The following is a 112,236-nucleotide window of genomic DNA, read 5'->3' as shown; positions in this document are numbered from 1 at the left end:
ATGACGGCATCATTTTTGAGAGTAAGACCGCCCTTGAGGCGTATGTTAGCATAATCAAAATTAATCTCGGCAATTCGTGGATTTAGCCATGAATTTCAAAGAGTTCGATCCGAGAAACCGGCAAGAAGTGGAATGGGCATGAGCCTTATTACAAGTGCGATTACGTTTGCTACTGTGGTTATTTCAGGGTTGGTTCCCAATGCAAGTATGGCTGAGGAAGCGACCTGTGGCGTGACAGCGCCGTGTGAAGTTGAGAGCGGTGAATACTATATTGCACTTCCGGATTCTCCTGCCTCCGATGAACAGATTGGCGCCATAATCTACCTACACGGGTGGAAGGGCAAAGCTGATCGCGCCATTGAGAACAAGGCTCTGCGCAACCTTGCAAACGAGCTTGGCGTGGCTTTGATCGTGCCGCAGGGGGTTGGTGGTTCCTGGTCTTATCCGGGCTCCCCAAGTCAGGATCGCAACGAGTTCAAGTTCTTCGATGAGTTGCTGGCAGACGTTTCTGATCGTTTTCCGATTGATCGTGAGAAGATCCTGCTTTCCGGCTTTTCCATGGGTGGTTCCATGGTTTGGAATCTGGCCTGCTATAAAGGCGAAAACTATGCCGGTTTTGCTCCGATTGCCGGTGCCTTCTGGGATCCTATTCCGGAGAAGTGTCCGTCTCCTTTGACCAACCTGTACCACACGCACGGTGTTGAAGATAAAACCGTACCGATGGTAGGCCGGGCCATTGGCGCGAACTGGCGTCAGTCTGATGTGTTTGACAGTCTGGATGTGTGGAAGCGGCAGGCTGGTCTTTATGGCACTGAGCCAACGTCCATCACTGCCGGCGAGCTGGAGTGTGATGTGTGGTCTGCTGAAGGTGAGAAGCTGGAGCTTTGCCTTCATGATGGTGGCCACTCCATGAAAGCCAACTGGATCCGCCGTGCATGGCTTGATCTTGCCAACACCAAGCACTGGTAAAACCCACAGGTCCATCACGCTGGAAACTGTAAATTTCACGGGTCATCACGATACTGTGTGATTTTCCAGTTTGTTGTGGTGGGCCTTTTCCGAGTGCTCTAACGTCTCTCCAAAATTTGCTGGATTGCTGCATGTGACAGGGTCAGTCACCCTCCATTTGCGGCCAATCTTGCCTCAATACCAATGGATTAGACGGTTTGAATTCTCAACGAGACGGTGAACAGCACCACTCTTCCAACAACGCCAAAGGGCCACTGGATGGCCTTGTGGTGCTTGACCTTTCCCGCATTCTGGCAGGCCCAACCTGCACCCAGCTGCTGGGTGACATGGGCGCTGAGATCATCAAGATTGAACACCCGCAGCGCGGTGATGATACCCGCAAGTGGGGCCCTCCTTTCCTGAAAGGCAAAGACGGGGCAGACACTGGCGAGAGCGCCTATTACCTCAGCTCCAACCGCAACAAGCATTCACTCGGCATCGACATGCGCTCTGAAGAAGGCGTGGAGATGCTGAAGGAGTTGGCGGCGACAGCCGATGTGGTTATCGAGAACTTCAAGGTTGGTGACCTTGCCCGCAAAGGTCTGGGTTATGATGATCTGCGCGCGAAAAATGATCGTCTGATCTACTGCTCTATCACTGGTTTTGGCCAGACAGGCCCCTACTCTCACCGAGCAGGCTATGACGCGCTGATCCAGGCCATGGGCGGGATTATGAGCATCACAGGTCTTCCGGAAGAGGAAGGCGGCAGCCCAACCAAGATTGGTGTTGGCATTGCTGATGTGATGTGCGGCATGTACGCCTGTAACGCTATTCTGGCGGCTCTGCATCATCGTGAGAAGAACGGTGAAGGTCAACACATCGACATTTCCCTGCTCGACTGTCAGGTGGCCTGGCTGATCAATCAGGGCCTTTCTTATCTGACGGATGGCAACATCCCGAAACGGCTTGGAAATGCACACCCGACCATCGTGCCTTATGAGACCTTCCCGGCCTCTGACAAGGACTTCATGGTGGCTGTTGGCAACGATGCGCAGTACCAGCGTTTCTGTGAGGTTCTGGGGTGTCCGGAACTGAGCACTGATCCACGCTTTGCAACCAATGCCGACCGTGTGCGCAACCGCAGTGAGTTGGTGCCGTTGCTGCGTCAGTTCACGATCAAACAAGGCGCCCAGCATTGGACTGACGAGCTTGAAGCTGTTGGTGTTCCATGTGGGCCGGTCAACGATTTGGCAGGTGTCTTCAGCGATCCGCAGATCCTGCATCGTGGCATGAAGATTTCTCTGCCACACAAGCAATCTGATGATGGGCAGGTTAGCCTGATTGGTAACCCGATCAATTACAGCAAAACGCCAGTTACATACCGGAAAGCGCCGCCGACCCTTGGTGAGGACAGCCTTGAAGTGCTCACCAAATATCTGCAAAAAACTAGAGAAGAAATTGACGATCTCGCAGCTCGCGGTGTCGTGTCACTGGGAGATTCATAATTATGCGCGGTGCTGATCTTATTGCTCAAAAACTGCATCAGGCCGGTAGCCAGTATGCCTTCGGTATTCCGGGCGGCGAAGTTCTGGCCCTTATGGATGCGCTCAACCTTGCCGGGTTGAAGTTCAATCTGGTGAAGCATGAAAACGCCGGTGGGTTCATGCTGAAGGCGCATGGCATGGCCTTGCACGCCAAGGTACGGATGCACCTGTTGTTTTGCTGGCAACGCTTGGCCCAGGCGTGACCAATGCGGTCAACGTGGTGGCCAATGCTTTTCAGGATCGTGTTCCGATGATCTTCCTGACGGGATGTGTGGATGCAGCTGAGGCTGAGACCTACACTCACCAGGTGATGGATCATCAGCAGTTGCTACGCCCTATCGTGAAGGCCAGCTTCAAAGCCTCCGCAGGTGCGTTGAACGCCATGATGGACAAGGCGATTTCCATTGCCATGTCTGGCCAGCCGGGGCCCGTGCACATTGATGTGCCGATCTCCGTTGCGGAAAGCGAAAGCACAGAAACACAGAAGGCGCCGAACTACGGTGTTCGTGCTGCCCAGCTGCCATTTGGTGATGTGCTGGAGCAGGCACGTGATCTGCTGGGCTCAGCGCAGCGCCCTATTGCGATTGCTGGGGTTGATGCGGTCAACGTGGATGCTGGCAATGAGATTGAGGCTTTCTGTGAGGCCTATCAGATTCCGCTGATCACCAGCTACAAGGGCAAGGGGCTCATTCCTGAAAACCATAAGCTTTCACTTGGTGGTGCAGGCCTTTCACCAAAAGCTGACAAGAGCCTGATGCCATTGCTGGCGGATGCTGATCTTGTTGTATTGATTGGATATGACCCGATTGAGATGCGCGTGAACTGGCGCAATCCATGGAGCGAAGACACTTCAGTGATTGAGCTCACACCTGTGCTGCGCAGCCATGGCATGCACCATGTGAGCCATACGCTGGAAGGTGACATCAAGCCGACCCTGCTTTCACTCACACCAGAAGATGAGACTGGTGTTGTTCCTGAGGAGAGTGACTGGCTTCGTGACCGGATCGCACCTGCCAAAGACAAGCTAAAGGCAGACTTTGCTGCAGAGGAAAGCGGCTGGGGTCCGGCGACTGTGTTCCACGGTCTTCGTGAAGCCCTGCCGGATACCACTGTGGCTACGGCTGACAGCGGCGCGCACCGTATTCTGGTGAGCCAGATCTGGGAGAGCCTTTACCCACGCACCATGCTGCAAAGTTCTGCGCTTTGTACAATGGCTTGCGCGTTGCCGCTTGGTATCGGGCATAAGATGGCGAAGCCAGAAGATCCGGTTGTTGTATTTGTTGGTGATGCTGGCCTTGAGATGGGCCTTGGTGATCTGGCGGTTCTGCGTGATATGCAGGTGCCGTTCATTGTCTGCGTGCTGGTTGACGAGAGCCTGTCTCTGATTGAACTGAAGCAGCGTGCCAATCAGAACCCTAATCTGGGCGTGGATTTCTCCGCCACCAACTTCCCTGCACTTGCTGAAGCTTACGGCGGTCACGGTGTTTGGGTGGATGATGCAGAGAGCCTGAAACAGGAAGCGAAGGCAGCGCTGGAACGCGATACCTTCACCGTTCTTGCTTGCCGCATCGACCGTAGAGCCTACGACGGCAAGCTATAGAGTATGCAAGTTGATCGTGCCTCAGGTGTTGCCTGTGGCACGGTCCGCAATACGCTGGAAGACCACGTCCAGCTCCTCGCTCAGCGAGACCAGATCCTCAGATGCAGTATCCCGATATGGCTGGAAGACGAAACTTGGTGTCTTCCATGAGAGCGTTGCGGACCCATCTGGATTTTCCGTCAGATAAAACCGTATAGGGGCCTCAATCCCGGCCTGCACGCTGGCTGCCAGCATGCGGCGGGCGAAGTCATTGCGGAAAACGCCGATGACATAGTTGCCGGGGATTTCGAAACCGTTGGCTTTGGCACCACGGGATGCACTCGCCATGCTGACCAGCAGCATGTCTTCCTCACGAATAGCTTTCTTCAGCGAATCCAGCAGTTCGTCGATTGCCTTAGTGGTTTCGATAACACGCCAGCCATTGCGCGGAAGGACCTTCCCCTGCTGCGCTTGTTCTGTTGTGATTTGAGCTTGTGATGGTTGAAAGGCGGCCATAACGAACATCAATGTTCCAACAAAGCCAAGCACACCCGTCAGAATTTTCATGGTTCAATCCTTCTCGTAATGAAATGAGTTTAAAAGCGGGAGTTGAACAGGCTGTTGTTCAGCCTCCCTCGATTTTAATAGGCCCAGTTTTAGTCGTATGCAGAGCTCAGCTGTCACTTTGCAGTAACAGGCGCCGGGTCCATGCCGATCAAATGGCGGACACGGGTTCCGACCATGGAGCCGGCAAAGGCAAAGACGAGCCATAGCCAACCATGCATGGAACCTGAGGTTATCCCCCCAAGGTAGGCCCCGATGTTGCATCCATACGCGAGGCGCGCGCCGTAGCCGAGCATCAGGCCGCCGACAATCGCGGTACCAGCATCTCTGAGGTTGATCCTCTTCACCGGATTGAACTTGCCAGCCAGTCCGGCAGCGATCAGCGCTCCCAGCACGATGCCGAAGTTCATGACTGATGTTGAATCTGCGAAGACCGATCTTTCAATTGCTGCGACCTGCCATTTCCAGTAGGGCCAGGTCTCTACCGGGATACCAACTGCGTAGAAAAACTTTGCACCCCAGAGTGCGAAGCCGGAGGTGACACCCCATGGGCGGCGCAGCACAATGAACGTAAGAAGCAAACCAACGCCAATATCAACGCACCTAGAACATAGCCCCACTGACCCTGTAAAAAGCCGGTCGTTTTGCGGGATTTCTCCAACTCACCCCATTGTTTTTTCTCGATAAACACCGAGAATATCGCAAAGGCGATAAGCGGCAGAATCGTGATCATCAGCGCCGGGACCACCCCAAAACCGCGTACAAGCGAAAATGCCGGTAATCTTGGAAGAGAATTCCAAAACGGAAGGTGCGCTGTTGCAATCACGCTGCCTAAAACGAAGAAGGCAAGGGTGATCACCATGCGGGATGAGCCGCTCCAACGGTGAACAAAGTGCCTGATCCACACCCACCACCGAGCTGCATTCCGATGCCGAAAATGAAGGCGCCGACAGCTGCTCCAACACCGAATGGAAACACGAAGCCACCAGTTGGTAAGCCAATGTCTGATCCGTATTGGAGGAGTGGGAAACTTATCAAGCAAACCAATGAGATAAGCAGGAATTGAGCACGTAACCCCTGCCCCCTTCGCTGGGTCACAATCCGCCGCCAAGCAGCGGTAAATCCAAAGCTGGTGTGGTAAAGTGCAAGGCCTGCCAGTGCCCCTATCAGCGCAGCTCCGAAGACGCGCCAGCCGCTGTTTTCCAGTCCCAACACGGCAACCACCGCCAGAGCCATCAGCGCCCCAATGATGATTAATGTTTGTGGGGACTGAATCTGTTGATCGATATTAGTTTGTTGATAGCTACCGGTATCCGCCATGAATTCGCCACGTACTTAGTCTCTCTTGGGGCAATGACATTGCACAGTGGAGGCTAACTAGAAAATCAAGAAGCAGTGAACACTATTTTAACCAGCAAACAGAAGATTATCAAAGGGTAATAAAATACAGGTATAATAGAGCCAAACATCTAAAATCTTACTTATTATCACTATTAATAATAGTAGGATTTTACAAGAGAGCTTCTATTTGCCGCATATTTTTTCTTACTCATTAGAATGGTGTTTTCTATTTCTTCATGAGGTTGAACTATATTTTCTACATAAACAAAGCTTGCTGATATTAAACACCTTTTTGTGTGTTGAACGTCATCGCCAGTTTTGAAAGGGTTCTGATCAACAGATTTCCTGGCAGACCTGTGTCGTTAGCAATGTGAACCCAATGGCTTATCTCATGAGCATTTGCACATTGCACGAATTACCGGTCGCCCTAACCACGGGTCGCATCCATGCGCATTGATGACCAGTTCGAATACGCGGTAACACTCTCCGATAAGGGTGCATTAACACACTGGAACAACACTATTCTTGCGTTCCTCGCACATAGTGCAGCAACGCCGGAGCATCTTGCGAAAACACTGGAGGCTGATCCAGATTTTGCGCTGGCTCAGGCCGCTCGTGGCCTGTTCTGCCTTCTGCTTGGCAGACGCGAAATGACGGCAACTGCTTTTGAAGCTTACGCAATTGCAGATAAATGCCGCAGAGATACACAGATTACAGATCGTGAAGAAGCTGTTGTCGAAGCTTTGAACGACTGGCTCCAGGGCGCTCCAAGTAAAGCTGCTGATCGCCTTGATGAAATGCTTCTCAAATACCCACGTGATGCTCTTACTCTGAAGCTGGTACACGCCATTCGCTTTGTGCTTGGCCAGCCTTCTCGTATGCGCTCCTCCATTGAAGGAGTGATTGGCGCTTACGAAGAAGACCACGTTGCCAAGGGTTACGTACACGGCTGTTACTCTTTCGCGCTTGAAGAAAGCGGCGATTTTGAGAGAGCCGAACGCATTGGTAAAGAAGCTGTCGCGCTTCAAAATGACGATGCCTGGGGCCTGCACGCAGTCGCTCACGTGCTGGACATGACCGGTAAGACCGAAGAAGGCATCAAGTGGCTCGACAACCAGCCACAAGCCTGGGAACACTGCAACAACTTTGGCTATCACGTTTGGTGGCACCTTGCCTTGTTGCATCTGGACCGTGGCAATGTGGAGCGCGTTTTCGAGCTTTACGACCAGAAATTCCGCAAGGATCACACTGACGATTACCGCGATATCTCCAACGCCGCTTCCATGCTGGTTCGCCTTGAGCTTGAGGGCATCAAGGTTGGTCACCGCTGGGAAGAACTGGCGAGCATCAGTGAGAAGCGTATCGACGATTCCTGCAATGTTTTCGCTGACTTGCACTACATGCTGGCCCTGCTGGGCGATAACCGTCGTCAGTCATCTGACCGTCTTTTAGCCCGCATGCGCACCTTTGGTGAAGAAGACACCAATGAGATGGGTCATGTGACTAAAATTGCAGGTTCTCCAACAGCTTCCGGACTGATGCAGTTCAAGAACGGCAACTACTTCAGCGCTTATCATCACCTTGCAGAGGCACGTCCACTGCTTCGTACAGTTGGCGGCAGCCATGCTCAGCGCGATGTGTTTGAACGCATCACGATTGAAGCAGCTCTGCGTGCTGGCCTCTGTCAGGAAGCAAAACGCATGATTGATGAGCGCACTCGCCTGAGAGGTGGTTCAGACACCTATGGCGAAACCCGCATGGCTCAGGCGACCCGTATGATGGAAGCCACTGACCTTATGCAAAGTGAACACCTGCGATTCCGCATGGGATAATTGAAGGTGCAGCTTCGGGGGATTTCGGAGCTGCATTTTCCGACTTATAGTTTTTAGTTTCAGAGACACCGTGAACAAACACAATATACCGCCGACGCCTATGAAAACGGCAAGCCGCCAAAGAGATCCTCGCCTCGATTTTTTCCGAGGCATCGCAATGTTCATCATCTTTATAGCCCACCTGCCAGCAAACGGGTGGGCTCTTTGGATTCCGGCTCGTTTCGGCTTTTCCGATGCTACCGAGATATTTGTGTTCTGCTCCGGAATGGCCTCAGCCATCGCATTTGGTCGCGTGTTTGAACTGCATGGACTTGCTATGGGAAGTGCACGCGTGCTCTTCCGCGTCTGGCAAGTTTACTGGGCGCATATCTGCTTGTTCCTTGCAGTTGCAGGCATGCTTGCGTTCCTGCAAATCAACGGCTGGACCAGTGATGACTATGTGGGCAAGCTGAACCTCTGGCATTTCTTTGAAGATCCAATCTTCCAGCTTCCAGGTCTGCTGACCCTGACCTACGTGCCGAACTACTTCGATATTCTGCCGATGTATCTGGTGATCCTTGCGATGCTGCCAGTGATTATGGTTGCGTATTACAAGGTTGGCCGTGGTGCAGTTGCTGCGATCATTGCTGCTTTCTGGTTGATTGCAACTTTCAGGCTGGTCGACTTCCCTGCTGAGCCTTGGTCCGATCGCCGTTGGTTCTTTAATCCGTTTGCATGGCAGCTGCTGTTCTTCACCGGCTTTGCATTCATCAAAGGTTGGATTCCAGCGCCTCCTGTCAAGAAACGCCTGTTGTTCCTGAGTGCCTCGATTATCATTCTGACAATCCCGTTCGCTTACTTCCGCATTCTCAATGAAGTGCCTGAGCTTCGCCGAATTGCGAATGATATCAGTGATCTTACCGTGAAGTCTGAGATGGGTATCTTGCGCTACATCCACTTCCTCGCTCTTGCTTACGTGGCTTGGGTGGCTGTTGGTGAAGGCGGACACCGCCTGCTCATGGGTGGCTTTGGTGGCAAAGTGGTTCGTGTGATCAAGAAGGTTGGACAGCAGTCTCTGGCTGTGTTCCTCGCCAGCCTCATCCTTGCACAAGGTCTCGCAATCTTCCGCGATGAGCTTGGCCTGAAGGGCACCATCTCTGGTGGTATTTTGGCGAACCTTCTTGGTTTCGCTGGTCTGATCGCCGTTGCTTACACGGTTGCGTGGTTCAAGGGTGAACCTTGGAGAAAGCCAAAGGAAAAGCCTGCTTCCTAACAGACCTAGCTTTTCAGCACTTAAAAAGAAAAGCCGATTGCGTGAATCCATCAAACGCAATCGGCTTTTTTGTTGGAATGCCTGAGGTTCCTTACTCAGGCAGTGCTTTCATCGTGTGGCTGCCGCCCTGTTTGCTTTGGCCAGTTCCATCTCAACCCTCCGCTGCTCCTTACTGAGGCCCTGAAGCTCAAGCGGTGTTTTCTTCTCTTCTGGTAGAGCCCAAAGACCGGAATGTTTGAAGTACATGCCAAGCACTGGTTTTGACGTGATCATTGCGAACGGAATAGTCAGCAATGGCCCAAGGATTACGGGTAGCAAGAGCCAAGTATCGGCGAGTGAGTAATCCATCATCCAGATAACACCGCACAGACCGAAAAGCGTTTGTGGCCAGAACTTCTTGGCTGCAAGAACCAACGGAATGCCGTGCGGCTGTCGTGCCTGCCCGCCCCATTGCGTTTTTCGGCCAGCAAACAGCTGCGCGATGAAGATGCTGTGCGCGATTGCCATAACAGGTGCCAGTAGCATGGAATAAACCAGCTCAAAGAATGCACTGATGAACACAGAGAGAAAACCGCCATATTCCTTGCGTTCATTGCGAACTGTGAGCACGTGGGCCAACGTTGCCAGTTTGGGCGCGAACACCATACTCATAACGGTGACGATCAGGATGGTGCCATAGAACGGATCAAACGGCATTGTGCCGGGTGCTGCGATAGATGCCGTAAGGATCGCCATAGCTATGAAGGTGAGCCATGCAGGTGAGCCGATAAACATCAGGATCGCCAAGGCAAGTTGAATGCGGCCAAGCAGTTTAAAGCCCGGCTCACGGAGAAGCTTGAAGTACTGCAAATTTCCGTGGCACCAGCGCAAGTCTCTACGGATAAACTCAATCAGATGCGGCGGATTTTCCTCATAACTGCCGCCCTCAACAGGCCAGACGCGAACTTCATAGCCTGCATTTGCCATCATGGCGGCTTCGACCTGATCGTGGCTCAGGATCGGACCGCTTAAAGCATCCGTCCCCGGAAGAGGTTCCAGCAGACAGTGCTGTGTAAACGGCTTGATGCGGAAGATTGCGTTGTGTCCCCAATACGGACCGGAAGAGCCTTGCCACCAAGCAGCACCCAAGGTGTAAGAGCGCATGCCTAGCGCATGCCCCATTGGAAGACACGGGTGAAGAAGGAGTTGGTCGATAAGCCCAGTACAAGTGTTTGCAAGATGCCCAAACGCGGGTTCACATTCATCTTGCTCACAAGGTGACATAGAGCTTCAGCAGAAAGGAAACTGTCGGCATCCAGCGTGATGGCGTACTCATGCCGATCACCCCAGTTGCGGCAGAAATCCTCGACATTCCCTGCTTTGAAGCCGGTGTTTATTTCTCTTCTTCGATAGAGCACATCGATGCGATTTTGCCAACGAGCTCTGAGAAGAGAGAACTCTCTTATCTCCTGCCGAATATGATCGGGGTCGTTGCTATCACTCAGGATATACAGGGAGAAGCCATTCAGCTGCTCCAGACGATCCAGATCCTGCAACATTGCTTCCAGCTTGGCTGCAACCTCAGGAGAATCCTCGTTTCGCACGCATGAAAGCAAGGCAGTTTGCTTGTTCAGCAACGGCTTTTTCAGGTCCAGCGTGCCGAGAGGCGTTCCAGCGTAGACCTGTGCAGTGGGATTTGAGGAAAACCTCATCAGCGCCAGACCTATGACAGCATGCCAAAAGCCGATGATGAGCCACGGTAAGGTTACCAAAAATGCGAGAAGCATCACGACTTTTGAAAGGGCAAAACCACTGGAGAACAGCGTCAACACCATGATGGTCGTGAGCGCTGCCAACGTGGAGAGAACAAGCCCTCCGAAGATTAGTCTGCGCCGGTATAAGCGCTTATTTTCCTGATGCTTGTCGATGATGTTGGTGGAGAGCAGCTGGTCAACAAGACGAGTGTGGGCGTTCTCTTCAGGAACCCGTGATTGTTTTGTCATGTCCTACCCAAATTATTATTGTTTTTAGAGGGACCTACATTTCTGCTAGTTTCCTTTGTTCACGTTTCCCTAGAGTATATTTGTGAAAGTTTAGCGATCCGGGGAGCGGGTTTCTTGTCTGAGATAGCAAGGGCGCTTTGGTACACTGCGCCTCAAACCATTGAAATAAGAGAGGAAAAACTCTCTAAATCATCTGGTAACCGTGTTTACTTAAAAACCCATGCTTCTGCGATCAGCCGGGGTACGGAGGCCATCGTTTTCAGCGGTGATGTGCCGGTGAGCGAGCGCGAGCGGATGACTGCGCCATTTCAGGAAGGCACCTTTCCGTTCCCCGTTAAGTACGGGTATGCAAACGTTTCCGAAGTGGCTGAAACAACAGGTGAATTGAGAGCAGGCCAGCGGGTGTTTTCACTCTATCCGCATCAAAGCAACTTCCTGCTTTCCGCTGAAGCGCTCTACCCTATTCCAGAGGATTTACCGAGTACCCGGGCTACACTGGCTGCCAATATGGAGACTGCGCTGAACATCATCTGGGACGCGGGTATTCTGCCTTGCTCCCGCGTTGCTGTTGTTGGGACCGGAACTGTTGGCTCTCTAGTTGGGTATTTGTGCGCTCGTATTGCGGGCGTACGCGTGACCATGATCGATGTGAATCCAAAGCGGCAGGACATTGCAGATGAGTTCTCCTGCGACTTTGCATTGCCCGAAGTTGCACCAGAAAATCAGGATGTTGTGGTGCATTGCAGTGCGTCCGAGTCTGGCCTCAACACAGCTATTCGAATTGCAGGCAGGGAAGCTAAAATTGTGGAGGCTTCCTGGTATGGTTCACGCCCTTCAGGCCTGGTACTTGGTGGTAGTTTTCACAGCCAGCGCCTAAGCCTTGTCTCCTCGCAGGTGGGGCAGGTCGCCCCTGTCATGCGGCCCCGCTGGACGCATCGCAGGCGGATGGAAGCCGCTATTTCTCTGCTGAAAGATGAGGTGCTGGATACTCTACTTGCTCCAGCCATCGAGTTTGAGAAAGCCCCACATGATCTGAAGGATGTACTTTCTGGCAAGAAGGATACTCTTTGCCAACCCATTGTTTACTCTTAGTTTTGCAAGGATTTTGAGATGTATTCAGTCGAGATCAGCAATCATATTATGATCGCGCATAGCTTGAAGGGCGAAGTTTTTGGTCCCGCCTCTCAGCTCCACGGGCTGACTGCCCACGTTCATGTGGCTATTTTTGCTGAAGAATTGGATGAGAACGGGATCGTGATCGATATTGGTAATGCGCTAGACGTGCTTGCCGAGATCCTACATCCCTTCAACTACAAGAATTTAGATGACCTGCCTCAGTTCAAAGGCCGCAACACCACTGTCGATTTTCTGTGTAGCTATATTTACCAGCGCGTGTGTGATGCTGCTTATCTGCATAAGTTGGGCCGCGAACCGGGCGAACTGAGCAAAGTGCGCGTAACCATCTCCGAAAACCCAAATGCCCGCGCCTCTTATGAAGCGCCACTAACTGCATCCGAGGCTCATGAGTAACGTGCTTCCATCATTTGAAACAGCGACAACAACACAACAAAAATCCTGCTACTTCGTGTTTCCGGGGGATCTCAACACACCAACAGGTGGTTACCGCTATGATCGGGAGATCATTCGCGGGCTACAAAAGCACGACTGGAAAGTCTCACTCATCAGTCTTGAGGGGGATTATCCTGCTCCATCAGATAGTGACAAAAAGCTGGCGTTGGACGCTTTAGACGCAATCGAGGCTTCAGCCTGATCATCGTGGATGGGCTGGCCTTGGGTGGTTCACCAGAACTTGCGCGCAAGATTGCTGAGCACTCCACCCTGATCGCGCTGGTGCATCATCCGCTGTTTCTGGAAAGCGGAATTGAGCCTGAACTGGCGAAAACACTGCGGATTGCAGAGACAGAGGCGCTGACGTTCGCAGAGCACATCATCGTCACCAGCCCTTCTACTCAGAAGACGCTTGTTGCTGAGACGGGTGTTCCTGCTGAGAAGATCAGTATCGTTTTGCCAGGTATTGATCGCCCTGATGTTTCGGCAACCGCTCAAGCAGCAAAAGAGCCGGTTGGAACCTGCAAGTTGCTGTGTGTCGGATCTCTAGTTCCCCGCAAAGGACAGCTTCATCTCGTTGAGGCGCTGGGACAACTGAAGGATCTCGACTGGCATCTGGATCTGATTGGAGAAACGAAGTTTGACCCTGAATACACGAGCCAGGTGCGCACGCAGATCAAGCGGCACGGTTTGGAGGACCGTATCCGAGTGCATGGTGGCATCCCGAAAGCTGAGCTGACTGGCTTTTATAAGAGCGCCGATGTCTTTGTGCTTCCAACCTACTACGAGGGGTATGGAATGGCATTTGCGGAGGCGATGAGCTTTGGTCTGCCAATTATTGCCAGCGGTGAGGGAGCAGTGGCGTCTACAGTTCCGCCAACGGCTGGTTTTCATGTTGGGGCAGGTGATCCGGTGGCTCTAAGCAAAGTAATCGAGGCCCTGCTTACAAACGAAGAATTGCGTTCCAAACTTTCCGAAGGCTCATTGGCTGCAGCGGATACACTGCCAGATTGGAACGACAGCGCCAAAGCATTTGCAGGCACATTGGAGGCTCACCTTTGAGTGGATTTTCTTCTGAGTGGCTCTCACTGCGCCGCAAAGCTGACCGGCGCGCTCGCAACAAAGACATTATGCAGAAATTCTGCAACTGGTTGGTGGAGCATGCACCCCAAGATGGTCCACTCAAGCTGATTGATGTTGCTGCGGGGACTGGATCTTTTCTGCAGGATTTGGCTGAGCATATCGGGCCGAACAGGGAGCAGGTCTGGCTGCTTATTGATAACGATCCTGAACTGCTGAAGGTTGCAGAGGATACACCTCCTCCTTTCCCACATACCCGCACTCAAACAGACCTCTGTGAGCTGACTGACGCCGGCTCTCTGGAAGTTCTTGAGGGCCATCACGGCGTTGTCACATCAGCCTTCCTAGATCTGGTAAGTGCACATTGGCTGGATAGTTTCGTAGCGCGCATGCGACAGTTGAAGCTGCCTTTTCTTGCGGGGCTTTCTTACAACGGGATATTGCTCAGCCAGCCACACCACCCGACAGACCGGCTCATTCAACGAGCCTTCAACCAGCATCAAGCAACAGATAAAGGGTTTGGTTCAGCTCTCGGGCCGCTGGGTGGATTCCATGCGCACGAACGGTTGCTGAAGGCGGGTTACACTTGCTTCACTGGACGGTCAGACTGGATCTGCACACCAGAGGAAGACGAACTGCAGCTTGAGTTGATTAAGGGATGGGCTGAGGCTGCGCGGGAGATCGGCGTTCCTGACAGTATCGTCGATGATTGGCTGGACTATCGCCTGACTGCAATCGGAAAAGGCAAATCGCAGTTGCAAGTTGGGCACGTTGATATTGTAGGCCTTCCACCGCTCTAACAGCCTAGAAGCGGTGGCAATATTGATTAGCTTTAGATTCCAATGCTTTTTAGAAGCAGTGCTTGTGTAAGCATGAACAGGCGTGGGCAGCGGATTTCCTGATTGTCATAGAGGCTGCGCAGTTCTTCAAAGGACAGTTCAACAACCTCAATATCTTCATCATCATCCAAATTTCGGCTTTCGACGTTGAAATCACCGGAGGTGTATTCCGCCAGGAAGAAATGCGCCCGCTCTGCCAAGCGTGCCGGATTGATGAAGACATTCGCGATTTTTTGCAGGTTTGTTAGCTGACAGCCCAGCTCTTCTTGTGCTTCTCGCTTGCAGGCTTCTTCAATGGAGAGATCACTGATCTCAATCCCGCCAGCGCAGGCCTCCAGAATAATCTCTTCTTCCATGATATAAGGTGCCACACGCAGTTGTTTGACCAACAGCACCGTCTTCGCAGTGGGATCATACGCAAGCACTGCGATGGAATCGCCATAAACCCAAACTGGATCAGCGGTGATGTGTTCCCGGCCATCTTCATGAACAACACGGACCTCAACTTCTTCAATCTGCCCTTTAATTTCGAGAAGAGAGGTGCGTCTGATGAGCTCTGGCATGCGTGCGTCCTTATTCGGAGATTCACGCAAGTTTATAAGTGCACTTTTTGGCGAAAGGAAATGCTTTTCCGCTTAAAGCTGGTGTTAGTTGTTTAGGCTCAGATCAGCAAGCATATCGACGCCGAGCGGGTGCCATGTCACGTCTGGCCGGATCGCCTGAGCCAGATAGTCGATGGCAGGGAGTTGTAGGCCACGTGGACCAGATCCAATGATCAGTGGAGCGATCATGAGATGCAGGCGATCGATCATTTTCAGCTCGATGAAGCGAGAGAGTGTCCACGCTCCACCCTCCACCAGAATACAGCGGAACTCACGCAGGGCATGGCGGATTTCAGCGCAGGACAGGCGGCCTTTTGCATCTGGCTGGAGCTGGAAACATTCAACACCTTCCGGGTAGCGAGCGTGCGCATCCGTTCGTGTGATCACGATACGGCGGGTGCTGTTATCCTGAAGCAAAGTGCTGTCTCTTGGCATCCGGCCATAAGGGTCGATGACAATTCGGGCAGGATGACGTCCGCTAACATGTCTGACTGTGAGCTGAGGGTTGTCTGCGACTGCAGTGCCGACCCCAACAACCACGGCATCGCATAGGGCACGCAATCTATGAAGGTGGATCAGGGCCTCCGAGCAGCTCACATAATTGGAATCGCCCGTTACAGTAGCAATCCGGCCATCAACAGATTGACCTAACTGACCGATAACAAACTGTTTTTGTGCCTGACACAAAGGTGCGAACACACTGCCATAGCCTTGCAGATCTGGTGCGCGCCTTTCAACGGAAGCGGCTAAAACCTCCTGCCATTCTTCCGGAGACAAGATACCCGGCGACTGAGCTTGTGGCTTTTCGCAGGTCAGCTGAGAGCCGTCCACTTGTTCTTGCTGATGTGTTGGCGTTGTATGGCCCCTGTCCATCAAGCCCCTTGTTTTACCGAGTTCACAGCCCACCTCACCTAAGGTTAGCCTAGTGGTAACGAACCTTGATTAATCTGTCGATCAGGAGATTGCAGGGGCTCTAGAGGAACCTCTGGGATTATCAGGAGAACAGAACATGGCCCATCAAGTTGCCGGATATTCTGCCATGGCGAAGACCTATCATTGGATCGTCGCCATTCTGGTTTTCATCATGGTTCCGATGGGTCTGGTTATGACCGATCTTGGGCCGGGCGCTCTTCAGAACACGCTTTACTTCTATCACAAGAGCATCGGTATATTGTTGTTTTTGCTGATAGTTCTGCGTCTGTTGCAGCACTGGATTACACCAGCACCTCCACCGCCTGCCTCCCTTTCGCCGGCGCTGCGGATCGTTTCACGGTCGGTGCATGGGTTGCTTTATTTGGTGTTGATCGTCAATCCCATTCTCGGATGGATTGGGCTTTCTCTTTACGGTGCGCCTATTCCATTCTTCGGCTTGTTTGATCTGCCCAGTTTGGTGCCGCAGGATCGTCCGAATGCAGAGGGTATTCTAGACTTTCATGCTACCGTTGGCGTTGTTTTTGCTTGGCTTATCGCCCTGCATGTGCTTGGTGCATTTTATCACTGGCTGATAGCAAAAGACGGCATTATTGAGCGCATGACTACAGCGCCCTATCAGAAGCCTAAGAACTGATCGGGGTTATCTGCTCTGTGCCAACACACATTCGCAGAGCTTTCAGGACTTCATCAATGGAAGAGCACTTTACGCCACCATTGTGCTCAGGACGCTTGATCATAGCGACAGGTAAGCCCAGCTCTCGGGCTGCCTTGATTTTCCCATAAGACGCTGATCCACCACTGTTTTTGCTGATGATCCACTCGACCTGCAACTCTTGAAACAGCTTAGCCTCTGCTTGCCAGTCGCTGTTTGGCAGGCCTTCGAGGTAGTTTGCGTTTTTTATGGCGTTGGTTTGCGTTGGTATGTTGAGAGTGCGGATGATGAAGGTAAGATCTGGACGTTTTTTAAGCGGTGCAGCTACTTTTGAACTTGCTGCGAAGAAGACCTTTTTATCTGGAGGAACCAACTTCAGAGCCGCTTCAATAGTCCCAACAAACTGCCAGTTATCGTCTGTTTCCTGCTTCCACGGCGCACGCTCAAATCGGATTAAAGGTAGGGAAAGACGTGTGGTTGCCTCAACTGCATTTTGAGACATCTGGGCAGCATACGGGTGGGTTGCGTTGATTACCGCTGCTATGTTCTGAGTTTGAAGATACTCGGCCAATCCTCCTGCACCACCGAAGCCTCCGGTTCTGGTTGGCGCCATTAGATCTGCTGGGTTTTGAGTCACGCCTGCAAGTGAGGCGATGAGTTCATATTTTGGAGTCGCAGCGAGAGCCTCAACCAGTTTCCGAGCATCTTTTGTACCTGCCAGCACGAGGACTTTCGGCTTCTTGAGCATCACGATTGCTCCAGTTGAACGATTTCGTCAGTTGGCGCATGCCCCAGAACCAAACCTTGTCGATCAACGACGATAATCTCAACGCTCACCGGAGCTCTACGTAGGATGTTCAAAGCAGCCTTTTGTGCGCTTAGGGCTATAGTCTCTCCGATTTGAAGACCCTCTTTTGCTGCTTGCTGAGCAACGTATGAGACGAGTTTTGCTTCTCTGGTTTCTTTGAGAAGCGTGTCTGAAGCGCCAGCTTGTTGCAGCACATCGGCCAGAGCGGCGAAATCTACGGCAGATCGAGCTGAATGTAGGTCCATAGCGCCTTGGGCAAGTTTTGTCAGCTTTGCTATGCCGCCGGAAATCGTCAGTTTGGGGACCGGGTGCGCGCGCAGGTACTTCAAGAGGCCGCCAGCGAAATCTCCCATGTCGAGATAGGCTTGCTCCGGCAGGTCTGGGTAGTAAGCACGCAGCACATCTTCAGAAGTCGCACCTGTTGCAGCGGCAACATGGGTGAGGCCTGTGGCGCGTGCAACGTCAACTCCGCGATGGATTGAGGCGATCCAGGCTGCGCAGGAGAAAGGCCGGACGATGCCTGTTGTTCCAAGAACCGAGAGACCGCCGACAATGCCGAGGCGTGGGTTCATGGTTTTTTGCGCGAGTTCCTCACCGTTTTGGATCGAGATCTCGACATCTAAGGCTAAGGGAACTCCATGAGCATCTGCAAGTTTTTGCAGTTCACTGGTGATCATCTGGCGGGGGACAGGATTGATCGCTGGTTCACCGACCGGGATTGGTAAGCCCGGCTTTGTGACTGTGCCGACTCCTGCACCAGCTAGGAAACAGATTCCGTTGACTTGGGCGTTGGGCCTTACAGTGACCTGAATGCAGGCTCCGTGGGTGACGTCCGGGTCGTCTCCAGCGTCTTTGATGATGGCTGCTGTCGCCGCATTTTCTTCCAACTTTTCGAAAGCCAGAGCGAAGGCAGGCTCCTCTCCGCGAGGCAGCATGATGGTGACCGGATCGGGGAACTCTCCCGACAACAAAGCGGCATAGGCTGCCTTGGCTGCGGCTGTTGCGCAGGCGCCTGTTGTCCACCCTGTTCTCAGTTTTTTCTGCCCGGTTTCAGCCATGTGGCGACTATACAGATTTAGCGGGAGATACCAAGCAGAAGGCTTTGGACTTCCAATTGGTTTCCAATTAAATTGCTACGCAAAATCACATAATATGCGAGAGCCGCTTGATCGATATCTCCCTCCCCCAGTTTGACTTTCCAGTTCTTGAATCCGGATGGGTTTGGCTTGCGGGTGCCGGGCCTGGTGATCCCGGCCTTCTCAGCCTGCATGCGTTGAATGGCCTGCAACAAGCTGATGTGATTGTTTATGACGCACTGGTGGATGAGCGCATTCTTCAATTGGCCGGGAATGAGACTGAAATCATTTACGCGGGAAAGCGCGGCGGGAAACCCTCCCCCAAGCAGTCCAGCATCTCGATTAAGCTGGTGGAACTGGCAAAATCTGGCAGGCGTGTGTTGCGGCTTAAAGGCGGTGATCCGTTTGTGTTTGGTCGCGGTGGTGAAGAGGCGCTTGCGCTGGTGGAAGCCGGAGTTCCTTTCCGTATCATACCCGGCATTACGGCTGGTGTTGGCGGGCTAGCCTATGCTGGTATTCCAGCGACCCACCGTGGGGTTAATCAAGCAGTTACGTTCCTCACAGGTCATGATCAGAATGGGGTTGCGCCAGACCAACTGGACTGGGATGCTCTTGCCAAAGGATCACCTGTGATCGTGATGTACATGGCGATGAAGCATATTTCGCTGATTACAGAGAAGCTGATGAATGGTGGACGAAGCACTACCGAGCCTGTTGCAGTGATTTGCAATGCCACGCAACAGCACCAACAGGTTCTGGAAACTACGCTTGGTTCCTGTGCTGATGACATTGCAAAGAGCGGATTGAAGCCACCTGCTATTGTCGTTGTGGGTGATGTCGTAAATTTGCGAGAGCAACTGAACTGGATTGAGCCAGCTTTGGCTCGCACCTCTCAAAAGGAAGAGGAACCTGCCCTATGACCATCGCGAAGGGTTTCGTCATTGCAGCGCCATCCTCAGGGTCTGGCAAAACAACCATTACTCTGGCGTTGCTGCGTGCTCTTCGTGATACCGGAGTTCGGATCTCCTCCGGTAAATCCGGGCCAGACTATATCGATCCGGCTTTCCATAGTGCTGCTTCCGGTCATCCTTGCCTGAACTACGATGCCTGGGCCATGTCATTGGCTCAACTTTCCCTCAACGCTACGGAGCAGGAAAAGCACAGCGATATCGTCGTGATTGAAGGGGCGATGGGCTTGTTTGACGGAGCCGCAGATGGGTCCGGCTCTGTTGCTGAACTTGCTGTGCATCTGGGTCTGCCTGTTATTCTCGTGGTGGACTGCAAGTCTCAGGCGCAATCAGTCGCTGCGCTGGTTCATGGCTTCCTGACCTATCATCCGCATTGCCACATCGCCGGTGTTATTCTCAATCGCGTCGGTTCTGAGCGGCATGAGCGGATATTGCGGCATGCGCTGGAGCAGCTGAATGTGATCGTGTTAGGAGCCTTCTATCGCTCAGAAAAGCTGGCTTTGCCAGAGCGGCATCTCGGCCTTGTGCAGGCGAGTGAGCGTGAGGATCTGGAAGAGTTTTTGAATGCGGCAGGTGAGGTCGCGGCTGAAAGTGTCGACGTGCCAGCGCTGATGCGATTGACGAAGGTGCTTGCTATTCCCGCAAGAGAGAACAAAGAGCTCACTGGCATCTCGCATCTGCCACCACTTGGACAACATATTGCGATTGCTAAGGATATTGCTTTTGCTTTCAGCTATGAGCACCTGCTGAGTGACTGGCAAAAGCGAGGGGTGACACTTTCTTTCTTCTCTCCGTTGGCCGATGAAGGCCCATCCGCTGATGCAGATGCCGTGTTCCTGAGTGGCGGGTACCCTGAGCTTCATGCTGAAACGCTCTCTCATTCCAACGGTTTCAAGAGTGGAATGCAGGCGGCGGCTGAAGCAGATAAGCTGATTTATGGTGAGTGCGGTGGGTATATGGTGCTGGGCGAGGCGTTGACGGATAAGAGTGGCCAGTCCCACGAGATGCTTGGTCTTCTGCCTATAGAAACCAGCTTTGCAAACCGAAAGCTGCACCTTGGTTATCGCAAGCTCAAGGCGACCGAGGCTGCTGGTGCGTCTGGCTTCCCCTGGCTCAAGCCTTTAGGAGCCCACGAGTTTCATTACTCGACATTGACTGTTAAGTCAGAAGCCCCGTCTCTCTTCGCAGCACAGGATGCTGAGCATCATGAGCTTGATCCTCTGGGCCACATCAATGGCCGCGTGATGGGATCGTTTGCTCATGTGGTGGCTGAAAGAAGCGAAGAATGGTGGTCCGCTTCTTTCTGATTTAGCTGATCAGGCTGTCGCTTTTGCCTTCTTTTTTGGCCTTAGAACATGCACGTGGTTGGCGTCGTAAAGTGCGCTGTCACGAAATTCCTTGCCCGCTTTCAAGGCCGGACCAACGAAGATAAGTGCAGTTCTGGTGATCTTCGCAGCTTTCGCCTTCTCACGGATATCTGCCAGGGTTCCATGAATGAATGCCTCATCCGGCCAGCCCACGCGATAAGCGATGATTACCGGGCAATCCTCACCGTAAAGCGGTGAGAGCTTGCGATAGATCTCGCCCAAGTTTCTGACAGATAAGTGAATTGCCAGAGTTGCTCCAGAACGCCCCAAGGTTTCCAGATCCTCACCCTCGGGCATGCCAGAGGATTGCATTGAGGTTCGGGTGATGATGATGCTCTGCGCGATTTCCGGAATCGTCAGTTCCGTTTTCAACGCAGCCGCAGCTGCTGCGAAGGCAGGGACGCCGGGGGTCACATCGTACTCAATGCCCAGCTCATCCAAGCGGCGCATTTGCTCTGCAGTTGCGCCGTATATGGATGGATCGCCGGAGTGAACACGAGCAACATCCAGCCTTTTTCGTGAGCCTTAGCGATCTCATCGATGATCTCATCCAAGGTCATGGAAGCTGTATCCATAACGAGCGCATCATCCGGCGCTGCCTCGACAATTGCAGGTGGCACCAGCGAACCGGCGTAGAGACAGACTTTGCAGGTTTCGATAAGCCTTAGCGCTCGCACAGTGATCAGCTCGGGATCCCCCGGCCCTGCCCCAATAAAATGAACCGTCACGCTACAGTCTCCGTTTCTTTGGTCGGTGCGTCGATCTTCTTCGCGTAACCACGCGGTGTGTAGACGAAGTGCAGAGACTGGCCGTCCCCGCCCAGTCGGGTCTGGCTGCATCCCACAATTACGGTGGTCAGCATGTCCACATCATCGACCTTGAGATCCTTTAGGGTGGTCGTGGAGATGGCTTCATCCTCGCGCCCGATGTTGGAGCCAAGAATGACAGGTGTGTTTTCAGGGCGATGTTCGAGCAGTTTTTCTCGTGCCCAAGCCAGCTGCGTGCGGCGGCGTTTGGAGACCGGATTGTAGAACCCAATCACGAAGTCACCGATTGCGGCTCCTTCCAGACGCTGCTGGATTGTCTCCCATGGTGTCAGAAGATCTGACAGGGAGATGGCGCAGAAGTCATGGCCGAGCGGCGCTCCAATGCGGTTGCTGAGAGCAATCATGGCTGAAATACCCGGAGCAGACGCAACTTCAACGCGGCGAGCCGCATCGCTGACACCGCCGTTTTCCTGTGGGCGGTCGAGCAGTTCGAAGACCAGAGCACCCATGGCATAAACACCTGAATCTCCGGAACAAACCAGTGCTACGTTGTGGCCTTGTCCCGCTCTTTCGAGCGCAAAGCGGACGCGTTCTTCTTCAGCGCCCAGAGGGAAAGCATGGCGTTGTTTGCCTCGGATAAGTGAGGAAACCAGATCCAGATAGAGGCCGTAACCAACCACTTCATCCGCTTCAGCCAACCAGCTGGAGGCTTCTGGCGTGCGCCACGCTTCCTGCCCCGGACCGATGCCGATCACGTGCAGGCGGCCTCTGGCACGGCCAATCTTTTCGTGGTTGATTGGAGCTGATGCTTTGGCAATGGCGACTGTGGCGTTTGCTGTTTTCTGCTTTTCCAACACGAGGGTGCCAATTGACCCGACACCAGCCAGGGCAGAGCCTTCACTGACGCCATAGCAACCAACTTCAGCAAAAACTACGTCTGATGGATTTTGCAGGCGCTCCTTATGTTCGTTGAGCTCCTCAGCAGTGAACAGGCGGAAAGGCTTATTGTAGCGGGCTGCGAGCTTGTTCATTGCCACTTCATCGGCCTTCAGGTCGATACTGGCAAAGGCAGCAACGGCACCGATTGAGATGTTCGCTTGTTCCAATCCCTTCTGGAGAAGATCATCAAGCTCTTCCAGCGAACAACCCCGTGAGCAGCCGAGGCCCACCACATGTGTTTGCGGGTGGAACACCAGCTTTCCGTGATGTCCATCCTGAGGTTCTTCTGTCGCAACAATTTCCAGATCGGCATCCTCAGCGACAGGAAGGGTTGCAGCTTCCAGCCAACCCGCTTGCCCTGAGAGCTTCACGGTATCGCCTGCCAGCATGTGGGCCATCACTGACTTGGCATCTGTTGGGTTGGCGAGTGTCCAGCTCTGGGGGATCATCCAGCGCAACACCGAAGACGTTATCGCCTGCCGTGGTGATGGCAGCGTGACCTTTCAGGATCTCTGCAATCTCGTGAGCGAGAGCATTTGCTCCGCGGTGGCCGCCCAACAAGGGCACAACGCTTGAGCCGTCTTCAGATACTGCAATTACCGGCGGCTCATTGCGCTTTTCAGCCAGGACTGGCGCAAGAGCGCGGATGAGAATTCCGGCAGCACAGATGCCGATGATTGGTGTGCCTGACTGGAACAAGGAACGCAGATGGTCCATCGGTTCCGAGAAGGACAGATGATAATCGACGTTGGGCTTTGAGCCGCGTCGTGCAAAGCCGTGAATGAGGCTTTCATCCAGAACAGTGGAGAGCTTCTGAGCCGTTTTTAAAGCGACCGGGCTGATCACAACGATTGCGGGTGCAACGTCCATGCCTCTTCTCCCTTATAGACAATTATCATTGAAAAATACGGTGCGGTTTCGTTTGGATAGTCCGCCAAGCGGGACACCACCATTTCCGGCAGGGTCGCGCGTTCAACGTATCCGGCAGCACCAAGTAATCCCAGTTTTTCGAGCAGTGCTTTCACGCGGGGCAGATGGCGTCCAACCTTCATGATGACGAAGGCATCCGACTGCATAATCCGCTGCTCAAGCTGCTCATCTACCAATGGGCCCGGAATGATGGTGAGCACTTCATTGCGAGCTGCGAGCGGTCTTCCCAGAGCAGCAGCACAGGCATTCACGGATGAAACGCCCGGCACGATTTCGCAGGCGAAGTCGCCCCTCAAGCGCTCGTAGAGGTACATGAAGGACCCATAGAGGAATGGATCGCCTTCGCACAGGACGACGACATCCTCACCAGCTTGCAGCTTGACCGAGATTGTTTCTGCCGCCTGATCATAGATTTCTTTGGCCGGGAACCGCTCTACCTTCATAGGCATTTCAATCGGGATCTCAGAGGTTCCCTCTTGGATATACTGCGCCGCTATTTGGCGAGCGAAGCTTGGCACTCCAACGGCTGCGGGATAGGCGAGTGTTTTTGCGGAGCAAATGAGCCGGTGAGCTTTCAATGTCAAAAGCTCAGGATCTCCTGGTCCAAGACCAACGCCATAAAGCGTACCAGTCATGACTTCACCAAGCTCCATTGTGTCACCGGCATCAAAGGACGCCAGCCCGTGAGACCACCGATGGGATCCGCTCTGGAGATTGCAATCCGGCACAGTTCTCCGCCGAACTTTTTCCAGCCCTCGGCCAACACCTGCTCTCCTTCCAGAGTTACAGCGTTGGCAACCAAGCGACCTCCTGATGGCAGTGCGTCAAAGCATGTTTTGAGTATACCTGTTGACGTCAGGCCACCTCCAACAAAAATCGCATCTGGCTGCGGCAAATTATCAAGTGCCTCAGGCGCTTTGCCCTCAACGAGTTGGAGTTGAGGCGTGCCCAGAGCGGCGGCGTTGCCACGAATGAACACGCGTCGCTTTTCCAACGGTTCGATGGCGACTGCCTTTGTATCTTTTGCAGCACGGAGCCACTCAATGCCGATGGACCCACTGCCTGCGCCGATGTCCCACAGGAGTTGGCCCGGAATAGGGGCAAGTTTGGCAAGCGTGACTGCACGTACTTCCTGCTTGGTCATCTTACCATCGTGCCGGAAGGCAGAATCCGGTAGGCCCGGCGTGCGTGACAAAACAGGGGTGTTGGGGATCGGCTTGGCTTCAATTGCGACGGTGTTCAACTCAGCAGCTTCACCGTTGTACTCTTCAGCTTCGCAGGAGCTTACTTTCTCTTGAGGTCCACCGAGATGCTCAAGAACAGTTAGAGAGCTCGCGCCGTAACCTTCATCTGCGAGCAGATCGGCAATCTCTCCCGGTGCAGCACCGTTTGATGTGAGCGCGATAATCCGAGCTCCCGGGTAGAGGAATCCGCGCAGGGTATCTAAAGGCCGTCCATGCAGGCTGAGCGTTTCCACATTTTGCAGAGACCACCCCAAGCGGCTTGCAGTCAACGAGAAGGCTGAGAGGTGCGGAATGACCTCAATTTCCTCAGCACTGAACTGACGATGCAGCGTTGCTCCGATACCGAACCATTGCGGATCTCCCGTCGCGAGGACAACCGTATTCTGACCGCCGTGCGATGCAAGCTCTTCAATGCCCTTTGTGAGGGGAGATGGCCATGCCTTCATCTCACAGGAGATATCCCGTGTAGCTCCATTCAGAAGCTCCAGATGTCTGGCTCCGCCGTAAATCAGAGATGCTGATTGCAGGCTGATTGGGCTGCGGGGGATAGGCCATCAAAACCATCCTCACCAATACCGATAATTGTGAGCCAAGGTGCAGTTTGACTGCTCATTTTGATGCCTCCGGGCTCTTTTCTTCGGGCAGGCCTGCGGCCATCGCATTGACTGCAGCTGCTGCGATTGCGGAGCCACCTCTGCGCCCTAATAGGGTGAGAAACGGTAAGCCGAGCGTGCTTTCTGCCAATGCTTGTTTGGACTCTGCTGCACCAACAAAACCAACCGGGAAGCCGAGAATTGCTGCCGGTTTGGGAGCGCCTCTTGCTATCATCTCCAGCAGATGGAACAGAGCAGTCGGCGCATTGCCGATGGCAACCACAGCACCATCCAAATGCGGTTTCCAGAGTTCAACGGCAGCAGCTGATCTTGTCGTACCAAGCTGTTTTGCCAGTTCAGGAACTTCTGCCTCGTTCAGAGTGCAGATGACCTGATTGTTTGCTGGCAGATATTTACGGATCACCCCGTGAGCAACCATCTCCACATCCGTCAGAACCGAAGCGCCATTTTGCAAAGCTTCATTGGCCTTTGCGACAACATCTTCAGAAAACGCCAAGTCCTGCGGGATGTCGGTCATCCCACAGGAGTGGATCAGGCGAACTGCGATAGGCCTCAGGTTTTCTGGCAGGCTTTCAAGTTCAGCCTCCCCCCGTACGATGGAAAAGGACTGCCGATAGATTTCAGCAGGATCCTTAATGTAATCGTAGGGTGCCAGAACCTCATCATTTATGTTCCGGCCCATACTCAGGCATCATCCTTCAACATGGATTTTGGCCCGAGAGGGTGATCTGCATGCGGATAGGGATGATGATGGTGATCATGCCCATGGTCATCACCATGATGGTGGTGGTGATGGTGTCCATGCCCGTAGTTATGGTCGTGAGAATGGCTGTGCGCATGATCATGGGAGTGCGCACCTTTGCTGTCGCACTCACCTGTGCACGTCACATCGCACAGCTTGCACTCAGCCTCATCACCCAAGCCTTCCACGTGGTGGTGGTGGCTTTCCTGCGGCAGGCCGATCTCTGCCTCAAACCCGAGCACCTGCTCTCTGTATTTGCAGAGCTGGCAGTTCATGTTGTTAGAGCCCTCAAGGATCTCTGTGACACGCTCCTGCATTGTGTCGATGACCTTTGGATGGTCATTGAGATAGCCTGCCTTGATGAACTCGATATCCGGATGGCGTGCGGCAACATCATCGGTGAAGTTGTAGATGCGCTGAACCAAGACGCCAGTGAACAGGAAGTACGGGAACACGATGATCCGCTTGTAGCCAAGCTTGACGGCATGCTCCAAACCCGGTTCAACCAGCGGGAAAGTTACGCCGGAGTAGCAGGTTTCTGCCCAACCAAAGCCGAAGCCTTCCCACAGCATGCGGGTGATTTTCGCGACGTTGGAGTTTGCGTCCGGATCTGATGCACCGCGGCCGACAACCATCAGCAAGGTTTCTTCCGGCTTCACATCAGGACCCGCTGCATCAATCGCTTCCTGAATGCGTGCACCAGCAGCCTGTACCATACGGGTGTCGACGGCAAGCTCGCGGCCATACTCGATAGACACTTCAGGATGCTTGGCCTGATAAGTGTTGAGCACGGAGGGGATATCATTTTTCGCGTGCCCAGCAGCAAACAGCATGCCCGGAACAGCCAGAATGCGCGTGCAGCCCTGCTCTCGCAGATTGTCCAGACCTGAATGGATCACTGGGTTCGCAAATTCCAGATAGCCATAGTCCACTGGCAACTCAGGAAATCTTTCACGAATACCCTCTGCAAGGCGTGCAAATTCGGCGACTGCACCTCTGTTTCGACTGCCATGTCCGCAGATCATGACGCCGAGTTTTTCTTCTGTTTTTTTCGTCATTATGCTGGCTCTGCTTCTGCGCTTTCTGGAGTGAGACCGCCATCAGTCTCGGCGGCATCTGGTGTGGTTTCTTCAGCAGATGCGGATCGCTTTTTGGCTTTGGCTGCTAATCCGGCGATAATTGCTGCACCTGTGACAGCAGCGATACCAATCCAGTGGCTGTGGCCTGCGAGCTCGCCCAAATGACCAGCATGTGCAAAGGCAGCAGACGAGGAAAGACCCATTACTCCGGCAAGGAGCACAGGCTTCAAATAATAAGACATGTTCTATCTCCAACATGCAGCAGTGCCTTCCGTTGCCAAAGGCAACAGGGGGTTCCGCTGTCATTTAAGGAGACGTCGCAAAGACAATAGATGGACCGACGAAATAGAACATCAGCCGCGCGCCAATGGTCCGCAGCTTCACACATTACTTCGTCAGACAGCTTCGATTCTGGTCCCCGATGTGGGTCGACCGCCCCCGAAATCCATTTCAGTCCGTCACGGGACGCCGTCCATAGTTTTACGTGGAGCACGCTAGTTGCCCCCCCTGGAGATAGCAAGCTGATAATTTGCGCAATTGGTCGATACCAGAGGTTTTCTTAGGTGCAAAATTACGGGGAACTTGATCGAAGTGTTTGACTTACACCTGCATCTGGCATTGCTATTATAGACAGGCCCCAGCCTATTAAGAGGGTCGCTTTTGTGGAGAATGCGTTATGAAAAAAGAGCTTGTCCTCACCGTCGTTGCTGATGACCGCCCAGGTCTGGTTGGTGAAATCTCCAAGGTGGTTGCTGATCACAAGGCAAACTGGATCGATAGTTCCCTTTCTCGTTTGGGAGGTCAGTTTGCAGGGATTGTTCGTGTGCATGTTGAAAAAGCACAGGCAGCGGATCTCTCAGCAGCTTGATCAAGCTTGAAACGCTGGGTCTGACCATCGGCATTCACGAGCACAACACGGGCGATGCTCCGGCTGGTGCTCATGCGCTTCTTCATATTCTGGGGCAGGATCAACCCGGCATGATCAGCCGCGTTTCCAGCGTACTGGCAGATTTGCATGTGAGCATTGAAACTCTGGAATCACTGGTTGAGCCGGGTTCCATGAGCGGTGATCTGATGTTCCGCGCAAACGCCCGCATTATCATACCGCCTCACCTGTCTCCGACAGAAGTGTCTGAGGCGCTTGAAGGAATTGCGGCTGACCTGATGATTGACGTTGAACTCAATGAAGCAGCAGTAGAAGAGGACTGATCTCTTACTCGCATCACGTTGTTCTCAGATCTCTCCCGGGTAACTACGTATTTCCCCTCGCTCCATGCCGGAAATTACGTTAGTTATGGCTGTTTGGTTCAATTCCCGGGGAAGATCTGATGCAAGAGACTGTACGGACGATTACAGCGCTTCGCGGCCATGTATTTCAATTTAGCGGCGATCCGTTTTGCGATAATCCGGCAGAGGCTCTGACTGACTGGTCTGATGGGCTTGTCGTAACTGAAAACGGCAAGATCACTGCTGTGGGGGATGCAGCTGAGCTGCTGAAGACATTGCCGGATGATGCGGTGGTTCATGACCACAGCGGCCAGTTCATTCTGCCGGGTTTCGTGGATTGCCACGTTCACTATCCGCAGACTGAGGTGATCGCCTCTTATGGCGCACAGCTGATTGAGTGGCTGAACACCTATACTTTCCCAGCTGAATCCAAGTTTGGCGATATTGAATATGCGCGACGTGCTGCGGATGTTTATTTGCAGCAGAGCTTTGCCAATGGCATCACCAGCGCTTCTGTTTACTGCACCATTCACCCTGAATCCGTTGATGCTCTGTTTGAGCAGGCCGCGCGTTACAACATGCGTATTGCTGCCGGTAAGGTGATGATGGACCGTAATGCGCCAGAAAACCTGCGCGATACGGCACAGACTGGCTACGATCAGTCCAAGGCATTGCTGGAGAAGTGGCATGGGCAAGGCCGTGCGCTTTACTCCATCACTCCACGGTTTGCGCCTACCTCTACACCAGAGCAGATGGAAGCAACCGGGGCGCTCTGGAAAGAACACCCTGAGGTGCTGCTGCAAACCCATACCTCTGAAAACCGTCAGGAGCTGGAATGGGTTGGTGAGCTTTATCCTGAGCATCCTGATTATGTTGGCGTTTATGAGCACTTTGGATTGCTTGGCAAAGGCTGCATTCTTGGGCACGGCATTTACCTGAATGATCGTGAGAAATCGCTCATTCACGAAACAGGAACGTCAATCGCTCACTGCCCAACCTCGAACACCTTCATCGGTTCCGGCTTGTTTGATGTGCGCGGCTCGCACTTTACGCACGAACCGATCAGCGTTGGTTTGGCAACAGATGTGGGTGGCGGCTCCAGCTTTTCTATGCTGACCACCATGCGGACAGCCTATGAGGTGGCTCAGCTGCAGGGATACTCACTGCATCCGGTACAGGCGTATTATCTGGCAACCGTTGGTTCAGCGAAGGCGCTCTACCAGGAAAACCGGATCGGTAACATCAAAGTGGGTATGGAAGCTGACTTTGCGATTATTGATCCGCTTTCAACCCCACTTATCCGGCATCGGATGGCCTACGCCAACAACGTGATTGAGCAGCTGTTTATCCAGATGATCCTTGGTGATGACCGCGCTATTGCAGCCACTTATGTTGATGGCAAGCGCGTGTACTCTCAAGCAGCTTAAGCGTTGAGCGGGGCTGGTTAGATGATCAGTCCCAGCTGCTTGTATCGGCGGCTTCAATGCCCTTCCCGAAGTGGAAATAGCACAGCAAGTAGCAAAGCAGCGTCACAGCTGCTGCGGTGCCGAACACGAACTCGTAGCTCTGCGTGAACAGGAATATTGAGCTGGAGATGGACATGCCGATTGTTCCACCCAGCATCTGAGAGGTGATCATCACCCCACTCGCCTGCCCTTTCTTTGTCAGCTCCACCGAGTCTACCGATGACTTCATAGAGGGCAGGAACAACAATGGCATCGCAGCCCCCCATGTAAGAAGCGCGGGCAGCAGCAGCCAGTAGTTATCCTGTGCGATGAACGCTGTTAGCCAGAGTGTGGCGCTGGAGAGCACAAAGAGCCCACACATCGCAGGGGTGCGAACACCGAACTTGTCAACGCATACGCCGCTTAAGCCTGCGGTTGCGGCATTCATCACGACTGCGGACATCAATGCAAGGCCTGCGAAGAATGGCGCAAAGCCGAGTTTGTCCTGAAAATACAATGCTCCGAAAATGAACATCACGATTTTGGAGTATTGCGCCTGAAAGACCACAAAGGCTGCCACAGCGAAGGACGGTTTCCTGAAGAACCGCACCTGTATGAGCGGTGCTTTTCTGCGGAGTTCATTCCAGACGAAGATCGTCAGAGCAGTCACTCCGATAATGAATGACAGCAGTATATCTCTTGAAGACCAGCCCCATTCTGGCGCTTGCATGATGGCCAGGACGAAGAAGAACAGCCCGACAAGCAGCGTGATGAAGCCCAGCCAGTCGAAGGAATAGTTTGAGATAGCCCGATCTGGTCCATGCGCCACCCGACCTTTCAGTGGGGCAAGGGCAATCACCAAGCAGACAATCAGAACAAACGGTGGGTTGATCCAGAAGATCCAACGCCATGAGAAGTAGCTCGTGAAGTACCCACTCACCAATGGTCCTGAAGAGAGGAAAATAGTGGCGATGGACCCAAAGATGCCCAGCGCAAATCCTCGTCGTTCAGGTGGGAAAATACGGGAGATTGCAACGATCGGAAGAGGAAACATGATTGCTGCGCCAATGCCCTGCACCACTCGTGCCCCAACCAGAAAACTTCCGTTTGGCGCAAAGCCGCAGGCCAGTGAGGCCAAACCGAAGATGATCATGCCCGACAAGATCAGATAGTTGATGTTCACCAGATCTGCGAGCTTACCGCCCAGCGCAACCAGTGCCGCAAACATCAGCAGGTACGAGTTCACCACCCAGTGCGCCTGAGTGAGCGTCATGCCGAACTCTTCGGAGATGGTTGGCAGCGCCAAACTGACGACCGTCTCGTCCAACAGTGTTAAGCCGAGGATGAAGCTCATGGCAGCCAAGAGCACCCATCGGTGTGTTACCGAAGGCATACAGTCATCATGAGAGTGGTTTTGAGTTAGCTCCGTCATAGGCCACCGGCACCTCTGGGGGCCGATGCCATTGGGCGCAGCCACTTGCGAGAGCTTCTAGCTACCACGACGGTGAGAAACCGCTTAAGAGCGCACTTTGGTATACGCTTAGCAGAGCCCTAAGGCTCGGGCGACAATTGCACAGATCACCCGAGCCTCAAGAATGTCAGTTCCGGGATTTATTCACCCAGAGCAAGGCCTTCGCGGCGTGGGTCCACCCCACCTTGCAGGCCACCAGCTGTAATCACAATTCCGTGCAGACCGGAGTTGAGATCACGGACGTTGGTTTTGTAACCCATCGCATCCAGAGCTGGTTGCAGCTTTTCAGCAGCGGTACCTTTTTCAAGGTCATAGGTGCCAAAGCGGTTGACCAGATGCGGCATGGAAATCGCTTCCTGAATGTTCATACCCCAGTCCAGATTTGCGACCAGTGTTGTTGCCACATAACCAATGATGCGGCTGCCGCCCGGAGAACCAACAACGACAAATGGCTTATCATCCTTCATGACGATTGTTGGTGCCATGGAAGAACGTGGACGTTTGCCCGGTTCAACACGGTTTGCAATCGGCACGCCATCACGGTGAGTGCGGAATGAGAAGTCCGTCAGCTCGTTGTTGAGCAGGAAACCGTTGGTCATCAGGCGAGAGCCAAAGCCGTTCTCAATAGTGGTCGTCATGGAAACAGCATTGCCGTTCGCATCTACAATGGAGAAGTGGCTGGTGGATGGCAGCTCAATGCTTTCATCATCAACCAGCAGCATGGCGTGATCCCAGGTTGGGTTACCCGGTACGACCTGTTCTTTAGACAGTGCTTTATCACCACTCAGAAGCTCAGCGCGCTCTTTCAGATAAGCTGGTGCTACAAGGCCTTTGGTTGGCATTGGCACGTAATCGCTATCTGCCATGTAACGACCACGGTCCGCAAACGCGAGACGTGATGCATCGCCAATCAGACGCCATGCATTCGGATCGCCAGAGTTCATGGATGGCAGGTCGTAGCTGTTGAGCTGACCGAGGATCTGGCCAACAGTCAGAGCACCTGATGATGGTGGGCCCATGCCACAGACTTCATAAGCCCGATACTCAGCACAAACCGCAGCGCGCTCTTTGATCTTGTAGTTTGCGAGATCTTCAAGGGCGAGCTTACCTGGATTGCCTTTGGCAGACTGCACAGTCTCAACAATCGCTTTTGCAATAGCGCCCGAATAGAAGCCATCTGCACCATCTTTGGATATCGCTGTCAGCGTGGCCGCATACTCAGGGTTTTTGAGAAGATGCCCAACTGGAAGTGGTTTTCCGTCTGGCAGGAAATAGTTCTTTGTTGTCTCGAAGCGAGAGAGACGCTCCTGATCCTTGGTGATCAAAGCGTTCAGACGTGGAGAGACCTCAAAGCCGTCCGTTGCCAGTTTGATCGCAGGTGCCACCAAGTCCGCCCACGGCAATGATCCCAGCTTTGCATGGGTATCATAGAGCAGTTTGACGGTACCCGGCGTTCCGACTGACAGACCACCGACAACAGCATCATAGAACTTGAGCGGTTCGCCGTTTTCGTTCTGGAACAGTTCTGGCGTTGCAGAGGCTGGAGCGGTTTCGCGACCATCAAATGTGGTCAGCTTGCCTGTTTCGGCATCGTAGTAGACGAGAAAAGCGCCGCCACCGATACCTGAGGACTGAGGTTCAACCAATCCCAACATCAGCTGCACGGCAACCATTGCATCGATGGCGTTGCCACCTGCTTTCAGGACATCAAAACCAGCCTGAGATGCATGGGGATTTGCGGCGACTACCATAAACTTTTGCGCAGTCACCATTTGTTTGTCGGAGATGCCGCTTGCCATTTCCGGCGCGACGCTGTCTGCTGCCTCCTGCGCCTGAGCAGGTAGAGCCAGCCCTGCTGCCAATAAGGCAGAGACCCATAGTTTTTTCATTATTTTCCCTCCTGAAGCGGGCAAATTCCCGCTGATTAGATTAGATCTTCAAATTCACTTTCTTTTTTCAATGCAAAATCCAAAATTCCGCGAACATGTTCTGTGGTGCTATCAATGACTGGAGCGGAAATATCCTCCTGTCCCACCAACAGCCCAAGTTCCGTACAACCCAGAATGACGCTGTCTGCGCCCTGATCCTGAGCCTTCCTTACAATCTGCAAAAGAGTGCGGCGAGAATCTTCATTAATCTGCCCCCGACACAACTCATTATATGCAATGTCATGGACGACGGCTTGCCCTCCATTGTCAGGGACGACAACCGACATTCCATGGAGTTCCTCTAATCGCTTTACATAAAAATCATGTTCCATCAAATAACGTGTTGCAAGCAAAAGTGGTTTTCTGCGTTTTACCTTTTGAATGGCAGTCGCAGTTGTTTCAGCAATATGAATGAATGGGATCGTCAAACCATCCTGGATGTAGGAGGCGACTTTGTGCATTGTGTTCGCACAGATCACAATGCAATCAGCACCGGCACTTTCTAACTTATGTGCCGCCTGTTTTAGCAAGCTGCCCGCTTCTTCCCACTCACCGCGAGCAAGAAGCAATTCGATCTGAGAAAAATCGAAGGACCACAATAACAGCTCAGCAGAATGAAGCCCGCCGAGCCGCATACGTGTTTGCTGATTTATCAGCCTATAATAAGTAGCAGTGCTCTCCCAGCTCATTCCTCCCAATAAGCCAATCGTTTTCATTTATTCCTCGACATAAAATACTCGTCGCAGGAACTATGTTGGCAAATTGTGCCGACTTAGAGAAGGTCGTTTTTTGTGCAGTCGAGCTGGGAGACCTGTTTTAAGGCACTCTGCAGGTGATGTCCTCACCATCTTTTGCTTCACAGCATGCCCACTCGGTGTACTCACCTGTGCATGCTTCGCCACCTACAGAACGACGATTGCAGAGTTTGTTCGTCTGGAAGGTATAGCGATCATCGGTATCGATATCAGTGAATCTATGGATGGGTCCGTTTGGAGCTTCCGGTCCGATAGTGACCTGAACTTCGCAAAGCTCGGTGTCAGTTGTATCCAGAGTAATGGAGGTTGCGTTCGCTTTTTGACCCAGCGCTAACACTAGGAAAAGAGCCGAAAACACAAAGAGGCCAAACCAGAGGGGGCGCTTGAAACACAAGGACATTATCTTCACCTTTAGTATTTTTCTATTAAAATTGAATAGAAATTACCTATTCAATTCTGAAGTGAAGGTAGCTGTCAGCTGTAAACTTAAGCCGCAAAGTGGGCAGTGAATTTTCATAAGATTACAATAAAGTAACCTAGGATAAGTCTATTGCCACTTAGTCATGTTCACACCCGGGTCAATTCCTAGTGTATTAATCCCACGGGCCGCAATTTCTTTGAGCATATCCTCTTTGTTTTGCATATCTGCATAAAATGGAGGCACTGGGGGCGTAATAATTCCACCCATCCGAGTCACCTTGAGCATCGCTTCCAGATGACCTTCATGCAACGGTGTCTCGCGAGGAACGAGAACCAGCTTGCGGCGTTCTTTCAGAACTACATCTGCTGCACGGGTCAGCAAGTTGTCAGAGAATGAGTAGGCCACACCTGACAAGGTACGCATGGAACAAGGCGTGATGATCATTCCATCGGTGTGGAATGACCCACTGGCGATTGCGGCAGTCATCTCATCGGGCGCGTAAGTGACAGAAGCCAGCGCGCGCAGTTGATCAACACCATCATCCCCAAGCTCATGCTGGACAGAGGCAACCGCACCTTTGGAATGCACGAGGTGTGTTTCAACGCCCAATACCTGCAGGATTTCCAGTGTCTTCAGAGCCAGTTGAGCCCCAGATGCTCCGGAAACTCCAACAATGATGCGCTTGGCCATGCAGATTACTCACTTCCCTCAGAAGAACCTGTTTTCTCAGCTGGAGAGATAGCATCGTTTGGCTGATCTTTGTTCTGTTTTTTCGGCAGACCACCGGGGAACAGTTCATCCCAGCGGTCTTCAACCTTCTTGGTCAGCTCTTCTGGCATGCGCATGACTTCCGGCCAGTCGGTGCGTGTTTCAGAACCGATCTTGGTCGTCGCGTCGATACCAAGCTTTCCGCCCAGCCCTTCCATACCGGATGCGAAGTCCAGTGTATCAACTGGGGTGCGGTCCAGAACGACAAGGTCACGAGATGGATCCATGCGCGTGGCAACAGCCCACATCACATCGCTCCAGCTTCTGCAGTCAATGTCTTCATCAACTGTGATGATCAGCTTTGTCATGGTGAACTGAGGCAGCAGAGACCACATGCCCATCATGACGCGGCGTGCCTGACCCGGGTAGCTCTTCTTGATTTTGAGAACTGCAATCCGATAGGAGCAGGCTTCTGGCGGCAACCACAGATCGACGACCTCCGGAATTTGCTGCTTGAGGAGCGGCAAGAAGACATCGTTCATGGTTTCAGAAAGAACAGCTGGTTCGTCGGGCGCTCTGCCGGTGAAGGTGCTCATATAAACTGGGTCCTTGCGGGCACGGATACCCGACACTTTGAATACTGGGAACTGGTCGGGATCGTTGTAATAGCCGGTATGGTCGCCAAACGGGCCTTCTTCAGCTGTTTCAGTTGGCTCGGCGAAGCCTTCCAGAACGATCTCCGAGGATGCTGGCACATGGAGGTCTACGTGCTTGCAGGGGATCAGCTCCGGTCTGCCGCCAGATAACACTCCAGAGATCATCAACTCGCTGACGTCTGACGGTGTTGGGATCACGGCAGACAGGATTGTGGCTGGATCAGCGCCTATGACAACAGCGACAGGCATACGCTCACCACGGGCCTGCCAGAGGCGGTGATGTGCTGCTCCGCCGCGCATGGCAAGCCAGCGCAGGATGGCTTTGTCCTTGCCAATAACCTGAGCACGGTAAATGCCGAGATTGTATTGGGATGGATCATCTTTTCCCGGAGCGGGTGATAACGATGCCCCACGTGATCAATGGTCCAGCATCATTTGGCCAGCACATCTGGACCGGCAGCTGCTCCAGATCAACCGGCATATCAATCAACGGAGAGGTTCTTAGGCGTTTCGGTCTGGCGGCCCATGCTGCTTTTGCGACAGGCAAGGCGTCGATGAAGCCTTTCAGACCTTTTGGCGGTTGTGGTGAGCGCAGGTAGGCCAGCAACTCTCCCAAGGCAGGCAGCTCATCGAGCGCGCAGCCAAGGCCAAGAGCGACGCGTTCACGCGTACCGAATACGTTGGTGAGCAGCGGCATGCTGCTCTGCGTTCCTGAACATGTGAGTGCATTGTCGAACTGAAGAACCGGACCGCCCTGCTCAATCACCTGACGATGGATTTCAGTGGCTTCGAACTGAGCCGAGACCGGAGCCTTTACTTTTACAAGCTCCTGCTGTGCTTCTAACACATTGAGAAAGCTGGAGAGTGTCTCGAACTTCTTTTCTGTACGCCAATACATTCCATTACCAGATCAAAGGGTCGCTACCAGATTACCGCGGCCAACTTAAGATCTGTCCACCGGGTTAACACAGATTTGAAGGCAGTAGCCTTTCAGTTCCTTGACCTCCATCAATGATGAGTGCCGCTAGGATTAATAGGAGAGGATACTGATCAGTGGAGATTAAAGTATGTTCTTTAAACCGGACCGAGGCCTGTTTCCTCCTGCCCTGCAAAAAGCTCTCGGCATCTTGCCGGTTCCTCCGCTTGGCTTTGCTCTGACCAAGGCAGTGCGCCGGCTTGCCCGCACACGTCCAGATCTCTTTGAGCGTCTGGATACCTACAAACGCTCGCATTTCATCATTGATCCGATTGATATCCCGCACGTGTTCCGCCTTATTCCAAACGGAGAGCACGCAACTGTTGAGATGTTCAAGCGGAAAGATGCTCCTGAAGGTGCTGCACGCATCTCCGGACCGCTCATCGTTCTGCTTGGGCTGGTTGATGGCACCTATGATGGTGATGCTGTGTTTTTCACCCGCGATCTGGTGATTGAGGGCGATACGGATGCTGTGCTTGCGCTTCGCAACACCATGGAAGAAGCCGATCTTTCACCTGCTGAGTTCCTGGGCTTCAATGGTCGTCCGCGCGAGGTCGTGGATGGGGCAACCAACAAGACATTAGATCATCTGCGCCGACTACTCGACGCACCAACTGCCACTTCCTGATTGCCGCTGCAGGGTGGGAGCGCCCTGCGCGAACCAAGTGGTTCACTCTGTTATTTTCTGGAAGGTGTTTTATGCTTGGACAGCGCAACGATAATAATCCGTCGCTGGAGCTTGTTTGCCCAGCCGGTACACCAGCTGCTCTTAAAGCCGCCGCAGAAGCGGGCGCACACAGCATTTACTGCGGTCTGCGCAACGAAACCAACGCACGTAACTTCCCCGGCCTGAACTTCTCTGAAAAAGAGCTGAATGCCGGTGTCCGTCTTGCTCACAAACATGGCTCGCATGTTCTTGTGGCTGTGAACACGTTTGCCCGTGCAGGCGATACGCATATCTGGAAGCGCGCCGTAGATGCAGTTGCAGCTTCTGGTGCTGATGCGATCATCGCGGCAGACATAGCTGTGCTTGACTACGCTAAAGAAAAGCACCCGGACCTGCGTTTGCACCTCTCCGTTCAGGCAGCTGCTGCAACGCCAGAGTCCATCAGCTTTTATCAGGATACCTTTGGCGTTCAGCGTGTGGTTCTTCCGCGTGTGATGTCCGTTGAAGAGATCGTCAAACTCAACAAAGAGATCACGGTTGAAACCGAGGTCTTCGTTTTTGGTGGCCTCTGCGTGATGACAGAAGGGCGCTGTGCACTTTCTTCTTACGCGACCGGTAAGTCTCCAAACCTGACCGGCGTGTGCTCCCCTCCTGGCGATGTTTCCTACGATGAAGATGGAAGCAATCTCTATGCGCGTCTGGGCGGCTTTACCATTGATGGTTTTGGTGAAGGCGAGACAGCTGGCTACCCAACTCTTTGTAAGGGGCGCTTCAAGGCAGAGGGCGAGACCTCCTATTTGTTTGAAGATCCTGTCAGCCTGAATGCAGCGAGCTTGTTGCCGCGCCTTCAGAAAGCAGGTGTGACTGCTTGTAAGATTGAAGGCCGCCAACGCGGTAAAGCCTACATCTCTCAGGTGGTAAAGGCCTTCCGTGCGGCAGTCGACGCCATGGATGCAGGCGGCAATGCAGAAGAAGAAGTATCCGCCATGTTGAGCGCGATGACTGAAGGTGGGCGTGAAACCACCGGCGCTTATAAGAAGATCTGGAGATAAGGACAGAACATGAGCAAGATTGAACTTTCCTTAGGTCCAAACTTCTTCAACTGGTCCAACGAGAAACTCGTCGACTTTTACGCTCGCATTGCGGATGAAGCTCCTGTTGAGCGCGTTTACATCGGCGAAGTCATCTGCGGTAAGCGCATGCCGTTTAACGACAAAGTGTGGCCAGAGATTTATGAGCGCCTTGCCAATGCAGGCAAGACCGTTGTGTTCTCTACCATCGCTCTGCCGGTGACTGTTCGTGACCGCAAGTCCATCAGCGCGCTTTCTGAAGATGGTGAACTGGTCGAAGCAAACGACATTGCTGGGGTGCACAAGCGCTCCGGTCAGCCGTTTGTGGGTGGTCCGTTCCTCAACATCTACAACGAGCAGACTGCGAAGGTTCTGATGAACCTGGGCATGGAAACGTTCTGTCCGCCTGTTGAGCTGCCAATGAAGTCCGTTGAGGCGATTGCGCAGGCCCTGCCGGATCTGACGATTGAGCTGTTTGCGTTTGGCCGTCTACCATTGGCTGTTTCTGGCCGCTGCTATCATGCGCGTGCGCACAAGCTGCATAAAGATAACTGCCAGTTTATCTGTGACCGTGATCCGGATGGCATGGACGTAACAACTCTGGATGATCAGAAGTTCCTTGCAGCAAACGGTATTCAAACTTTGTCTCACAGTGTGCAGGCGATCACGATGAACCGCGATGAACTGCTGACCAAAGGCATTGGTCGTTTGCGTCTGTCACCTCAGGACATTGACATGATTGCCGTGATTGAGATCTATCGTGATCTGGTTGATGGCAAAATTGAAAGCGCTGAAGCAGAGGCACGTTTGCAGGGACTGCCACTGCCCGGAGCTCTGGCGAACGGTTATGTCACCGGCAAGCCGGGCCACCTATGGCAGGCTGATTAAGTTCAGATCAGATTTTGCAAAGAAGCGGGGCTTTGGCTCCGCTTTTTTTATGAGGGTACCATTCCGCCCATAACATCAAAGATCATTTTGCAGATTTGCTCTGCTGCTTCCGCACGCAGGCTTTTCTGGAACTCGACAGCCTCGGCTGCTTTTCCCTCTTTGATGAACTTCAGTAGTTCCCAATGCTCCTGAGCAGAGTTTACAGGCGCGCCATGTGCCTTCAGGAGCATGTTTCGTGCACGCTGGGAGCGGTCCCATAGCTGCAGAAAAACCGTCTCCAAGTGCACATTGCCACTGAACTTGACGATGTCTTCGTGAAACTTTTTGTCCGCCGCTGCCCAGACGCTGAGGTCACCGCGTTCTAACGAAAGATCCATCAGTGTGACGGAGTCTTCCAGAGCGCGTGCCTCTTTTTCGTTGATCGGTTTTTCGGCGAGTTTTCGGATCGCGAGGCCTTCAACGACCTCAAGGATCTCGTAGATCTCCGAAATATCGCCAACCGTGATTGGCAGAACGCGCATGCCCTGACGGGGGCGCATTTCGACGAGCCCATCCTTCTGCAACATCAGCATGGCCTCCCGCACCGGGGTGCGGCTCATTTCCAACTGGGTAGCAGCTTCCTGTTCAAGCACCTGAGTGCCGGGGCCGAGCCGGTTCTCAAGAATAGCCTGCTTCAGTTTTCGATAGGCGATAGAGACGTTAGACGTGGACGAAGGCATTACCAAAATATGGGTTCGAGTAAAGATCGTTTTTCTCTACCATCCCCCCTTTGAATTGTCGATATTTCCGCTAAGTAATGGAAAATTGCATTGCACACATAATATCAATTTTATCTATAGAAACCATAGAGTTCCGTGATTCACTCTAATCAAAAGTGATTATTGCATATCGAGCGGGATCAACAGTTTATCCCTGCCAAACCGTGACTGCGTAATACACAAACAGATATCTGGCGATTTTGCCGATCGCGACCAGCACTAGAAAATTCATAAATTTCATGCGTAGCGTGCCAGCAATGACGGTGAGTGGATCACCAATAATCGGCACCCATGCGAGCAGCATTGAGGCCTGACCGTAGCGCTTAAACCAGCGCACTGCCTTCTTGTATTGATGCTCTTTGACTGGGAACCAGGAACGCTCTTTGTAATGCGACAGAAAGCGACCACAGTACCAATTGAAGACAGAGCCTGCCACATTGCCCAAGGATGCTGAGGCAATCAAGATCACCGGATCCCATCCTCCAGCCAACAACAGGCCACTGAGGGCAGCTTCTGAAGAGCCGGGAGCGAGCGTTGCAGCCAGAAAAGAGAATGCAAACAAGCCGCCATAAACACCCAGAGCCACCAACATCTTAAGAAAAACTCCAAATCACTTGAGTAGTAATATTTCACAGTGTATTGAGCGTGTCCCCCACGCAGGCTATGAAGGTGCTCAACTTTTACCTGAGCGCATTCTTGTTGTCTGGTTGCAGCCAATCAAACGAAGTGCGCAGCAGGAGCTCTATTCAAAGACAATCAGTTCGGAAATAAGGCATTCCGACTAGTTGCGGGGGAGAACATGGATAAGCAACAGAAAATAAGTGTTGTCGACATGCATACTGGTGGTGAGCCACTTCGTATTGTGACTGGCGGCTACCCAGAGATCCCCGGCGAGAGCATTCTGGCGAAGCGCAGATTTACCCGAGACAATCTAGATCATCTTCGCCATTTTCTGATGTTTGAGCCTCGCGGTCATTTTGACATGTATGGTGCGATCCTTGTTGAGCCTTCCCATCCGGACGCTCACTTTGGCGTGCTGTTCATGCACAACGAAGGCTACAGCACCATGTGTGGCCATGCAGTGATCGCTCTGGGTCGTTATGCGATCGATCATGGGCTGGTTGAGGCGAAGTCTCCTGTCACCGAAGTACGCATTGAATGCCCATGCGGTCTGGTGATCGCGTCCGTTGAAGTTGAGAATGGAGTGACGGGTGCAGTGTCCTTCCATTCTGTACCAGCATTCCTGCATTCAAGGGATGTAACCGTAGATGTGAAAGGGTTGGGCGAGCTGACTGTAGATGTCTCTTATGGCGGCGCGTTTTACGGGTTGGCACCGGCTTCCGCATTTGGGCTGGATGTTCAGAAATCACGAACAAGAGACCTTGTTGATGCGGCCAATGCGGTGAGCGACGCAATCCGCGCAGCTGTTACTCTTCAGCACCCTGATGATGCGGACCTTGCATTCCTCTATGGCACCATTCTGACTGATGGGAATGACGCTTACAGCGCTGACCCGACGGCCAACATTTGTGTGTTTGCTGATAGTCAGGTGGATCGCAGCCCGACAGGTTCTGGTGTGACAGCACGTTTGGCTGCGCAAGCTGCAAAGGGTCTGATCAGCAAAGGCCAAACCCGTCGGTTTGAAAGCCTGATCGCAACCAGCTTTGAAGGCACCTATTACGCAGATACCAAGTGCGGCCCACATGATGCCATCGTTGCTCAGGTGGCTGGTAAAGCGCATTACAGCGGTGAAGCGACCTTCTGGCGGGAAAATGATGACCCTGTTGGTAACGGCTTCCTGCTGAGATAACTCGCTGTAGTTTTTCAGGTTTCGACCGAGTTTCGAAAAATGGCGGGTTCCGGTTTCTCAGTTGAGAATGGAGCCCGTTGTTTTTTGCTGGAAATCGCATCAGGTTAAAGCTAGAAAATACAAAGAAATTCAAAAAGATAACCGAAACTTTTCGGTAGTAATCGGGGGTGGGCAGCGATGGTGGCTGATCCTAAGCGTTTTCTGAGTGACCTGTTCTATGCAGCCATTGAATCGGCGCAACCGGAAAAATGCATCCCTAACTTCTTGCCGGCTGATCCCAAAGGTCGTCTCATCGTTATTGGCGCAGGTAAAGCTCCGCAGCATGGCGCGTGCAGTGGAAGACAACTGGGACGGAGACCTCAGCGGACTTGTGATAACGCGCTACGGTTACAACGTTCCCTGCCAGTCCATCGAAATCATCGAAGCAGCCCATCCTGTGCCTGATCAATCTGGGCTGAATGGCGCAAAGCGTATGCTGGAGCTTGTCTCTGACCTCTCAGCTGACGATACCGTTCTTTGCCTCATTTCAGGTGGTGGTTCCTCCTTGTTGCCTCTGCCGCTTGATGGGCTTTCGCTTGAGGACAAGCAGTCCATCAACAAAGAGCTTTTACGGTGTGGAGCAACCATCAGCGAGATGAACTGCGTGCGCCGGCATCTTTCCCAGATCAAAGGGGGGCGTCTGGCTGCGGCATGTCATCCGGCTAAGGTCATCAACCTGCTGATCTCTGATGTACCCGGTGATGATCCAATCAACATTGCATCGGGGCCAACGGTGGCAGATCCAACGACTTGTGCGGATGCTTTGGCGATTGTGGAACGCTATAAGATCAAGCTGCCAGCCCGGGCGCTGGAAATCCTTGAAACGGGTGCTGGAGAAACACCGGATGCAGCTGATCCGCGCCTTGCCAATGTTGAAACACACATGATTGCAACGCCTCAGATTGCGTTGGAGGCAGCTGCTGCTCTCTCTGAAAAGCAAGGAGTTTCAACTTACATACTGGGCGACAGCATTGAAGGTGAAGCCTCTGATGTGGGTGTGGTGATGGCAGGCATTGCCAAGCAGGTCGCTGCTCGCGGACAGCCTTTCAAAGCGCCATGCCTGTTGCTTTCTGGTGGTGAGACAACGGTTACGATCAAGGGCAAAGGCCGAGGTGGGCGGAATGTGGAGTTCCTGCTGTCTTTGGCCGTTGCGCTGGATGGGCAGAAAGGCGTCTATGCGCTTGCCGGAGACACGGATGGTGTAGACGGGATTGAGGAGATTGCAGGAGCCTACTGTGATCCAACCACCTTGGAGCGTGCATGGGGAAAGGAGATCAATCCGAGACTTTCCCTTGCCAACAATGATGGACACGGGTTCTTTGAAGCCATTGGTGACAGCATCATTACCGGCCCTACTCTGACGAATGTAAACGACTTCCGCGCGATCTTTATTGATGCGGTTTAGGCCGTAGCGTTCATATTATCTCTCAGATCGTTCAGGCTTATGGACGAATGAGCTTAGTGCGCTCATAGTGAGAGAATGCTTGATACGCTTAGTGACATCCTCACCCGCCTTGATGTGAAAGGCACGCTCTATTTCCGCACCTCCTTTACGGTGCCGTGGGGCGTTGCTGTGCCTCCCTATGAGAATGTCGCGCGCTTTCACTTTGCACATCGCGGTGATTGCATGGTGCGCGTGAAGAAGACTGGCAAGAAAGTTTTGCTGGCTCAGGGCGACTTGCTGATTGTTCCCCATGGCGCTGCGCATGATATCTATTGCGGCCGCTCTGAAGAGGAAGTCATCCTGCCACTGGATCGCGTGCTGGAGCTTTCCGGATACAGCGGTGAAGGTGTTCTGGTTTATGGCGGAGAGCAGGATGAGCGGGAAACTCAGCTGATCTGCGGCCATATCTCACTTGCCAGAAATGCACGTCATCTGATCTTTGATCAGTTGCCGGATTACATCCACATTGCCAATTACGGAGAAGCTGCCGGACGGTGGATGGAAGCTACTCTGCGTTTGATTGGGGATGAGACCAACGGAACGCGGATGGGAGGTGATCTTATCGCGTTGAAGATGACGGAAGTTTTGTTTGCTCAGGCTCTGCGCAGCTTCATTGAGCAAGAAGGTGAGAAGCACATTGGTCTCGCAGGCTTTGCTGATCCGCAGCTCAGCAGAGCTTTGGCTGCCTTTCATAAATCACCTGCGCACGAGTGGAGTGTGGAGGGGCTTGCGCGAGAAGCTGGTCTTTCCAGAACCGGGTTTGCGACGCAATTTTCCAGCAAGATGGGGCTGACGCCGATGCAGTATCTGACCAGCTGGCGGATGCAGATTGCGCAGCAAGGCTTGGTGGATGATAACATGAGTGTTTCAGAAGTGGCTGCACTTGCCGGATATGCTTCTGAATCTGCCTTTACGCGGGTCTTCAAGAAAGAGGTAGGGTTAACACCAGCGGCGTATCGCGCTACTCATTGACCATATTCCGCTCAATTGTACTCATCATCGCTCCATTCTGAACGATCTGCATATTTCTTTGAACGACCTGAAATTGAGCAAAACGGGGGCTCCTCCTAATCTGACTGTGCCCAAAACGAAAGACCGACACAGTCAAAAAGGAACTCAGTCATGTCCCTCCGTTTCGTCACAAAAAGCATCCATGCTTATCTGGATTATCCTGTCGCCTTTGCCCTGACCGGACTGCCCTTCATTCTAGGGCTCGGTGCTACCAATCCGTTTGCGCTTTGGCTCTCCGTTGGAACTGGCGCTGCTGCGTTGATTTTAACGTTGCTAACGGATCACCAGTTCGGTGTGCTCCGTGTTCTGCCTTACAGCTTCCATCTGGCCGTTGATGGCGCGGTTGGTGCGCTCTTTCTGTTCGCACCTTTCCTCTTCGGCTTTACCGGATTGGATGCTGCCTACTACTGGGCAAATGGCATTGCGGTTGCGATTGTTGTGAGCCTGCACAAACCAGAGGCCGAGATGGCACCAGCATAACGCATGGCTTTACCTCACCTCCCTCTTCTAAAGAACCGCGGGCATCATTGTGAGCCTGCGGTTTTGTTATGTTTCAGGGGTTAGCAAGTGCAGGCTCTGAGTAGCCTTTCCAGAAGCTGTACTGCACAAAAAACAAGCTGCTGCGATAGATGAAGTCGGCGAAGATGACGCCTGCCAGACTGTAGTTCATCAAGACGCCGAAGACATAGGCAAGCGGCAGGAACACGAGCCATTGTGTGACGGCAGAAACCGTCCAGACACGGCCAAACAGCTGAGCGCCTTGGAGGACATAGTTTGCCACGGCCCCTGCGATGTTGAGTGGCAGGATCAGGCAGGAGAGCGTGAAAACCATGATGAGTTGCGGCTCATCCAAAGCTTCTCCCAGTAAGAGGATCAGGAGGTCCTCTGAAATCAACATAACGAGCAAGGCGTAGATCACGATTGGGTAGGCCGCGCCGGAGATCATCTTCATGCCGACCTGTTGTGCGCCGGATTGATCTTTAGCGCCGACGGCTTGGCCAACCTGACTGATCGCGACACTTCCCAAGGCATTAGCTGCGTAAATCGGGATGAGGGTTGCCTGCGTGATCACTTGATAAACGGCCAGAGCCAGCACACTCAGATGCCCGACGATCCAATAGCTCGTGAAGATCCCCAGAGCATAGATTGTGCATTGAGAGGCAGATAGGACTGCTTTGCCAATGATCTCCATAATCAAAGGGAACGACAGCGCCCCAACCTTAGTTTCTGGCGAGTGATCGCTTGCAGAGCCGCTAGCACATAAAACACTGAGGCCAGCGCAAATGCGATGAACGTGCCGAAACCAATGCCGGAAACGCCAAGGTTCGGAGCTCCAGCCCAACCGAATGCCAGCACGACAGTCGCAATTGCGTTCACCACCTGTGTTCCTATGCCGATGTAGGAGACAACCCATGCTTTGCCAACAGAGATAAGCAGGCCACGGCTGAACTACACACGTAGTAGAACGGTGTCGCATACAGGAGATACTCCAGATATTGCCTTGCAGTTGTGCGGACCGCTGCATCCGGGTTCATGAACATGAGGATGTCTTCAAGGAAATAGATCGAAGCTGTTGTCAAAATGAGCGCCAAGCTCACTCCCAGCACCAGACAAACAACAAACGCATCCAGCACTTCGTTGTTTTTTCGACTGGTCAGAAAACCTGCGGTGAAAGACTGGATGGCAATGGAGAAGCCGTTTGAAAATGAGAACAGCACAAAAAACATCATGCCACAGATACCCACTGCGGCGACGGCGGGAGCACCGAAGAAGCTGGAGACGTAGGTGTCTGTCCAGTTGGTGAACAAAGCGGCACTACCGGTGAGAAAGAGCGGTAAGGCCTTCAAATACATATGCTTGAACGAAATCATCGGTGCTGAAATGGCTGAGTAAAAACTGGTAGGACTTATTGAAGCTAGGCTTGGCAGCATACACCGTTCCCGCGAAAGCGATAGGTGAAAATAAGTAATTTAACCTAGATTTTGCTTCTCATTTTCCCACTGAAGCCCTTTTCTGCATTTTCTGAAAGTAACTGTTCCGATCAGCACAGTAGAGCATCTGTAGAAGTGTCACTCTCGTCTATATTGAGATCTTCATTCCAAGGTCTCTTCTACTCATGGTGAGGAGTATGCCATGACTGAGACGACTGCCTTTGACGAGTTGGTTCGGGCGTTTTCATCCAGTTTTGATCTGGACCTGCCAGAGCCGTGTAATGGTGCCTATTTCTTCTGCGTTGATGAGCGCAGCCATCTGATTTTATGCCAACATCATGCGGACTTCATCATGATGGCGCTGACAAGCGGCCTGCGCAAAGTTGATCTTTCTGCAGAACAGGCGCTGATGCTTTTGAAGAATAACGGCAACGCCTTTACCCAGCCGCACATTATCGCTTCGATTACCGGCCAGCGCGTTTCTCACTGGACTGAAGTGTCCGTTCATGGCGGTGTTGAACTTATGCGCACGGCATTTGATTTGCTTCTGGACGCAAATGCGCAGCTGGAACGTGCGCAGCCATCTGCCGAAGACGATGAGATCGACGAGATTCATGTTCCACTTCCAAAATTCGGGTCGGACATGGTGATCCTCGGATCGTGATCGCTCTGAAAAATCAATGGAATTTACTGTTTTGGTTTTGGTGCACTGGCACTCCTGATCAACTGGAGGCCAGCACCTGAAGTTTATGAGGTGTCCCATGGGCCGTTCTCCTATTCATTCAAAAGTTTCGCAGCCTCAGATCAATCCGGATCAACAAGGGGCAACACCTAAGAAAACAACCAGCTCTCATAAAGGGCACAAGCTGGGCCATGCCGAGCCAAAGAATGTGCATCGTCTGCTGGATCAACTGGATGAGCTGAACGGCACATCCACAAAGCACAGCCGTCCGGCCAAGGCGGGTGCAAGAGATCCGCAGTTGCGTCCGCTTGCCTACCACAAACACCATAAGCCAGAGAGTGAGCCTACCCACCCAACGGATGGCATGTCGCGCGCGCAGAAAAAGGCGCGGTATGAAGGATATCGGCTGCCTCAGGAAAAACTGACGGGGCATGGCACGACGTCTGCTCAGACAGGTGCTAAACCTACACCTACAAGGGCAGAATCCCCGCTCGCAACACATACCAGAACGCTTGATCAGATGACCTCTGATCCGGATTTGAGCGAATATGTGATTGTTGAAGCTTCGCAGCCAGAGAGCAACGGTACTTCCGCTGTCACTGGACCATCACAGATCAGCACTCCGCCACAGCAGAAAGCCGCGGAGCAGCCCTTTGCTCCACAACCGCGCAGTGAACCGCTGGAAGTGAAGCCGCATCCGGCCATGCTGGCTATGCAGGAGCTGGATCTGACTGTGAGCCCAGAACTGGAAGCGCAGTTCAACGCCTACCAGGAGAAGAAAACAGCTTTCATCAATGATCCGACTGGAACCGCTCATGAGGGTCCTGAGGCTGCGGCCTGGCAGCGCCGTATTCGCGGTTTGCTGGGCATGGAGCAGGACAAAGCTGACACGTTTTTGCGGATGCAATTCAGAAGTGGATTGGACAATGACGCTCGTGCATTGGCCAAGCAAATCTTTGAAGACGCTGCTCATGATCCGCGGTTTCTTGCCTTCCTGAAAATCGCGGCACTGGCAGCCCCTGAGGATTTATCCAGCAATCACAAAGAGCTGCTGGTTTTCCTGAGCCAAAACCTGAAGGCTTTGAACAAGGATGTTGTTGGTGATGCCAATGCTCTGATCCGTCAGAACGCATTTAGCAAAGGCGTGATCGAGGCAGTACAAAGTGCGCGCTCAAATGCTGTGACTGAACAGGATGTTCAGTATCTGGATAAGATGGAGAAGGAGGCCATTGCCTTCCGGCTCGCGACTTCTGAGCAAATGGCGCAGGCGTTAAACGCCAGTAATGATGCACTTGCGGCGATGAGCTTTGGCGATGCGATTTTTGCCAGCACAGCAAGCCTGTCGCATGAAAATGGCCGTGCCCAGTACGCTCTGGCCAGCTTGCAGGAGGTGGCTTCTCATCTGACAGAGCAGCATCTGGCCAAGCACAACAGCATCAGGAAAGCGGAGGCATGGATTGCCAAACAGCCATGGGCCTCCCTGATTTCGGTCTCTATCCGCAAAGACGGTGGCTACTACGACATCGACACAAATCTGCGTCATGATCCTGCTGCAAGAACAGTCGGCAATAGCACGTTTTACGACAACACCGATGTCGGGCCACAGGAAGGTTTGACCAAGAGCGCCCTGCGCGACAAGCCTCAATTGGTTCTGAATGGCTTGCGCTCCAAGGAGATGATGGAGGCATTGAAGCTGACGCCAACCGGCGAAGAAGGCGTTGATGATCTTGAGATTGTTGAGAAGCCAAGTGATCTGGCTTTGGCGTGGGGCAGCACTCTGGTTGCGGCCCAACAGCGGGGAGACGACATCTCCAAGATGCTGCCGGATTACTTCGTTCTGAAGCAGGTTCGTTATCACAAGATCGAGGGTTTCCTGATCGAGAACGACATGCTGGAGCCTGCATGGGTGGTTGAGTACAAGCCTGCCTCTCATACCCTCTCTGAGATCAGCAGAATGAGAGGTTTGCCGCAAGCAGCTGCTAAGAACCTGGCTGCGTTGACCATTAACATGAACGAGTTGAAGGCTAGTCAGACTGAGCAAACCGGCAAGCTCACTGAAATGAGAGAGCGGTTGGATACGTTCCTGAGCACTAAAGGCAATGGCTTGCTGATGAGCTTTGGCAAAGCCCACTTTGCTTTGGACAAGCTGATGGAGCACGTACGCGATGAAGTGCATGCACGGATTGGGAAATCTGGTGGTAGTCTGAGCAAAATCCAGAAATGGGTTTCAGAACAGCCATGGGCAGCTCTGTTTGATGTTTCTGTTACACGGCCTGAGGGTGGCAAGAAGAGTGAATATCTGATCTCAGTTAAGCAGAAGACAGACCCTGAGCCAGCCAAGCCAACCGCAACAACCATCGCTGTTGAAGATCCGGAAACTGAAGCAACAGTTCAGCAGCCTCATGATGAGTTCCCAGGTTTAACTGGTTCCCTGCGGGCCTTGCTGCTGCCAGAAAATCGGGGGAAGTTGATCCTGAAGCCAACGGGTGAGACCAGCTTGGGTAAGGAAATTGTCGAGAAACCAAGCAAGCTGGCCCGTACGTGGGGCGAGTTGCTGGCAAAAGACAGAGATGCTCAGGAAGAGCTGCCTGATTTTCTGGAGTTGCGTGAAGTTCAGTATCACAGCGAAACCAAAAACATCTTCAGGAAAGGTCATCTGAAGACCTGCTGGGTCTTAGAGTTCAAGCCTGATGCTCTGAATGCTGGTAAGAGCTAATGCTTGGGGAGTGCGGTTCTCTGACTGCACTCCCATATTCAATGGTTAGCGCTTGTAGATGATTGGGAACCAGTCCTCACGCAGGATCTGACCTGGCTTCATATCATGGCCCGGGAATGGTGGAGATGTCCGGCCCGGACGTTCGATGTAGCGCGCGTCGTCGCCTAATAGGCGCAGCGAGAACGCACGGCGGCGCTTGTCTGTGGTGTTTCCGCGGGCTCCATGCAGTGTGTAGTAGTTGAACGCAACAGCATCACCCGGTTCCATCTCCCATTCACGGATCGGCATGCCTTCTGCATCCGGGTCCGGGATTGGCATGTACTCATCGCTGTCACCGTAGAAGTTTTCTTCTGAGAGCCAACGGATTGGCAAGACAGGCTTTTCCCAGAGATGAGAGCCTGCAACGCTGCGCAAGGTGGCGTCGGTGACCGGATCCATTGGGGACCAGAAGCTGACGGTCTGCTGCCCCTCCACGAAGTAGTAGGGGCCATCCTGATGCCATGGTGTGGTTTTGGAGGTTCCCGGCTCTTTTACAAGCACGTGGTCGTGGAACATCTGGACTGTTTGGGATTGCATCAGGTCGGCGGCAACTTCTGCTGCTGGTGAGTTGTTCACCACCTCAACAAACTCTGGAATGCGCTGCCAGTTGCAGTAGTCATCGAAGAAGCGACCGCCCTCGCCTTCTTTCAGGTTTTCCGCTGCATACTCACCCGGCTCAGTCATATTTCGCTCGATACCAGCACGGATCAGATCGATGTGATCTTTGAAAAGGCCCTTGATCAGAACGACACCTTCGCGCTGATAGGTATCGATATGCTCCTGAGTGATAAGTGATGATGGCATGGTCCCGTCCAGTCTGTTAGCGAAGCCGACAGTCTGGACGAAGAGTTACTCAGGATAAATACAACTTATGCTAGGCGATCTGGAGATTTTCTCAGGCAACCGTTGCGAAGGGCTGGCCTACTTTGACCAGCGTTTCTTTGCCTGCCGCGCTGTTGGCGACGAGATCTTCGCTGAAGTTCACTTTACCCGGTTCAAACACGACAACTACGGTTGAGCCACCAAACTTGAAGTAGCCCTTCTCGTCCATTTTTTTGACGCAGCCTGAGGTTTTGGTGTTTACGATACTGCCGACACCAAACGCACCGACCTCCACGTAGCACATGGTGCCTGCAGCTTCGGTCTCAATGAGCGTGTAGCTGCGTTTGTTCTCACCAAACACGTCTGGTCCTGCGCCCAATGCGATAGGGTTTACGGAGTGATAGGCCCCTTGCAGATCTTTCGCATCTACGATCTCGCCAGCACATGGGAAGTGGTAGCGGTGATAGTCTGCAGGACACAAACGCACGATTGCCAGCGCGCCGCCGATGTAGCGCTCTGAGATACCCGGCAACATTTTGCGGATGGAGAATGGGTGACCTTTAACTGGCACGAAGGTGTCTTCATCCAGTTTTGGGAACACCAGTACGCGCCCATCTGCTGGACTGACGATGCTGTTTGCATCGCTGTCATACGGGCGGGCATCCTCTTTCAGGTGACGGATAAAGAATTCGTTGAAGGACGCAAAGCTTGCCTGCGGGTCTGCAAACTCAGCTGTATCAATGTTGAGCTCATCAATGGCGCTTTGGATTTTTCCGGTTGAGAGTGAGCTGTCGTAGTACCAGCCCATCGCCTTGCTGAGGGCCGCGGAGCGGAACAGCAGTTTTTCGATCAGGCTGGAGCTGGAATCCTGATAGGCCCAGCGGATCCACTTTTCTCCCAGAACCGTTTCTTCAAACTCTTTGCCGGTTTCACGGTCGATAACGATAATGGGTTGTTTCTCAGACATCTGGCAGCCTTACTCGCAAAATAACGAGGCTTTACTAGGTGAGATACCCAAAGAAGGCAAGTAACTCTCACTTTTATTTTAATGTCTGCGCGCAGGCACAAGTCTCTCTTCACCAGTTCTTTCAAATCCCGGCATGAACGCCTGAATCTACGTCATTTCCAGAGCATCCGAGACTAAATTACAGCCAGTCGATGTCATTCACTGCGGAGTTTCCGATGCCAGAAAACAAGCTCACACCTGAACAGCATCAATGGGCACAGAAGGTCTACCGGCACTTGCAGTGGAAGTTCCCGTTGGTGGAAGGCGACCCTCATGAAGACGATGAGCTTGAGGAAATTCCGCTGGATGATGTTGAGCTTAACACTTCTTCTCTAAGCAACACGGAAGATGCTGTCGAGAAGCCTGTTTCTGAACTGGAAGCCCGGAAGAAGGCACATGATGCGGAACTGAGTAGCCTCTATAAGCGCCTGAAGCGTATCAGAAAATCTATCGAGGTTGCGGGCAAGCGCAGCAAGGTGTTCACCGAAGAGGATGAAACTCAGGATCTGTTTGAAGCCGCCAAGGCGCTTGGTGAAGAGCAAATTGCGCTGGCAACTGAGGTTTCTGGCCAGAAAGATCAGGATGGTTTTCATGATCTTGGAGCTATCAAGGGCCATCTGGATAAAGCCGATCATTACCTCAAGACCATGCAAGCTGCCTATCAGAAAGGTCAGGGAACAGCTGTTGAAGAGCTGGAAGACCTGAAGAAAACCGCGGCACGATATCAGCAGCGTGTTGAAGAGTTCCATAAAGAACGCGCTCCTTTGACAAACTGGAGCGTTGATCTTTCCGCAGTCGATAGTGCCTACAGTGCAGCGCTGGACAACTTCACTGAGATGAACCGCGCTATTTCTGGCTACGTGGTGTCAGAAGTCAATCGCACGCTGGATGTGGCGAAAGAAAAGCTGGCGCAGCTGAAGGAAGCGACTGACAGTGCGAAGCGATATGCGGATGCGAGTGGCACCGAGCTGTTGCTCAAGGTTTCCATTGCAGAGCGTACCATCAAGGATCTGAGTGAGCAGAGCATTACGCTGGATGACACGCCTGATCAGTTGGGTGCATTCAACAAGGCCCATGATGAAGCTGTCGTTGAGGCCAAGAAGGCCAATGATGCTGTTCTTGGCAAGCGTGGCCGGGATTGTGAGGCCGCGCTGACGAAAGCGGACAAGTCCATCTCTCATATGCAGCAGATTTTGTTGCTGGCACGCACCGCCGCTGCGGAGAGCGAGTTTGCACCCTCTGACGATGTGGATGAGACTTTCCTTCAACAGCTTGCTGATGATGTTTCAACGCAGGAGAAAATCGTCGATGAGCTCAACGGCCAGCGTGATCTGGTCAAGAACCACGGCATCAACTACCCCTCCTTTGAAGCGGCTTACCAGTCTGCGCAGACGGCGATCCTTGGAGCGCAAGCGGCTCTGTTGGCGCGGAACGGATTTTCGGCACAGGCCAGCATTCATGATGTGCGTGACGCTGCTGAGGACATGAAGGATTACATTGCGGAGGCAGAAAGTGCGCTTGAGGTTCTTGCTGAGCAAATTCGGGATCTGCGAAGAGCACTGGAACCGTTGGCTGACAAGCGCAAGGACTTTGAAAAGTATGCGCAGGCTGATGAGAAGTTTGGCGGGAAACAACTTGGCCGGTTTGATGCGGTATGCGCAGAAGTATCGGCACTGATTGATTATGCTGAAGTGTGCATGCAAGGCCAGCGCGTTGAGGAAGCGGATCAGCCGTTGGCAACTCCCGCAATGGTTTGAAGAGACTGGAGAAGGAGGCGAAGAGCCTGCTCTGGATGCCTCAGGTCAGCAGTGCGGCGACGGAAGACGAAGCGCGTGAGATGCTGGAAAAGGCTATTGCGCGTGTGCGGGCTGATGTTCAGGACTACGATAAGATGCGTAGCGTCTTCAGGGACAATGAAGAGCTCAAGATCTACGCGCACCTTTTTGACAAGGCTGCTGATTATGTTTCTCAGGCAGAAGATCAGCTGGCGAGAAAGCGGTTTGCGAATGCAGAGGATGCACTGGACAATGCGCGTGTAACACTCGATTCCATGGAAATCGCCTATGAGCGCGGGGCTGATACGGCTGCAAAGGTGGAAGGGTTCCTTGCTGATGTTGAAGCTGCCAAAGACCGGATTAGTACGGTTTATGATCAAGGCATGGCGCTGCAAAATCCGGATCATAAAAATGACTTCCTCAGTTACAACAGCATCGCCACAGACTTCGCCTTTCAGGTAGAAGGGCTGATTGCAGACGGCAGAGTAAAGGATGCTCGTGCGATCCTGAGCAACCTGAAGGTTGCGCTTGCCAATCTGGAACGGTGCGTCACTCAAAAGCCGCCAAAGAAAAAGAAGGCAAAAGCTGAACTCAAAGCCACTGAGGCGCCAGTTCAGGAGCAAGAGATACAAGCGGAGGCTGTTGATCCTAAAGCGGCTGAGCAAAAGGAGTTGGGGCAGCAACTGGATCAGATCCGAAATGCGATCAACACGATCTTCAGTCAGGCCCGGCCACATTGCGTCGACGAGTATGTGAAAGATCTGGAGGAAGCCTACGCCTCAGCGATGCAGCAGCAGGAAGAGGCAAGTGCTGCTCTGACAGCAGGTGATCTGGACGGGGCTCGCAAGGCGGCTTCATCAGCCAAGCAGGTTCTGAGTGTCATGCAGACCATTCAGGACAACAGCCGGCAGATCCTGACCTCTCTGCTGAATGGCCTCTCCGAGGGAGCGACTTACTACGATACGCTGATTTCCGGCATCTATCAGAAACGGGCTGAGTTTGATGACTGGAGTGTGGATCTGGCGCAGTTTGATAGTGCTCACAACACAGCGCAAGAGACGCTGCGCAATCTGCATAAAGCCATCAAGGATCAGATCGCGGAGCACGCCAAGACCCTGCTCGATAAGCTGGAGGATGATAAGCAGGCTTTGGAAGAAGCCTATGCTGAGACCTGCGAAAATCGAGATATGTTGCGATCTGATCTGATCATTCAGGTTTCTGACAAGCAGACCAAGCTCTCACAGCTGTTTGCCCAGCAATACCGTTTTGATGGAAATGAGGCTTTGCTTGAGCGCTTTGCCAAGCAACACGCTATGGCGCTCGTTTGCGCTCAGGTGATGCTGGACAATCTGAAGGCCGAGAATGGCAAGGAAGTTGAGAACCAGTTCGCCAAGTTTGATGAGTGCGTGGCAGCTCTGGAAGAGATGCTCAAAGAGGCTCCGCTGCCTTCTGCTGAGAACCAGACACCCGAGATTGATGAGGATGAGAGCATTGCGATTGGCATTGAGCAAACCTATCGGCAGCTCAAATCCTTCGGAAAACGCAAAGATCTCTTCAAAAACAAAGAGGACCTTGCTGAGTACAACAGCCTCGTCAAAGAGGTTGAAACCTATCTGCAAGATGCGGAAGCTCAGTTGGGTGGGCGAGACGCCAAGAGTGCCTTTGATAAGGTGGAGGCAGCCATGGAGAATGTGCGGGCTGCCTTTGAGCGAGGCCAACGCACTGCTGCAACGCTTGAGGCCTATCAGATCAAGGTTGAGGAGCTGGCAGACACCATCAACCAACTCTTTGGTCAGCGCAGTGTCATTCAGGACGATGATGACATGGCTATCTTCGTCGATCACAACGAGACTGCCAGCGAGGCTGCTTACAAGATTGAGAGCTTCCTGAAAAACGGAAAGATCACCGAAGCTGAGGTTCAGTTCGGCTTCCTGCGCAGCCTGATTGCCAGCATGGAGCGGCTCCTCAAGCAACAAGTCACCAAACAACGCAAAGGCATGTTCCGGCAACGGCGGGGGGCTATACGCCGCGGTAAGAAGAAATAGTTCTTCTAGCCCAAGATTTCAGCGGTATTTCAAGTGGTGCTGGAAGCGGTGTTTGAAGACGTTTGGAAACCATTGTCTGCAATTCTGGCCCGACGCTCTTGCATTTTAATTCGGGATTGGAACGCAGAATGAGACGCTATTTCACGACAGGCCTGTGCCTGATTGCCATTGCTGGTTTGGCGGGATGTCAGACAACGACGCCTGGTCAGGGTCGCCTGGGTGGTAAAGACGTTCAGTTTGAAGTGACCGAAAACTTCTTTGGCGGTGGTGGCGCAGCGACGACTGCCACTCTGCCTGATGGCGAAGTGTTTACGGGTAAGCTCGTTACAGCGAAGAGCGAGACCACCAACGTTGGAGAGAGCGACTTCGGCGGCTTTGATGATTTTGACGACTTCGATGATTTTGACGGGTTTGATGACGGGCCGTTCCTAGTCTCGACCTTCTCGACCACTTACAGCCCTTATGCGCGTGGCGTGCTGTTCAGTGCCAAGCGCAGCATGCGCTGTGTCGTGACGCTTTCCAATCCTGCCGGTGGCTTCTCTGACGGTGGTGTCGGGCAGTGTAAGCTTTCCAATGGCGGCACGTTCCCAGTGGAGTTCTAGAGAGCGAAATCTTTTCGTTACTGTGCTTTTTGTGATTGCTGGTCTCATAGCCCCTGACCTACAGCCGGTTCAGGGGCTTTTGGCTGTGGTGATTGTGGTGCTTGAACTCATTTTCTGACAGCCGAACCCGACATTCAATTATTCGGGATTGGTGAATTACAATGAAGACTATTCTAAAAATCGGTGTGTGCGTTGCTGCATTTTCAGCTTTGGTGGGCTGTCAGTCGACCACTACAGGGCAAGGCCGTGTTGTCAGCAAGGATGGCAAGAACTCCCAGAGCGTGACGTTTCAGGTGACCGAAGAGTTTCTCGACAATGGCGCAGCCTCTGTTGTGGCAACACTTTCCAGCGGTGAGTTCTTCACCGGTAAGCTGGTGACTGAGAAGAAGCAGACCGAGAGCGTTGAAGACGGCTTCTTCTACGAAGATGACGATGATGACTTCTTCACCTCCAGCTCTTCCACCACCTACAGCTCCAAAGCCAAAGGTGTACTGTTCAGCGCTGCTCGTTCCATGCAGTGCCAGATCACCCTAAGCAACCCAAGCCTTGGGTTTGCGGATGGCGGCGTAGGTCAGTGTAAGATTTCTACTGGCGAAACTGTGCCGGTCCAGTTCTAAGTTCTGAGAATTTTGTCCTGAGAGGCTTCTTGTCTCTCAGGTTTCATCCCACTTTTCCGGCATGCCTTTGCCGTTGTTCCACCAGCGGTTTGGGTTGGTGCTGTTGGGGTTGTAGGCGGCGCGGCTGGCCCAGTCTTCGCGGAGGAAGATGACGGGTTCTTCGTAGTGGTGGACGTGGAGGATAGCATCCATGACCTTTTCGAGGACGTGCAGGTTACGTTCGATCGAGATTTTGAGCTCCACCATGGGGTAGGTCTCCGTCATTCCAGCCTTAAAACCATCTACGTGAGTTGTGGTGGTGGAGTTTGGTTCTGGCTGAGAGGTTTCCTTGCCGGTTGCGGAGATGCTTGCGTTGCGCTGGTAGCGGCCAAAGCTGAGCGGATGCACTTGCATGACGGCGTCCAGTATGCGGTCCGTATCTTCCGGCAGTGTTTGGATTTCGATTGTCCAGACCGGTTCAAAACGGCCTGATTTGGCCTTGTATTCAGATAGATCGCTCATCATCCCCTCCCCTCATTGTTGTCCTGCGTTTTGCCGCGAAAGGTGCCGTAGAGCCCTACGATGCCGACTGCGCTAATCAGCAAGCCGGCGATGACGTTGAACAGGGTGCCATCATAAAACGCAGTGTAGGCGAAGTAAGCGCCATAGCCGCTGATGAAGCAGGTGATCAGAACGTACAGGACTTTGCGGAAATTGCGCATGAAGCAGCCTCGCTCGCTGGCAGGAACCTGAGGGAGCCTAACAGATTCCCTCGTGTTTGCATCCACGAGTGATCAGAGTGCTGCCTCCGAAAGTGTCGCTTTTTTTCAATACGCGCGGGCTGCGGCTGGTTAGGTTTCTTCTCACGAAAACAGGAGAGATTCCATGCACTTGAAATACGTCATCATGTACGTTGAGAACCCACGCGAAACCATCGACTTTTATTGCAAAGCCTTTGATGTGGAGCCCGGTCTGATCACCGAAGAAGGTGATTATGGCGAGGTGAAAACTGGCGAGACGACGCTGTCGTTCTCCTCTTTCAAGCTGATGGAAAGCCTTGGCAAAAACCCTTCGCATGCAGATGCGAGCAATCCGTGCTTTGAGGTTGCTTTCCAGACTGAGGATGTAGCTGGCGGCCTTGCAAAAGCGTTGGCTGCGGGAGCTGAGCTTGTGCAGGAGGTGAAGGAAGAGCCGTGGGGGCAAACGACCTCCTACGTGAAGGACATGAACGGGTTCCTGATCGAGATATGTTCGCCGGTGACGGCTCCGGCTTAAAATTAGCCAAAGGCGACGGATTGGGCCTGTTGTTTGAAGCTTGTGTTTGCAGCGAATTGCATGGGCGAGACGCCAAACCAGCGTTGGAACTCGCGGCTCATGTGCGCCTGATCAGAGAAGCCGTTGACGAGGGCGAAGTCGGCCCAGTTTTCGACGGTATCAACGCGTCGGGCAGCTTTGCGGATGCGAGCAAGCTGGCGCCAGTAGACTGGTGAACGGTTGGTGTGGCGCGCCAAGGTGCGCTGCAATGTTTTGAGCGTCACCCCCAACGCTCCTGCGGAGGCGGCAATGGACACTTGCTCCTCCGCAATACAGCCCAGCGCTTCAGACACGCGCGTATTGAGACGGGTGTGATCCGCAAGCAGCTGATAGATGGTTGCTTCATCCCATGACCCCAGCCCCTTCAGCGCTGCGAGCAATGCTGGCTCATTGACCTGCGCGCCCGGCTTGAGGCGAAACCCGATCATGCGGTTTACAGTGATGCGATCGGTTTGGTGGGGTTCGTCAAACAGCTCAGAGACCTGCCAGGCAGGGCGATTGCCGTCCACTTCGGTGACAATCAGATCCCGGCAGCCATCTGGCAGGATTGGACCGGAGACGCCCAGCTGACCAGCATGATGCCAGACCTGAGCGAGCGTTTCAGGCAAAGACGTGCTGGTTTGATTTTGCTGCACACCTTCCCTCCCTTGTTCGCTTCGTGGTCCGCCTTCAGCAATTTGCCATCAGATCAACGGGGGAGCAAACAGATTTGCTCCCAAAACTTGATCTCTTTGGCTCTATGCTTATCCCTCCTTAGTGGCGATGAAAACATCACGTTTCGGAAACTGTCTGACAGCTCTGGATTGCTGATTGAAGTGCGCTGTCAGCAGGTAATCCGGATTGCTGGCAAGCCATTCTGACAGGTCGATGGCCTGATACTCACCGGTGTTAAAGGCAATCAGAATGCGCGCCTTTTCTGTTCCTGTGTTTTCAATGGAGTGGCCGTAGCCTTGCGGGATATAGCCGACATCTCCTTTACTCAGAGTTTCAATGGCATAGCGGCCTTTGGCACCGAACATGGTGACGCTGATGCTGCCTTCCATCACATACTGCCATTCATCCGCATTGGGGTGCCAGTGAAGTTCTCTTAGCGCACCTGGATCAAGCTCCAAAACAAGGCCGGTGATGGTTGTTGCAATGGGGAACTCATTCTGGCTGACACGCCATATACGTCCACCCTTGCGCGTTACCTTGGGCTCTTGTTTCAGGAGGCTGTATTTGTGCGTTTCCGGAGTGGGATTGAACTCCCCCTGATGCGGAAGTGTTGGTTGCTCCGGAGGGATGACGCCGTTGACAAAGTAGGCTTCTGATTTGGGGAAGTTGTCGAACGCGCTTTCTGGCATCCCAAGGTTCTTGGCCAGCAGGCTCTTCGGTGTGTGGCCCAACCAGTCGGTGATACTGAAGGTGCCGAACTCGGAGAAGTAGCCGTTATCAAAGATCAGAATGAAGTGGCAGGGTTCATCGCCCAAGCATTGGATGGAGTGCCCGTGGCCTCTTGGAAAGTACCAGACGTCACCGGGTTCAAAATCATCCGTTGCGGATTGACCGTTGGGATTGATGACTGTGGTTCGGCAGCGGCCATCCATGACGAAGGCCCACTCTGCGGCTGTTGCGTGCCAGTGCAGTTCGCGGGCGACACCCGGTTCCAGCTTCATGGACACACCGGCAATGCCAGTTGAGATGGGGAACTGTTCTACAGTGGCCTCTTTGCCAAAGCTGCCGCCATCGACGCGTCCGGTGGTTTTCTCCAGCTCAAACTTGAATCTCGGGAGTTCTTTGTTTGCCAGGTCTGGTTCGGGAACGTTGTTCCAGAATGGTCCTGATGGATACTCAGCTGCGGAGGCTCGTGTTGCCACCGCTCCGCCAACACCTGCTGCCATGGCAGCTTTGAAAAAGTCCCGTCTTGATGCGCCTGACATGATGCCTCCCTACGATCAGGAAATGCAGCGCGCACATATTATCACGGTGTGGTTCGTGGGCAATGGTGAGATGGTAGGGCATCTCACAGGCAAGGCGAAATGCTGGCGTTAGTGTTAATCAGTCGTGCCCAGCCAAAGATTACGGATTTTCATTTGAATGCCGCTTGTATTGCGAGGAAAATAGACCTTGTAGGGCAACCACTTGCTGCGCCCTTCTGATTTCCTGATGCCTATTGCAAAGATTGGATCGCTCATGTCTGTCGATGTTACTCAGCAATACAAGACCAGCTCAAATCTTAGAACCCGCGCAAACCTGCACCGGCGTTATGCCAATAAAAACTGGTTTGAGTGGGCTTACAAACACATGGGCTTTCGCGAAAACAGCAAGATCGCAGACATCGGGTGTGGCACGGGCTGGTTCTGGACTGCCAATCAGCATGTGTTGCCAAATGGGCTAGATGTTTCGCTGCTCGATCAATCCGCGCAGATGGTGGCTGAGGCCAAAGGAACGCTGGAAGCGCTTTCTGCCGTGCAGCGTGTTTCCGGTTATGTTGAAAAGGCTGAGGCAATCCCGTTTGAGGATGCTTCCTGCGATATGGTGATGGCGATGCACATGGTCTACCACCTGTCGGATCCCGATAAAGCCATGGATGAGATGCAGCGTATTCTGAAACCAGATGGGCGGCTTGTCATCTCGCTTAACAGCACATCCAACCTGAAGCAGATTTATGAGATCAACAGCCGCGTGTTTGATGTGGCTCCAGTTGACCCTTCCACTGTGATAGCACCACCTGCTGACGTTGCAGGCCAGCTGCAGCAGCGTTTCAACTCAATCACTCTGCTGACCTATAAAGACATCTACGAGATTGATGACGCTGAGACCGTGTTCGCAACCCTGACCTCCTACCCTCCCGGCAATGAGGCGACGGAAGCTCAGCAAACGCAGTTGCGTGCTGAGATCAGCAAATCTCTGGAAGAGCACCACGGCGTTATGAGCTCACCGCATGAGGTATTGTTGCTTGTGGCACAGGAGCCAAAGGCGGTTTGATTACCGCTCTTCTTCATCGGAGAGGTAGCGTTGCAGCTTGTCTTTGTTGGCGACTTTGAGTTCGCGGCCTCGTTTTTCCACGAGGCCCAGCTCGATCAGTTGGCTGACAGCACGGCGGTAGACGCGTTCTGAGCAACCGAAGCGTTCTGCTTCCCGGAAAACACGTTCAAACTGGATTGGCGGCTTGTTGCCCAGCTCGCGGAGCATCAGGTCTTTGGCGATGTTGTAGGCCAGCGGGTACATGAAGTGCGATGTGACCCGATCCATCACGCCCTGATAGGTGTCTGCCAGACATTGGCTTAGCCAGATGCCCACATGCGGGTGCTGAACCAATAATGCTTCCAGTTCAGCAATCGGGATCACTCGAACACTGACCGGACCATCGCAGCGGATATCGAACTGGATTGGCTTGCCGGTGAGGAACTCAATCTCGCCGTAGAGGCGATCTTCTATATTGAAGCGGCCATGACTGAAGCGCCGACCGTTGGCTGCGGTGTAACTGACCGTGCAATATCCGTCGTCTATCCAATAGAGGTGCTCAAGGGTCTGGCCTTGCCGGAGGAGGTATTCTCCCGGCTCCATATGGCGTAAAAGGAACGGGCCAGATTTGATCCATTCCAAGACTTCCTTATGTCCAATTTCAGCGAGCGATTTAATTGTCATTTTTGCATTATTTAATTCAGAGATGCGGACAATTGTCCTGTTTTTGAATCGGAGATATTTCTACCTTTCTCCTTGCAAGCTGCATAGGAGAATCTTGATGACACCGCATATCAACGCCCAGACTGGAGACTTTGCTGAAACAGTCCTCATGCCGGGTGATCCGCTTCGCGCAAAGTATATTGCAGAAACCTATCTGGAAAATGTACGCGAAGTTACTAACGTGCGTAACGTGCTTGGTTTTACTGGTGAATACAAGGGTAAACCACTTTCCGTTATGGCGCATGGTATGGGTATGCCATCCATCTCGATCTATGCACATGAGCTGATCAACTTTTACGGCGTCAAGCAGCTTATCCGGGTTGGCAGCTGCGGTGGTGTTGATGAAGAGCTGAAACTGCGCGATCTGATCGTTGCGACCAGCGCCAGCACCAACTCCGCGATGATCCGTGATCGCTTTGCAGGCTATGACTATGCTGCTGCACCGGACTTTGAACTGCTGAAGGCCTGTTCTGAAGCTGCGAAAGAGCTCGACCTCTCGCCGCGCTTCGGCAACATTCTCTCTGGTGACCTGTTCTACGGTTCCAATCCAGCTCTGCTGCCAGCCATGCAGAAAATGGGCGTTCTGGCAGTGGAAATGGAAGCTGCGGCCCTGTTTGCGATTGCTGCGGAGTTCCGCGTGAAAGCGCTGTGCGTGCTGACCGTTTCTGATCACCTGATCACTGCAGAAGAGACTTCCTCTGAAGAACGCCAGACCAGCTTCAACCAGATGATGGAGCTTGCTCTGGAAACTGCTTATGCAACAACACCTGAAATGGCTGACGCATAATGAATATGGAACTTGTAGGCTATCTGGCCTCAATCACCGTGATGACTTCCCTCCTGATGGGCAACGTCCTGTGGCTTCGTGTGATCAACATGATCGGTTGTATCCTGTTCACCATCTATGGTGTTGCAGTTGATGCTTACCCGGTTGTTTTGCTCAACGGCATGTGCGTGTTCATCAACATTTACCACTTGGCAAAATTGAGAAAGCAACAACAACAAGCACTTACGCCAGCAGAAGCGTAAGGCACTCGCCCCCATCAAGCCAAGGTATTTGTAAACTCAAGAGCCCTGAGCGTCCTCCAAGACGCGCTCAGGGCTCTTTTTCTTTTTATCAGGCCAGTTCCGGCTGCAGCAGCTTGCATTTTCAGCAGGCGCCGCTCTCTAGGCCACTTTCAGCTGCGAAAACGCGGTATAGCAGGGTGACATTTTCGGCTGAGGCTGCTTTGCCGAAGGTGAGCTGCGGGTTTCCAGCTTCATCTGAGGCCAGCTTGTAGAGCACTAAATATCGTGCTTCGAGAAAGCTTAGAAATGCCTCGGCGGTGTCATTTTCAGCAAATGTAAGCTGTATTCCCCGATGTGGGTGTGACGTCACCTTTGGTTCCACAGATGCCAAGATTGAAGTTTGATCGTCTAACACAAACTCTGTCTCCGTCATTGCGCCACTTTCAGATCAACTGACAGCCAGACCTGGTCCCAGCGGTTTAGTCTTTCTTCGGGAGAGAGTGAGGCTGGGGAGACTGTTTGTGCGGGGGGCAAGACTGGGTAGTCTTGGAGGAGTGGGGCGCGGACGGCGCCTTTGAGTTGGTTGTTTATCTGACAGGTGACGGCAATCAGATCATTGCAAGCCGGGCAGAACAGGATGGTTGCCTGTTGGCTTCCCTGCTTTTCTTCAGTCAGCGGCTGCGAAGCTTCGATGAGAAGCTCCCCTTTGGGGTGAGACAGGTAGATGCCATCATGTTGGGTGCAATAGTCGCAAGAGCATCGGCGAGGTGTGTACTCGCTGAGCGGCTTATGCAGTTTCAGCTTCACGTGTGTTCCACCGCAGGAACATTCGCCGTGGCTTATCTCATGCATTGCAATGCTTCCTTGCTCGTTCTTCCGTCCCAAGAAGGTATCGTTCTGCCCGCACTCATTGAAGTTTATTTTCATTATGGTCTATTATTCACTTCATGAATTTAAGCAGCATGGATCTCAACCTGCTTCTGGTGTTTGAAGCGGTTTACTCGGAACGCAATCTGACACGGGCAAGCAAGCGGTTGAACCTGACGCAGCCTGCTGTCAGCAATGCGCTGCGTCGTTTGCGGGATACTTTTCAGGATCCTCTTTTCATCCGCACTGCGGACGGCATGGTGCCGACAGATCTGGCGGAGCAGTTGGCTGGTCGTGTTCTGGACGCACTGGAAATGCTGCGCAGTTTTGAAAGCCGCGAGAGCTTTGATCCCGCAGGACTTACGCGGGATTTTCGCATCTCCATCAGCGACTATAACGGCATGCTGGTTTTGCCGCGACTTCTGAAGGCATTGGCTGAGCAGGCACCAGGGGTCAGCATCACCACTTCGCAAATACAACGTGCGCATGTGAGTGAGCACCTCAGTACAGGGCAGGTCGATCTGGTTCTTGCCCCAAAGCAAGATGTCGCCAACCTTTCCTATGAACCTCTCTACGCCGACGATTATGTGGGCGTGGCTTCGGCACATTACGGGCCTGAGGGTGGCCAGATGTCATTGGAGGAGTACTGCCAGCGAGAGCACCTGCTGTTTTCGCTGGAGGGGTATGGCAGAAGCACTGTGGATGTTGCTTTGTCCAAACTTGGTAAGAAGCGCAAGGTGGTTTTGCGCAGCTCTCACGTGCACACGATACCCCACGTTCTTGAAGGGTCAGCGTTCATTGCAACCCTGCCCCGCCTCATAACGCTGGACTACCTGAAGCGGTTTGAACTCACCAGCTTTGGCTTGCCATTTGAACTTCAAGGGCATGAAGTCGGATTGCACTGGCATGCAAGGCAGCATCACGACCCGGCTCATGAATGGCTGCGCGGGTTGATCAAGGAGCTGTTTGCTCACTAGCGGCTTGAGCCTCAAGGATGTGCTTGTAGTAGATTTCGCCTCGTTCAGCGGCGAACATGTCGACGATGAGGCCTTGCGTGGCGAGCATCAGCAGGGTCACACCGATGGCATTGGCGTGGGCATTGCTGAACAGGAAGAACAAGGCGAGACCGCCCAGAGCAAATGCAATCGCGAGAGGGTATGTGATGCGAAAGATCTTCTCAAATCCTTCCACACGCTGTTTTTCTTCAGCGACGAAGCCAGCAGGGTCTTCGTGGTACTGCTCTGCGAACGTAGTCATGCGCTGGGTGTTGTTGACCACGCCAAAGACACCTGTTGTGAAGCCAATGGTGCCCAACACGATGAGCGGGATCATCATAGCCTTGGCGCTTGGTGTGGAGCCAAACCAGCCGAAAGCGATGCCGGAGAGCAAGATGACCAAGCCTGCAGTGCCAAAGATCGACGCTTCCAGAATTTCGCCTTTGCACCATTGCAGCGTGTAGTGAATGAAGTCCATCTGGCCCTCGCATTTTCGTTGCGGCACCACTTAAGTGAACATCGTTCTTTTGTCAATTACGGGTTAACTCGCAGTCCTGATGCTTTTGGTTATGTAGTCCATGAAGACTTTGATCTTGGGCGAGATGAGTTCCCGTTTCAGATAAATAGCGTAGGTGGATGTCTGCTGGCCGTGGGGGCTGAAGGTCAGGTCTGGCAGCACCTGAACCAACTCCCCTGTCGCCAGTTCCCGGCGTACGGCCCAGTGTGGAATGAGGGCAAGCCTCCGTGGTTCAGGATCAACTGCTTTTGTCCGTTGACGCTGTTTGTTTCCAGAGTGTCGCTTAAGGTAAGTCTCTCAATTTTATCTGAGATTTGGAACCAGTTGGCCCAACCTGCATAGCCGTATTTAATCGCACGATGTTCGGTCAGATCCTGCGGAGTTTCGGGAGTTCCTGCCTGTTTCAGATAGGTTGGGCTGGCGCAGATGATGAAGTTGTTTGGCAAAAGATGGCGGGCAATGAGAGAGGAATCTGCCAGAGTTCCACTGCGGATTGCCACATCAACGCCCTCCTCAATCAGGTCCACGACCCGCTCTGTCAGTTCAACCTTGATCTTCAGTTTCGGATACTCCGACATAAAGGCCGGAACCAGCGGCAAGACAACGGTTTCGCCAAAGCCGACGGTGGAGCTGATGGTGAGCGTGCCTTGAGGCTCCTGCTGCAAGTCACTGATTGCGCGTTTGGCTTCATCAAGGTCTGAGAGGATCTGCCGGGAGTAGCTGTAAAACCGCAGGCCTGCCTCGGTGGGAGAGACCTTTCTTGTATTTCGGTTGAGGAGACGCACGCCGAGTTCTTCTTCAAGGCTGGCTATCTGACGGGAGATGGAGGATGGCTGCAAATCAAAGCGGCGGCTGGCTTCCGTGATGCTTTGCTCTTCCATGACGGCGTTAAAGTAGGCAATCCGCTTCATCATGGTGGCTCCCTCCGGTTTCAGGCTCTCATTATTGCTTTATACGCAAAAATGATTTGTTTACAGCCGCATTGTTCTGCATCAGCCGCAAAAATAAGGTCGCCTCACCCATAACGAGTGAGGCTTCTCATGAAAGCGATGATTTTGAACGGTCTGGGCACAAGCGATGTGTTTGAGCTGGCTGAACTGGAAAAACCAAGGGCCACTGCCGGACATGTTGTTGTGAAGGTTTGCGCAACGAGCGTGAACCCGCTGGACACAATGCTGCGGTCCACTGAAACGCCGTGGTCGGCAAATCTTCCTCAGGTTCTGCATGGCGATGTAGCTGGCATTGTTGAGGAAGTTGGCGAAGGTGTTACACGCTTCAACGTTGGTGACCGTGTGTATGGCTGCGCGGGTGGCGTGGCTGGCATCAATGGCGCTTTGAGTGAGTACATGCTGGTTGATGCGGACCTGATGGCTCACAAGCCAAAGTCTCTGACAATGAGACAGGCAGCAGCGCTTCCGCTGGTTTCCATCACAGCCTGGGAAGCACTGGTGCAAAAACTGAAGGTATCCACCGATGACAAGGTGCTGGTGCATGGCGCAACAGGTGGTGTTGGTCATATCGCCGTTCAGCTGGCAAAAGCGCTGGGAGCGGACGTGACGACAACATCACTTGCCAAGAACCTTGCAGCCGCTGAAAAGCTAGGCGCGGATCATGTGGTGAATGCGGAAGCAACATCAGTTGCAGAATACGTCGCTCAGCGCACCGGCGGCGCAGGGTTTGATGCGGTGTTTGATACCATCGCTGGTGAGCACATTCAAAAGAGCTTTGAAGCAGCGCGCATAAACGGCGCGGTTGCTACAATCCTGCCGATTGCTGATGTGTTGCAGGTGGCACTGAAGGGCCTGAGCTTCCACAGTGTGCTGATGCTGATCCCAATGGTGACGGGTAAGAACCGCCGCGTGCATGGTGAGATTTTGGAGCAGATTGCCAAGCTGGTGGATGAGGGCAAAATCACTCCGCTGCTGGATGAGACGGAGTTCAGCGTGCTAGATGTTGCCAAAGCCCATGACAGGCTGCAATCCGGTGAAGCTCTTGGCAAAGTCGTCATGAGTGGCTTCCACGCTGAAGCCTGACGTATAAGCGTCACCACCAGTGCGCATCAGATGCACTGGTGGTTTTGTTGTCTGCCTCTAATCCAGCAGAACGTTCCGGCGGGCTTCGCTGGTGCGTTTGGTGGAGAGGAGAAGGTTGGTTTCACTGGCGGAGATGCCGTCAATCAGGCGGATGCGGCGCAGCACATCGTCAAAGTGCACCAGCGTGTCCGTGCCCAGCTCCAGGATCAGATCCCACTTGCCGTTTGTGGTGTGCAGTGCGGAGACCTCAGTCATCTTGTTAAGCTGGTTGACGATGCGCTGGGTGCCTTTGCCCTCGATCTTGATCATCATTATACCACGAACAGGTTGTTCAAAGACATCGCCTCGCAGCACCACTGTGTAGCCGAGGATATCACCAGCTGATTTCAAACGCTCCATGCGCGCGCGCACCGTTGAGCGAGATATCTTCAGCTCAAGGGCTAGATCAGAAACACTCGCCCGCGCATTCCTACGTAGTATCGCGATGATTTTTTGATCTATATCATCCAAAGTGCGTAACCTTACTTACCATTCTGGCCAATGCGACCACCATTTTGATCACAATGCCAGCTTTTTACCGCCACTTCCACAAGGATAATACCCCATATTGGAATTAAACGGGAAGTGGGAATGAAGAATACCGTTGTGCTCGTAGGTGCACCTGTACAGACAGGAACCAACATTCAGGGCTGCGTGATGGGCCCGGATGCTCTGCGAACTGCCGGACTGCAAGGCTCCCTTGAGGCACTGGGCTACTCCGTTATAGACCGGGGCAACATTTTACCAGAGGCAAGTCCTGATCGGGTTCATTCCAACAGCGCTATCCACCATTTGAGTGAGACAATCAGCTGGACAACCAAACTGCATGATGTGGCTCTGCATGAAATGCGTGAAGGGCATCTGCCGGTTTTCCTTGGCGGTGATCACTCCATGGCGGCAGGCACCGTCAGCGGCATTGCTCATGCAGCAGCAGAAGCTGACAAAGAGCAGTTTGTGCTCTGGCTGGATGCGCACCCGGATCTCCATAATCTGAGCACCACCAGTAGCGGTAATCTGCATGGCACGCCCGTGCTTATTTCTGCGGTCTTCCCGGTTTTGAGGGGTATTATCCGGAACTGAAGACAGCGATTAAGCCAGAAAATATCTGCATGATGGGTTTGCGGTCCGTCGACAATGCAGAGCGGGCTGCCTTGCAGAAAACCGGTATTGAGACCTACGATATGCGCCGGATCGATGAGAACGGTGTGGTCAAGCCAATCAACGAATTCCTGGAGCGTGTGAAGGCAGCCAATGGCCGTCTGCATGTGAGCTTTGACGTGGATTTCCTTGATCCGGATATCGCCCCTGCGGTGGGGACGACAGTTCCGGGTGGCGCGACCTTCCGTGAAGCGCATCTGATCATGGAGATGCTCTGTGACAGCCAGTTGGTGACTTCCGTTGATCTGGTGGAACTGAACCCGTTCCTGGATGTCCGCGGACGCACGGCAACCCTGATGACAGATCTGGTGTGCAGCTTGTTTGGCAAGCAGGTGCTGGACCACCCAAACCGCGCCTGATCTCAGTCACATAATAAAAGATAGGTATCCCCATATGGTCCAGTTCGTAAGCGTTTCTAAAATTTTGGATTTGGTCAACAAACACGGTGTCGAAAATGTCCTGAAGGGCATGACCGAGTATGTGGAGCAGGATTATCGTCGCTGGCCGCTGTTTGACAAAACACCTCGTGTTGCAAGCCACTCCAAAGTTGGCGTGATCGAGCTGATGCCGACCAGCGATGGGGAGCTTTATAGCTTCAAATATGTGAACGGCCATCCCAAAAACACCAAGGAAGGCAAGCAGACCGTTACAGCCTTTGGCATGCTGGCAGATGTGGATACTGGCTATCCGTTCTTCCTTTCCGAGATGACGGTTCTGACGGCGCTGCGTACGGCTGCAACGTCAGTGATGGCGGCGAAGCATCTGGCGCGTCCGGATTCCAAAACCATGGCAATTATCGGCAATGGTGCTCAGTCCGAGTTTCAGGCACTGGCATTCAAAGCGGTGATGGGCATTACCAATCTGCGCCTTTACGATACGGATGCGGAAGCGACAGAAAAGTGTGCGGCGAACCTTGATGGCAAGGGTTTCACCATCACCATCTGCCGCAGCTCTGAAGAAGCGATCACCGGTGCGGACATCATCACCACCGTGACTGCGGACAAGCAGAAAGCCACGATCCTGACCGACAACATGGTCGGCTCCGGTGTGCACATCAACGCGATTGGTGGTGATTGTCCTGGCAAGACCGAGCTGCATAAGGACATTCTGCTGCGTTCCAAGATCTTCGTGGAGTTCCCGGAACAGACCCGCATTGAAGGCGAGATCCAGCAGCTGGACGACGACTATCCGGTTGTTGAGCTTTGGGAAGTGATCACCGGCGGCGCGGAAGGCCGTACGAGCGAACGTGATATCACGCTGTTCGACTCCGTTGCTTTGCCATCGAGGACTTTTCCGGCCTGCGCTACATCTACGATCTGGTGAAGCAGGACGAAACAACCCAGGACCTTGAGATGATCGCTGAACCCGCTGATCCACGTAATCTCTTTGGTCTTCTGGAAGTAAAACAAGCTGCCGAGTAAGAGCAGCGGTCATCGTTAAACTTTCCCTTGCCCGGGGTTTGTAAGCGCCTGCCCACCTAGCAGGCGCTTCTTTTTTGCTTTGTTGGCTTAGGGGCTGAGCAGAGGCCGACGGTTAAGGTTCGGCGTGGCTCCTGATCAATTACAGGAGCGTTTCGATGTGAACTCTCTGTGCTTCTTCCCAGATTGCATCAATGAAGATACTGATGGTCTCGCGCAGTTCAACGCTGTTGCTTGGATCGACCTGTTCAGCAAGAAGCTCATCAAACAATCCTGCTTCTACAATTCGGCCTTCCACGGTCTCTGCAATCTCAGGGGTGTACTTTTCTGAGATAAACTGCGTGATCACATCAAGGGTGTCTACGGCAGCCTGTCTGATCTCATTGTCAGGGACAGAGAAGTTTCCTGTCAGCAAGTTTTCCGGAAGCACAGAGGCTATATCATGGTTTTCTGGTATTGCTGCTTTTGCGTCGACTTTTGCAACAAACGCGGCCGTATCTTCATCCAGCCCAGTGCCGTTAGAACTGGACGCTGCATATTTTGCAGCTGACACTTCGTGCTCGGAAATTAACGCGGCGAGTGGGTCACTGTTCAACTTTTCATCTGCGTAGTGAACACCGGTTATGATCTGCCTTGATGTCAGGCTATGGTTTTGGCCAGCAGTGAAACCACAGGCGTTGCAGGCCTTTTCGTAGGCTTGTGTTCCGAGGGTAGCACCATATTTGTCCTGAAGGGCAGTCCGGAACGCTCCCTGATCTGCTGCTTTTTGAGAATCCAGGTTGCCCTGCAGCGCAAGCCAGGACACAAACCGCCCCTTAACTGACGTGCTTGCCAGACGGGGGTATATGTCTCCACCTTCGACTGTCAGCTTTTGAGAGGAGGCTGTATTGGTCGCGATAGTCTGGAAGTTACTCAAGCTTACTGAAGTCATAGTGCTCATCCCATTCTGCTGGTCTCTGTTTGCAATGAGATCAGGCTAACGTTAAGTCAGAAGAGCTCCTGTCCTGTTCATCACAGCGGCCCTGACACCTCAATCACAACTCTGTCAGGGAGGCAAAAACAGCGCGCAAAACGTGGATATGATGTGAGCATCTGCCTTAAATGCAACCTTGCCGCTGTAGTCACTCTGAACTACACCTAACTCTTTCTGTGTGACCTCACATTTTCGAAAAGGCTGTGCTGCTGTGATTACCTGTTATGTGCATTATGAGTTGGAGCCGGGGAAGGTTGCTGAGTTTGAGCATTATGCCAAGCTCTGGATTCCGCTGGTGGAGAAGTTTGGCGGGCAGCATCATGGATATTTTCTGCCTCATGAAAGCGCGAATGATTTGGCGCTGGCTTTATTCTCGTTTCCATCCCTTGCAGCCTATGAGCAGTATCGCAAAGATAGTATGAAGGACGAAGACTGTCAGAAAGCGTTTGCCTACGCTGAAGAGACACAGTGCATTCGCCGCTATGACAGACAGTTTTTGCGACCGGTGCTGAAGTAACTCAGCGAGTGGAGCCAGGAGCAAAGCCTATTTGGTAAACTTCATCGAGTACTCGACGACCTTATCGCCAGCGATGAGTAACTGGAGTTTTTTGGCGTCTCGTTTGACCTCTATAGGGCATTTCTTTGAGGCTTCCGCTTTGATTTCCGTGAGCTTTTTGTCGAGGGCGGCGAGTTCGCGTTCGGCTTTTCGGAAATCATCCCGCTTTTTGCTCGCTTTTTTCCAATGAGGGGCCAGCTTTAGCAGGTTTTGTTCAGCGGCTTCATAGTCCGGATCGTTATTGAGCTTTTGAACATCGCCCTTGTTTCTCTTGCGCGCTTCATTCATCTGGGCGACCAGCTTGTTGTAGAGCTTGTCGAGATCATCAAAGCCGCTGCTTTCGCGTTCCAGTGAGTTTTTGAGGCGCGTGAGCTTTCCATGTGCTTCCGAAACCTTGGAGACCTTTGGTGAATCTTCGACAGCTGCTTCGTACTTTTTGTCGAGGAAGGTCTTACCGCCCAGCTCTTTGTCGAAGTTGGTTATGTCCACCCGGCTAATACTGTGTTTGTGGTCCATCTTCTGCTTCAGATCAGAGAAACCACTGCGAAATTCAGCAAGGTTCTTGAAGGTTTTCAGGGTTTTTCCGGCCATTTCTGTCACCTGTTTTTTGCTCATGAAAACGCTAATGCAAAACAAGCAGGCCCAAAAGAAAGAGGTCTTCCGTTAGTTAAGCAAAACAGAACCGAAGATGACAAAAGCAAGCGGTGCGATGCGCGCGTTTACTCCTGTCGCGGCATCAAGACCTTCGAAGATCTTCAGCCACGCACACTCATTCCTTTGAGAATTTAAAGTGGGAGGGTTGAGTAAAATACTATTTCCTCAAAACCTGAAATATCCTAGTAGTTTTGCAGGGCATTACAGCAAGGGCCTGCCCCTTTTGATTTTCCCATCCCCATTCCTTAGAGCGCTTTGAGCAATACAAAGCGCATGCGCAGATTTGGTTTGTCAAAATGAATAGCTACATCGCTGCCTGTCAGAAGATCGCGAAAGACTCCGTTGGCTTGTTCTGGATTATGGTCAAGACCATGGTTCCGGTGATGATCTTCGTGCGCATTGGCATGGAGTTCGGGCTGGTTGATTATCTGGGTGTGGCACTGGAACCCCTGATGGGCCTGATGGGATTGCCAGCTGCAACCGGTCTTGTACTGGCCGTTGGTTTGTTGGTGGGCACCTACTCCGCTGTGGCCGTGATGATCAGCATTTTGCCGCTGGTAGCGCTGAGCGTGGCTGATGTGACGGTGCTGCTTTCTGTTGTTTTGATCGCCCATGCCCTGCCGCTGGAACAGAGCATTTCCCGCCGTGCTGGGATCAGCTTCATTTTTTCCTCCGGTCTGCGGTTTGTGGTGGGCATAGCCTACGGCATGGTGCTGAATCTGTTTTATTCTGCAGGCGGTTGGCTCCAGCAGCCGATTGAGCTTTCATGGCTGCCTTACACACCAACTATTGAAGAGACCTGGTTGGAGTGGAGTTACTCCAGTGCCTCCCTGCTCTTCAGCATGTTCTGGATCATTCTGGGGCTGATCATCTTCCTGAAACTGCTGGAACTGTTGAAGGTGACGGATCTGCTTGGCTGGCTGCTTTCACCTTTGCTGCGCATCATGGGCATCAGCAAAGCAGCAACGCCAATCACCATGGTGGGTGTTTTGCTTGGGCTTTCTTATGGTGGTGGCCTCATCATCAAAGAAGCGCAGGAAGGTAAGCTATCTTCACGCGATGTGGTACTGTCCCTTTCCTTCATGGGCATCTGTCACGGCTTGATTGAAGATCCGCTAGTGATGATGGCGTTTGGTGCGCACTGGTCCGGCGCGCTGGTTGGGCGGTTTGTGTTCTGCGTTGCGGCGATGGCGCTGATTGGTCGTCTGATCCAGATGATGCCAGAGGATGCGTTCAACCGGTTCCTCTATCGCCCTGCCAAAACAGCCAAGGCGGTTGGCTGATCTTCACCCTTCTTCGTGTTCCTGAGGTGTAGTTACGTTTCAGGAACACGGCTCGCTTAAGATGTTCCGCAGTGAGCCGGGCTGGCATGGTCTGGCCTGAATGCGGAACATGTGCATGAGCGAAACCCCTCCTCAAGAAAAGCGCACACCCAATGAGGCCTGGTTTGAAGCCCGGTGGTGGTGGCGGGTGAAGATGTGGCTGCAATGGACCAGCTGGCTGCAGTATCTGCCCAATCTGGTGGTCGTGCTGCTGTTGCTGGTGCTCGCAGGATTTGGCGCACTGATTGGGTGTTGGCCGCTTGTGCTGGTGGATCTGCCGCTTGTTCTTGCAGCGCTGTTGTTTCTCAATCTGATCTTCGATGTGGTGACCGTTCGGTATGGCTATCACACGGAACAGCCGCTGCCGACCAGCCTTGAGCATTTGGATGCGTTTGAGGTGATGCGGGCGCGGGTTTCGTGCCGGTCTTTTCAGAAGCGATTGATGAGTGAAGAGCATCGGCAGATGGTGCTTTCTCTAGCAGAGCAGAACAGCAGGCCGGAGAACTGTTTGAGTCCCTCCCCCATTCGCTTTGAGTATGTCGACAATCCGCTGGTGGTTTGGCCTGCGGTTGGGACGCGGGAGTTTCTTGTGGCCATTGCACCGCGTGAGTATCACGAGATGGCCGTGGTGGATGTGGGGCGCAGTTTGCAGAAGGTGGTGATTGAAGCCACGCGGCAAGGGCTGGCAACATGCTGGATTGGGCCGGGAGCTGACCATAAAAGCATCATCAAGCATCTGGGTGCGCGGTTTGATCCTGAGAAGGACCACATCATCTGCGTTTGTGCATTTGGGTATCGGTCTCGTTACATCCCTCTGGCAATCCGCCTCATCCTGAAAACACAGCGGCACCGGCTGGATGTGCAGGAGCTGTTTTATGCAGACACTGGTTTTGCCAAACCATTGAATACAAACGCGCGGCCTTATCGGGAGTTTGGGCGATGTTATGAGGTGTGTCAGTGGTCGCCATCGTCTTACAACGCACAGCCAACGCGCGCTGTTGTGCTTGCTGAGAGTGCGAAGATCCAGCGGGTGGATTTTTGTGCGGCGACGCATTCACGGTACTACGCCATGGTGGCGCTGGGGATCTGGCTGGCAAACTGGGAATGCGGGTGTGAGGCGCTTGGCAAGGTGGGGCGGTTTGAGCAACTTGCCCCAGAGATGCGCGGCAAAGAGCCGTTTCCAGATTTGCCGCGCTATATCATCTCATGGGTGCCGGAGGAGGCGTCTTAGACCCAGCGTACTGACTTTTTCGGAGCAGCCTCAGAGGATGGCTCTGATGACTTCAGGATCGGTTTGAGCGGAGCTTCTGGCTCGCTATGCACGAGCTCCAGAGCAGCGGCATCGCTGTCAACCTTGTCCAGACGGGCCTGCTCAAACAGTGCTTCCTTGATAATGTCGTCAAAGCTCTCCACGGTGACTGAATTGAGGAACGCCTGATCCTCCCGGTTGTCAACCAGACGCTGGATGGCATGGTCACGGATTTGGGGGATGTTGGCAGTGAAGAACGGCGCGGTTGCATCGCTTGCCCAGCTGATGCCCGTTAGGCCGTGCTGTTCAGCCAGTGCAGGGAAGTTCTGCCAGTTCAGCTGTCGTGACAGATCATGGATAGCGACTTCTGCATTTTCCGGCAGGGAGCGCAGGAAGTTTTGCTCGGCGTAGTTCCAGACCTGTTTTTCGAACCGCTCAACCGCGACCTTCATTGGGTGAGGCACCTCTGAGATTTTTAGAGCCTCTCCCTTCTCCACGGGGCGTTGGTCTCGCAGCACATCGCGGTAGATGCCTTGCAGGAGTTCTTTGCTCCATGCCTTGGAGGTGGCTTCCTCTGCGATGAGCGGATCGTATTTCTTTGCAATCTCCGTGCTCAGGCGCGCCATCAGCTCCCGTTCCACATGGAAGGGATTTCGCTCTGTGTACTTGCTATCGGCGCGGGCGGCGAGGAGTTCGGTGTTGCTCTCCGGGGTCTCGATGATCTCGCTTTGGACAGACGGGATGGTCTGATGCTCTTTGTTTTGTACCAGTCCGTTGATCGGGTTGCGCCTTACATCTTCGGAGAGCGCTTTGGTGCGCACTGCAGAGCTTTCATCGCTCAGCACCCGGCGCTCTGCGACGGTGACGCCTTCCAGCACCTGTTTGGCCGTCAGGCTGTGGCTGTTGCCGTCATTTTGGCCGCACGCTCTGCAAGCTGCTTCATAGGCTTTCTCGCCCAACGTTTTGCCGTAGTGTTGGTGAGTGCCAGACGGAAGGCGCCCTGATCTTCCTGCTTCTGGGCTTCTCCGGCAGCTTGCTGTTTGACCCAGGTGACGAGCCTGCCAGCGATCGCGGTACTGGAATGGGCTTTCACCTGCCCTTCAGCAATCGTGAGCTTGCCATCCTGCGGAATGCTGTGTGCGGCGGAGACGAAACTGTTCAAACCAATCGCTGTCATTGTCCAACTCCCATAGTGTCAGCGGCCCGGGCAACCTGCCCTCCCACCTTTCAGAGTAGGCAATGGTTTTGCTGGTGACTGTTCTGACCGTCACAGGAAAAGACTGGATTTCATAAGTGCAAATACGCAGTTAGCGTTATTTGTCGTGCTCCTTCAAGAAGGCATCTATGATCTCGTGCAGGCGTTTGCCATCGAAGCTGGGGAAGTGGCCGCCGTGGATGGTGCGGACTGGGAGGTCAGCCAAGCGCTTCATACTGGCGATGTAGTCTGCCATGTTCGAGTGGTAGCAGTCTGTCACCAGCGGCCCGTCGTAAACGATGTCTCCGGCGATCAGGGTCTCGGTTGCCTTCTCCCACAAAGCGATGCCGCCCGGTGAGTGGCCGGGCGTATGGATGACCTCGAAGTGGCGATCACCGGTGGAGAGCACTTCACCATCTTCCAGCAGGTGGCTGGCTGGTGCCGGTTCGACAGCGTATGCGGAAGACTTGTAGGGTTCTGGCGGGAGGGCATCGAAGATATCGTCCGCAACACACCCTTCAACCAGCGTGTTCTGGCGGGTTGGATGGGCGAGCAGATCGGCCTCTGCTTTATGGACCAGACGGTTCGGGAACTCGTGTTGGCAGCCGATATGGTCAAAGTGGGTATGGCTGGCGACGGCCATCACGGATTTCTCTGAGGTCAGTGCCACATGCTCCCGCAGGCTGACCACGCCCATGCCACTGTCCACCAGCAGGTCCTTATGGCGACCGCGCACATGCCAGATGTTGCAGCGGTAGAACTGCTTGATGTAGGGCTCATCAATCAGCGTAATATCATCTGCCAGTTTCGTGGTGCGATACCACTTCTCCGCCGGAATGCGTTCCACCGCTCATCCTCCTGCTTGATCAGAGAAGCTCATCATAACCAGCTGTGGCGCAGAGGGGGATAACTTTATTTACTGGGAGTTATTTCAAGATTTTTGGCGGAGCTTTGTACCGTCTCCAACCTAGCAATGATGCACCTAATAGCGTTGCGATAACTCCAGAAACTACAAGAATCTGTCCCATGATCCGGACATGCTCAATCATTTTTAAACTAATAATTTCACCAGTCGCATAGTCATAAAATCCGGGAACGACATCACCAACCTCGTGAGGTTTCGGCGAAATCCAAGTATTCCCTCTATAGACTGCAAGCTGCCTATCAAACTCTTTATATGCGAAAACAGGTCGATATACTCGCCCACTTTCACCAAGCTTCGTATCAACCTCAATGACAGTAACCTCTACCTCAACTGCATCCCAGGTAGCACTTCGTGATGAGTACTCCATTATCAATCCCAAACTGCCGAAAAGAACGCCAAGTATCACAAACGTTCTGGGAAGATCATGTATGACTTTGAGAAAGAAATTAGGAATATTTGTCGGTTGATTGATCATGCCATCTTCTACTTTTGCGATTAGCAAATTTATCTAATCAATCTTCGCATGCAAAGCAAATTCCAGCTCAACCAGAAAAGCATGAAAAATAGTACCGACCTAACTTGGTAGCAAGCCAACCAAGATCCTCTCCGCCCCGCAGAGTGCTGCGGGACGGAGGAACGCAGGAAAAACGTAAAGAACGCAAATGAACGCACATTATAACGCAAGAGTGGTTTGGCGGGTGTTGTCCCCGTTTTGGGCGTTGTCATTTGGAGAGTAATCCGCGGCATTCACAGTTTTGGGGCGGCCTTCCAGAGAGAGGTTTGTGATGCGCGGGGCGGTTTCGGCGATGACTTTACCGCAGCGGACGACAGCGAGGCGGGTGGCCTTCATACGGATGGCTTCGATTGCGTCTTCTGCCTGCAGCAGCACGAAGTCAGCGTTGCCGCCAACTTTGACGCCGTAGCCTTCCAGCCCCATGATCTTTGCGGAGTTGGTGGTGACAGCCTCATAGCAGTAGCGGATATCATCACGGCTGGAGAGCTGGCCGACATGGAGGCCCATGCCTGCCACTTCCAGCATGTCTGCGTTGCCCAGCGAGTACCATGGGTCCATCACGCAATCATGACCGAAGCCGACGGTGATGCCATACTCCCGCATCTCGCGCACACGGGTCTGGCCACGGCGTTTTGGATAGGTGTCGTGGCGGCCCTGAAGCATGATGTTGATCAGTGGGTTGGCGATAGCGCAGACATCAGCTTCTGCCATCAGAGGCAGCAGCTTGGAGACGTAGTAATTGTCCATGGAGTGCATGGAGGTGAGGTGTGATCCGGTTACCCTGCCCTGTAACCCTAAGCGCTGGGTCTCGTAAGCCAGCGTTTCGATGTGGCGGGAGAGCGGGTCGTCGGATTCATCACAGTGCATGTCTACCCGCAGGCCGCGCTTTGCAGCGATCTCCATGAGGGCCTTCACCGAGCGGGTGCCGTCTTCCATGGTGCGTTCAAAGTGTGGGATGCCGCCGACCACATCCACGCCCATATCCAAAGCGCGGAGCAGGTTGTTTTCTGCTGTGGGAGAGCGGTAGAAGCCATCTTGCGGGAAGGCGACCAGCTGCAAATCGATATAGGGCGCAATGCGTTGCTTCACATCCAGCAGGGCTTCCACACCGAGCAGACGATCATCACAGACGTCCACGTGGGTTCTGATGGCCAGCAGGCCCTGAGAGACCGCCAGATCGCAATAACGCAAAGCCCGCTCGACAACCGCATCAATGGTGAGAAGCGGCTTCAGCTCTCCCCAGAGGCTGATGCCTTCCAGCAGGGTGCCGCTTTCGTTCATTCTTGGCAGGCCAAGGGAAAGGGTGGCGTCCATATGGAAGTGAGGATCAACAAACGGGGCTGAGACCAGCTGGCCCTGAGCGTCGATGACACGCTCTGCTTCTGCAGTGATGCCTTTTTCAATCGCGGTGATTTTGCCGGCTTTGACCGCGATATCGACACTTGTTTCACCAGTGGTCAGAACTGCGTTTTTGACAAGGAGGTCCAGAGACATGAAGATTGCCTTTCTTGTTTTCCAGCTTAACGCTGACCACGGAAATACGGTTGCAGGAGTGCGCGTGGGTAATCTGCTTTGCGGGCCACGAGCACCAGCGCCACGATGGAAAGCAGATACGGGATCATCAGGAAGACCTGAGAGGGGATCACCGCACCAACCTCATTTTGCAAGCGGATCTGGAAGGCATCAAAAGCGCCAAACAGCAGTGCCCCCAGCAGCGCCTTGCCGGGCCTCCAACTCGCAAACACCACCAGCGCGATACAGATCCAGCCGCGTCCGTTGATCATGCCGAAGAAGAAGGCATCGAAGGCGGACATGGTAAGGAAAGCGCCGCCCAGTGCCATAAGCGCGGACCCGGCCATGATTGCGCCGATACGCAGTGCGAAGACGGAGAGGCCCTGCGCTTCAACGGCGGATGGATTGTCCCCCACAGCCCGGATCGCGAGGCCAAGAGGCGTGCGATAGAGCACGTAGCTGACGAGCAGGACCATGGCGAGCGCCAGGAAGGTCATGGAAGTTTGCTGGAACAGAGCCGGGCCGATGAATGGCAGGTCAGACAGCACCGGAATATCAAGCGGTTGGAACGCTTCAATTCGCGGTGGGCTGGAGACTTTTGGCAGCGCTGTACGATAGGTGAAGTAGCTGACCGACGTGGCGAACATGGTTATGCCGAGGCCGGAGACGTGCTGTGACAAGCCCAATGGCACGGTGAGGATGCCGTGGAGCAGACCAAAGAACGCGCCTGCCAGTGCCGCGATGAGAACACCGCCCCAAAGGCCAGCACCGAGCCAAACGGCCATCCAGCCGCACATGGCCCCAACCACGAAGATGCCCTCAATACCGAGATTCAATACCCCTGCCCGCTCGCAGACCAGCGCGCCGAGCACACCGAAGATGAGCGGCGTGGCGATGCGGATGGCAGCAGCCCAGAAGTTGGCGGAGAGAAGAATATCAATATATTCCATAGCTTATGCCTCCCCTTTGGCTGCAAGTGGTGTCTTCTTCGGCTTCACAAAGCGGATTTTGAAGCGCACGAAAAGGCTGGAGATCAACACACAAATCAGGGACATGGCGACCACGAGATCAGCAATGTAGCTGGAAACACCCATGGCACGGCTCATGCTGTCTGCCCCGACAAAGACAGCAGCGATGAACACAGCAGCAATGACCACACCAACAGGTGACAGGCCTGCCAGCATGGCGACCACGACACCAGTGTAGCCAAAGCCCGGAGAGATATCGGAAGTCAGATAGCCTTTGAGGCCAGCGACTTCACTGACACCAGCAAGACCTGCAAGTGCACCGGAGATCAAACCCACCTTGATAAAGGTGGAGGTGACTGGAATGCCTGCGTGTTTGGCTGCGGAGACGTTTTCACCCGTTGCGCGGATTTCAAAACCCCAGACACTGCGTTTCATCATGATGTAGATTACAAGCGTGGAAACCAGAGCAATGACAAGGCCCCAGTGGATGCGCATGCGAGGGAACATCTTGGGCAGCGTGGCGGCACTGGTCATTGGTTCTGACTGCGGCCAACCCATGCCCATTGGGTCTTTCATCGGGCCTTCCAGCATCATCTGCACAAACAGCAGAACCACGAAGTTGAGCAGCAAGGTGGTGACGACTTCATCTGCTCCAAGACGGGTTTTCAGCAGGGTTGGGACAAGCATTAGTGTCCCGCCCGCGATCATACCTGCCAGCATAATCAGCGGGATCATGATGTAGGCAGGAGCTGAGATGGCGCCGGAACCAACTGCAACGGCGGCTAGTGCGCCTACATAGAGCTGACCTTCTGCCCCGATGTTCCAAAGCTTGGCTCTGAAGGCCACGCTGACAGCCAGGCCGGTGAAAATGAGCGGGGTGGCACGGGCCAGAAGCTCAGATAATGCGAACTTGGAGCCGAATGCTCCCTTAAAGATATGCCCATAGGCGGCGAAAACTTCTCCCCCTGCTGCCGCAATGGGGATCGCCGCGAGCGCGAGCGCGGTGATTCCCGCGACAATCGGCAGGGCTAATGCGAAAAGAGAAGAGACATTGCTGCGAGGTTCAAACCGGATCATGCTGCTTGTTCCCCTTTTGTGGAATGTCCTGCCATCATCAGGCCAACCTGTTTCTTATCCAGCTTTTCGGTCTCCACTGGCTCAGAGATATGCCCGCGGTGGATCACGGCGATCCTGTCGGATAACTGGAAGAGTTCGTCCAGATCCTCAGAGATGAGAAGGACGCCAGCGCCTCTGTCCCGCGCCTCCTGAAGGCGGCGGTGCACGTCAGCTGTTGCGCCTACATCCAGCCCTCGGGACGGCTGTGCGGCAAGGACGATGTCGGGCTGCTGGTCCAGTGTTCTGGCAAGGACGGTCTTTTGGATGTTCCCGCCGGAAAGCAGGCGGGAGACAGCAAGCGGGCCGGAGCAGCGGATATCATAGGCTTTGATAGCCTCCTGAGCGCGCTTGCGAATTTCGTTGAAGCGGAGAAGGCCGAAGCGCTGGTAGGCAGGCTTGCGGATTTCTTCCAGCACGAGGTTTTCCTCCACCGACATGGCACCTACGATACCGTCGTGGTGGCGGTCTTCCGGGATGCGGCTACGCCGGATTTGATTGCAGCGGCTGCGCTGGCCTTGAGCGGTTTGCCATTGAGCTGGACATGGCCAGCGGTTGGCGTTTCCAACCCGGAGATGACCTTTGCAAGCGTGCTTTGGCCGTTGCCAGAGACACCTGCCAGGCCGATGATTTCCCCTTTTCGGAGGGCGAGATTGACGTTTTCGATCTGCTCGCGGCCCTCACCGGCGCTGACACCAGCAAAAATCAGCGTTTCGTCTTCCGGATAGCCGGGTTTGCGTTCTGCGGTTTGGACTGAATGCCCGACCATTACCTCAGCTAGTTGATGGCGATCACACTGCGATGTCGGCAGGTCTGCAACAATCTTACCCCCTCTCAACACCGCAACACGATCAGACGCGCCCAGCACCTCTGCCATCTTGTGGGAGATGAAGATAATTGCCATGCCTTTAGCGGCGAGCAGCTTCAGGGTTTTGAAAAGACTATCGGATTCCTGTGGCGTGAGAACCGCAGTGGGTTCGTCTAACACCAGAATGCGGGCATCGCGGTAGAGCGCTTTGAGGATTTCAACGCGCTGTCTTTCCCCAACTGCCAACTTTGAAACGCGCAGATCCAGATCGACTTCGAGGCCGGAACTCTGCATCAGCTCCTGCAGTTTTGCCCGCGCTTTGGAGCGGTTGAAGCGGCGCGCGAACAGGCTCTCCGTGCCCAGAACGATGTTCTCAAGTCCCGTCAGGTTCTCAGCCAGCGTAAAGTGCTGGTGAACCATACCTATCCCCGCTTCAAGGGCTGCCTGAGGGGCGCCGGGCTCCAGATCTACCAGAATACCAGAGGAGTGACGTACCATGACACGTCCTTCATCAGCCACATAATGACCGAACAGGATATTCATGAGCGTGGTTTTGCCCGCTCCATTCTCGCCCAGCAGCGCAACGATTTCCCCTGCATGCAGGTCCAGATTGACGTTGCCGTTGGCAACCAGATCACCAAAGATCTTGGTTATGTTTTGAAGAGATAGAAGCGAATGCTCACTCTTAGTTTCTGGCATGGGATACCCTTGGACTGAAGAGGTTATGCGCGCGGCAGGCGAAGAAGACAGGCCGGGTTATCCCCCCGGCCCGACCTGCGTTAGTTGGAGGACTTTGGCTCTTCGTCGTTGATCTCAACGGTGAAAGACCCATCCAGAATGCTCGCTTCAACTGCTTTGACCTTGCCAAGCAAGTCCGCATCCACCAGCGTTTCATCTACCACCAGCGAACCACCACCATGGCCCATGAAGGAGTACTTGCCGTAGTCTTCAGCCTTGAAGTTATTCGCCTTTACAGCTGCGATCGCTGCATCAACGGTTGGCTCCATATGCCAAATGGCAGAGGCAAGGATGGTGTTTGGATAGTCAGCAGCGGTGTCGATGACATTGCCGATTGCGAAGATGCCTTTTTCCATCGCCGCATCAGACACACCGAAGCGTTCTGCATACAAAACATCAGCGCCAGCATCGATCATCGCATAAGCAGTTTCTTTTGCTTTTGGCGGATCGTACCAGGAGTTGATGAAGTTGACGGTGAAGGTCACGTCTGGATTGGTTGCCTTAGCACCATTCATGAATGCGTGCATGAGGCGGTTGACTTCCGGAATGGCAAAGCCACCGATCATGCCGATTTTGCCAGACTTGGACTTCGCGCCTGCAATCATCCCCGAGAGGTAGGATGGCTCGTGGATGAAGTTGTCAAACACGGCGAAGTTTGGTTCGGCAGCCGGGAAGGAAGAGCCCATGAGGAAGGCTGTTTCAGGGTATTCAGCTGCTACGTTGCGCGCTGCACGTTCTACTGCGAACGCTTCACCAACGATGAGCTGATGACCGGCTTCAGCATACTCACGCATGACGCGCTCATAGTCTGTGTTGGCTGTGTTCTCGGAGTAAACGTAGGTGATGTCACCGCGTTCAGCAGCGGCGTTGAGGGCCTTATGAATACGGCCAACCCATTGCTGTTCAACAGGAACGGTGTAAATCGCTGCGACCTTGAGAGGTTCAGCAGCCAAAACTTTTGCCGGAGAATAAACCGCGATTACGGCCGCAAAAACAGCCACGGCTGCAAGAACATGGCGTCTCACAAAACCGTTCAAATGTGTCGCAAACATGCACACCCCCTGAAATCAATAATTTGTGCAGGGCTGCAGATCAGACTGCAGCCGCAATCTGCCCTATCTCGTAGTGAAAGTGAAAATGTCCTGATCAGGACGAAGGCATTAAAAATGGCTGTATACGAGACAAAGCGGCTAATGACTAGATGCCTCAGAAGTATTTTTTGCATGACGGCACGTAAATTAATGCAGAACACACAGTACTTTTCTTATGGTATTCAGTTATTTATCGACCGTATAAATATTGTTAAACCACTATATAGCTGTGGATTGAGCCAAGTGACGATAAAACACTCGAATCGAAGCAACATCTTGAAATTTTACTTTTCGGTCAAATAATTTCAATCAATATTATTTTGCAATATTTTCCATAGATTGAAAAATAGCGCAGTGCGCTCACTGATTGCTCCAGGTGCTCAAAATGCACGCAGGTAGAGCCCTGATTTCGTGCAGGATTTGGAGTGTGGTGCTCAACAAGCGAGCAAAGCACGCCTTGTCGATACATGAAAGAAATTTGGGAATAGTTGTGGGGGATGATGGCTTTGGGCTGCCTTGAAGGCGTAGAGAAGTGCCGTGGCACTTCCCGAGTTTTGTGAGCTTGCTCAGCTTATGAGGTCACCGTTGCGGCTTCCCAGTCAGTCAGGATCTGCATGATCTGACGGCTGTCTTCCATGCTTGGCGCCGGGCTTTCAAGCGCGGTCTTGCCAGCTTCGATCGCTTCACGGATTGCTCTGACCTGATAGAGGAACGCATTGCCTTCTGCCGTTACGGTGCGGGTATCGCCTGGCTTTTCGTAAGGGGTGACGGTGAAACTATTCCCCTCCGCTTCCGGCAGCCATGGGTTGGAATCGAGCACGAGGCTGGCTTTGGATCCCAATACCGTGAACCCGGCATGCAGACCGTAGTCCTCAGCAGTGTGGAGCTGACAGACAACACCGTTGTTCAACCTCAAGGTCGCTGCGGACTCGCAGATATTCCCATCTGCACCACGGCGGCCCATCGCGGAGATCTTATAGTTTTCAAAGACATGGGTCGGGAACGCTGTTTGCAGAAGCAAGTGCATCAGTGAGGTTGGATAGCAACCGAGGTTATACAATGCCCCCTTGCTGTGCGGGTTCACGAACTGAGCGATAGAAGCGCAGTACTGAGCAGTGATGGACTGGACTTCCCCCAGCTCACCAGAGGCAACCACATCACGAATGGCAGCAGCGAACGGATGGTTCAGGTACATCAGACCTTCAACAAAAAAGACGCCATTTTCAGCAACAGCTTTCAGCGCCTGATCTGTCTTTTCCATGTCTACGGAAAGTGACTTTTCGCAGAGGATCGCCTTACCTGCATTGGCCGCTTTGATCACGTATTCATGATGAATGTGATTAGGGAGTGCGATGTAAATAATATCAACGGCTTCATCTTCAATCAGCTCATTAAAATCATCAAAAGTATGCTCAACATCGTACTTCTCTGCGAACACTTTCAGAGGTACTTCTGAGCGGCCTGCAACGGAATGAATCCGCGTAGAACCTTCCGCTTGAACCGCATCCGCCATGGTCAGCGAGATGAAGCTTGTTCCCAGAAAGCCCCAGTTCAGTTTCGACATTGTTTTTCTCCAGAACACAGGATCCCGAGAACATCACGGGACGGACTCCGAAAATAACCCTAATCATATTTCAGCAGATAGAAAACACTGGAGATCGACGGCTCATGGATTATCCAAGTTTATCGATAAAAGAGCAGGTAACTCTCAGAGTTTACTTACAATTTTACTGAACTAAGGGACTGTCCGTACCAAGTAAATCAATGCCTATGATTTCTGCGGATCCTGCCAGAATTGTGATGTATTGAGAGACTGCTTTGGACCAACTTGCAGCTTCCAACCATGCTCTGATGGTTTCCTCAACATGTTCAAACGGCAGAGTGTTTCCGTCAATTTTCCGGTTCAGGAAAATGATGTGATAGCCAAACTTGGTTTCGATTGGATGCTCTGACAGTTGTCCGGCCTGCATCGACTGAAGGGCGACTTCAAACTCAGGAACAGTGCTTCCTTTTGTCAGCTGACCCAGATTTCCTCCGGTTTCCTTTGACGGGCAGGCAGAGTATTCCATTGCCAAATCAGCGAAGGTCTCAGGTTTATCCTGAAGAAGCTTGATCACATCATGGGCACGCGCTTTGGCGATGCTGCGGGCTGTGAGTTGGTCCGGCCCAGCTGCGAACAGGATATGGCTGGCCTCATAAATTGGCTCTGAGCTGAAGCGGGCCTTGTTGTTCTCATAATAGCGCAGGCACTCATCCTGAGAAGCAGACGGGATATCAACTTCCTGCTCAATCAGCTCTCTGATGGCCGCGTCTTCTTCGGTTTCGCTGCCTTCGTCATGCTGTTCTGGTGCAGCGATGATGTTTAAAGCCCTTGCCTGCTGCAACAGGAGCTCTCGGACCACAAGAGCGCGCGCGGCAGCTTGAACCGCCTGACCGGGGTTTTCGGCGGGATGGTTCTGAGCTTCTGCCAGAATATCCTGCTCCGATATCTGGACACCATTGACCACCACATCCGTGATGATCGGTTTGCTCTTAGGCGGCACTTTGGTGCTCGGCAGGTCCATGCCTGCCTGAGCACCCTCACTCAGGTTCGGGTTTGTGTAGAGATTAGCCATTTCACCTCACTCTGCCGGATGACGTGAGTTGGTGGAGTTGCGCTCACGCACAATCTGATAACCAGGACGCCACAGGTATCTTGCCGGCACGCTGAGCATGTGCACCAAGCGTGTGAACGGGAAGATGAGCAGGATCGTCAAACCAAAGAAGAGATGCAGTTTGAAGATCCACGAGACATCTGAAACATAGGTTGCGGCATCACCATTGAAGGTGAAGATACCTAGTGCCCAACTCATGAACTTAACCATTTCTTCCCCATCCAGATGCTGAAGCGAAATCGGGATAGTTGCCAGACCGAGCAGAAGCTGGAACGCTAGTAGGCAGATAATGAAGGTGTCCATGGCGCTGGAAGCTGCCCTCACCCGCTCATCATAGAGCCTGCGATGAATAAGCATTCCTGCGCCGACAATCGCCATGAGCCCAGCAATGCCGCCAACGACAACCGCCAGAACCTGTTTGGTTCCATGTCCGATCCCAAGTGCATCAAAGATCGCAATGGGGGTTAAGAGACCGAAGAGATGGCCCAGGAAGATGATGATCACACCCACATGGAAGAGCACAGAGCCCCAGACCAGTTGCTTGCGGCGGAGAAGCTGGCTAGAGCCTGCCCGCCAGCTGTAGGGCTCTCTGTCGTATCGGATGATTGTTCCCACAATCAGAACCGAGAGGGCGATGTACGGGTAAATTCCGAAGAACAACGTGTTGAAGAAGCCAGACATGTCTAGTGATCCCCCTGGATGTTCTGTGGGGTTGCGTCGGGCGGGCGTCTGTCCGCGGCTCTCATTTGCATTCTCAACCGGTCAGGGCCACAGCTGCCTTCTCCAGCATTGCCGCCAAACTTGACGACTTCTTCCTGCCAAATGCGATCCATCGCTTCGAGGTCATTCGGATCATCATCCGGTTCGGCAAGGATGTTGGAGAGGAGCTCTTTTGATGGCTGTGCCTTGCTGATTTCAGCAACAGCTGCGAACGCATTGGCGTAGATTGAGCCCTTCTTTTTGAGGCGTAAACGGAGCGCCTCGAAGATATGGGCTGTCTGACCAAGCAGTTCTTGTGCCTCTGTGAAGGGTTGGTGTGCGAGGTACTCTAGGAAGAGTGGGATGTAGTCCGGAAGTTCTGTGGTTTCGACTGCAAACCCATTCTTCAGGTACATTTCCCGCAGGTCTACGAGAGCCTGACCGCGATCTCTGCTTTCACCGTGCACATGCTCAAACAGGTGGAGGGAGTGGGAGCGTGTACGGTCAAACTGGAACACGTAGCGTTCCTGTACCTCGTACAGATCTTTACCGGCCAGATCATCGCATAGATTGCAGATCATCTTCTGGCCTTTTGCCGAGAGCAGGCGGTCTGAATTCACCGCCTCCTTCAGTGCTGGCAGATCATCCAGCAGCTCCTGCGTTGGGTAGTTGAGCAGGAGCGAGAGGATTTTTAAGGAGACAATCATCCGCGCATCTCCTTAAACACATCAGTTGGGGTTTCGACTGCTTTCTTACGGGAACCACCAAACAGGTCGGTTCCATCGCTGCCACCCGAACAACCATTGCCGAAGGAGAAACCACAGGAACCGCGAACATCGTAAGCGTCCTCAGAGATTTCTCTGTGCGTGGTTGGGATGACGAAGCGATCTTCGTAGTTGGCGATCGCCATGATCTTGTACATGTCCTCAATGAGTTCAGGCGTAAGACCAACTTGCTTTGCAATCTCCTCATTGACCACGCCATCGATGCTCTTGGACCGCATGTATGAGCGCATGGCGAGCATGCGTTCCAGCGCTGAAACGATGGGCTGGTCCTTGCCTGCGGTGAGCAGGTTGGAGAGGTAGCGAACAGGGATGCGCATGCTCCGGACATCCGGTAGTTCACCGTCCCATCCAATCTTACCAGCTTCAGCAGCGTTCTGGATTGGAGAGAGAGGTGGGATGTACCAGACCATTGGGAGCGTGCGGTACTCTGGATGGAGCGGGAACGCCACTTTCCAGTCGATGGCCATCTTGTAGATTGGCGACGCTTGGCAGCCTTGAGCCAGTCTTCAGGAACTCCATCCTTACGAGCCTGCTCAATCACCTTCGGATCATGCGGATCAAGGAAGACCTTGAGTTGCTCTTCGTACAGATCCTTCTCATCCTTGGTGGAGGCAGCTTCTTCAATCTTGTCTGCATCGTAGAGTATCACACCCAGATAGCGGATGCGGCCCACGCAGGTTTCTGAACAGACAGTTGGCTGTCCGGACTCGATGCGGGGATAGCAGAAGATGCATTTTTCTGATTTGCCAGAGGACCAGTTGAAATAGATCTTCTTGTAGGGCAACCAGAGACGCACATGCGCCAGCCGCGGCATTTTTCCTGATCAATCAAGACGATGCCATCATCCTCACGCTTGTAGATCGCACCGGATGGGCACGCTGCAACGCATGTTGGATTGAGGCAGTGCTCACACAGGCGTGGCAGGTACATCATAAAGGTGTTTTCGAACTCGCCGTAGATTTCTTTCTCGACGCCTTCGAAGTTGTAGTCCTTGGAGCGTTTGGAGAACTCGCCACCGAGAATTTCTTCCCAGTTTGGACCCCATTCGATCTTTTCGATCCGCTCACCGGTGATCGCGGACTTAGGCCGCGCCGTTGGGAACTGAGCACTTTCAGGAGCACCCTGCAGGTGCTCGTAATCATAATCAAACGGCTCGTAATAATCATCGATTTCCGGTAGATCCGGGTTGGCAAAGATCTTCGCCAGAATGCGCCATTTGGCACCCATCTTGGGTTGGATTTTACCGTTGCGTTTGCGAACCCAGCCGCCGTTCCAGCGTTTCTGGTTCTCCCAGTCTTTGGGGTAACCAATACCGGGTTTGGTTTCCACGTTGTTGAACCAAGCGTACTCGACACCTTCACGGTTGGTCCAAACGTTTTTACAGGTCACTGAACAGGTGTGGCAGCCGATGCATTTATCCAGATTCAGCACCATTCCGACTTGTGCGCGGACTTTCATTCTGCTGCCTCCTGACCACTGTCATCCAGTGGTTCTTCCATCCAGTTCACTTCTTCCAGTTTGTGAACCACAACGAACTCATCGCGGTTGGAGCCAACCGTTCCATAGTAGTTGAAGCCGTAGGATTGTTGCGCGTATCCGCCAATCATATGAGTTGGCTTGGTCACCGCTCTGGTGACCGAGTTATGGATGCCGCCGCGCTGTCCGGTGAGCTCTGATCCTGGTGTATTCACGATCTTTTCCTGAGCGTGATACATGTAGATCGTGCCTTCCTTCATGCGCTGGGAGACCACCGCACGGGCGACGAGCGCACCATTGATGTTGAAGACTTCAACCCAGTCATTGTCCTCAATATCAGCTTTCTGCGCATCAACTTCAGAGATCCAGACCACAGGTCCGCCGCGGTTGAGCGTGAGCATCAACAGGTTGTCGGTGTAGGTGGAGTGAATGCCCCACTTCTGGTGCGGAGTGATGAAGTTAAGCACCAGTTGCTTTCTGCCCAGTGACTTGTCGTCGATGACAGGCTTGATGCCTTTGGTGTCTATCGGCGGCCTGTACACGCAGAAGCCTTCACCGAACGCACGCATCCAAAGGTGATCTTGATAGAGCTGCTGGCGACCGGAGATGGTGCGCCATGGGATCAGCTCATGCACGTTGGTATAGCCTGCGTTGTAGCAGACATGTTCGGATTCCAGGCCAGACCATGTTGGTGAGGAGATGATTTTGCGTGGTTGGGCCACGATATCACGGAAGCGGATCTTCTCTTCTTCCTTCGGCAAGGCCAGATGAGTGTGGTCTCTACCGGTGAACTCGGAGAGCGCAGCCCAAGCTTTCACGGCCACTTCACCGTTGGTTTCCGGAGCGAGAGACAGGACAACCTCTGTTGCATCGATGTCTGTCTCAATCTTCGCGAAGCCCTTGGTTGGGCCGTCTTCCAGAACCTCACCATTGAGGCCCTTGAGGAGTTCAACTTCGTGCTCGGTATTCCAGCTGATGCCTTTACCACCATTGCCGAGCTTGTCCATCAACGGGCCAAGGGCTGTGAAGCGCTTGTAGACATTTGGATAGTCGCGCTCAATCACCACAACGTTTGGCATTGTCTTGCCCGGTTGCGGCTCGATATCGCCTTTCTTCCAGTCCTCTACATCAAATGGCTGAGCAATCTCGCCTGCGGTATCATGCAGGATCGGGACAAGGACGACGTCCTTTTCCTTGCCGAGCACTTCCTGAGAGACCTCAGAGAATGACTTGGCAATGCCCTTGAAGATTTCCCAGTCGCTGCGCGCTTCCCAAGCAGGATCAGCTGCGCTGGAAAGTGGGTGGATGAAGGGGTGCATGTCTGAGGTATTGAGGTCGTTTTTCTCGTACCATGTTGCTGTTGGCAGCACGATATCGGAGTAGACCGCTGTGGTGGACATACGGAAGTCCAGCGTGACCAGCAGGTCTAGCTTTCCTTCTGGTGCATTGTCGTGCCAGACAGCTTCCTTGGCACGCTGACGGCCTTCTTCTCCCAGATCTTTGCCCAGCACACCATGTTCGGTGCCAAGCAGGTGACGGAGGAAGTATTCATGGCCTTTACCGGAGGAACCCAGCAGATTGGAGCGCCAGACGAACAGGTTACGTGGCCAGTTGGCTTCGTTATCCGGATCTTCACAGGACAGTTTCAGGCTACCTGATTTGAGTTCCTGAGCAACGTAGTCTTTTGCGTCTTTCCCGCTCGCTTCTGCGTCTTTGGCGACCTGGAGTGAGTTAGTTTGTAGCTGAGGCGCGGATGGCAACCAGCCCATCCGTTCTGCACGGATGTTGTAGTCGATCAGCGATGCGTTCCAATCTCCTTCAGGAGCGGTTGGGGAGATAATCTCATCCACCTTCAGTGTTTCGTAGCGCCATTGGTCTGTGTGCGCGTAGAAGAAGGAGGTAGAGTTCATATGCCGTGGTGGGCGTGCCCAGTCCAAGGCAAATGCGAGGGCTGTCCAGCCGGTTTGTGGGCGGAGTTTTTCCTGCCCCACATAGTGGCTCCAGCCACCACCGGATTGACCAACACAGCCGCACATCACCAGCAGATTGATGATGCCGCGGTAATTCATGTCCATGTGATACCAGTGGTTCAAACCAGCACCGAGGATGACCATCGAGCGTCCGTTGGTCTTCTCCGCATTGGTCGCAAACTCGCGGGCGGTCGTGATGATGTGATCTTTAGGAACACCGGTGATCTTCTCTGCCCATGCAGGTGTGTAAGGCAGCTCTTCATCATAGGATTTGGCGGAGTTTGGATCATCCAGACCGCGGTCCAAACCGTAGTTTGCTACGAACAAATCAAATACAGAGGCAACGAGTGTTTCGCCTTCTGTCAGTTTGAGCTTTTTGACGGGAACCTTGCGGACCATAACACTGTCATGGTTGGTGCCTTCAAAGTGATCGTGTTCGAGATTGCCGAAGTATGGGAAAGCGACTTCGGCGATCTCATCGTGATCGGCTTTGTCGATGAAGGACATGGCAAGATCTGTGTCTTTGCCTGCACCGTCTTTTTCTTCCAGATTCCACTTACCTTTTTCACCCCAGCGGAAGCCGATGGAGCCATGAGGGACCACAACCTTCTTCGATTTGCGATCGATAGCAACAGTCTTCCATTCCGGATTGTTTTCTTCGCCCAGCTTATCAGCAAATTCTGAGGCTCTGATGAGGCGTTCCGGGATGTAATTGCCGTCTTTTTTAACGAGGCGAACCAGCAGCGGCATATCGGAATATTTGCGGCAGTACTCTTCGAAGTAATCCGCCTGCCTGTCTAAATGATATTCCCGCAAAATGACGTGGCCCATGGCCATCGCCAGCGCGGCATCTGTGCCTTGCTTGGGATGGAGCCAGAGGTCAGAGAACTTGGCAGCCTCTGAGTAGTCTGGAGAGACCACAACTGACTTGGTGCCCTTGTAGCGAACCTCGGTGTAGAAGTGCGCATCTGGTGTGCGGGTCTGCGGAACGTTGGAGCCCCACAACATCAGGAAACCAGCGTTGTACCAGTCCGCGGATTCTGGCACATCCGTTTGCTCACCCCATGTCTGCGGTGAGGCTGGTGGCAGGTCGCAGTACCAGTCGTAGAACGACATGCAAGTGCCGCCAAGCAAGGACAGGTAGCGTGTTCCAGCTGCGTAGGAGATCATGGACATGGCCGGAATTGGCGAGAAACCAACAACACGGTCCGGGCCCCATTTCTTCGCGGTGTAAGCATTTGCTGCTGCGATGATTTCGTTGACCTCTTCCCATGTGGCCCGCACGAAACCGCCGTGTCCGCGCACCTTCATGTAGTCGGAGCGTTTTGCCGGGTCTTCCTGAATGGCAGTCCATGCTGCCACAGGTGATTTCACCGTACGCTCTTTCCGCCACAGCTTGATAAGGCGGGAGCGAATGAGCGGGTGTTTTACGCGGTTTGCGGAGTAGATGTACCAGCTATAACTGGCACCACGAGAGCAACCGCGCGGCTCATGGTTCGGCAGATCTGGACGGGTACGCGGGTAATCCGTTTGCTGGGTTTCCCATGTGATGATCCCGCCCTTCACGTAGATCTTCCAGGAGCAGGACCCAGTACAGTTCACGCCATGGGTTGAACGTACGATCTTGTCGTACTGCCATCGCTTTCGATAGCTGTCTTCCCAGTTTCTGTTCTCGTTCGTCGTAACACCGTGCCCGTTTGCAAAGGTACCAGTGTCCTGTTTTGCGAAAAAGTTCAGTTTATCGAGGAGTAGAGACATCAGAAATGCCCTTCACTTTATTTGCTTAGCACGGAACGGATGCACCCTTGCGGGTGTAGAAGAACCAAGTGATCACCAGACAGATCACGTAGAAGATGCCGAAGGCCCAAAGCGCAGCATCCGGACCACCGGTGTAGGCGATGGATGTGCCGTAGGCTTTGGGGATGAAGAAGGCACCATAAGCTGCGATGGCAGAGGTGAACGCGATGATTGCTGCGCTTTCACGCTCTGACTGACGCAGGTGAGCTGTTGCATCCAACTCTGGCATCAAGAGGCCGACCTGTTGACGCATGATGGTTGGGATCATCTGGAAGGTGGAAGCGTTGCCTACACCAGTCAGGAAGAACAGCGCCATGAAGCAGGCAAAGAAGCCCCAGAAGGCACCGGTTCTGTTTTGATCGACAGGAAGAACAGGACACCGCCAACGGCCACAGCCATAAAGAGGAAGGTCCAGAAGGTTACACGGCCACCGCCATACTTATCTGAAACCCAACCAGTGCCTGCACGGGACAACGCGCCAACAAGCGGTCCGAGGAACGCATAGGAGAGCGCATTCACCTCAGGGAACTGGGTTTTCATCAGTAGCGGGAAGCCAGCGGAGTAACCGATGAAGCTACCGAATGTACCCGTGTAGAGGATGCACATAATCCAGTTATGCGCTCTGGAGAAGATGATGGATTGCTCTTTAAAGCTCGCTTTTGCATCGGCGATATCGTTCATGCCGAACCATGCTGCCAGCGTCGCCAGAACGAGGAAAGGAACCCAAATAAAGCCAGCATTCTGAATCCAGAGTTGCGATCCATCTTCAAGGACTTGGGGAGCTCCGCCAATCGCGCCGAAAACGCCTGCTGTAATGACAAGCGGCACAACAAACTGCATGACGGACACGCCAAGGTTTCCGAGGCCAGCATTAAGTGCGAGTGCATTGCCCTTCTCTTTCTTCGGATAGAAGAAAGCGATGTTGGCCATGGAAGATGCGAAGTTGCCGCCACCAAAACCACATAGCAGAGCCAAAAGCAGGAAGATGGCATAGGGGGTTTCAGGATCCTGAACCGCGTAGCCGATGCCTAAAGCTGGCAGGAGGAGCGAGGCCGTGGTCAGTGTTGTCCAGAGGCGGCCACCGAAGATCGGCACCATGAAGGAATAGAAGATCCTGAGCGTTGCACCGGAAAGGCCTGGCAACGCTGCCAGCAGGAAAAGCTCGTCTGTTGTGTAATCAAACCCAATCGCAGGAAGTCTTGCAACAACAACACTCCATACCAGCCACACAGAGAACGCCAGCAGCAAAGCTGGAATTGAAATCCAAAGGTTCCGTGAGGCAATCGCCTTACCTTTAGTCTCCCAAAAATCCGGTTCGTCCGGCCTCCAATCAATGAGTGTGTGCCCTGCTTGGGTTTTATCATCAGACATACATTTATTCCTTTTGGCTACATGCCCTCCTTAGACCGGTGTCCAGAAAAGGCTTCGCTGGTTATGGGTATTTGTCTGCACCTGCTGGTCCGTCAGGGCCTTCGACAGGCTCTTCAGGAAGATCAGAAAGATCGGTTTCCTCTTGTAATTCTGGGTAACGTTTGCGCTCCATTCTGCGGATGGCGACATGCATCCACACGGTTGAGACGGCGACGATGATGAAGAGAAGCATGAAGGGGGCTGTCCAAACGCCAGTCCAATCCAGCAGAATGCCAAAGGCGATTGGAGGAAGAACCCACCAAGTCCGCCAATCATGCCAACAAGTCCACCCACCGCACCGACGTGATACGGGTAGTAAACCGGGATGTGTTTGTAGACTGCCGCTTTGCCAAGGCTCATGACGAAGCCCAACACAACGGTTACAGAAACAAATGCTCCGACACCGAGGCCGAAGGTGAACTCAATCGGGCCTTCGATACCGCTGACGACATAAGAGGTTTCCGGATAGCTGAGCAGGAACAGGCAGATGAGCGAGACAATGAAGGTGAGGTACATGACAAAGCGAGCGCCCCACTTGTCAGACATCCAACCGCCTAGCGCTCGGAAAACAGACCCAGGCAATGAATAAAGGCCAGCGAACACGCCAGCCGTTGTCAGTTCCAGCCCATAAGCGCCGGTGTAATATCGCGGCAAGAATGACGCGAGTGCCACGAAGGCACCGAATACAAAGAAGTAATAGGTCGCAAAGCGCCAGACTTGCAGGTTCTTGAGCGGTGCGAGTTGCTCTGCTGTGGAGACGGCTTGCTTGCCTGCTTTCTTTCGTTCTTGCTGTGCAGGGTCATCCTTACTGATCAGATAGAAAAGGACTGCCGTGATCGCCAAAACAATGGCGTAGACACGGGCGGTGCCTTCCCACCCAACAGCGACAACGAGAAAGGGAGCCACAAAGTTGGTAACGGCAGCACCGACGTTACCAGCACCGAAGATGCCAAGAGCGGTGCCTTGTTTCTCTTTTTCAAACCACTGCGAGACGTAGGCGACGCCGATAATAAAAGAGCCGCCGGCCAATCCGAGGCCCAAAGCGGCGAGAAGAAAGACTTCATAGGTTTGTACTGAGGTGAGCAGCCAGACACAGACAGCTGTGATGAGCATCTGCAGCGGGAACATAATTCGACCGCCGAACTGTTCTGTCCAGACACCTAGGAAAATGCGGCTGACAGAACCGGTAAGTACCGGGGTCGCGACCAGCAGGCCGAACTGCGTATCAGACAGGCCAAGCTCGCCTTTAATCCGTACGCCGATGATGGAGAAAATAGTCCAAACTGCAAAGCAGACAGTAAAAGCAAAGGTACTGAGCCCCAATGCTCTGTATTGATCTGAGCGAGTAACACCCTCAAGTGAATGCATAGTATTTGTTCCTGAATTCTAGCAGGTAAGACAATCCACATAGAATCTCAGGAGCATTAGCACTCAAAAGTAGAGTAACACCTAGAAAGAACAAGACTAAACGAGTAAAATTGAAATACAACTTGGAGTAAAACTATGTTTTATTTCCACCCTACCTACGACGAAAAACGCCTATCCAGAACACTGGGATGCTGATATGTTTCTGTTTGAGGCGGGGATTTCGAAGATAAAGCAATGTCTTACATCAACAATGTCAGGATGTTCGTGCGTGTGTTTGAGCTTGGCAGCATGTCTGCTGCGGCGCGGGATATGCATGTGTCTCCAGCAGTGGCTTCCTCACGCATTGGAGAGCTTGAGAAGCACCTTGGCATTCGCTTGTTCAACCGCACTACTCGTACGATCCAACCCACTGAGCAAGGTAGCATTTTTTACCCTGGCGCCCGCAAGATGCTGGAGGCGATGGAAGAGGCAGAAGCTGCTGTCCATGAGGTGACAAACACCCCCCGCGGCTCGATCTTCATTTCCGCACCACTGGGCATAGGGCGACGTTTGATCGCACCGCTTATTCCTGAATTTCATGAGACCTACCCAGAGATCCACGTGCGTCTCAGGTTATCTGATCGCCCACTCAACATCACCGGAGAAGGGCTGGATCTGGCATTCATTCTGGGACAGTTGCCAAACTCTGAAATGCGGCTGAAAAACCTGCTGGATTGCCCGCGTGTGTTGTGTGCTTCACCAGCTTATCTGGACCGTCGTGGAGAGCCGAAACAAGGAGCAGACTTACAGCATGGCAAGCACGACTGTTTGCTTCTTCAGTTCCCCGGTTCCTCTGAAAACCGCTGGGTCTTACAAACTTCAGAAGGCAAACAGAGCTTTGCGGTGGGGGGGCCGTTCACTTCTGATGATGGCGATGTACTCGTAAACTGGGCACTGGAGCATCATGGCATCATCAACGCACCACTGTTTGATGTGGTGGACCATTTGCTCAGCGGTGATCTTGTTGCCATCTGTACAGTTACTCCTCCTTCCAATGTGCATCTAGCATGCCTGTTCCCACATCGGCGCTATCAAGATCCTAAGATCCGGCTGTTTCTCAAATTTGTGAGTGCACGGTTGAAGGCATACCTAAAAGACAAGAGTTCTCAATACGCTGCTCATATGCAAAACGGATAAGATCACACCTTCAGAGCAGCTTTAGGCCTTTGTTTTTTCTAGGTAATCGCGAAACACTTTCAAAATTTATTTGATAATGCGATTCATTTATTAGGCTAAACTTATAGTTGGGAGGAGTTTGGTGGGCCTGCCAGCTGATGAGCTTTCAGGACACGGTTTATGCCAGCACGTATGCCCAGTGTCTCAAACATTGCTACGTCGGTCCCTAATCCGACGAGAGCACCTCCCCCTGGCAAGGAATTCAAATCAATTCGGGTTGCTTCGCTCTCTCGCCTCTTCGGTGCAGGAGCGTCGTAGAAGGAACAAACATAAACTATGAGTACCCAAACACTGCCCCCTCGCGTCTTTGATGCGCCATCTGAAGGTATGTCGCCTTCGTCATTCTATGCTCCCTCAGGTGGTTTGCCACCACAAACGCAAGTTATGACGGACCGGGCAGTGTTCACCAATGCGTATGCTGTCATTCCCAAAGGCGTCATGCGCGATATCGTGACATCCAATCTGCCTTTCTGGGAAAAGACACGCGCCTGGATCATAGCCCGCCCGCTCTCTGGCTTTGCAGAGACCTTTTCTCAGTACATCATGGAAGTTCAACCGGATGGAGGTTCCCTCAAGCCTGAGCCAGATCCAGAGGCGCAAGGGGTTATGTTTGTTGTTCAGGGTGAGATCACAATCACTCTCGGCAATGAGCCGTTTACGCTGTCAGAGGGTGGTTATGCCTATCTGCCCGCTGGAGCAGACTATGAAGTTTGCAATAACGGCTCAATGCCTGCTGTGTTTCATTGGGTTCGTAAACGTTATGAGGCGGTTGAGGGCATTCCGAGACCTGATGCGCTGTTCACTCACGAGAAGAACGCTGTGGTCGCCCCGATGCCGGATACCAACGGTGCCTGGACCACCACCCGGTTTGTTGACCCGAATGACATGCGTCACGATATGCACGTGAACATCGTCAACTTTGAACCCGGCGGCTGTATCCCGTTTGCAGAGACCCACGTGATGGAGCACGGCCTGTATGTTTTGGAAGGTAAGGCTGTTTATAGGCTCAACAATGACTGGGTTGAGGTAGAGGCCGGTGACTTCATGTGGTTGCGCGCCTTCTGTCCGCAAGCTTGTTATGCTGGCGGTCCGGGGCGTTTCCGCTATCTGCTTTACAAAGACGTGAACCGCCATGCTCCTCTTGGCTCGTTTCAGAGGTGATCAGCCATGAGTGATCAGGTCACCACAGAGCGCACTATCAGGATTGAGAAGCTCACCGCTGAGACCTTTGCTCCGTTTGGCGAGCTGATTGAGGTTGGTATGACATCGCCCATTATGATCAATGAGGGCAGATGTGAGCGCTTTACTGATCTGGCGGGCGTTGAGTTTATTGGCGGACGCGCGGGTGTGAGCCTGTTTCAGGCTGAGCTACGCAGCTTGCCTCACACACTGACCATGCTGGAGCGGCATCCCTTGGGATCGCAGTGCTTCATTCCCATGGCGCAATCAGAATATCTCGTCATCGTTGCAGAGGATGAAGGTGGACGGCCTTCAACCCCGCGCGCGTTGTTGGCGAGTGCGACCCAATCCATCAATATCAAACGCAATACATGGCACGGCGTCCTGACCCCCATCAAAGGTTCAGGATTGTTCGCCGTAGTCGACCGGATTGGGGACGGTAACAACCTAGAAGAACACTGGCTGAAGGAGGCCTACCTGATAACGGAATAACACTGTGCGTCATTAGTAGGAGGGGACTAAATGACCAGCAATTCCATCGGGACACCAGAACAACTGCGTGATCCCAACTATACGCCTGCCTTACACAGGGCGGTTCCGCTTGGCATTCAGCATGTGCTTGCCATGTTTGTTTCAAACGTCACGCCAGCTATCATCATTGCAGGTGCTGCCGGTTTTGGATTTGGCTCTGATGCGGGGGCACAGGGCTTTCCGGACATGACCTACATGATCCAGATGTCCATGCTCTTCGCAGGGATCGCCACACTCTTTCAAACCATCGGAATGGGCGCCGTTGGTGCTCGGCTACCAATCGTGCAAGGCACCAGCTTTGCTTTCATCCCAATTATGATCCCGCTTGTGGCTGGCAAAGGTGTTGAGGCGCTGCCCGCACTGTTTGGTGGTGTTCTGATTGGCGGGTTATTTCATGCATTTCTCGGCATGTTCATTGGCCGCATTCGTTTTGCATTGCCACCGCTTGTGACTGGCCTTGTGGTGACCATGATTGGTCTGGCACTGGTGAAAGTGGGTATTCAATATGCGGCTGGCGGTGTGCCTGCAATCAGCAAGCCTGAGTATGGCAGCATGCTCAACTGGTCTGCTGCGCTGATCGTCATTCTTGTGACACTCAGCCTCAAGTTCTATGCCCGTGGGATACTCGCTGTCTCAGCCGTCGTGATCGGCATTCTTGCCGGATATCTTTATGCGATGATGGTGGGCATGGTAACCGTGGACGGTGTCGCCGCAAGTGTGAGCCGGTCCGCTTCTTTTGCTTTGCCAATGCCATTTATTTACGGCTTCGACTTCAGCCTTGCTGCAATCATCGGCTTCTGCCTTATGGCGTTTGTTAGTGCCGTTGAAACTGTTGGCGACGTTTCCGGCATCACCAAAGGCGGTGCAGGCCGTGAAGCGACTGACAAAGAAATCCAGGGCGCGACTTATGCTGATGGCTTTGGCACTGCGATTGCCGGCGTTTTTGGTGGTTTGCCCAACACGTCCTTCAGTCAGAACGTTGGCCTGATCGCGATGACTGGTGTTATGAGCCGTCATGTTGTGACGATCGGGGCACTCTTCCTGATCCTATGCGGGCTGGTGCCAAAAGTTGGCGCAATCATCCGTACCATTCCGATTGAGGTGCTTGGCGGCGGTGTGATCGTCATGTTCGGCATGGTGGTTGCGGCAGGTGTCTCGATGCTGTCTGACGTAAACTGGAACCGACGGAACATGGTGATCTTTGCAATCTCGCTTTCCATCGGACTTGGATTGCAGCTGGATCCCAAAGCTGTTCAGTATCTTCCAGACACGCTGCGCATTTTGATGACCAGCGGTTTGCTTCCTGCAGCACTCATCGCGATTGTGCTGAACCTTGTTCTGCCAGAGGAGCTTTCAGCTGAGGCAACAGAAGAAGTCTCAGGTGGCATGGCATCGCAAGATGACGCCCCAATGAAACCAGCTGGCTCCCAAGCCTAAAGAAATGCCCCTCGCCGCTTGCAGGTGGCGAGGGGCGTTGTTTCTAAAGCTTTTGCCAGGAACCGCCATTTTGAGAGCTTTTCACGGCGGTTTCGATGAACTTCAATCCATCAAGGCCATCTGCAACAGTTGGTAGTTGCTTGCTGCAGTCTGGTTCAGGTTGTCCTAAAATCCGCGCACTCAATACATCTGCAAACTCATTGTAAAGTGTTGCGAAAGCTTCCAGGTATCCTTCCGGGTGACCTCCTGGAATACGCGAGACAGAGTTGGCTGCATCAGTAGCATCTGGCCCACCGCGAGTGATGCGATAGCTTGATTGACCATAGGGTGAGTAGGCCAGATGGTTTGGATCCGCTTGAACCCATTCAAGACCACCTTTTTCACCATAAATACGCAGTCTCAGGCCGTTCTCATTTCCCGGAGCTACCTGAGAGGCCCAAAGCATTCCCTTTGCGCCATTCTCGTAGCGCAGCAGCATCTGGACATCATCATCCAGCACTCTACCTTCAACGAAGCTGGTGAGTTCAGCCAATACTTCAGAAGCTTTCATCCCGGAGACAAAAGACGCAAGATTGTAGCGTGCGTGCCGATATCGCCAATACATCCGCCTGCCCCAGAGCGTTTTGGATCTGTCCGCCAACTGGCTTGCTTTTGACCAGACTGCTCGATCGGCTCAGTCAGCCAATCCTGCGGATACTCCACCTGCACCAGACGAATTTTGCCAAGCTCACCTGCTTCCACCATGGCTTTCGCCTGCCGCACCATTGGTACCCGGTATAGTTATGTGTAAGCAAGAAGAGCTTGCCAGTTTCTTCAACCAGCTGCACGAGCTTTTCACTCTCTTCACTTGTGGTGGTCATCGGCTTATCGCAGATCACATGAATGCCAGCTTCCAACATTGCGCAGGCAGCCGGATAATGCATGTGGTTTGGCGTAACAATCGCCACCACATCCACTGGATCATCCCGAAGTGGCTCCTTTGCTGCCATTTCTTCGAAAGAGGTGTAAGCACGGTCTGGTGCAATAAAGAGCTCTTCTGCCGAAGCTTTGGCCCGCTCAGGATCTGAAGACAATGCGCCGGCAACCAGCTCATAGCGGTCATCCAACCGTGCAGCTATGCGGTGGACAGCACCGATAAATGCGCCCTGACCGCCACCAATCATACCCAGACGCAGCCGACGCCCCAGTTTCTTTGGAGCATCTAAAACTTGTTGTGATTCAGCTGCTTCAACGGTCATTATGCATTCTCCACATTTCCTAAGCTCTCAAACATCCAATAGCGCCTCAACACTACCAGAGCCTGTAGGATCATTAGGTGTGTGATCTTCAATTGCAAATGGTCTTTCGCAAAAGTAATGGTGTTTTCAGGGAAACTATCTCAAAATCTGCATCTGATTTGCTGCAAACTGAGGCCAGGACACGAATTCTCATGTCAAACACGCAAGAGACCACTCAAGCTTACTACGAGGAGAATGCCGAGAGCTTCATCGCCCGCACGTTGCATCTGGATATGACTGAGCACTATCAGCGTTTTCTGAGTAAAGTTCCTGCTGGTGGCCGCGTTCTTGATGCAGGTTGTGGCTCGGGTCGCGATGCTCACGCTTTCAAGCAGATGGGTTTTGAGGTGGATGCTTTTGACGCCTCAAGTGAGATGGCCAAGTCTGCGAGCAAACTCATAGGGATTGAGGTTCAACAGAACACGTTCCAAGCGTTCAATAGCCCTCCAATCTACGATGCAATCTGGGCCTACGCTTCTCTGCTTCACGTTCCCTATGCCGAACTTCCTCTGACACTCACCAACCTCAGCAATGCACTCAAAGACGGCGGTACCCTCTTCGCATCTTTCAAGCTGGGAGACGGCGAAATCTCACGAGATGATGGTCGCCGCTTCTCCATGATGACCGAAGCCCGTTTCAAAGTCATTCTCGAAGATGTTCCCAGCTTAGAGCTGCAAGATGCTCGTATAACGCTGAGCAATAAGCCTTACAGTAGGGATGAGAAATGGCTGACGATGGTTATTGGGAAAAAGGCTGATATGGCAAAGAGATAATGGCGGAGAGTGAGGGATTCGAACCCTCGGAACACTTGCGTGCTCAACGGTTTTCGAGACCGCCCCGTTCGACCACTCCGGCAACTCTCCCGCTTGATCCTCTCTTTGAGGATTGCGGGACCTTATAAAGAAGCTTTCCCTTGGGCAAGCCCTGCGGCTTCTATGCCGCATATAACTCACAGCTGACCTTACTCAAGCACTAAAAAACGCAGTGAGCGAGCCCACTGCGTTGAAATAATTGCAAATTTCAAGAGGACTAGGCGGCCTGAACATCCTCAAGGAAGGCTTTGATCGAGCGGTTGAACTGATCAGCCTCTTCAGAGATGTTGTCTGCCTGATTGTTGATGTCCTCTGCCGTCTTGGTGGAGTTTTCGATGGTGTTGGCAACCTCAACCATTTCAGACTCACCTATGCGGGATTGATCAGAGGCATCTGTCACAGAGCGAGCAATTTCACCGACGGTTACAGATTGCTGTTCCACGGCTGCGGCTACGGCAGAAGAGCTGGTGGACAGCTTTTCCATCATGCTGGTTACCTTTTCAATGGAACCAACAGCATCTGTAGACACCTGCTGGATTGCATGGATCTGCTGAGAGATCTCTTCAGTCGCCGTGGTGGTCTGGTTTGCCAGATGCTTCACCTCAGATGCTACAACTGCAAAGCCTTTGCCCATCTCACCTGCACGCGCCGCTTCAATGGTCGCGTTGAGTGCAAGGAGGTTGGTCTGGTCGGCAATGTCCTTAATGAGGTTGACGACCTGGCCAATGCGAGAGGCAGACTCTGCAAGCTCCTGAATTGTCTTGGAGGTGTTGATTACAAGACTACCAACTTCATCTGCAACGTCTTTGGAGTTGACGGCTTCAGAAGCCACTTCCTTAATGGAGAGAGACATTTCCTCACTGGCAGAAGCCACAGTTGCAACAGAAGAAGAAGCATGACTGACAGCTTCTCCAGCCTTGCCTGCTTTGTCAGAGACACTTTCAACGGTGACGTTCAATGCAAAGGAAGCTTCATGCAGTGACTGGATTGCTGAGTTGAAACCGTCGCCCGCAGCTGTTGCTGCTCTTTCAAACTCACGCACCAGCATGGCCACTTTTTGCTCACGCTCCTGACGACGGTTGTTGTCTTCATCCCGCTCATCGTTGAGCTGATTGCGCTCAATGGCATTGGCACGGAACACTTCGAGGATCTTTGCCATCTTGGCGAACTCGTCGCGGCCATTGGTGCCTTCAATATCGATTGAGACATCCCCCTTTGCTAGCACGCTCATGGCCTGATGCAGATTAGCCAGCGGACGAGAGATGCGCCACGCGATGTAACCAGCGATCATCAGACCGATGACGCCCATTGCGCCGGCCTGCAACAAAAAGCGCTGCATGCTGGCAGCTGAAGCTTCATGGTGCAGCGCTGTTGCTTCTTGTTCTCCTGCGACACCGAAATCATTGAGCTGCTGCGCTGCCGGGATCATCTCATCCAGCTGTTCCAGCGCGAAGATCATCTCCTCCTGAATGTCCGCATTCAAGGTTTCGATTTCTTCTAGTGTTTCAGTGTAAGTGGCCCAGAGCTCATTGACCTTTGCTGATGTTTCTTCTGGCATCTTCGCGGTTTGGATAACCATGCCAAACTGCTCGATACGGCTCTTGAAGGTGCTCTTTTCAATTTCATAGCCGTCAACGCCAATGGTCCACTCCATTGCCTGAAGGTCTTTCAGCAAGCCTGCAACACGGTGGGTGTCTTTGCTGACGTTCAACTGACGGCGTGCCTTGTTGATTTCCAGCTGCATTGTAGAGCTTGCACCCTGGAGGACTGAAATGAGACCCCCGTCAGAGTTGGTGCCACGCTCCAGCGTCGCTTCTACAACGGCGCCGAATGTCTCTGAGAACCCGTAGGCATAGCCTTCCAGATTGTCGTAGAGCTCATCCTCAATGCCCGGAACGTTCAGTTCGCGTGTTTCTTCAACCAATACAACAACGCGCTCGCGGGCCTCTGCAGCAATATCAGCGGCCTCTGCTTTTGGGTGGAGCAAAAACTCTCCCCCAATTGCGCGCATACGGTCAACCGCAGCACTGATCGCCTGAGCATTTTGCATCAGCTGATTGTAGGTCTGCGTGTTTTTTTGGAACTCATCATTTTGACTATTCATTTGGGAAAGGGAAATCAGTGCCCCACCCAGCACAAGTATCGGCAGTAATCCAAGGGCCGTAACTCTCGTTACGACGGAATATATCCAGGCGAACTTTGGAATGCGCATTTTATGCCCCCCGCACGTATGCGGTTTAATTCATTGGATGATAATGATCGCGAGATTGTCACAGTCATTCCATATTGAGCGCCCATTCCTCTCCTAGCACTTGTATGGAACATGCACAAATCGCGTTGCCTTATTGTTGGCTGGCGAAGGTTTATCGATCCTTAAACCAATCGTAGAATGGACGTTTAAACGCAGCGGAATAGGTATTTGGACGTAACAATTAGATCGTAGGTATAAATCTGTTTGCGCAACCATAGCGCGAATCACTCCGACGCCGGAGCGTTCTTTGAAAGTTGATCTTATGTGACATAGATCTCACCACTCGTATTTCTAATATTTTTGGCGAGATTCTGCGTTGACATTCCAGAATGCCTGCGTATATTCCAGCAGCTCAATAAATTGCGGGTAATCCCGCTTTTCCGCGCTGTCCGAGGCAAGACATCGAAATCGCCTTCTGGTTTTTCCAGAGTTTGCGGTCGATCTCCCCACAGAGGGACGTTCCCAGAGCAATTAGGGAAACGGTCGAACAAGTTCGCAGAAACCTGCGACGCCGAAGGGTGCGCTTAGATAAGAAGGACATGCGCATGTTCGCAGTCATCAAAACAGGCGGTAAACAGTACACTGTTGCTGCTGACGATCTCCTGAAGATCGAAAAAGTTTCTGCTGAAGCTGGTGAAACAGTAACTTTCGACGAAGTTCTCATGGTTGGTTCAGATGCTGAAACCACCATCGGTGCACCAACCGTTGAAGGCGCGTCTGTTGTAGCTGAAGTTGTTGAGCAGGGTCGTGATCGTAAGATCATCGTCTTCAAAAAGCGTCGTCGTCAGAACTCCCGTCGTCGCAACGGTCACCGTCAGGCATTCACTACTGTGAAGATCACTGACATCCTGACCGGTGGCGCGAAGCCAGCTAAAAAAGCTGCGGCTCCTAAGAAAGCTGCTGCTGCACCAGCTGCTGAAGGTTCCGACGATCTGAAGAAGTTGCAGGGTCTTGGCCCAGCAATCGAGAAAAAGCTGAATGCAGCAGGTGTTTCCACCTTCGCACAGATCGCAGCTTTCTCCGCTGAAGATATCGCCCGCGTTGAAGAAGAAGCTGGTCTGAAAGGCCGTTTTGAACGCGATAACTGGGTTGAACAGGCTAAGGAACTCGCAGCGAAGTAATTCGCGCAGTTGCTATCCTAGAGATTAAACGAGGAGTACTTCGTTATGGCTCATAAAAAAGCTGGCGGTTCATCCCGCAACGGTCGCGATTCAGCTGGTCGCCGCCTTGGCATCAAAAAATACGGTGGCGAAGCTGTCGTACCTGGCAACATCATTGCACGTCAGCGTGGCACTAAGTGGCACCCAGGCGCAGGTGTAGGCATGGGTAAAGACCATACTATCTTTGCGACCGTAGAAGGCAAAGTTGCGTTTGAAGAAAAACGCAACGGCCGAACATTTATTAATGTGATGCCAGTGGCGCTCGCCGCTGAGTAACGCTGACGTGGAAATCCAAATCGTCGGCGTCTCATCAAGACCCCGGCGGATTTAGGAAAATCCGGTCAAGATCAAAAAGATCAAGATTAAGGGTAGATGGGACACCGTCTTCCCCTTTTTCTTTGCCCTGTGGGACGGGCAGCAAGACCGGAGTAGAAACCATGGTAGTTGAATACGAAGAGATCCCAGAAGAAAGCAGTTGCTTTGCGGCCGGGTCGCCGCAGGACACCGCGCGTCTCGTCATCGACCGAGCGCGCAAGGATGATTTGGCTGACATCCTGTTTTTGGCCAACAACCGTCGGATCGCTGAGAAACTGACAAACATGCCGCATCCATTCACGTACGAAGACGCTAAAGCGCTCGTAAAGCGGTGTGAGGTTCAGTTACCGTCTCAAGCGACATTCGCGATCCGCATGAAGAACACTGGCCGCTTTATTGGCGCTATCGGTTTCAATCCGCTTGCCGAAGACTTTGGTGCTGTGCATCTGGGTTATTGGGTGGGCGAGCCATTCTGGAACCAAGGATATGCGACAGAAGCTGTTCAGTCTGTTATCGAATTTGCGTTTGCCAACGGCGTAAAGGAGCTCTCCGCTTCTTGCCGTGTGAGCAACCCTGCCTCGCACCGCGTGCTGACCAAGTGCGGCTTTAAGCAGGATGGAACAACAAAGCTGCATTCTCTCGGCGCTATGGCCGTGGTGGATGCCACACGCTTTACACTGACCCGCACCCAATGGATCGCGAATACGCATGGGGATCTGCTGGTTAAGTGATGCCAGATCAGCAGGTTGCAGCCAAAGCAACCTGCTTCCGGCAGCGTGATTGTTGTTTGCCTGTAACGGCATACCTTCAACCACACAAACCAGCGATCCTTCTGATCCTGATGCATTCGTCATGTCTGCATTTCGGATCATCGGGGCTGCTGCGTTTTACCTTCACTTATCCATTTCAAATAACGACCAGAGAAATATGCGTTTGATTTACAAGGCCTTTTACGATGCTCACCACAACTTTAGATACTCAAAGGCTGCAGCTGCGCCCATTCCAATCTGACGATCTCGCCCGATTTTGGGAGATCGGCCACTCTGATTATGAAATTGCACGTTGGCTTACCGGGTTAACGTGGCCTCCAATTATGATGGAGGCTGAAGCCTTTATCGAAAAGGCCATTGCAGTAAATCCAAAAACGGACTCGTTTCCGTTTGCCATCGAACTTGACGGCCAACTCGTTGGCGGTGTTGAAATTGAAAAGCCCGGTGATCTCAAAGAGTTCCCGGAGCTGCCAACCATTGGGTACTGGCTTTCTCAGAAAGCTCAGGGGCAAGGCTTTATGGTTGAAGCATGTGTTGCCGCGCTCCACTGGGGCTTTTCGCGCGAGGCATGTGATGTGTTTGCCGCTCGTGTGTTTGCGACGAACTACTCCTCTCAGAAAGTATTGAAAAAGCTAGGCTTTGAGCCAGCTGGTGTTTGCCTTCGCTACTCTAAACCTCTGCAACAAGACGTTGAGAATATCATCATGCATCTGCCGCGGGATCGGTTTGAAGCATTGCATGGTGATGCGCATGTGATGATGGGAGCTGCGCTATGACCACTTTTCCTCGCTTAAGAACGACCAGCCTGACACTGCGGGAGTGGAGAGAAACAGATGCACCACGTGCACTGAAACTCTTTCAAAATCATAGCATTACGCGCATGCTGACTTCGAAACCACATCCCTTTACCAAGGCGGATGCGGAGGCTTTTCTGCAGACGGCAATCCCCGGTGATCTGAACGAGGCTGTTAACTGGGCCGTTGAACTTCAGGGAGAAGTGATCGGCGGCGTTGGCGCCAGACCTTTGAATGACACACCTGGCATCGGATGGTGGCTGGCCGAGGAGCACTGGCAAAAAGGTATTATGTTTGAGGCTGTTAGTGAAGCCTTGCGCTACCTTCTTCTTGAACGTGAACTCCCCAAGATCGTTGCGGATGCATTCAGCGATAACATGGGATCTCAAGCGCTGATGCGTAAGCTTGGATTTGTTCATACCGGGCAAGGAATGGGGAGCAGCGTGGCGCGTCTGGCTGGCGATTATCCTACAGAAGAGTTCGCCATATCCCCGCTGGATTTCATTGCAGCACAACAGCTCAGAGTGCAGGAGGCAGCACAATGACCACTTTCCCTCGTTTAAGAACAGCAAGCCTGACACTTCGGGAATGGAGAGAGACGGATGCGCCGCGACTTGTGGAACTGCTGCAAAATCAAAACATTACCCGCATGCTGGCATCGCAGCCCCACCCTTTCACAAAGGCAGATGCTGAGGTGTTTCTGCAGAGGTTTATGCCCGGTGATCTAGGTCATGCTGTGAACTGGGCCGTGGAGCTTCAGGGGGTCGTGATTGGCGGAGTGGGTGTCGGCTATCTGCAGCACACACCAGATCTCGCTTTCTGGCTTGCCGAAGAAAAATGGAATAAAGGCGTTATGTATGAGGCAGTTAGTGCAGCGCTCAACTACCTTTTGCTAGAACGCGAAGTCCCTTCCATTTGTGCGGATGCCTTCAGCGACAATGCCGGCTCGCAGGCCCTGCTGAAAAAGCTTGGTTTTGTCCATACGGGGCGGAATGAGGGGCGTAGCCGCGCCCGTCTTGCCGGGACTTATCCTACAGAAGAGTTCCGCATATCCCCTAGAGATTTCATCGCAGCACAACAGCTCAGAGTGCAGGAGGCAGCACAATGATCTTCCCTGAACTACAGACCAACCGGTTGATTTTAAGAGCACTTCAGCCAGACGATTTTCCTCGGCTGCGGTTTCTGTTCTCTGACTATGATGTGGCACGGATGACCGCCAGTTTTCCGCACCCGATTACGGATGAGTGGGCGCATGAGTTTATCAGTCGTAGTCATTCTTTTGATCTGAAGACGGATGTGGTTTGGGCGATTGACAATGGTACCGGCTTCATTGGGTCCATTGGTGCGCACCGGATTGGAGAATCCGCATCTTTGGGCTACGCGCTTGGAAAATACTACTGGCGGCGGGGCTACATGAGTGAAGCGGTGCAAGCCGTTGTAAACTATCTGCAATCCGAGCGGAACGTCGAGAACGTTGATGCTTGCGTTTTTTTGGAGAATCCTGCGTCATTTCGCGTTCTTTTGAAAAATGGCTTCGTTCCGACCTCCGTTTGTACGCACTCCTGCGTCTCCAGAGGAACTGATGAGGTGGAGACACAAAACTTCGAACTCAATCTGGGTCAAGCGGTGGAACAACCACAACTTGCTGTGGCGGGGATAAGATAAAGTGGTTTTTCCAGAGCTGAAAACAGACCGTCTCCGATTGCGCATGATCGACGACGGTGATCTCGATCACCTTGTTCAACTGGCAAACTCCTACGCGATTGCGAGCATGCTTTCAGGCATGCCGCATCCGTTTACGGAGGAAACTGCCAGGTTCTATATCAGTCGTGGCCGTACCAATGATCCTGCAAGTGTGGTGTTGTGGGCGATTGATGATGGAACTGGCCTGGTTGGCTGTATCTGGGCAAAATTTGAGGATGGCACAGGCTGGACCGGCTATTGGATGGGTGAGCCTTATTGGGGCCGTGGCTACATGGGTGAAGCCCTGCGCACGGTTTTACGTTTTGGGTTTGAACACCGCGCTGTGACACGCTTTGAGGCTGGTGTCTTTGCAGACAACCCTGCCTCTTCTCACTTGTTGGATAAAATGGGCTTCAGCAAAGTTGGAGAAGAATCTATCCCCTCCAAAGGACGTGGTGATACGATGGTTCCTCATATCCGGCTTGCCTTGCCCCTCGCCGATTTCGTGGATCTTGCAGAAGCGGAAAGCTGATCGCCATGAAGACCCAAAATACTTTTCCTGTTCTCCGCAGCGACCGACTTGTTCTGCGGGAAATGCGGGAAACCGATTTGGAACTACTGACTGAGTATCTGGGTGATTATGATGTGGCGAAGATGCTTTGTAGTCCGCCGCATCCCTTCTCCCTTGAGGACGGGCAGCAGTATCTTATGCGAGCGCTGAGCGGAGATCTGAATGACGAGATCCATTGGGCGATTGAGCATGAAGGGCAGTTCTGCGGATGTTTTAAAGCAAACTACCTGAACAGCTATCCTGGTATCGGTTATTGGCTCGGAAAGCCACATTGGGGCAAAGGCTTCATGAGCGAGGCAATGCGTTTGGTGCTGACTTACCTGTTCCAGCACCGAGGCCTTAAAACACTGCAAACCGGAGCGTTTTGCTGCAATCCTGCTTCCTTACGAGTATTACAGAAAGCTGGTTTCACTATCAAAAAGCTGCGCACCAACACTTGCAATGCACGGGGTGGTGAAGAGCTGGAGGAAGCATTTCTTATGATTTCATCTGAGCAGTTCAGCGCAGCAATTGATGTCGATTTGCCTCTTGAAGATAAGGGGTTGTTGCAATGAGCCCACGAGACACCACTCTTACAACCTTCCCAGTGCTCCGCAGCAACCGGCTTGTGCTGAGGGAGATGCGGGCAGGAGATCTTGAGCAGCTTTGTGCTTATTTGGGGGACTTTGAGGTCTCTAAATCGCTGAGCAGTCAGCCGCATCCGTTTTCTGAAACAGATGGGCAGGATTACATTGCGCAGGCGCTTGCGAACAATACTGCTGAAAACGTGACGTGGGCCATTGAGCTTGATGGGCAGTTTTGTGGTGGTTTTAAAGCCAAGGAACTGCAAGGAGCTGCGAGTGTTGGATACTGGCTTGGGCGGGAGCATTGGGGCAAAGGCCTGATGAGCGAAGCTTTGCAGGCTGTTCTTGCTTATCTTTTTGAAGAGCGAGCGCTTCATGTAGTGCGCACCGGTGTTTTCAAAGAAAACCCGGCCTCAATGCGTGTGCTGACCAAATACGGCTTCAAAATCACGGGCGAGGCCAAACATGTTTGCCGTGCGCGAGACAATGCAGAGCTGGATGAGATCCAACTTCAGATAACCCGCAATGACTTTCTTCGCCTGACCAGCACAGACGCGAGCACATGAGTATTTAAGATGTTTCCTGAACTTAAAACAGACAGACTGACACTGCGCCAGTTCAAGCACACAGATCTGGAGCCGCTTTGTACGCACATCAATAATTTTGCAGTCGTGAAAACACTTTCCGAGGTGCCCTATCCTTACTCCAAAGAGGATGGGGAGTGGTGGATCAACTTTTGCCGTACCACTCCGCTCTCTGAAAAGATTGCCTGGGTTGTTGAGGGGCCTGCGGGCTTTTCCGGTGCGATCACGCTGATGAAGCTGCAAAGCGGTAAACCTATTTTGGGGTACTGGCTTGCGGAGCATCTGTGGGGCAAAGGCTATATGAGTGAGGCCGCTGAAGCTGTCGTGACATATGGCTTTGAAACGCTCGACTTGCCAACGATCTACACCTCCGCACTTGAAGAAAATCCTGCCAGCCTGCGTGTTCTGAACAAGCTGGGTTTTCGCGAAGTCGGCAGAGGCTTTTCGACACCGCGATCTCGCGAAGGCGAAACACTGCCGAATATTTCTCTCAGTTTGACAAAAGAACAGTGGGCTGAACGGCTTACGATTGCCTGAGCGCGTCAGCAGCCAACAAAATTCCAGAGTGTTTGAGATCGAATGACTAAGCGCTCCTAAGTACAAGAAATTGGATAGAAAATGTTTCCTGAACTCAACACCAGTCGCCTCACCCTTCGCCAGTTTCGGCAGGATGATCTGGAGCCGATTTGCGAGAACATAAACAACTTTGAAGTCAGCAAAATGCTGACTGTGGTTCCTTACCCTTACACCAAGGCAGATGGCGAATGGTGGCTCAACCACATCAGCGAGACGCCTCTGACGAAAGAGACCAACTAGGCTATTGAATCTGAGCTCGGATTTGCGGGTGTTATTACCATCCGCATTGGCGAAAGCGGTGTCCCACTCATCGGCTACTGGTTGGGCCAACCGTTCTGGGGCAAGGGCTACATGAGCGAAGCGACCGAGGCCGTGGTGGACTACTGCTTTGAGACGCTTGGTGTCACCAAAGTTACATCCGGTGCTTTTGAGGAAAATGATGGCTCGCTGAACGTGCTGGCCAAAAACGGCTTCCAGACCGTCGGCACTCAACCAGAAAAAAGCCGCGCCCGTGGCGAGGAAGACATCACCCTGATCAACGTAGAGCTCACCCGCGACCTATGGGAAGCCATGCGGGCTGTGGCTGTTTGAGGCATTTTTTATTTAGGATTTAGTTACATGACATTTCCAGAGCTCAAGACAGAGCGCCTAGCTTTGCGAGCACTTCGAGAAAATGACCTGGCGCTGATTTGCGACTACCTCAATAACTTTGAGGTTACGCGGATGCTGTCTGTGGTGCCTTATCCCTACACCAAAGCCGATGGTGAGTGGTGGTTGAGTAATTGCGCAAACACTCCGCTGACACAAGAGGTCAACTGGGCCATCGAGTTCGAGCACCATTTTGTAGGAGTTATCAGCATCCACATCTCAGAGGAAGGTGTGCCTTTGATTGGTTATTGGTTGGCCAAACCATTCTGGGGCAAGGGCTTTATGAGTGAAGCGACGGCAGAGGTTATTCGATACTGCTTTGAAGTCCTTGGTTCA

108 protein-coding genes, 1 tRNA gene and 13 pseudogenes (1 of these 122 only partly in view) are annotated in these 112,236 nt (G+C 53.0%); 62 read left to right on the top strand and 60 right to left on the bottom strand.

Features of this window, described 5'->3' with window-relative positions; translation table 11 throughout:
- The first annotated feature begins 138 nt into the window (after positions 1–138).
- From JCM12308_RS05180 to JCM12308_RS05170, 4 genes are all read left to right on the top strand, one after another.
- On the top strand, positions 139–969 hold the full coding sequence (locus JCM12308_RS05180; RefSeq protein ID WP_208608941.1) for a CE1 family esterase: 831 nt from the start codon (positions 139–141) through the stop codon (positions 967–969).
- A gap of 197 nt (positions 970–1,166) precedes the next feature.
- Positions 1,167–2,453, top strand: coding sequence for a CaiB/BaiF CoA transferase family protein (locus tag JCM12308_RS05175; protein ID WP_054783040.1), 1,287 nt, complete (start codon positions 1,167–1,169; stop codon positions 2,451–2,453).
- A gap of 2 nt (positions 2,454–2,455) precedes the next feature.
- Entirely contained in the window at positions 2,456–2,695 is a 240-nt protein-coding gene (locus tag JCM12308_RS29085; RefSeq protein WP_208978271.1) for a thiamine pyrophosphate-binding protein, read from the top strand.
- Entirely contained in the window at positions 2,692–4,092 is a 1,401-nt protein-coding gene (locus JCM12308_RS05170; protein WP_208978270.1) for a thiamine pyrophosphate-binding protein, read from the top strand. The genes JCM12308_RS29085 and JCM12308_RS05170 overlap by 4 nt, the downstream gene beginning before the upstream one ends.
- A 21-nt stretch (positions 4,093–4,113) precedes the next feature.
- On the opposite strand, the gene JCM12308_RS05165 is transcribed toward JCM12308_RS05170, so the two are convergent.
- Both JCM12308_RS05165 and JCM12308_RS05160 read right to left on the bottom strand, forming a co-directional pair.
- Positions 4,114–4,638 (bottom strand): DUF302 domain-containing protein, encoded by a 525-nt coding sequence (locus JCM12308_RS05165; RefSeq protein ID WP_008548580.1) that lies wholly within the window; start codon positions 4,636–4,638, stop codon positions 4,114–4,116.
- Between the two features lie 113 nt (positions 4,639–4,751).
- Positions 4,752–5,871 (bottom strand): annotated as a pseudogene (locus tag JCM12308_RS05160) (YeeE/YedE family protein).
- Positions 5,872–6,422: 551 nt separating this feature from the next.
- On the opposite strand from JCM12308_RS05160, the gene JCM12308_RS05155 reads away from it, so the two are divergent.
- Together JCM12308_RS05155 and JCM12308_RS05150 are read left to right on the top strand one after the other, a co-directional pair.
- Positions 6,423–7,808, top strand: a complete 1,386-nt coding sequence (locus JCM12308_RS05155; RefSeq protein WP_054783039.1) for a tetratricopeptide repeat protein — start codon at positions 6,423–6,425, stop codon at positions 7,806–7,808.
- Positions 7,809–7,908: 100 nt separating this feature from the next.
- Complete coding sequence (locus tag JCM12308_RS05150) at positions 7,909–9,060, top strand: OpgC family protein (RefSeq protein WP_008548616.1); 1,152 nt, start codon at positions 7,909–7,911, stop codon at positions 9,058–9,060.
- A 108-nt stretch (positions 9,061–9,168) separates the two neighbouring features.
- Here JCM12308_RS05150 and JCM12308_RS29080 read toward each other — a convergent pair whose 3' ends face one another.
- On the bottom strand, positions 9,169–10,221 hold the full coding sequence (locus JCM12308_RS29080) for a glycosyltransferase family 2 protein (protein ID WP_208978269.1): 1,053 nt from the start codon (positions 10,219–10,221) through the stop codon (positions 9,169–9,171).
- Positions 10,206–11,042 carry a glycosyltransferase gene (locus tag JCM12308_RS29075; protein ID WP_208978268.1) on the bottom strand — a complete coding sequence of 279 codons (837 nt, stop codon included), beginning with the start codon at positions 11,040–11,042 and terminating at the stop codon, positions 10,206–10,208. The genes JCM12308_RS29080 and JCM12308_RS29075 overlap by 16 nt, the downstream gene beginning before the upstream one ends.
- Before the next feature lie 114 nt (positions 11,043–11,156).
- Between JCM12308_RS29075 and JCM12308_RS05140 the strand changes: the two genes are divergently transcribed.
- Genes JCM12308_RS05140 through JCM12308_RS05125 form a run of 5 tightly spaced genes read left to right on the top strand, consistent with a single transcriptional unit; the run spans position 11,157 to position 14,491 of the window.
- The gene (locus tag JCM12308_RS05140; protein WP_054783038.1) at positions 11,157–12,134 is read left to right on the top strand and encodes a zinc-dependent alcohol dehydrogenase; all 978 of its coding nucleotides are present in this window, start codon (positions 11,157–11,159) and stop codon (positions 12,132–12,134) included.
- Between the two features lie 18 nt (positions 12,135–12,152).
- Entirely contained in the window at positions 12,153–12,572 is a 420-nt protein-coding gene (locus JCM12308_RS05135; protein WP_008548247.1) for a 6-pyruvoyl trahydropterin synthase family protein, read from the top strand.
- Complete coding sequence (locus JCM12308_RS29070) at positions 12,565–12,813, top strand: hypothetical protein (protein ID WP_208978267.1); 249 nt, start codon at positions 12,565–12,567, stop codon at positions 12,811–12,813. The genes JCM12308_RS05135 and JCM12308_RS29070 overlap by 8 nt, the downstream gene beginning before the upstream one ends.
- Positions 12,814–12,833: 20 nt before the next feature.
- A complete protein-coding gene (locus tag JCM12308_RS05130) occupies positions 12,834–13,673 on the top strand; it encodes a glycosyltransferase family 4 protein (RefSeq protein WP_244271832.1) in 840 nt (279 codons plus the stop codon).
- Positions 13,670–14,491, top strand: coding sequence for a class I SAM-dependent methyltransferase (locus JCM12308_RS05125; protein WP_054783037.1), 822 nt, complete (start codon positions 13,670–13,672; stop codon positions 14,489–14,491). The genes JCM12308_RS05130 and JCM12308_RS05125 overlap by 4 nt, the downstream gene beginning before the upstream one ends.
- Positions 14,492–14,523: 32 nt before the next feature.
- Here the strand turns inward: JCM12308_RS05125 and JCM12308_RS05120 are convergent, their stop codons facing one another.
- Both JCM12308_RS05120 and JCM12308_RS05115 read right to left on the bottom strand, forming a co-directional pair.
- On the bottom strand, positions 14,524–15,093 hold the full coding sequence (locus JCM12308_RS05120) for an NUDIX domain-containing protein (protein ID WP_054783036.1): 570 nt from the start codon (positions 15,091–15,093) through the stop codon (positions 14,524–14,526).
- 84 nt (positions 15,094–15,177) lie between these two features.
- Positions 15,178–16,005 (bottom strand): RibD family protein, encoded by an 828-nt coding sequence (locus JCM12308_RS05115; RefSeq protein ID WP_054783035.1) that lies wholly within the window; start codon positions 16,003–16,005, stop codon positions 15,178–15,180.
- A 136-nt stretch (positions 16,006–16,141) separates the two neighbouring features.
- On the opposite strand from JCM12308_RS05115, the gene JCM12308_RS05110 reads away from it, so the two are divergent.
- Positions 16,142–16,699 (top strand): cytochrome b, encoded by a 558-nt coding sequence (locus JCM12308_RS05110; protein WP_054783034.1) that lies wholly within the window; start codon positions 16,142–16,144, stop codon positions 16,697–16,699.
- Here the strand turns inward: JCM12308_RS05110 and JCM12308_RS05105 are convergent.
- Together JCM12308_RS05105 and JCM12308_RS05100 are read right to left on the bottom strand one after the other, a co-directional pair.
- Positions 16,689–17,465: a cobalt-precorrin-6A reductase gene (locus JCM12308_RS05105; RefSeq protein WP_054783033.1), complete on the bottom strand. Its 777-nt coding sequence runs from the start codon at positions 17,463–17,465 to the stop codon at positions 16,689–16,691. The genes JCM12308_RS05110 and JCM12308_RS05105 overlap by 11 nt on opposite strands.
- Positions 17,465–18,583 (bottom strand): cobalt-precorrin-5B (C(1))-methyltransferase, encoded by a 1,119-nt coding sequence (locus JCM12308_RS05100; protein ID WP_054783032.1) that lies wholly within the window; start codon positions 18,581–18,583, stop codon positions 17,465–17,467. The genes JCM12308_RS05105 and JCM12308_RS05100 overlap by 1 nt, the downstream gene beginning before the upstream one ends.
- A gap of 107 nt (positions 18,584–18,690) precedes the next feature.
- Here JCM12308_RS05100 and cobA point away from each other — a divergent pair, with 107 nt between their 5' ends.
- Positions 18,691–19,521, top strand: a complete 831-nt coding sequence (gene cobA, locus JCM12308_RS05095; protein ID WP_054783031.1) for a uroporphyrinogen-III C-methyltransferase — start codon at positions 18,691–18,693, stop codon at positions 19,519–19,521.
- On the top strand, positions 19,518–20,876 hold the full coding sequence (locus tag JCM12308_RS05090) for a cobyrinic acid a,c-diamide synthase CobB (protein WP_054783030.1): 1,359 nt from the start codon (positions 19,518–19,520) through the stop codon (positions 20,874–20,876). The genes cobA and JCM12308_RS05090 overlap by 4 nt, the downstream gene beginning before the upstream one ends.
- Positions 20,877–20,885: 9 nt before the next feature.
- Here the strand turns inward: JCM12308_RS05090 and cobM are convergent.
- The 7 genes and pseudogenes from cobM to JCM12308_RS05055 all read right to left on the bottom strand — a co-directional run bounded on the left by cobM (position 20,886) and on the right by JCM12308_RS05055 (position 27,493).
- Positions 20,886–21,664: pseudogene (cobM, locus tag JCM12308_RS05085) on the bottom strand (precorrin-4 C(11)-methyltransferase).
- Positions 21,661–23,512, bottom strand: a pseudogene (gene cobJ / locus JCM12308_RS05080) (precorrin-3B C(17)-methyltransferase). Before cobJ ends, cobM begins: the two co-directional pseudogenes overlap by 4 nt.
- Positions 23,485–24,225 carry a precorrin-2 C(20)-methyltransferase gene (gene cobI / locus JCM12308_RS05075; protein WP_054783029.1) on the bottom strand — a complete coding sequence of 247 codons (741 nt, stop codon included), beginning with the start codon at positions 24,223–24,225 and terminating at the stop codon, positions 23,485–23,487. Before cobI ends, cobJ begins: the two are co-directional and overlap by 28 nt.
- A pseudogene (gene cbiE, locus JCM12308_RS05070) lies at positions 24,204–25,429 on the bottom strand (precorrin-6y C5,15-methyltransferase (decarboxylating) subunit CbiE). The gene cobI and the pseudogene cbiE overlap by 22 nt, the downstream one beginning before the upstream one ends.
- Positions 25,426–26,112 carry a precorrin-8X methylmutase gene (locus tag JCM12308_RS05065; RefSeq protein WP_054783028.1) on the bottom strand — a complete coding sequence of 229 codons (687 nt, stop codon included), beginning with the start codon at positions 26,110–26,112 and terminating at the stop codon, positions 25,426–25,428. Before JCM12308_RS05065 ends, cbiE begins: the two are co-directional and overlap by 4 nt.
- A gap of 2 nt (positions 26,113–26,114) precedes the next feature.
- Entirely contained in the window at positions 26,115–27,230 is a 1,116-nt protein-coding gene (locus JCM12308_RS05060; protein WP_054783027.1) for a sirohydrochlorin chelatase, read from the bottom strand.
- Complete coding sequence (locus JCM12308_RS05055; RefSeq protein ID WP_008548751.1) at positions 27,230–27,493, bottom strand: DUF6732 family protein; 264 nt, start codon at positions 27,491–27,493, stop codon at positions 27,230–27,232. The genes JCM12308_RS05060 and JCM12308_RS05055 overlap by 1 nt, the downstream gene beginning before the upstream one ends.
- 434 nt (positions 27,494–27,927) lie before the next feature.
- Here JCM12308_RS05055 and JCM12308_RS29065 point away from each other — a divergent pair, with 434 nt between their 5' ends.
- The 3 genes from JCM12308_RS29065 to guaD all read left to right on the top strand — a co-directional run bounded on the left by JCM12308_RS29065 (position 27,928) and on the right by guaD (position 29,905).
- A complete protein-coding gene (locus JCM12308_RS29065) occupies positions 27,928–28,119 on the top strand; it encodes an ACT domain-containing protein (protein WP_208978265.1) in 192 nt (63 codons plus the stop codon).
- Complete coding sequence (locus JCM12308_RS29060; protein WP_208978264.1) at positions 28,116–28,460, top strand: ACT domain-containing protein; 345 nt, start codon at positions 28,116–28,118, stop codon at positions 28,458–28,460. Before JCM12308_RS29065 ends, JCM12308_RS29060 begins: the two co-directional genes overlap by 4 nt.
- A gap of 119 nt (positions 28,461–28,579) precedes the next feature.
- On the top strand, positions 28,580–29,905 hold the full coding sequence (gene guaD, locus JCM12308_RS05045) for a guanine deaminase (RefSeq protein WP_054783026.1): 1,326 nt from the start codon (positions 28,580–28,582) through the stop codon (positions 29,903–29,905).
- Positions 29,906–29,930: 25 nt separating this feature from the next.
- On the opposite strand, the gene JCM12308_RS05040 is transcribed toward guaD, so the two are convergent.
- The 6 genes and pseudogenes from JCM12308_RS05040 to JCM12308_RS05015 form a co-directional block, all read right to left on the bottom strand.
- Complete coding sequence (locus JCM12308_RS05040; protein WP_208608938.1) at positions 29,931–31,355, bottom strand: MFS transporter; 1,425 nt, start codon at positions 31,353–31,355, stop codon at positions 29,931–29,933.
- A gap of 179 nt (positions 31,356–31,534) precedes the next feature.
- Entirely contained in the window at positions 31,535–33,283 is a 1,749-nt protein-coding gene (gene ggt / locus JCM12308_RS05035; protein ID WP_054783025.1) for a gamma-glutamyltransferase, read from the bottom strand.
- A 35-nt stretch (positions 33,284–33,318) separates the two neighbouring features.
- Positions 33,319–34,038 carry an aspartate/glutamate racemase family protein gene (locus tag JCM12308_RS05030; protein ID WP_037036434.1) on the bottom strand — a complete coding sequence of 240 codons (720 nt, stop codon included), beginning with the start codon at positions 34,036–34,038 and terminating at the stop codon, positions 33,319–33,321.
- Between the two features lie 100 nt (positions 34,039–34,138).
- Complete coding sequence (locus tag JCM12308_RS05025) at positions 34,139–34,477, bottom strand: hypothetical protein (RefSeq protein ID WP_008548363.1); 339 nt, start codon at positions 34,475–34,477, stop codon at positions 34,139–34,141.
- A 147-nt stretch (positions 34,478–34,624) separates the two neighbouring features.
- Positions 34,625–35,188, bottom strand: coding sequence for a UbiX family flavin prenyltransferase (locus tag JCM12308_RS05020; RefSeq protein WP_054783024.1), 564 nt, complete (start codon positions 35,186–35,188; stop codon positions 34,625–34,627).
- 5 nt (positions 35,189–35,193) lie between these two features.
- Positions 35,194–36,760: pseudogene (locus JCM12308_RS05015) on the bottom strand (UbiD family decarboxylase).
- A gap of 169 nt (positions 36,761–36,929) precedes the next feature.
- On the opposite strand from JCM12308_RS05015, the gene ubiT reads away from it, so the two are divergent.
- The 3 genes from ubiT (at position 36,930) to ubiV (ending at position 39,463) form a co-directional block, all read left to right on the top strand.
- Positions 36,930–37,466 carry a ubiquinone anaerobic biosynthesis accessory factor UbiT gene (gene ubiT / locus JCM12308_RS05010; protein ID WP_014283670.1) on the top strand — a complete coding sequence of 179 codons (537 nt, stop codon included), beginning with the start codon at positions 36,930–36,932 and terminating at the stop codon, positions 37,464–37,466.
- Between the two features lie 71 nt (positions 37,467–37,537).
- On the top strand, positions 37,538–38,557 hold the full coding sequence (gene ubiU, locus JCM12308_RS05005; RefSeq protein WP_008548238.1) for a ubiquinone anaerobic biosynthesis protein UbiU: 1,020 nt from the start codon (positions 37,538–37,540) through the stop codon (positions 38,555–38,557).
- A 9-nt stretch (positions 38,558–38,566) separates the two neighbouring features.
- A complete protein-coding gene (gene ubiV, locus JCM12308_RS05000) occupies positions 38,567–39,463 on the top strand; it encodes a ubiquinone anaerobic biosynthesis protein UbiV (RefSeq protein ID WP_054783023.1) in 897 nt (298 codons plus the stop codon).
- A gap of 47 nt (positions 39,464–39,510) precedes the next feature.
- On the opposite strand, the gene JCM12308_RS04995 is transcribed toward ubiV, so the two are convergent.
- Positions 39,511–40,182, bottom strand: coding sequence for a GntR family transcriptional regulator (locus JCM12308_RS04995; RefSeq protein ID WP_008548542.1), 672 nt, complete (start codon positions 40,180–40,182; stop codon positions 39,511–39,513).
- A gap of 187 nt (positions 40,183–40,369) precedes the next feature.
- Positions 40,370–40,813: a YqaA family protein gene (locus tag JCM12308_RS04990; protein WP_054783022.1), complete on the bottom strand. Its 444-nt coding sequence runs from the start codon at positions 40,811–40,813 to the stop codon at positions 40,370–40,372.
- 207 nt (positions 40,814–41,020) lie between these two features.
- Here JCM12308_RS04990 and JCM12308_RS04985 point away from each other — a divergent pair, with 207 nt between their 5' ends.
- From JCM12308_RS04985 to JCM12308_RS04970, 4 genes and pseudogenes are all read left to right on the top strand, one after another.
- The gene (locus JCM12308_RS04985) at positions 41,021–42,031 is read left to right on the top strand and encodes a proline racemase family protein (RefSeq protein ID WP_054783021.1); all 1,011 of its coding nucleotides are present in this window, start codon (positions 41,021–41,023) and stop codon (positions 42,029–42,031) included.
- Positions 42,032–42,208: 177 nt separating this feature from the next.
- Positions 42,209–43,475: pseudogene (locus tag JCM12308_RS04980) on the top strand (glycerate kinase type-2 family protein).
- A 75-nt stretch (positions 43,476–43,550) separates the two neighbouring features.
- Positions 43,551–44,486 (top strand): AraC family transcriptional regulator, encoded by a 936-nt coding sequence (locus tag JCM12308_RS04975; protein ID WP_054783020.1) that lies wholly within the window; start codon positions 43,551–43,553, stop codon positions 44,484–44,486.
- Between the two features lie 150 nt (positions 44,487–44,636).
- Entirely contained in the window at positions 44,637–45,005 is a 369-nt protein-coding gene (locus JCM12308_RS04970; protein WP_054783019.1) for a hypothetical protein, read from the top strand.
- Positions 45,006–45,078: 73 nt separating this feature from the next.
- On the opposite strand, the gene JCM12308_RS29055 is transcribed toward JCM12308_RS04970, so the two are convergent.
- Genes JCM12308_RS29055 through JCM12308_RS29045 form a run of 3 tightly spaced genes read right to left on the bottom strand, consistent with a single transcriptional unit; the run spans position 45,079 to position 46,372 of the window.
- Complete coding sequence (locus JCM12308_RS29055) at positions 45,079–45,717, bottom strand: MATE family efflux transporter (protein ID WP_054783018.1); 639 nt, start codon at positions 45,715–45,717, stop codon at positions 45,079–45,081.
- A gap of 2 nt (positions 45,718–45,719) precedes the next feature.
- On the bottom strand, positions 45,720–45,905 hold the full coding sequence (locus tag JCM12308_RS29050) for a hypothetical protein (RefSeq protein ID WP_208978263.1): 186 nt from the start codon (positions 45,903–45,905) through the stop codon (positions 45,720–45,722).
- Positions 45,906–45,913: 8 nt separating this feature from the next.
- On the bottom strand, positions 45,914–46,372 hold the full coding sequence (locus JCM12308_RS29045; RefSeq protein ID WP_208978262.1) for an MATE family efflux transporter: 459 nt from the start codon (positions 46,370–46,372) through the stop codon (positions 45,914–45,916).
- A 286-nt stretch (positions 46,373–46,658) separates the two neighbouring features.
- Between JCM12308_RS29045 and JCM12308_RS04950 the strand changes: the two genes are divergently transcribed.
- Together JCM12308_RS04950 and JCM12308_RS04945 are read left to right on the top strand one after the other, a co-directional pair.
- Positions 46,659–47,120: a type III secretion system chaperone family protein gene (locus JCM12308_RS04950; protein ID WP_054783015.1), complete on the top strand. Its 462-nt coding sequence runs from the start codon at positions 46,659–46,661 to the stop codon at positions 47,118–47,120.
- A 97-nt stretch (positions 47,121–47,217) separates the two neighbouring features.
- Positions 47,218–49,854 carry a hypothetical protein gene (locus JCM12308_RS04945; RefSeq protein ID WP_054783014.1) on the top strand — a complete coding sequence of 879 codons (2,637 nt, stop codon included), beginning with the start codon at positions 47,218–47,220 and terminating at the stop codon, positions 49,852–49,854.
- 45 nt (positions 49,855–49,899) lie between these two features.
- Here the strand turns inward: JCM12308_RS04945 and JCM12308_RS04940 are convergent, their stop codons facing one another.
- Both JCM12308_RS04940 and asd read right to left on the bottom strand, forming a co-directional pair.
- Positions 49,900–50,697, bottom strand: coding sequence for a phytanoyl-CoA dioxygenase family protein (locus tag JCM12308_RS04940; RefSeq protein ID WP_054783013.1), 798 nt, complete (start codon positions 50,695–50,697; stop codon positions 49,900–49,902).
- Positions 50,698–50,788: 91 nt separating this feature from the next.
- Positions 50,789–51,682 carry an archaetidylserine decarboxylase gene (gene asd / locus JCM12308_RS04935; protein WP_054783012.1) on the bottom strand — a complete coding sequence of 298 codons (894 nt, stop codon included), beginning with the start codon at positions 51,680–51,682 and terminating at the stop codon, positions 50,789–50,791.
- 191 nt (positions 51,683–51,873) lie between these two features.
- Between asd and JCM12308_RS29040 the strand changes: the two genes are divergently transcribed.
- The 4 genes from JCM12308_RS29040 (at position 51,874) to JCM12308_RS04920 (ending at position 56,760) form a co-directional block, all read left to right on the top strand.
- Positions 51,874–53,478 carry a hypothetical protein gene (locus JCM12308_RS29040; RefSeq protein WP_208978261.1) on the top strand — a complete coding sequence of 535 codons (1,605 nt, stop codon included), beginning with the start codon at positions 51,874–51,876 and terminating at the stop codon, positions 53,476–53,478.
- Positions 53,475–55,541 carry a coiled-coil domain-containing protein gene (locus tag JCM12308_RS29035; RefSeq protein ID WP_208978260.1) on the top strand — a complete coding sequence of 689 codons (2,067 nt, stop codon included), beginning with the start codon at positions 53,475–53,477 and terminating at the stop codon, positions 55,539–55,541. The genes JCM12308_RS29040 and JCM12308_RS29035 overlap by 4 nt, the downstream gene beginning before the upstream one ends.
- A 128-nt stretch (positions 55,542–55,669) precedes the next feature.
- Positions 55,670–56,143: a hypothetical protein gene (locus JCM12308_RS04925; protein WP_014283656.1), complete on the top strand. Its 474-nt coding sequence runs from the start codon at positions 55,670–55,672 to the stop codon at positions 56,141–56,143.
- Between the two features lie 161 nt (positions 56,144–56,304).
- On the top strand, positions 56,305–56,760 hold the full coding sequence (locus tag JCM12308_RS04920) for a hypothetical protein (protein ID WP_014283655.1): 456 nt from the start codon (positions 56,305–56,307) through the stop codon (positions 56,758–56,760).
- A 36-nt stretch (positions 56,761–56,796) separates the two neighbouring features.
- Here the strand turns inward: JCM12308_RS04920 and JCM12308_RS04915 are convergent, their stop codons facing one another.
- On the bottom strand, positions 56,797–57,261 hold the full coding sequence (locus JCM12308_RS04915) for a hypothetical protein (protein ID WP_208978259.1): 465 nt from the start codon (positions 57,259–57,261) through the stop codon (positions 56,797–56,799).
- Entirely contained in the window at positions 57,261–57,461 is a 201-nt protein-coding gene (locus JCM12308_RS04910) for a hypothetical protein (protein ID WP_008548251.1), read from the bottom strand. The genes JCM12308_RS04915 and JCM12308_RS04910 overlap by 1 nt, the downstream gene beginning before the upstream one ends.
- A gap of 163 nt (positions 57,462–57,624) precedes the next feature.
- Between JCM12308_RS04910 and JCM12308_RS04905 the strand changes: the two genes are divergently transcribed.
- Complete coding sequence (locus JCM12308_RS04905) at positions 57,625–58,014, top strand: VOC family protein (RefSeq protein WP_054783010.1); 390 nt, start codon at positions 57,625–57,627, stop codon at positions 58,012–58,014.
- 2 nt (positions 58,015–58,016) lie between these two features.
- On the opposite strand, the gene JCM12308_RS04900 is transcribed toward JCM12308_RS04905, so the two are convergent.
- Positions 58,017–58,688, bottom strand: a complete 672-nt coding sequence (locus JCM12308_RS04900) for a helix-turn-helix domain-containing protein (protein ID WP_054783009.1) — start codon at positions 58,686–58,688, stop codon at positions 58,017–58,019.
- Between the two features lie 108 nt (positions 58,689–58,796).
- A complete protein-coding gene (locus tag JCM12308_RS04895; protein WP_054783008.1) occupies positions 58,797–59,933 on the bottom strand; it encodes a cupin domain-containing protein in 1,137 nt (378 codons plus the stop codon).
- Between JCM12308_RS04895 and JCM12308_RS28200 the strand changes: the two genes are divergently transcribed.
- Together JCM12308_RS28200 and JCM12308_RS04890 are read left to right on the top strand one after the other, a co-directional pair.
- Entirely contained in the window at positions 59,932–60,084 is a 153-nt protein-coding gene (locus tag JCM12308_RS28200; RefSeq protein WP_014283649.1) for a hypothetical protein, read from the top strand. The two genes, JCM12308_RS04895 and JCM12308_RS28200, sit on opposite strands and share 2 nt — an antisense overlap.
- A gap of 114 nt (positions 60,085–60,198) precedes the next feature.
- Positions 60,199–61,020 carry a class I SAM-dependent methyltransferase gene (locus tag JCM12308_RS04890; RefSeq protein ID WP_208608935.1) on the top strand — a complete coding sequence of 274 codons (822 nt, stop codon included), beginning with the start codon at positions 60,199–60,201 and terminating at the stop codon, positions 61,018–61,020.
- Here JCM12308_RS04890 and JCM12308_RS04885 read toward each other — a convergent pair whose 3' ends face one another.
- Complete coding sequence (locus JCM12308_RS04885; protein WP_014283647.1) at positions 61,021–61,683, bottom strand: Crp/Fnr family transcriptional regulator; 663 nt, start codon at positions 61,681–61,683, stop codon at positions 61,021–61,023.
- A 97-nt stretch (positions 61,684–61,780) separates the two neighbouring features.
- On the opposite strand from JCM12308_RS04885, the gene deoD reads away from it, so the two are divergent.
- Complete coding sequence (gene deoD / locus JCM12308_RS04880; RefSeq protein WP_008548225.1) at positions 61,781–62,509, top strand: purine-nucleoside phosphorylase; 729 nt, start codon at positions 61,781–61,783, stop codon at positions 62,507–62,509.
- On the top strand, positions 62,509–62,751 hold the full coding sequence (locus tag JCM12308_RS04875; RefSeq protein ID WP_008548770.1) for a YgjV family protein: 243 nt from the start codon (positions 62,509–62,511) through the stop codon (positions 62,749–62,751). The genes deoD and JCM12308_RS04875 overlap by 1 nt, the downstream gene beginning before the upstream one ends.
- Positions 62,752–62,872: 121 nt before the next feature.
- Here the strand turns inward: JCM12308_RS04875 and JCM12308_RS04870 are convergent, their stop codons facing one another.
- Positions 62,873–63,163, bottom strand: a complete 291-nt coding sequence (locus JCM12308_RS04870) for a hypothetical protein (RefSeq protein WP_054783006.1) — start codon at positions 63,161–63,163, stop codon at positions 62,873–62,875.
- Positions 63,160–63,582: a GFA family protein gene (locus JCM12308_RS27680; RefSeq protein ID WP_083416930.1), complete on the bottom strand. Its 423-nt coding sequence runs from the start codon at positions 63,580–63,582 to the stop codon at positions 63,160–63,162. Before JCM12308_RS27680 ends, JCM12308_RS04870 begins: the two co-directional genes overlap by 4 nt.
- Before the next feature lie 95 nt (positions 63,583–63,677).
- Here JCM12308_RS27680 and JCM12308_RS04860 point away from each other — a divergent pair, with 95 nt between their 5' ends.
- Positions 63,678–64,574 carry a LysR family transcriptional regulator gene (locus JCM12308_RS04860; protein ID WP_208978258.1) on the top strand — a complete coding sequence of 299 codons (897 nt, stop codon included), beginning with the start codon at positions 63,678–63,680 and terminating at the stop codon, positions 64,572–64,574.
- Here JCM12308_RS04860 and JCM12308_RS04855 read toward each other — a convergent pair.
- Positions 64,552–65,070 (bottom strand): hypothetical protein, encoded by a 519-nt coding sequence (locus JCM12308_RS04855; RefSeq protein ID WP_054783004.1) that lies wholly within the window; start codon positions 65,068–65,070, stop codon positions 64,552–64,554. The two genes, JCM12308_RS04860 and JCM12308_RS04855, sit on opposite strands and share 23 nt — an antisense overlap.
- A gap of 63 nt (positions 65,071–65,133) precedes the next feature.
- Positions 65,134–65,990: pseudogene (locus JCM12308_RS04850) on the bottom strand (LysR family transcriptional regulator).
- Positions 65,991–66,149: 159 nt separating this feature from the next.
- Here JCM12308_RS04850 and JCM12308_RS04845 point away from each other — a divergent pair.
- Positions 66,150–67,142, top strand: a complete 993-nt coding sequence (locus tag JCM12308_RS04845; RefSeq protein WP_054783003.1) for a zinc-dependent alcohol dehydrogenase family protein — start codon at positions 66,150–66,152, stop codon at positions 67,140–67,142.
- A gap of 57 nt (positions 67,143–67,199) precedes the next feature.
- Here JCM12308_RS04845 and JCM12308_RS04840 read toward each other — a convergent pair whose 3' ends face one another.
- On the bottom strand, positions 67,200–67,652 hold the full coding sequence (locus JCM12308_RS04840; protein WP_008548611.1) for an Lrp/AsnC family transcriptional regulator: 453 nt from the start codon (positions 67,650–67,652) through the stop codon (positions 67,200–67,202).
- Between the two features lie 120 nt (positions 67,653–67,772).
- Here JCM12308_RS04840 and rocF point away from each other — a divergent pair.
- Both rocF and ocd read left to right on the top strand, forming a co-directional pair.
- Positions 67,773–68,698 (top strand): annotated as a pseudogene (gene rocF, locus JCM12308_RS04835) (arginase).
- 34 nt (positions 68,699–68,732) lie between these two features.
- Positions 68,733–69,760 (top strand): annotated as a pseudogene (gene ocd, locus JCM12308_RS04830) (ornithine cyclodeaminase).
- A 139-nt stretch (positions 69,761–69,899) separates the two neighbouring features.
- Here ocd and JCM12308_RS04825 read toward each other — a convergent pair.
- Positions 69,900–70,688 (bottom strand): hypothetical protein, encoded by a 789-nt coding sequence (locus tag JCM12308_RS04825; protein WP_054783083.1) that lies wholly within the window; start codon positions 70,686–70,688, stop codon positions 69,900–69,902.
- A gap of 253 nt (positions 70,689–70,941) precedes the next feature.
- On the opposite strand from JCM12308_RS04825, the gene JCM12308_RS04820 reads away from it, so the two are divergent.
- Entirely contained in the window at positions 70,942–71,247 is a 306-nt protein-coding gene (locus JCM12308_RS04820; RefSeq protein ID WP_054783082.1) for an NIPSNAP family protein, read from the top strand.
- A gap of 27 nt (positions 71,248–71,274) precedes the next feature.
- Here the strand turns inward: JCM12308_RS04820 and JCM12308_RS04815 are convergent, their stop codons facing one another.
- Positions 71,275–71,877: a hypothetical protein gene (locus JCM12308_RS04815; protein ID WP_054783081.1), complete on the bottom strand. Its 603-nt coding sequence runs from the start codon at positions 71,875–71,877 to the stop codon at positions 71,275–71,277.
- A gap of 359 nt (positions 71,878–72,236) precedes the next feature.
- On the opposite strand from JCM12308_RS04815, the gene JCM12308_RS04810 reads away from it, so the two are divergent.
- Together JCM12308_RS04810 and JCM12308_RS04805 are read left to right on the top strand one after the other, a co-directional pair.
- Positions 72,237–73,223 (top strand): hypothetical protein, encoded by a 987-nt coding sequence (locus JCM12308_RS04810; RefSeq protein ID WP_054783002.1) that lies wholly within the window; start codon positions 72,237–72,239, stop codon positions 73,221–73,223.
- 115 nt (positions 73,224–73,338) lie between these two features.
- On the top strand, positions 73,339–74,493 hold the full coding sequence (locus tag JCM12308_RS04805; protein ID WP_054783001.1) for a nitroreductase family protein: 1,155 nt from the start codon (positions 73,339–73,341) through the stop codon (positions 74,491–74,493).
- Here JCM12308_RS04805 and JCM12308_RS04800 read toward each other — a convergent pair.
- The 14 genes and pseudogenes from JCM12308_RS04800 to JCM12308_RS32960 form a co-directional block, all read right to left on the bottom strand.
- Entirely contained in the window at positions 74,490–75,470 is a 981-nt protein-coding gene (locus JCM12308_RS04800) for a hypothetical protein (RefSeq protein WP_208978256.1), read from the bottom strand. The two genes, JCM12308_RS04805 and JCM12308_RS04800, sit on opposite strands and share 4 nt — an antisense overlap.
- A complete protein-coding gene (locus JCM12308_RS29025; RefSeq protein ID WP_208978255.1) occupies positions 75,401–75,688 on the bottom strand; it encodes a hypothetical protein in 288 nt (95 codons plus the stop codon). The genes JCM12308_RS04800 and JCM12308_RS29025 overlap by 70 nt, the downstream gene beginning before the upstream one ends.
- Before the next feature lie 136 nt (positions 75,689–75,824).
- Positions 75,825–76,553: an MBL fold metallo-hydrolase gene (locus JCM12308_RS04795; RefSeq protein ID WP_054783000.1), complete on the bottom strand. Its 729-nt coding sequence runs from the start codon at positions 76,551–76,553 to the stop codon at positions 75,825–75,827.
- 79 nt (positions 76,554–76,632) lie between these two features.
- Entirely contained in the window at positions 76,633–77,106 is a 474-nt protein-coding gene (locus JCM12308_RS04790; protein ID WP_054782999.1) for a DUF3592 domain-containing protein, read from the bottom strand.
- 198 nt (positions 77,107–77,304) lie between these two features.
- On the bottom strand, positions 77,305–78,639 hold the full coding sequence (locus JCM12308_RS04785) for an amidohydrolase family protein (RefSeq protein WP_054782998.1): 1,335 nt from the start codon (positions 78,637–78,639) through the stop codon (positions 77,305–77,307).
- Positions 78,640–78,665: 26 nt separating this feature from the next.
- Positions 78,666–79,607, bottom strand: coding sequence for an ABC transporter permease (locus JCM12308_RS04780; RefSeq protein ID WP_014283627.1), 942 nt, complete (start codon positions 79,605–79,607; stop codon positions 78,666–78,668).
- Positions 79,608–79,610: 3 nt separating this feature from the next.
- A complete protein-coding gene (locus JCM12308_RS04775; protein ID WP_054782997.1) occupies positions 79,611–80,702 on the bottom strand; it encodes an ABC transporter permease in 1,092 nt (363 codons plus the stop codon).
- A pseudogene (locus JCM12308_RS04770) lies at positions 80,699–82,245 on the bottom strand (ABC transporter ATP-binding protein). Before JCM12308_RS04770 ends, JCM12308_RS04775 begins: the two are co-directional and overlap by 4 nt.
- Positions 82,246–82,325: 80 nt before the next feature.
- Positions 82,326–83,336 (bottom strand): BMP family protein, encoded by a 1,011-nt coding sequence (locus JCM12308_RS04765; protein ID WP_054782996.1) that lies wholly within the window; start codon positions 83,334–83,336, stop codon positions 82,326–82,328.
- Positions 83,337–83,946: 610 nt separating this feature from the next.
- On the bottom strand, positions 83,947–84,939 hold the full coding sequence (locus tag JCM12308_RS04760) for a Gfo/Idh/MocA family protein (protein ID WP_208608934.1): 993 nt from the start codon (positions 84,937–84,939) through the stop codon (positions 83,947–83,949).
- Positions 84,940–85,102: 163 nt separating this feature from the next.
- Entirely contained in the window at positions 85,103–85,990 is an 888-nt protein-coding gene (locus JCM12308_RS04755; protein ID WP_054782995.1) for a peptidylprolyl isomerase, read from the bottom strand.
- Between the two features lie 6 nt (positions 85,991–85,996).
- On the bottom strand, positions 85,997–86,710 hold the full coding sequence (gene narI, locus JCM12308_RS04750) for a respiratory nitrate reductase subunit gamma (RefSeq protein WP_008548281.1): 714 nt from the start codon (positions 86,708–86,710) through the stop codon (positions 85,997–85,999).
- A 2-nt stretch (positions 86,711–86,712) separates the two neighbouring features.
- The gene (gene narJ, locus JCM12308_RS04745) at positions 86,713–87,435 is read right to left on the bottom strand and encodes a nitrate reductase molybdenum cofactor assembly chaperone (protein ID WP_008548320.1); all 723 of its coding nucleotides are present in this window, start codon (positions 87,433–87,435) and stop codon (positions 86,713–86,715) included.
- Positions 87,432–87,980, bottom strand: a complete 549-nt coding sequence (locus JCM12308_RS32960; protein ID WP_373282330.1) for a nitrate reductase subunit beta — start codon at positions 87,978–87,980, stop codon at positions 87,432–87,434. Before JCM12308_RS32960 ends, narJ begins: the two co-directional genes overlap by 4 nt.
- Before the next feature lie 8 nt (positions 87,981–87,988).
- On the opposite strand from JCM12308_RS32960, the gene JCM12308_RS32955 reads away from it, so the two are divergent.
- On the top strand, positions 87,989–88,198 hold the full coding sequence (locus tag JCM12308_RS32955; RefSeq protein ID WP_373282331.1) for a hypothetical protein: 210 nt from the start codon (positions 87,989–87,991) through the stop codon (positions 88,196–88,198).
- Between the two features lie 21 nt (positions 88,199–88,219).
- Here the strand turns inward: JCM12308_RS32955 and JCM12308_RS32950 are convergent.
- From JCM12308_RS32950 to JCM12308_RS32945, 3 genes and pseudogenes are all read right to left on the bottom strand, one after another.
- Positions 88,220–88,443, bottom strand: a pseudogene (locus JCM12308_RS32950) (4Fe-4S dicluster domain-containing protein); the annotation flags it as partial.
- A gap of 524 nt (positions 88,444–88,967) precedes the next feature.
- Positions 88,968–92,717, bottom strand: a complete 3,750-nt coding sequence (locus JCM12308_RS04735; protein ID WP_054782994.1) for a nitrate reductase subunit alpha — start codon at positions 92,715–92,717, stop codon at positions 88,968–88,970.
- Between the two features lie 25 nt (positions 92,718–92,742).
- Positions 92,743–95,534: pseudogene (locus JCM12308_RS32945) on the bottom strand (nitrate/nitrite transporter).
- A 234-nt stretch (positions 95,535–95,768) separates the two neighbouring features.
- Here JCM12308_RS32945 and JCM12308_RS04720 point away from each other — a divergent pair.
- The 4 genes from JCM12308_RS04720 to JCM12308_RS04705 all read left to right on the top strand — a co-directional run bounded on the left by JCM12308_RS04720 (position 95,769) and on the right by JCM12308_RS04705 (position 99,896).
- Positions 95,769–96,710, top strand: coding sequence for a LysR family transcriptional regulator (locus JCM12308_RS04720; RefSeq protein ID WP_054782993.1), 942 nt, complete (start codon positions 95,769–95,771; stop codon positions 96,708–96,710).
- Between the two features lie 366 nt (positions 96,711–97,076).
- The gene (locus tag JCM12308_RS04715) at positions 97,077–97,910 is read left to right on the top strand and encodes a bifunctional allantoicase/(S)-ureidoglycine aminohydrolase (RefSeq protein WP_054783079.1); all 834 of its coding nucleotides are present in this window, start codon (positions 97,077–97,079) and stop codon (positions 97,908–97,910) included.
- A gap of 6 nt (positions 97,911–97,916) precedes the next feature.
- On the top strand, positions 97,917–98,420 hold the full coding sequence (locus JCM12308_RS04710; protein WP_054782992.1) for an ureidoglycolate lyase: 504 nt from the start codon (positions 97,917–97,919) through the stop codon (positions 98,418–98,420).
- 30 nt (positions 98,421–98,450) lie between these two features.
- Complete coding sequence (locus tag JCM12308_RS04705; RefSeq protein ID WP_054782991.1) at positions 98,451–99,896, top strand: uracil-xanthine permease family protein; 1,446 nt, start codon at positions 98,451–98,453, stop codon at positions 99,894–99,896.
- Positions 99,897–99,939: 43 nt separating this feature from the next.
- Here the strand turns inward: JCM12308_RS04705 and JCM12308_RS04700 are convergent.
- Positions 99,940–101,134, bottom strand: a pseudogene (locus tag JCM12308_RS04700) (Gfo/Idh/MocA family protein).
- 191 nt (positions 101,135–101,325) lie between these two features.
- On the opposite strand from JCM12308_RS04700, the gene JCM12308_RS04695 reads away from it, so the two are divergent.
- Positions 101,326–101,946 (top strand): class I SAM-dependent methyltransferase, encoded by a 621-nt coding sequence (locus JCM12308_RS04695; RefSeq protein ID WP_208608933.1) that lies wholly within the window; start codon positions 101,326–101,328, stop codon positions 101,944–101,946.
- Here the strand turns inward: JCM12308_RS04695 and JCM12308_RS04690 are convergent.
- Together JCM12308_RS04690 and JCM12308_RS04685 are read right to left on the bottom strand one after the other, a co-directional pair.
- Positions 101,947–102,036: transfer RNA gene (locus JCM12308_RS04690), tRNA-Ser, on the bottom strand.
- Between the two features lie 166 nt (positions 102,037–102,202).
- A complete protein-coding gene (locus JCM12308_RS04685) occupies positions 102,203–104,089 on the bottom strand; it encodes a methyl-accepting chemotaxis protein (protein ID WP_208608932.1) in 1,887 nt (628 codons plus the stop codon).
- A gap of 692 nt (positions 104,090–104,781) precedes the next feature.
- Between JCM12308_RS04685 and rplU the strand changes: the two genes are divergently transcribed.
- From rplU to JCM12308_RS04620, 14 genes are all read left to right on the top strand, one after another.
- A complete protein-coding gene (gene rplU, locus JCM12308_RS04680) occupies positions 104,782–105,357 on the top strand; it encodes a 50S ribosomal protein L21 (protein ID WP_054783078.1) in 576 nt (191 codons plus the stop codon).
- A 45-nt stretch (positions 105,358–105,402) separates the two neighbouring features.
- Positions 105,403–105,672 (top strand): 50S ribosomal protein L27, encoded by a 270-nt coding sequence (gene rpmA / locus JCM12308_RS04675; protein ID WP_008548714.1) that lies wholly within the window; start codon positions 105,403–105,405, stop codon positions 105,670–105,672.
- A 161-nt stretch (positions 105,673–105,833) separates the two neighbouring features.
- Positions 105,834–106,442, top strand: coding sequence for a GNAT family N-acetyltransferase (locus JCM12308_RS04670; RefSeq protein WP_208978254.1), 609 nt, complete (start codon positions 105,834–105,836; stop codon positions 106,440–106,442).
- Positions 106,443–106,666: 224 nt separating this feature from the next.
- Positions 106,667–107,257 (top strand): GNAT family N-acetyltransferase, encoded by a 591-nt coding sequence (locus JCM12308_RS04665; RefSeq protein WP_083416879.1) that lies wholly within the window; start codon positions 106,667–106,669, stop codon positions 107,255–107,257.
- On the top strand, positions 107,254–107,820 hold the full coding sequence (locus JCM12308_RS04660) for a GNAT family N-acetyltransferase (protein WP_054782988.1): 567 nt from the start codon (positions 107,254–107,256) through the stop codon (positions 107,818–107,820). The genes JCM12308_RS04665 and JCM12308_RS04660 overlap by 4 nt, the downstream gene beginning before the upstream one ends.
- The gene (locus JCM12308_RS04655) at positions 107,817–108,383 is read left to right on the top strand and encodes a GNAT family N-acetyltransferase (protein ID WP_054782987.1); all 567 of its coding nucleotides are present in this window, start codon (positions 107,817–107,819) and stop codon (positions 108,381–108,383) included. Before JCM12308_RS04660 ends, JCM12308_RS04655 begins: the two co-directional genes overlap by 4 nt.
- Complete coding sequence (locus JCM12308_RS04650) at positions 108,380–108,940, top strand: GNAT family N-acetyltransferase (protein ID WP_054782986.1); 561 nt, start codon at positions 108,380–108,382, stop codon at positions 108,938–108,940. Before JCM12308_RS04655 ends, JCM12308_RS04650 begins: the two co-directional genes overlap by 4 nt.
- Position 108,941: 1 nt before the next feature.
- The gene (locus JCM12308_RS04645; RefSeq protein ID WP_208608931.1) at positions 108,942–109,490 is read left to right on the top strand and encodes a GNAT family N-acetyltransferase; all 549 of its coding nucleotides are present in this window, start codon (positions 108,942–108,944) and stop codon (positions 109,488–109,490) included.
- Between the two features lie 5 nt (positions 109,491–109,495).
- Positions 109,496–110,083 carry a GNAT family N-acetyltransferase gene (locus tag JCM12308_RS04640; protein ID WP_083416878.1) on the top strand — a complete coding sequence of 196 codons (588 nt, stop codon included), beginning with the start codon at positions 109,496–109,498 and terminating at the stop codon, positions 110,081–110,083.
- Positions 110,080–110,658 (top strand): GNAT family N-acetyltransferase, encoded by a 579-nt coding sequence (locus JCM12308_RS04635; RefSeq protein ID WP_054782985.1) that lies wholly within the window; start codon positions 110,080–110,082, stop codon positions 110,656–110,658. Before JCM12308_RS04640 ends, JCM12308_RS04635 begins: the two co-directional genes overlap by 4 nt.
- 9 nt (positions 110,659–110,667) lie before the next feature.
- On the top strand, positions 110,668–111,213 hold the full coding sequence (locus JCM12308_RS04630; RefSeq protein ID WP_054782984.1) for a GNAT family N-acetyltransferase: 546 nt from the start codon (positions 110,668–110,670) through the stop codon (positions 111,211–111,213).
- An 81-nt stretch (positions 111,214–111,294) separates the two neighbouring features.
- Positions 111,295–111,492, top strand: coding sequence for a GNAT family N-acetyltransferase (locus tag JCM12308_RS29020; RefSeq protein WP_208608930.1), 198 nt, complete (start codon positions 111,295–111,297; stop codon positions 111,490–111,492).
- Between the two features lie 3 nt (positions 111,493–111,495).
- Positions 111,496–111,843 (top strand): GNAT family N-acetyltransferase, encoded by a 348-nt coding sequence (locus tag JCM12308_RS29015; protein ID WP_208608972.1) that lies wholly within the window; start codon positions 111,496–111,498, stop codon positions 111,841–111,843.
- 27 nt (positions 111,844–111,870) lie between these two features.
- Positions 111,871–112,236, top strand: the 5' portion of a protein-coding gene (locus JCM12308_RS04620) for a GNAT family N-acetyltransferase (protein ID WP_054782983.1). 186 nt of this gene lie beyond the right edge of the window; only the first 366 of its 552 coding nucleotides appear in the window; the start codon lies at positions 111,871–111,873; its stop codon lies beyond the right edge, outside the window.

The organism is Pseudovibrio denitrificans JCM 12308, assembly GCF_001310815.1.
Classification (GTDB): Bacteria; Pseudomonadota; Alphaproteobacteria; order Rhizobiales; family Stappiaceae; genus Pseudovibrio; species Pseudovibrio denitrificans.
The sequence above is the reverse complement of the archived record's forward strand: the minus strand, read 5'-3'. Positions and strand labels throughout refer to the sequence as shown.

Excerpts from the sequence above, each read along its gene's own strand:
- JCM12308_RS05055 (WP_008548751.1), bottom strand. The coding sequence starts at position 27,493 with ATGTCTTATTATTTGAAGCCTGTGCTCCTTGCCGGAGTAATGGGTCTT.
- JCM12308_RS04815 (WP_054783081.1), bottom strand. The coding sequence starts at position 71,877 with ATGGCCGGAAAAACCCTGAAAACCTTCAAGAACCTTGCTGAATTTCGC.
- JCM12308_RS04990 (WP_054783022.1), bottom strand. The coding sequence starts at position 40,813 with ATGTTGGTGGCTCTGGGTGTTTATGGCGGCTTGTTTGCATTCTCTTTT.
- JCM12308_RS04910 (WP_008548251.1), bottom strand. The coding sequence starts at position 57,461 with ATGCGCAATTTCCGCAAAGTCCTGTACGTTCTGATCACCTGCTTCATC.
- JCM12308_RS05110 (WP_054783034.1), top strand. The coding sequence starts at position 16,142 with ATGGCCCATCAAGTTGCCGGATATTCTGCCATGGCGAAGACCTATCAT.
- JCM12308_RS05025 (WP_008548363.1), bottom strand. The coding sequence starts at position 34,477 with ATGTCCTTGTGTTTCAAGCGCCCCCTCTGGTTTGGCCTCTTTGTGTTT.
- JCM12308_RS04775 (WP_054782997.1), bottom strand. The coding sequence starts at position 80,702 with ATGATCCGGTTTGAACCTCGCAGCAATGTCTCTTCTCTTTTCGCATTA.
- JCM12308_RS29055 (WP_054783018.1), bottom strand. The coding sequence starts at position 45,717 with ATGGAGATCATTGGCAAAGCAGTCCTATCTGCCTCTCAATGCACAATC.
- JCM12308_RS04970 (WP_054783019.1), top strand. The coding sequence starts at position 44,637 with ATGTCCCTCCGTTTCGTCACAAAAAGCATCCATGCTTATCTGGATTAT.
- cobI (WP_054783029.1), bottom strand. The coding sequence starts at position 24,225 with ATGGAGCTTGGTGAAGTCATGACTGGTACGCTTTATGGCGTTGGTCTT.
- JCM12308_RS05090 (WP_054783030.1), top strand. The coding sequence starts at position 19,518 with ATGACCATCGCGAAGGGTTTCGTCATTGCAGCGCCATCCTCAGGGTCT.
- JCM12308_RS05120 (WP_054783036.1), bottom strand. The coding sequence starts at position 15,093 with ATGCCAGAGCTCATCAGACGCACCTCTCTTCTCGAAATTAAAGGGCAG.
- JCM12308_RS04780 (WP_014283627.1), bottom strand. The coding sequence starts at position 79,607 with ATGGAATATATTGATATTCTTCTCTCCGCCAACTTCTGGGCTGCTGCC.
- asd (WP_054783012.1), bottom strand. The coding sequence starts at position 51,682 with ATGTCTGAGAAACAACCCATTATCGTTATCGACCGTGAAACCGGCAAA.
- JCM12308_RS04695 (WP_208608933.1), top strand. The coding sequence starts at position 101,326 with ATGTCAAACACGCAAGAGACCACTCAAGCTTACTACGAGGAGAATGCC.
- JCM12308_RS04765 (WP_054782996.1), bottom strand. The coding sequence starts at position 83,336 with ATGTTTGCGACACATTTGAACGGTTTTGTGAGACGCCATGTTCTTGCA.
- JCM12308_RS04685 (WP_208608932.1), bottom strand. The coding sequence starts at position 104,089 with ATGAATAGTCAAAATGATGAGTTCCAAAAAAACACGCAGACCTACAAT.
- JCM12308_RS04895 (WP_054783008.1), bottom strand. The coding sequence starts at position 59,933 with ATGGCAGCAGGTGTTGGCGGAGCGGTGGCAACACGAGCCTCCGCAGCT.
- JCM12308_RS28200 (WP_014283649.1), top strand. The coding sequence starts at position 59,932 with ATGGCAGCTTTGAAAAAGTCCCGTCTTGATGCGCCTGACATGATGCCT.
- JCM12308_RS04735 (WP_054782994.1), bottom strand. The coding sequence starts at position 92,717 with ATGTCTCTACTCCTCGATAAACTGAACTTTTTCGCAAAACAGGACACT.
- JCM12308_RS04875 (WP_008548770.1), top strand. The coding sequence starts at position 62,509 with ATGAATATGGAACTTGTAGGCTATCTGGCCTCAATCACCGTGATGACT.
- guaD (WP_054783026.1), top strand. The coding sequence starts at position 28,580 with ATGCAAGAGACTGTACGGACGATTACAGCGCTTCGCGGCCATGTATTT.
- JCM12308_RS04855 (WP_054783004.1), bottom strand. The coding sequence starts at position 65,070 with ATGGACTTCATTCACTACACGCTGCAATGGTGCAAAGGCGAAATTCTG.
- JCM12308_RS29070 (WP_208978267.1), top strand. The coding sequence starts at position 12,565 with ATGAGTAACGTGCTTCCATCATTTGAAACAGCGACAACAACACAACAA.
- JCM12308_RS04845 (WP_054783003.1), top strand. The coding sequence starts at position 66,150 with ATGAAAGCGATGATTTTGAACGGTCTGGGCACAAGCGATGTGTTTGAG.
- JCM12308_RS04650 (WP_054782986.1), top strand. The coding sequence starts at position 108,380 with ATGATCTTCCCTGAACTACAGACCAACCGGTTGATTTTAAGAGCACTT.
- JCM12308_RS04670 (WP_208978254.1), top strand. The coding sequence starts at position 105,834 with ATGGTAGTTGAATACGAAGAGATCCCAGAAGAAAGCAGTTGCTTTGCG.
- JCM12308_RS05030 (WP_037036434.1), bottom strand. The coding sequence starts at position 34,038 with ATGAAAACGATTGGCTTATTGGGAGGAATGAGCTGGGAGAGCACTGCT.
- JCM12308_RS05165 (WP_008548580.1), bottom strand. The coding sequence starts at position 4,638 with ATGAAAATTCTGACGGGTGTGCTTGGCTTTGTTGGAACATTGATGTTC.
- JCM12308_RS04715 (WP_054783079.1), top strand. The coding sequence starts at position 97,077 with ATGTCGCCTTCGTCATTCTATGCTCCCTCAGGTGGTTTGCCACCACAA.
- JCM12308_RS29075 (WP_208978268.1), bottom strand. The coding sequence starts at position 11,042 with ATGACAAAACAATCACGGGTTCCTGAAGAGAACGCCCACACTCGTCTT.
- JCM12308_RS04665 (WP_083416879.1), top strand. The coding sequence starts at position 106,667 with ATGCTCACCACAACTTTAGATACTCAAAGGCTGCAGCTGCGCCCATTC.
- JCM12308_RS04925 (WP_014283656.1), top strand. The coding sequence starts at position 55,670 with ATGAGACGCTATTTCACGACAGGCCTGTGCCTGATTGCCATTGCTGGT.
- JCM12308_RS04950 (WP_054783015.1), top strand. The coding sequence starts at position 46,659 with ATGACTGAGACGACTGCCTTTGACGAGTTGGTTCGGGCGTTTTCATCC.
- ggt (WP_054783025.1), bottom strand. The coding sequence starts at position 33,283 with ATGAAAAAACTATGGGTCTCTGCCTTATTGGCAGCAGGGCTGGCTCTA.
- JCM12308_RS04975 (WP_054783020.1), top strand. The coding sequence starts at position 43,551 with ATGCTTGATACGCTTAGTGACATCCTCACCCGCCTTGATGTGAAAGGC.
- narI (WP_008548281.1), bottom strand. The coding sequence starts at position 86,710 with ATGTCTGGCTTCTTCAACACGTTGTTCTTCGGAATTTACCCGTACATC.
- ubiU (WP_008548238.1), top strand. The coding sequence starts at position 37,538 with ATGCTTGGACAGCGCAACGATAATAATCCGTCGCTGGAGCTTGTTTGC.
- JCM12308_RS05100 (WP_054783032.1), bottom strand. The coding sequence starts at position 18,583 with ATGGCTGAAACCGGGCAGAAAAAACTGAGAACAGGGTGGACAACAGGC.
- ubiT (WP_014283670.1), top strand. The coding sequence starts at position 36,930 with ATGTTCTTTAAACCGGACCGAGGCCTGTTTCCTCCTGCCCTGCAAAAA.
- JCM12308_RS04995 (WP_008548542.1), bottom strand. The coding sequence starts at position 40,182 with ATGCCTTCGTCCACGTCTAACGTCTCTATCGCCTATCGAAAACTGAAG.
- JCM12308_RS04630 (WP_054782984.1), top strand. The coding sequence starts at position 110,668 with ATGTTTCCTGAACTTAAAACAGACAGACTGACACTGCGCCAGTTCAAG.
- JCM12308_RS05040 (WP_208608938.1), bottom strand. The coding sequence starts at position 31,355 with ATGACGGAGCTAACTCAAAACCACTCTCATGATGACTGTATGCCTTCG.
- JCM12308_RS04640 (WP_083416878.1), top strand. The coding sequence starts at position 109,496 with ATGAAGACCCAAAATACTTTTCCTGTTCTCCGCAGCGACCGACTTGTT.
- deoD (WP_008548225.1), top strand. The coding sequence starts at position 61,781 with ATGACACCGCATATCAACGCCCAGACTGGAGACTTTGCTGAAACAGTC.
- JCM12308_RS05020 (WP_054783024.1), bottom strand. The coding sequence starts at position 35,188 with ATGGCCAAGCGCATCATTGTTGGAGTTTCCGGAGCATCTGGGGCTCAA.
- JCM12308_RS04755 (WP_054782995.1), bottom strand. The coding sequence starts at position 85,990 with ATGGCTAATCTCTACACAAACCCGAACCTGAGTGAGGGTGCTCAGGCA.
- JCM12308_RS05065 (WP_054783028.1), bottom strand. The coding sequence starts at position 26,112 with ATGGGCCGGAACATAAATGATGAGGTTCTGGCACCCTACGATTACATT.
- JCM12308_RS04905 (WP_054783010.1), top strand. The coding sequence starts at position 57,625 with ATGCACTTGAAATACGTCATCATGTACGTTGAGAACCCACGCGAAACC.
- JCM12308_RS04890 (WP_208608935.1), top strand. The coding sequence starts at position 60,199 with ATGCCTATTGCAAAGATTGGATCGCTCATGTCTGTCGATGTTACTCAG.
- JCM12308_RS04760 (WP_208608934.1), bottom strand. The coding sequence starts at position 84,939 with ATGTCGAAACTGAACTGGGGCTTTCTGGGAACAAGCTTCATCTCGCTG.
- JCM12308_RS04710 (WP_054782992.1), top strand. The coding sequence starts at position 97,917 with ATGAGTGATCAGGTCACCACAGAGCGCACTATCAGGATTGAGAAGCTC.
- JCM12308_RS04655 (WP_054782987.1), top strand. The coding sequence starts at position 107,817 with ATGACCACTTTCCCTCGTTTAAGAACAGCAAGCCTGACACTTCGGGAA.
- JCM12308_RS29025 (WP_208978255.1), bottom strand. The coding sequence starts at position 75,688 with ATGACAGCGATTGGTTTGAACAGTTTCGTCTCCGCCGCACACAGCATT.
- JCM12308_RS05060 (WP_054783027.1), bottom strand. The coding sequence starts at position 27,230 with ATGACGAAAAAAACAGAAGAAAAACTCGGCGTCATGATCTGCGGACAT.
- JCM12308_RS05180 (WP_208608941.1), top strand. The coding sequence starts at position 139 with ATGAGCCTTATTACAAGTGCGATTACGTTTGCTACTGTGGTTATTTCA.
- JCM12308_RS04945 (WP_054783014.1), top strand. The coding sequence starts at position 47,218 with ATGGGCCGTTCTCCTATTCATTCAAAAGTTTCGCAGCCTCAGATCAAT.
- narJ (WP_008548320.1), bottom strand. The coding sequence starts at position 87,435 with ATGATTGTCTCCTTAAAAATCCTCTCGCTCCTGCTCAACTACCCAACG.
- JCM12308_RS04785 (WP_054782998.1), bottom strand. The coding sequence starts at position 78,639 with ATGTCTCTGGACCTCCTTGTCAAAAACGCAGTTCTGACCACTGGTGAA.
- JCM12308_RS04825 (WP_054783083.1), bottom strand. The coding sequence starts at position 70,688 with ATGACTTCAGTAAGCTTGAGTAACTTCCAGACTATCGCGACCAATACA.
- JCM12308_RS05135 (WP_008548247.1), top strand. The coding sequence starts at position 12,153 with ATGTATTCAGTCGAGATCAGCAATCATATTATGATCGCGCATAGCTTG.
- JCM12308_RS04915 (WP_208978259.1), bottom strand. The coding sequence starts at position 57,261 with ATGAGCGATCTATCTGAATACAAGGCCAAATCAGGCCGTTTTGAACCG.
- JCM12308_RS29080 (WP_208978269.1), bottom strand. The coding sequence starts at position 10,221 with ATGGGGCATGCGCTAGGCATGCGCTCTTACACCTTGGGTGCTGCTTGG.
- JCM12308_RS04720 (WP_054782993.1), top strand. The coding sequence starts at position 95,769 with ATGTCTTACATCAACAATGTCAGGATGTTCGTGCGTGTGTTTGAGCTT.
- JCM12308_RS05155 (WP_054783039.1), top strand. The coding sequence starts at position 6,423 with ATGCGCATTGATGACCAGTTCGAATACGCGGTAACACTCTCCGATAAG.
- JCM12308_RS04790 (WP_054782999.1), bottom strand. The coding sequence starts at position 77,106 with ATGATCAATCAACCGACAAATATTCCTAATTTCTTTCTCAAAGTCATA.
- JCM12308_RS29065 (WP_208978265.1), top strand. The coding sequence starts at position 27,928 with ATGAAAAAAGAGCTTGTCCTCACCGTCGTTGCTGATGACCGCCCAGGT.
- JCM12308_RS04985 (WP_054783021.1), top strand. The coding sequence starts at position 41,021 with ATGGATAAGCAACAGAAAATAAGTGTTGTCGACATGCATACTGGTGGT.
- ubiV (WP_054783023.1), top strand. The coding sequence starts at position 38,567 with ATGAGCAAGATTGAACTTTCCTTAGGTCCAAACTTCTTCAACTGGTCC.
- JCM12308_RS04805 (WP_054783001.1), top strand. The coding sequence starts at position 73,339 with ATGAGCGAAACCCCTCCTCAAGAAAAGCGCACACCCAATGAGGCCTGG.
- JCM12308_RS04660 (WP_054782988.1), top strand. The coding sequence starts at position 107,254 with ATGACCACTTTTCCTCGCTTAAGAACGACCAGCCTGACACTGCGGGAG.
- JCM12308_RS04870 (WP_054783006.1), bottom strand. The coding sequence starts at position 63,163 with ATGACGGAGACAGAGTTTGTGTTAGACGATCAAACTTCAATCTTGGCA.
- JCM12308_RS32960 (WP_373282330.1), bottom strand. The coding sequence starts at position 87,980 with ATGGCCATCGACTGGAAAGTGGCGTTCCCGCTCCATCCAGAGTACCGC.
- JCM12308_RS04920 (WP_014283655.1), top strand. The coding sequence starts at position 56,305 with ATGAAGACTATTCTAAAAATCGGTGTGTGCGTTGCTGCATTTTCAGCT.
- JCM12308_RS29085 (WP_208978271.1), top strand. The coding sequence starts at position 2,456 with ATGCGCGGTGCTGATCTTATTGCTCAAAAACTGCATCAGGCCGGTAGC.
- JCM12308_RS05150 (WP_008548616.1), top strand. The coding sequence starts at position 7,909 with ATGAAAACGGCAAGCCGCCAAAGAGATCCTCGCCTCGATTTTTTCCGA.
- JCM12308_RS27680 (WP_083416930.1), bottom strand. The coding sequence starts at position 63,582 with ATGCATGAGATAAGCCACGGCGAATGTTCCTGCGGTGGAACACACGTG.
- rpmA (WP_008548714.1), top strand. The coding sequence starts at position 105,403 with ATGGCTCATAAAAAAGCTGGCGGTTCATCCCGCAACGGTCGCGATTCA.
- JCM12308_RS04810 (WP_054783002.1), top strand. The coding sequence starts at position 72,237 with ATGAATAGCTACATCGCTGCCTGTCAGAAGATCGCGAAAGACTCCGTT.
- JCM12308_RS04860 (WP_208978258.1), top strand. The coding sequence starts at position 63,678 with ATGAATTTAAGCAGCATGGATCTCAACCTGCTTCTGGTGTTTGAAGCG.
- JCM12308_RS04635 (WP_054782985.1), top strand. The coding sequence starts at position 110,080 with ATGAGCCCACGAGACACCACTCTTACAACCTTCCCAGTGCTCCGCAGC.
- JCM12308_RS29040 (WP_208978261.1), top strand. The coding sequence starts at position 51,874 with ATGTCATTCACTGCGGAGTTTCCGATGCCAGAAAACAAGCTCACACCT.
- JCM12308_RS04885 (WP_014283647.1), bottom strand. The coding sequence starts at position 61,683 with ATGACAATTAAATCGCTCGCTGAAATTGGACATAAGGAAGTCTTGGAA.
- JCM12308_RS05115 (WP_054783035.1), bottom strand. The coding sequence starts at position 16,005 with ATGGACAGGGGCCATACAACGCCAACACATCAGCAAGAACAAGTGGAC.
- JCM12308_RS04940 (WP_054783013.1), bottom strand. The coding sequence starts at position 50,697 with ATGCCATCATCACTTATCACTCAGGAGCATATCGATACCTATCAGCGC.
- JCM12308_RS29020 (WP_208608930.1), top strand. The coding sequence starts at position 111,295 with ATGTTTCCTGAACTCAACACCAGTCGCCTCACCCTTCGCCAGTTTCGG.
- rplU (WP_054783078.1), top strand. The coding sequence starts at position 104,782 with ATGTTCGCAGTCATCAAAACAGGCGGTAAACAGTACACTGTTGCTGCT.
- JCM12308_RS05105 (WP_054783033.1), bottom strand. The coding sequence starts at position 17,465 with ATGCTCAAGAAGCCGAAAGTCCTCGTGCTGGCAGGTACAAAAGATGCT.
- JCM12308_RS04705 (WP_054782991.1), top strand. The coding sequence starts at position 98,451 with ATGACCAGCAATTCCATCGGGACACCAGAACAACTGCGTGATCCCAAC.